Source organism: Bifidobacterium apousia (genome assembly GCF_007559275.1).
In the GTDB taxonomy this organism is placed as follows: domain Bacteria; phylum Actinomycetota; class Actinomycetes; order Actinomycetales; family Bifidobacteriaceae; genus Bombiscardovia; species Bombiscardovia apousia.
In genome coordinates this window covers 1-115343 of record NZ_VMHK01000003.1, presented here as the reverse complement: position 1 = coordinate 115343, position 115343 = coordinate 1, and the positions used below count along the sequence as shown (strand labels likewise).

General features: G+C 63.8%; 95 protein-coding genes and 1 tRNA gene (1 of these 96 running past the window's edge). 74 read left to right on the top strand and 22 right to left on the bottom strand.

Annotated features, from left to right (window positions below; translation table 11 throughout):
* Positions 1-496 carry the 5' portion of a response regulator transcription factor gene (locus FPK30_RS05500; protein ID WP_144085653.1) on the bottom strand. Its footprint begins 167 nt before the window's first position, so the window shows 496 of its 663 coding nt (coding positions 1-496); its start codon is at positions 494-496; its stop codon lies beyond the left edge, outside the window.
* Entirely contained in the window at positions 493-1710 is a 1218-nt protein-coding gene (locus tag FPK30_RS05495; protein ID WP_144085652.1) for a sensor histidine kinase, read from the bottom strand. The genes FPK30_RS05500 and FPK30_RS05495 overlap by 4 nt, the downstream gene beginning before the upstream one ends.
* A 224-nt stretch (positions 1711-1934) precedes the next feature.
* Between FPK30_RS05495 and FPK30_RS05490 the strand changes: the two genes are divergently transcribed.
* The 4 genes from FPK30_RS05490 (at position 1935) to FPK30_RS05475 (ending at position 6143) form a co-directional block, all read left to right on the top strand.
* Positions 1935-2891, top strand: coding sequence for an ABC transporter ATP-binding protein (locus tag FPK30_RS05490; RefSeq protein WP_144085651.1), 957 nt, complete (start codon positions 1935-1937; stop codon positions 2889-2891).
* Between the two features lie 41 nt (positions 2892-2932).
* Positions 2933-4126: an ABC transporter permease gene (locus FPK30_RS05485; RefSeq protein WP_144085650.1), complete on the top strand. Its 1194-nt coding sequence runs from the start codon at positions 2933-2935 to the stop codon at positions 4124-4126.
* Complete coding sequence (locus tag FPK30_RS05480; RefSeq protein ID WP_144085649.1) at positions 4113-5450, top strand: ABC transporter permease; 1338 nt, start codon at positions 4113-4115, stop codon at positions 5448-5450. The genes FPK30_RS05485 and FPK30_RS05480 overlap by 14 nt, the downstream gene beginning before the upstream one ends.
* A gap of 120 nt (positions 5451-5570) precedes the next feature.
* Positions 5571-6143 (top strand): NAD(P)H-dependent oxidoreductase, encoded by a 573-nt coding sequence (locus tag FPK30_RS05475; RefSeq protein ID WP_144085648.1) that lies wholly within the window; start codon positions 5571-5573, stop codon positions 6141-6143.
* Positions 6144-6256: 113 nt separating this feature from the next.
* On the opposite strand, the gene FPK30_RS05470 is transcribed toward FPK30_RS05475, so the two are convergent.
* Positions 6257-7516 carry an MFS transporter gene (locus FPK30_RS05470; protein ID WP_144085647.1) on the bottom strand — a complete coding sequence of 420 codons (1260 nt, stop codon included), beginning with the start codon at positions 7514-7516 and terminating at the stop codon, positions 6257-6259.
* The gene (locus FPK30_RS05465; protein WP_186279404.1) at positions 7513-8175 is read right to left on the bottom strand and encodes a TetR/AcrR family transcriptional regulator; all 663 of its coding nucleotides are present in this window, start codon (positions 8173-8175) and stop codon (positions 7513-7515) included. The genes FPK30_RS05470 and FPK30_RS05465 overlap by 4 nt, the downstream gene beginning before the upstream one ends.
* 319 nt (positions 8176-8494) lie before the next feature.
* Here FPK30_RS05465 and rpsD point away from each other — a divergent pair, with 319 nt between their 5' ends.
* The 7 genes from rpsD (at position 8495) to mltG (ending at position 15196) form a co-directional block, all read left to right on the top strand.
* Positions 8495-9121 carry a 30S ribosomal protein S4 gene (gene rpsD, locus FPK30_RS05460; protein ID WP_015021916.1) on the top strand — a complete coding sequence of 209 codons (627 nt, stop codon included), beginning with the start codon at positions 8495-8497 and terminating at the stop codon, positions 9119-9121.
* A 92-nt stretch (positions 9122-9213) separates the two neighbouring features.
* Entirely contained in the window at positions 9214-9882 is a 669-nt protein-coding gene (locus FPK30_RS05455) for a histidine phosphatase family protein (protein WP_144085645.1), read from the top strand.
* Positions 9883-9975: 93 nt separating this feature from the next.
* The gene (locus FPK30_RS05450) at positions 9976-10422 is read left to right on the top strand and encodes a DUF948 domain-containing protein (protein ID WP_144085644.1); all 447 of its coding nucleotides are present in this window, start codon (positions 9976-9978) and stop codon (positions 10420-10422) included.
* Positions 10422-10661, top strand: a complete 240-nt coding sequence (locus FPK30_RS05445; RefSeq protein ID WP_024627396.1) for a hypothetical protein — start codon at positions 10422-10424, stop codon at positions 10659-10661. Before FPK30_RS05450 ends, FPK30_RS05445 begins: the two co-directional genes overlap by 1 nt.
* Before the next feature lie 166 nt (positions 10662-10827).
* Positions 10828-13509, top strand: a complete 2682-nt coding sequence (gene alaS / locus FPK30_RS05440; RefSeq protein WP_144085643.1) for an alanine--tRNA ligase — start codon at positions 10828-10830, stop codon at positions 13507-13509.
* A 7-nt stretch (positions 13510-13516) separates the two neighbouring features.
* Complete coding sequence (gene ruvX / locus FPK30_RS05435) at positions 13517-13999, top strand: Holliday junction resolvase RuvX (protein ID WP_144085642.1); 483 nt, start codon at positions 13517-13519, stop codon at positions 13997-13999.
* The gene (gene mltG / locus FPK30_RS05430) at positions 14000-15196 is read left to right on the top strand and encodes an endolytic transglycosylase MltG (RefSeq protein ID WP_144085641.1); all 1197 of its coding nucleotides are present in this window, start codon (positions 14000-14002) and stop codon (positions 15194-15196) included. It begins immediately after the preceding gene.
* 25 nt (positions 15197-15221) lie between these two features.
* On the opposite strand, the gene FPK30_RS05425 is transcribed toward mltG, so the two are convergent.
* On the bottom strand, positions 15222-15695 hold the full coding sequence (locus FPK30_RS05425; RefSeq protein ID WP_144085640.1) for a peptidase A24: 474 nt from the start codon (positions 15693-15695) through the stop codon (positions 15222-15224).
* A gap of 62 nt (positions 15696-15757) precedes the next feature.
* Between FPK30_RS05425 and aroC the strand changes: the two genes are divergently transcribed.
* From aroC to FPK30_RS05365, 12 genes are all read left to right on the top strand, one after another.
* Positions 15758-16951: a chorismate synthase gene (gene aroC, locus FPK30_RS05420; RefSeq protein ID WP_144085639.1), complete on the top strand. Its 1194-nt coding sequence runs from the start codon at positions 15758-15760 to the stop codon at positions 16949-16951.
* Positions 16952-16964: 13 nt separating this feature from the next.
* On the top strand, positions 16965-18596 hold the full coding sequence (locus FPK30_RS05415; protein ID WP_144085638.1) for a bifunctional shikimate kinase/3-dehydroquinate synthase: 1632 nt from the start codon (positions 16965-16967) through the stop codon (positions 18594-18596).
* 3 nt (positions 18597-18599) lie between these two features.
* Positions 18600-19070, top strand: a complete 471-nt coding sequence (gene aroQ / locus FPK30_RS05410) for a type II 3-dehydroquinate dehydratase (protein WP_144085637.1) — start codon at positions 18600-18602, stop codon at positions 19068-19070.
* On the top strand, positions 19067-21610 hold the full coding sequence (locus tag FPK30_RS05405; RefSeq protein WP_144085636.1) for an excinuclease ABC subunit UvrA: 2544 nt from the start codon (positions 19067-19069) through the stop codon (positions 21608-21610). Before aroQ ends, FPK30_RS05405 begins: the two co-directional genes overlap by 4 nt.
* Positions 21611-21675: 65 nt before the next feature.
* Complete coding sequence (locus FPK30_RS05400) at positions 21676-23340, top strand: CTP synthase (RefSeq protein WP_144085635.1); 1665 nt, start codon at positions 21676-21678, stop codon at positions 23338-23340.
* A 260-nt stretch (positions 23341-23600) separates the two neighbouring features.
* A complete protein-coding gene (gene sufB / locus FPK30_RS05395; RefSeq protein ID WP_180335444.1) occupies positions 23601-25055 on the top strand; it encodes a Fe-S cluster assembly protein SufB in 1455 nt (484 codons plus the stop codon).
* The gene (sufD, locus tag FPK30_RS05390) at positions 25055-26281 is read left to right on the top strand and encodes a Fe-S cluster assembly protein SufD (RefSeq protein WP_144085634.1); all 1227 of its coding nucleotides are present in this window, start codon (positions 25055-25057) and stop codon (positions 26279-26281) included. Before sufB ends, sufD begins: the two co-directional genes overlap by 1 nt.
* Position 26282: 1 nt before the next feature.
* Positions 26283-27062, top strand: a complete 780-nt coding sequence (gene sufC, locus FPK30_RS05385) for a Fe-S cluster assembly ATPase SufC (RefSeq protein ID WP_144085633.1) — start codon at positions 26283-26285, stop codon at positions 27060-27062.
* A gap of 21 nt (positions 27063-27083) precedes the next feature.
* Positions 27084-28358 carry a SufS family cysteine desulfurase gene (locus FPK30_RS05380; protein WP_144085632.1) on the top strand — a complete coding sequence of 425 codons (1275 nt, stop codon included), beginning with the start codon at positions 27084-27086 and terminating at the stop codon, positions 28356-28358.
* Positions 28359-28418: 60 nt separating this feature from the next.
* A complete protein-coding gene (sufU, locus tag FPK30_RS05375; protein WP_144085631.1) occupies positions 28419-29006 on the top strand; it encodes a Fe-S cluster assembly sulfur transfer protein SufU in 588 nt (195 codons plus the stop codon).
* A complete protein-coding gene (locus FPK30_RS05370; RefSeq protein WP_144085630.1) occupies positions 29003-29659 on the top strand; it encodes a metal-sulfur cluster assembly factor in 657 nt (218 codons plus the stop codon). The genes sufU and FPK30_RS05370 overlap by 4 nt, the downstream gene beginning before the upstream one ends.
* 101 nt (positions 29660-29760) lie before the next feature.
* Positions 29761-31077, top strand: a complete 1317-nt coding sequence (locus FPK30_RS05365) for a uracil-xanthine permease family protein (RefSeq protein WP_101432432.1) — start codon at positions 29761-29763, stop codon at positions 31075-31077.
* A gap of 113 nt (positions 31078-31190) precedes the next feature.
* Here FPK30_RS05365 and FPK30_RS05360 read toward each other — a convergent pair whose 3' ends face one another.
* From FPK30_RS05360 to FPK30_RS05350, 3 genes are all read right to left on the bottom strand, one after another.
* The gene (locus tag FPK30_RS05360) at positions 31191-32057 is read right to left on the bottom strand and encodes a TrmH family RNA methyltransferase (protein WP_144085629.1); all 867 of its coding nucleotides are present in this window, start codon (positions 32055-32057) and stop codon (positions 31191-31193) included.
* 104 nt (positions 32058-32161) lie between these two features.
* Positions 32162-33418 carry an MFS transporter gene (locus FPK30_RS05355; RefSeq protein ID WP_144085628.1) on the bottom strand — a complete coding sequence of 419 codons (1257 nt, stop codon included), beginning with the start codon at positions 33416-33418 and terminating at the stop codon, positions 32162-32164.
* A 36-nt stretch (positions 33419-33454) separates the two neighbouring features.
* Entirely contained in the window at positions 33455-34978 is a 1524-nt protein-coding gene (locus FPK30_RS05350; protein ID WP_144085627.1) for a carboxylesterase/lipase family protein, read from the bottom strand.
* 267 nt (positions 34979-35245) lie between these two features.
* On the opposite strand from FPK30_RS05350, the gene FPK30_RS05345 reads away from it, so the two are divergent.
* Positions 35246-36118: a MerR family transcriptional regulator gene (locus FPK30_RS05345; RefSeq protein WP_144085626.1), complete on the top strand. Its 873-nt coding sequence runs from the start codon at positions 35246-35248 to the stop codon at positions 36116-36118.
* Here the strand turns inward: FPK30_RS05345 and FPK30_RS05340 are convergent.
* Positions 36100-36188: transfer RNA gene (locus tag FPK30_RS05340), tRNA-Leu, on the bottom strand. The genes FPK30_RS05345 and FPK30_RS05340 overlap by 19 nt on opposite strands.
* A 118-nt stretch (positions 36189-36306) precedes the next feature.
* On the opposite strand from FPK30_RS05340, the gene FPK30_RS05335 reads away from it, so the two are divergent.
* The 6 genes from FPK30_RS05335 (at position 36307) to era (ending at position 41690) form a co-directional block, all read left to right on the top strand.
* Positions 36307-37107: a 16S rRNA (uracil(1498)-N(3))-methyltransferase gene (locus FPK30_RS05335; protein ID WP_144085625.1), complete on the top strand. Its 801-nt coding sequence runs from the start codon at positions 36307-36309 to the stop codon at positions 37105-37107.
* An 89-nt stretch (positions 37108-37196) separates the two neighbouring features.
* Entirely contained in the window at positions 37197-37544 is a 348-nt protein-coding gene (locus FPK30_RS05330) for a histidine triad nucleotide-binding protein (protein ID WP_144085624.1), read from the top strand.
* A gap of 40 nt (positions 37545-37584) precedes the next feature.
* Complete coding sequence (locus tag FPK30_RS05325; protein ID WP_144085623.1) at positions 37585-38784, top strand: PhoH family protein; 1200 nt, start codon at positions 37585-37587, stop codon at positions 38782-38784.
* Complete coding sequence (gene ybeY / locus FPK30_RS05320) at positions 38781-39335, top strand: rRNA maturation RNase YbeY (protein WP_144085622.1); 555 nt, start codon at positions 38781-38783, stop codon at positions 39333-39335. The genes FPK30_RS05325 and ybeY overlap by 4 nt, the downstream gene beginning before the upstream one ends.
* A complete protein-coding gene (locus tag FPK30_RS05315) occupies positions 39328-40740 on the top strand; it encodes a hemolysin family protein (protein WP_144085621.1) in 1413 nt (470 codons plus the stop codon). Before ybeY ends, FPK30_RS05315 begins: the two co-directional genes overlap by 8 nt.
* Positions 40737-41690 carry a GTPase Era gene (era, locus tag FPK30_RS05310; protein WP_144085620.1) on the top strand — a complete coding sequence of 318 codons (954 nt, stop codon included), beginning with the start codon at positions 40737-40739 and terminating at the stop codon, positions 41688-41690. Before FPK30_RS05315 ends, era begins: the two co-directional genes overlap by 4 nt.
* A 6-nt stretch (positions 41691-41696) precedes the next feature.
* Here era and FPK30_RS05305 read toward each other — a convergent pair whose 3' ends face one another.
* Positions 41697-43706 carry an AMP-dependent synthetase/ligase gene (locus tag FPK30_RS05305; protein WP_144085619.1) on the bottom strand — a complete coding sequence of 670 codons (2010 nt, stop codon included), beginning with the start codon at positions 43704-43706 and terminating at the stop codon, positions 41697-41699.
* A 235-nt stretch (positions 43707-43941) separates the two neighbouring features.
* Here FPK30_RS05305 and FPK30_RS05300 point away from each other — a divergent pair, with 235 nt between their 5' ends.
* The 3 genes from FPK30_RS05300 to FPK30_RS05290 all read left to right on the top strand — a co-directional run bounded on the left by FPK30_RS05300 (position 43942) and on the right by FPK30_RS05290 (position 46858).
* A complete protein-coding gene (locus FPK30_RS05300; protein WP_144085618.1) occupies positions 43942-44565 on the top strand; it encodes a 50S ribosomal protein L25/general stress protein Ctc in 624 nt (207 codons plus the stop codon).
* 187 nt (positions 44566-44752) lie between these two features.
* Positions 44753-45880 (top strand): branched-chain amino acid aminotransferase, encoded by a 1128-nt coding sequence (locus tag FPK30_RS05295; protein WP_144085617.1) that lies wholly within the window; start codon positions 44753-44755, stop codon positions 45878-45880.
* A gap of 183 nt (positions 45881-46063) precedes the next feature.
* Positions 46064-46858 (top strand): trimeric intracellular cation channel family protein, encoded by a 795-nt coding sequence (locus FPK30_RS05290; RefSeq protein ID WP_144085726.1) that lies wholly within the window; start codon positions 46064-46066, stop codon positions 46856-46858.
* A 39-nt stretch (positions 46859-46897) separates the two neighbouring features.
* Here FPK30_RS05290 and rpsT read toward each other — a convergent pair whose 3' ends face one another.
* Entirely contained in the window at positions 46898-47158 is a 261-nt protein-coding gene (gene rpsT, locus FPK30_RS05285) for a 30S ribosomal protein S20 (RefSeq protein WP_024627969.1), read from the bottom strand.
* Positions 47159-47303: 145 nt separating this feature from the next.
* Between rpsT and lepA the strand changes: the two genes are divergently transcribed.
* The 12 genes from lepA (at position 47304) to metF (ending at position 67139) form a co-directional block, all read left to right on the top strand.
* Positions 47304-49181 carry a translation elongation factor 4 gene (gene lepA, locus FPK30_RS05280; RefSeq protein ID WP_144085616.1) on the top strand — a complete coding sequence of 626 codons (1878 nt, stop codon included), beginning with the start codon at positions 47304-47306 and terminating at the stop codon, positions 49179-49181.
* A gap of 4 nt (positions 49182-49185) precedes the next feature.
* Positions 49186-50529 carry a radical SAM family heme chaperone HemW gene (gene hemW / locus FPK30_RS05275; protein WP_144085615.1) on the top strand — a complete coding sequence of 448 codons (1344 nt, stop codon included), beginning with the start codon at positions 49186-49188 and terminating at the stop codon, positions 50527-50529.
* A gap of 123 nt (positions 50530-50652) precedes the next feature.
* Positions 50653-55227, top strand: a complete 4575-nt coding sequence (gene gltB / locus FPK30_RS05270) for a glutamate synthase large subunit (protein WP_186279403.1) — start codon at positions 50653-50655, stop codon at positions 55225-55227.
* A 1-nt stretch (position 55228) separates the two neighbouring features.
* The gene (locus tag FPK30_RS05265) at positions 55229-56776 is read left to right on the top strand and encodes a glutamate synthase subunit beta (RefSeq protein ID WP_144085613.1); all 1548 of its coding nucleotides are present in this window, start codon (positions 55229-55231) and stop codon (positions 56774-56776) included.
* Between the two features lie 45 nt (positions 56777-56821).
* Positions 56822-57274 (top strand): DUF2975 domain-containing protein, encoded by a 453-nt coding sequence (locus FPK30_RS05260; RefSeq protein ID WP_144085612.1) that lies wholly within the window; start codon positions 56822-56824, stop codon positions 57272-57274.
* A gap of 2 nt (positions 57275-57276) precedes the next feature.
* Positions 57277-58116: an ABC transporter ATP-binding protein gene (locus FPK30_RS05255; protein ID WP_144085611.1), complete on the top strand. Its 840-nt coding sequence runs from the start codon at positions 57277-57279 to the stop codon at positions 58114-58116.
* A 141-nt stretch (positions 58117-58257) separates the two neighbouring features.
* Positions 58258-60021, top strand: coding sequence for an ABC transporter ATP-binding protein (locus tag FPK30_RS05250; RefSeq protein ID WP_144085610.1), 1764 nt, complete (start codon positions 58258-58260; stop codon positions 60019-60021).
* The gene (locus tag FPK30_RS05245; protein WP_144085609.1) at positions 60022-61968 is read left to right on the top strand and encodes an ABC transporter ATP-binding protein; all 1947 of its coding nucleotides are present in this window, start codon (positions 60022-60024) and stop codon (positions 61966-61968) included. It abuts the gene before it with no gap.
* A gap of 6 nt (positions 61969-61974) precedes the next feature.
* Positions 61975-63108 carry a tRNA (adenine-N1)-methyltransferase gene (locus FPK30_RS05240; protein ID WP_144085608.1) on the top strand — a complete coding sequence of 378 codons (1134 nt, stop codon included), beginning with the start codon at positions 61975-61977 and terminating at the stop codon, positions 63106-63108.
* 81 nt (positions 63109-63189) lie between these two features.
* Positions 63190-63750, top strand: a complete 561-nt coding sequence (locus tag FPK30_RS05235; protein ID WP_144085607.1) for a SixA phosphatase family protein — start codon at positions 63190-63192, stop codon at positions 63748-63750.
* Between the two features lie 178 nt (positions 63751-63928).
* A complete protein-coding gene (metE, locus tag FPK30_RS05230) occupies positions 63929-66265 on the top strand; it encodes a 5-methyltetrahydropteroyltriglutamate--homocysteine S-methyltransferase (protein WP_144085606.1) in 2337 nt (778 codons plus the stop codon).
* Positions 66258-67139 carry a methylenetetrahydrofolate reductase [NAD(P)H] gene (gene metF, locus FPK30_RS05225; RefSeq protein ID WP_101432409.1) on the top strand — a complete coding sequence of 294 codons (882 nt, stop codon included), beginning with the start codon at positions 66258-66260 and terminating at the stop codon, positions 67137-67139. The genes metE and metF overlap by 8 nt, the downstream gene beginning before the upstream one ends.
* Positions 67140-67197: 58 nt before the next feature.
* On the opposite strand, the gene FPK30_RS05220 is transcribed toward metF, so the two are convergent.
* From FPK30_RS05220 to FPK30_RS05210, 3 genes are read right to left on the bottom strand one after another with little or no spacing between them, the layout of a single operon-like run.
* A complete protein-coding gene (locus FPK30_RS05220; protein ID WP_144085605.1) occupies positions 67198-67518 on the bottom strand; it encodes a hypothetical protein in 321 nt (106 codons plus the stop codon).
* Between the two features lie 16 nt (positions 67519-67534).
* Positions 67535-68374 (bottom strand): ATP-binding cassette domain-containing protein, encoded by an 840-nt coding sequence (locus tag FPK30_RS05215; RefSeq protein WP_232341981.1) that lies wholly within the window; start codon positions 68372-68374, stop codon positions 67535-67537.
* Between the two features lie 15 nt (positions 68375-68389).
* Positions 68390-69583: an ROK family transcriptional regulator gene (locus FPK30_RS05210; protein WP_144085603.1), complete on the bottom strand. Its 1194-nt coding sequence runs from the start codon at positions 69581-69583 to the stop codon at positions 68390-68392.
* Positions 69584-69819: 236 nt separating this feature from the next.
* On the opposite strand from FPK30_RS05210, the gene FPK30_RS05205 reads away from it, so the two are divergent.
* The 13 genes from FPK30_RS05205 to FPK30_RS05145 all read left to right on the top strand — a co-directional run bounded on the left by FPK30_RS05205 (position 69820) and on the right by FPK30_RS05145 (position 84974).
* Positions 69820-70974 carry a substrate-binding domain-containing protein gene (locus FPK30_RS05205; RefSeq protein WP_045924497.1) on the top strand — a complete coding sequence of 385 codons (1155 nt, stop codon included), beginning with the start codon at positions 69820-69822 and terminating at the stop codon, positions 70972-70974.
* A gap of 77 nt (positions 70975-71051) precedes the next feature.
* On the top strand, positions 71052-72608 hold the full coding sequence (locus tag FPK30_RS05200) for a sugar ABC transporter ATP-binding protein (RefSeq protein ID WP_024627986.1): 1557 nt from the start codon (positions 71052-71054) through the stop codon (positions 72606-72608).
* Positions 72605-73840, top strand: a complete 1236-nt coding sequence (gene mmsB / locus FPK30_RS05195; RefSeq protein ID WP_024627987.1) for a multiple monosaccharide ABC transporter permease — start codon at positions 72605-72607, stop codon at positions 73838-73840. The genes FPK30_RS05200 and mmsB overlap by 4 nt, the downstream gene beginning before the upstream one ends.
* Positions 73841-73925: 85 nt before the next feature.
* Positions 73926-74126 (top strand): hypothetical protein, encoded by a 201-nt coding sequence (locus FPK30_RS05190; protein ID WP_024627988.1) that lies wholly within the window; start codon positions 73926-73928, stop codon positions 74124-74126.
* An 83-nt stretch (positions 74127-74209) separates the two neighbouring features.
* Positions 74210-77290 carry a bifunctional [glutamine synthetase] adenylyltransferase/[glutamine synthetase]-adenylyl-L-tyrosine phosphorylase gene (locus FPK30_RS05185; protein WP_144085602.1) on the top strand — a complete coding sequence of 1027 codons (3081 nt, stop codon included), beginning with the start codon at positions 74210-74212 and terminating at the stop codon, positions 77288-77290.
* 70 nt (positions 77291-77360) lie between these two features.
* Positions 77361-78368 (top strand): aspartate carbamoyltransferase, encoded by a 1008-nt coding sequence (gene pyrB / locus FPK30_RS05180; RefSeq protein ID WP_101432406.1) that lies wholly within the window; start codon positions 77361-77363, stop codon positions 78366-78368.
* The gene (locus tag FPK30_RS05175) at positions 78365-78778 is read left to right on the top strand and encodes an aspartate carbamoyltransferase regulatory subunit (RefSeq protein WP_024627991.1); all 414 of its coding nucleotides are present in this window, start codon (positions 78365-78367) and stop codon (positions 78776-78778) included. Before pyrB ends, FPK30_RS05175 begins: the two co-directional genes overlap by 4 nt.
* 1 nt (position 78779) lies before the next feature.
* Positions 78780-80201: a dihydroorotase gene (locus tag FPK30_RS05170; RefSeq protein WP_144085601.1), complete on the top strand. Its 1422-nt coding sequence runs from the start codon at positions 78780-78782 to the stop codon at positions 80199-80201.
* A complete protein-coding gene (gene pyrF / locus FPK30_RS05165) occupies positions 80189-81250 on the top strand; it encodes an orotidine-5'-phosphate decarboxylase (protein WP_144085600.1) in 1062 nt (353 codons plus the stop codon). Before FPK30_RS05170 ends, pyrF begins: the two co-directional genes overlap by 13 nt.
* The gene (locus tag FPK30_RS05160; protein ID WP_144085599.1) at positions 81247-82092 is read left to right on the top strand and encodes a dihydroorotate dehydrogenase electron transfer subunit; all 846 of its coding nucleotides are present in this window, start codon (positions 81247-81249) and stop codon (positions 82090-82092) included. Before pyrF ends, FPK30_RS05160 begins: the two co-directional genes overlap by 4 nt.
* Positions 82089-83036 (top strand): dihydroorotate dehydrogenase, encoded by a 948-nt coding sequence (locus tag FPK30_RS05155; RefSeq protein WP_144085598.1) that lies wholly within the window; start codon positions 82089-82091, stop codon positions 83034-83036. Before FPK30_RS05160 ends, FPK30_RS05155 begins: the two co-directional genes overlap by 4 nt.
* Positions 83033-83782: an orotate phosphoribosyltransferase gene (pyrE, locus tag FPK30_RS05150; RefSeq protein ID WP_232345815.1), complete on the top strand. Its 750-nt coding sequence runs from the start codon at positions 83033-83035 to the stop codon at positions 83780-83782. The genes FPK30_RS05155 and pyrE overlap by 4 nt, the downstream gene beginning before the upstream one ends.
* A 127-nt stretch (positions 83783-83909) precedes the next feature.
* On the top strand, positions 83910-84974 hold the full coding sequence (locus tag FPK30_RS05145; protein WP_144085597.1) for a DsbA family protein: 1065 nt from the start codon (positions 83910-83912) through the stop codon (positions 84972-84974).
* A 110-nt stretch (positions 84975-85084) separates the two neighbouring features.
* Here the strand turns inward: FPK30_RS05145 and FPK30_RS05140 are convergent, their stop codons facing one another.
* From FPK30_RS05140 to FPK30_RS05130, 3 genes are read right to left on the bottom strand one after another with little or no spacing between them, the layout of a single operon-like run.
* Positions 85085-86023: a LysR family transcriptional regulator gene (locus FPK30_RS05140; protein ID WP_144085596.1), complete on the bottom strand. Its 939-nt coding sequence runs from the start codon at positions 86021-86023 to the stop codon at positions 85085-85087.
* A 24-nt stretch (positions 86024-86047) separates the two neighbouring features.
* Positions 86048-86830: a 2,3-bisphosphoglycerate-dependent phosphoglycerate mutase gene (locus FPK30_RS05135; protein ID WP_144085595.1), complete on the bottom strand. Its 783-nt coding sequence runs from the start codon at positions 86828-86830 to the stop codon at positions 86048-86050.
* A 28-nt stretch (positions 86831-86858) separates the two neighbouring features.
* Positions 86859-88766: a bifunctional ADP-dependent NAD(P)H-hydrate dehydratase/NAD(P)H-hydrate epimerase gene (locus FPK30_RS05130; RefSeq protein ID WP_144085594.1), complete on the bottom strand. Its 1908-nt coding sequence runs from the start codon at positions 88764-88766 to the stop codon at positions 86859-86861.
* Positions 88767-88936: 170 nt separating this feature from the next.
* Between FPK30_RS05130 and FPK30_RS05125 the strand changes: the two genes are divergently transcribed.
* Complete coding sequence (locus FPK30_RS05125; RefSeq protein WP_260804450.1) at positions 88937-89590, top strand: MgtC/SapB family protein; 654 nt, start codon at positions 88937-88939, stop codon at positions 89588-89590.
* A gap of 21 nt (positions 89591-89611) precedes the next feature.
* On the opposite strand, the gene FPK30_RS05120 is transcribed toward FPK30_RS05125, so the two are convergent.
* Together FPK30_RS05120 and FPK30_RS05115 are read right to left on the bottom strand one after the other, a co-directional pair.
* Positions 89612-91213 carry an ABC-F family ATP-binding cassette domain-containing protein gene (locus FPK30_RS05120; protein WP_144085592.1) on the bottom strand — a complete coding sequence of 534 codons (1602 nt, stop codon included), beginning with the start codon at positions 91211-91213 and terminating at the stop codon, positions 89612-89614.
* 117 nt (positions 91214-91330) lie between these two features.
* On the bottom strand, positions 91331-92506 hold the full coding sequence (locus FPK30_RS05115) for a tryptophan-rich sensory protein (RefSeq protein WP_144085591.1): 1176 nt from the start codon (positions 92504-92506) through the stop codon (positions 91331-91333).
* Between the two features lie 184 nt (positions 92507-92690).
* Here FPK30_RS05115 and FPK30_RS05110 point away from each other — a divergent pair, with 184 nt between their 5' ends.
* The 12 genes from FPK30_RS05110 to hemH all read left to right on the top strand — a co-directional run bounded on the left by FPK30_RS05110 (position 92691) and on the right by hemH (position 107439).
* Complete coding sequence (locus FPK30_RS05110; RefSeq protein WP_144085590.1) at positions 92691-93293, top strand: DNA-3-methyladenine glycosylase I; 603 nt, start codon at positions 92691-92693, stop codon at positions 93291-93293.
* Between the two features lie 162 nt (positions 93294-93455).
* Entirely contained in the window at positions 93456-96377 is a 2922-nt protein-coding gene (gene uvrA / locus FPK30_RS05105) for an excinuclease ABC subunit UvrA (RefSeq protein WP_144085724.1), read from the top strand.
* A complete protein-coding gene (gene uvrC, locus FPK30_RS05100; protein ID WP_144085589.1) occupies positions 96374-98674 on the top strand; it encodes an excinuclease ABC subunit UvrC in 2301 nt (766 codons plus the stop codon). Before uvrA ends, uvrC begins: the two co-directional genes overlap by 4 nt.
* 49 nt (positions 98675-98723) lie before the next feature.
* Entirely contained in the window at positions 98724-99695 is a 972-nt protein-coding gene (locus FPK30_RS05095) for a shikimate dehydrogenase family protein (RefSeq protein WP_198199082.1), read from the top strand.
* A 2-nt stretch (positions 99696-99697) separates the two neighbouring features.
* Positions 99698-100591, top strand: a complete 894-nt coding sequence (gene rapZ, locus FPK30_RS05090) for an RNase adapter RapZ (RefSeq protein ID WP_144085588.1) — start codon at positions 99698-99700, stop codon at positions 100589-100591.
* 120 nt (positions 100592-100711) lie between these two features.
* Positions 100712-101671, top strand: a complete 960-nt coding sequence (whiA, locus tag FPK30_RS05085; RefSeq protein WP_144085587.1) for a DNA-binding protein WhiA — start codon at positions 100712-100714, stop codon at positions 101669-101671.
* A gap of 79 nt (positions 101672-101750) precedes the next feature.
* Positions 101751-102947 carry a phosphoglycerate kinase gene (locus FPK30_RS05080; RefSeq protein ID WP_024628061.1) on the top strand — a complete coding sequence of 399 codons (1197 nt, stop codon included), beginning with the start codon at positions 101751-101753 and terminating at the stop codon, positions 102945-102947.
* A 90-nt stretch (positions 102948-103037) separates the two neighbouring features.
* Positions 103038-103820: a triose-phosphate isomerase gene (gene tpiA / locus FPK30_RS05075; RefSeq protein WP_024628060.1), complete on the top strand. Its 783-nt coding sequence runs from the start codon at positions 103038-103040 to the stop codon at positions 103818-103820.
* Positions 103821-103880: 60 nt separating this feature from the next.
* Positions 103881-104129: a preprotein translocase subunit SecG gene (secG, locus tag FPK30_RS05070; protein ID WP_101432389.1), complete on the top strand. Its 249-nt coding sequence runs from the start codon at positions 103881-103883 to the stop codon at positions 104127-104129.
* Between the two features lie 233 nt (positions 104130-104362).
* Positions 104363-105121, top strand: a complete 759-nt coding sequence (gene hemQ / locus FPK30_RS05065; protein ID WP_144085586.1) for a hydrogen peroxide-dependent heme synthase — start codon at positions 104363-104365, stop codon at positions 105119-105121.
* 4 nt (positions 105122-105125) lie between these two features.
* Positions 105126-106523 (top strand): MFS transporter, encoded by a 1398-nt coding sequence (locus tag FPK30_RS05060; RefSeq protein WP_144085585.1) that lies wholly within the window; start codon positions 105126-105128, stop codon positions 106521-106523.
* Positions 106516-107439 (top strand): ferrochelatase, encoded by a 924-nt coding sequence (hemH, locus tag FPK30_RS05055; protein ID WP_144085584.1) that lies wholly within the window; start codon positions 106516-106518, stop codon positions 107437-107439. The genes FPK30_RS05060 and hemH overlap by 8 nt, the downstream gene beginning before the upstream one ends.
* A gap of 107 nt (positions 107440-107546) precedes the next feature.
* On the opposite strand, the gene tal is transcribed toward hemH, so the two are convergent.
* Together tal and tkt are read right to left on the bottom strand one after the other, a co-directional pair.
* The gene (gene tal, locus FPK30_RS05050; protein WP_144085583.1) at positions 107547-108656 is read right to left on the bottom strand and encodes a transaldolase; all 1110 of its coding nucleotides are present in this window, start codon (positions 108654-108656) and stop codon (positions 107547-107549) included.
* Between the two features lie 155 nt (positions 108657-108811).
* A complete protein-coding gene (tkt, locus tag FPK30_RS05045) occupies positions 108812-110914 on the bottom strand; it encodes a transketolase (protein WP_144085582.1) in 2103 nt (700 codons plus the stop codon).
* Positions 110915-111098: 184 nt separating this feature from the next.
* Between tkt and hrcA the strand changes: the two genes are divergently transcribed.
* Both hrcA and dnaJ read left to right on the top strand, forming a co-directional pair.
* Positions 111099-112172: a heat-inducible transcriptional repressor HrcA gene (hrcA, locus tag FPK30_RS05040; RefSeq protein ID WP_144085722.1), complete on the top strand. Its 1074-nt coding sequence runs from the start codon at positions 111099-111101 to the stop codon at positions 112170-112172.
* Between the two features lie 84 nt (positions 112173-112256).
* Entirely contained in the window at positions 112257-113393 is a 1137-nt protein-coding gene (dnaJ, locus tag FPK30_RS05035; RefSeq protein WP_144085581.1) for a molecular chaperone DnaJ, read from the top strand.
* Here the strand turns inward: dnaJ and FPK30_RS05030 are convergent.
* Positions 113386-114198 carry a fructosamine kinase family protein gene (locus FPK30_RS05030; RefSeq protein WP_144085580.1) on the bottom strand — a complete coding sequence of 271 codons (813 nt, stop codon included), beginning with the start codon at positions 114196-114198 and terminating at the stop codon, positions 113386-113388. The two genes, dnaJ and FPK30_RS05030, sit on opposite strands and share 8 nt — an antisense overlap.
* A 145-nt stretch (positions 114199-114343) precedes the next feature.
* Here FPK30_RS05030 and FPK30_RS05025 point away from each other — a divergent pair, with 145 nt between their 5' ends.
* Complete coding sequence (locus FPK30_RS05025; protein ID WP_029678827.1) at positions 114344-115219, top strand: undecaprenyl-diphosphate phosphatase; 876 nt, start codon at positions 114344-114346, stop codon at positions 115217-115219.
* The last annotated feature ends 124 nt before the right edge of the window (positions 115220-115343 follow it).

Sequence of the window (115343 nt, the reverse complement as noted above, 5' to 3'; positions counted from 1 at the left end):
CACGTTCGCGGTCAGTCAGGGTTTGGAAGCGCCGGGGAACAGACTCAGCTGTATCCTTTGTATCCTTTTGCGCCTGCTCCTCCTGTTCGCCAAGCGACAGGTTGGCAACAGCTTCAGCTCCAAGAACCGTCTGACCGGCCATGACGGCTTGGAGGGCCGGCACCACTGAGGCCACGTCCTGCTTGATCACATAACCCTTGGCACCCAAGGCCAGTGCGCGGGAAATATACTCCTTGTCTGCAAAGGTGGTCAGAAAGAGCACCCGGGCAGTCGAATCCATGGCGAGGATGTGCTCCGCCGCCTCCAGGCCGTCCATGCCAGGCATCTGCACATCGAGCAGGAGCACGTCAGGCCTTCCGCCAGCTGTCTGAAAACTCTCGAGGGCTGATTGTCCGTCATTGGCGGTCCAGAGCACATCTGCAGTACCGGTTGCCGTCAAAATCGTTGATAAGGACGAGCAGACGATCGGATCGTCATCAGCGATAGCGACTTTCATGCCATGACCTTCTTATCTTCTACATGCTCAGCTGCGCCGTGGTCGGACCAGGGTTCCTTAGGCAAGGATACGAAAACCTTCCATCCTTGTCGGTTGGGACCGCTGTTGGCCGTGCCGCCCAAGGCTCTGGCCCTGGCTTCCATATCGGCTAGCCCCATGCCCCGCTGGAGCTCTGGCTCCTTTGGGTGTGAGCTGTCAGGCTGCGATTGCTGAATGCCGCCGTCGTCCTGCACCACCATCTGCCAGAAGGCTGGAAGGTCGCGCAGAATGACCTGCGCTGAACTCGCCGAAGAATGGCGGACCGTGTTGGTAAGGGCCTCGCGGACGATGGTGGCCAGGCAGCGGCACACTGGCGCAGGAGCTGTCTCGATGCCGTTGTTCAGATCGACCTGCAACCGCCCCATAGAAGCCTCGGAGCTGGCATCCTCCATCTGGGATGCGAAGTCGGTGCCTTCATCCTCCAAGTCATGCACCGAACGGCGGATTGTGGTCATGGCCTCGTCCAGGGTCTTGCCGACATCATCCAGTATCCGCTCGGTACTCTGATTGCCCTTGCTTTGCGCAACCACACGGCCAGCCTGGATCTGCATGATGGCTCGGGTGAGCAGGTGGCCCACATTGTCATGAATATCCCGAGCGATCCGGGTCCGCTCGGATAAGTGCGCCATCCGGGTCGCCTGGGCCCGCTCTTCGTCCAAGTCGTTGATGCGGCCGTGCAGTTGGCGAATCCGGTAGCGCTCGGTGTCTTCAATCTGCCAGACACGACCCTTAGCCACGGCCAAGTGTGCACATGCCAGTCCGCCGGCTTGTGCCAGTGTTGAGATCAGCAAAGCCAGCAGAGCATAGCGTTGGGCGAGGTCTGTAAACAGTATTAGGTCGACCATGGCGGGTATCAGCCAAAAGAAAGCCGGCAGCAAGGCCAGGATCAACCTGGGCCGGCCCAGCCCAGCGTTCTTGGCCTGGGAGTTGTTCATGCCGGCTGATCCGGTAGCCGGGACGGTGCTTCCGAGTCCGACCCCTGCTTCGAAGGCCAGGGCCGGCAAGAAGAAAATCCAGTCTGGAATGAACGTTGCCAAAAGCGACACCAGAGCACCGCCCCAGATGGAGCCTGGCGATGGCAGCAGCCATTCACACAGGGCTCCTGCGGCTACCGAGGCCAGGAGGCCGGCGATCAGGGTTCCTGAAAACCCTGAACCATACCATGATCCGCACAAGGTCCCCAGACCAAGCAGGACAGCCAGCCAGCTATCCTGCCCATGAATGTCTCCTCGCCCTGTTTGCCTATTGCCTCAAATAGTAATTGTCGGGCTACCCGTTCCTGAGCCTAGGCGCAGGCAGGACCACCCATGACAAATGTCATAAGTTTTGGTTTGAGCATCCACAACATTGATGACGGCTGTCACGGTGTCGGGCCAGCCCTGGCTGGGATGATGGAATCATGAACAGTTCAGGTGAGCAAGAGCCGGCCTTGCAGGTCAGCGCATTGGTGAAGCGCTACGGTGACATGGTGGCCTTGGACCACTTCGATATGGAAGTCAGCCGAGGTGAAGTATTCGGACTGCTTGGCCCCAATGGTTCAGGCAAGTCAACCGCCATCAACTGCATCCTGGCCCTGCTCAGCTTTGAGTCGGGGACGGTTCGCATATTCGGGCAGGAGATGACCCCGACCTCCTACGACCTCAAAAGTCATATCGGCGTGGTTCCACAGAATGTGGCCGTCTTCAACGAACTGAGCGTGCAGGAGAACATCGACTATTTCTGCTCCCTCTACGTGCCCAGGAAGGCCGACCGCAGGGATCTGGTCGAGCAGGCCATTGATTTTGTGGGGCTGGGCGAATTCCGCAAGTTCCGACCCGGCAAACTGTCTGGCGGTCTGCTGCGCAGGCTCAACATCGCCTGCGGCATCGCCCATCAGCCCGACCTCATCTTCTTCGACGAGCCAACCGTCGCTGTTGACCCCCAGAGCCGCAACGCCATCCTGGAGGGCATCGAACGGCTGAATACCCAGGGGGCCACCGTGGTGTACACCAGCCATTACATGGAGGAGGTGGAGCAGATCTGTACACGGATCATGATCATGGACCACGGCCGACAGATCGCCCTGGGCACTGCCGAGGAGCTCAAGGGCATGGTCCAGGCCGGCGAGCAGGTCACCGTCGAGACCCTGGATCTTCAGGACTCCACTCTGGCCCAGATTCGTGCCCTGCCCCTGGCCCAGTCCGTCGACTATGACGGCAAGGAGCTGGTCATCCACTGCCGGCAGGGCGAGCACAACCTGCAGGATGTGCTGACGGTCCTGGAATCCACCCAGACCAGCTACGGCCACCTGACCAGCCGTCCGCCATCCCTGAACGACGTGTTCCTGGAACTGACCGGCAAGGAACTGCGCGACTGAGCGCGGTCCCCAGGCTCAATTGCCGTAAGGAGCACCTATCCATGTGGAACTCATTTCTGATCAACGTCAAAACCTCGATACGCAACACCTCCTCCCTCTTCTGGGTTCTGGCCTTCCCGGTCATTCTGGCCGCTCTGATGCTGGGCATCATGAGCAACCTGCAAGACGGTTACACTGCCGAGGCACAGCATTTCGCCATAGTTTCGGACGCCAACTGGAAAGCCAGCCCAGGTACTGATGAGTTGGTTTCATCACTATCAAAGAAGCCCAAGGCCGGGTCCGATGACACTCAGCTGCTTATCCCGACGACAGTAGCTACCAAAGCCGAAGCGAACACGCGTCTGGATAGCCGAAAGGATATTGGTTACCTGTACGCGAGCTCTGACGGACTGGTCAACATGGTCCTGTCCGACCGCGAAGCCGCCAGCATCCAATCCGATGCAACCGCCTCAGAAGGCATAGCGGTCTCCATTCTGTCCGCCTCGTTGGGCAGTTTCAACCAAGCCAACTTCGCAAGGGCAGCCATTGCCTCACCAAGCAATCAAGTTCTGCTGCAATCCGGCGGACAGACCTACACCAAGCAAATCCGCCTGACGCACATCCACCCTTCTATGACCGCGCCCTACTTCTTCGCCGTGCTCGCCATGGCCTGCCTCATCGGTGCCAGCACCGCTGCCGAGATGATAGCCAAGACTCAGCCCAACCTTTCAGCCTTGGGAGCCCGACGAGCCAGTTCTCCCAGCCCCAAGTGGCGGCAGGCAGCGGGCGCCTTCCTGGCCTCCTGGCTCTTCTCCGCAGTCAGCCTACTGGTTGCCTACATCTTCGTCCGCACAGTCTGCGGCGTGCAAACCGGTGGTCGTGACCCGATAGCCCTCATAGCTATCGCCGTAGGCACCTTTATGGCCACTGCTTTCGGCTCTATGGTGGGCGCGATTCCCAAACTCCCCACCGAGACGAAGGTTGGCCTGGTCATAGGCATCGACTGCACCCTGAGTGCCTTTATCGGCCTCTACGGCAGCCTGGCCATGGACCTGAACAACGCCATCCAGGAGCATGCTCCGATCCTTCACCTGATCAACCCGGTCAAGCAAGTCTCCAACCTTTTTTACGACATCGTCTACTACGACAGCCTGGCACCCTTCGCCCGTACCTGCGGCATTCTGGTCACTATGGCTGCCATCTTCCTGGCCATCTGTGGTCTGCTCCTAAGGAAACAACGGTATGAATACTTGTAAAACAGCACTGCGCGTCATCTGGGCGCATAAGTTCTACCTCCTCCTGTATTTGGTGGGCATGAGCCTGATCATGATTGTCATCGGTTCCACGAACATGCAGGCCGCGGTACGTGCCAATACCTCAAGCTCGGTTGGTCGCTTCGAACCTGCGCAGGCGAAAATAGTCGTCATCAACCGGGACTGCGATAACCAGGCTGGTTGCGCGATGGGCCAGGGTCTGAAGCAGTATCTGGGCAAGTCGGCCCAATTGGTGACAGTCAAAGATGAGCCTCAAGCCCTGCAGGACGCCAATGTATCCGGTAAAAGCGATTTGACCGTTATCATCCCAGCCGGATATGGCAACCGGTTCCTTGATGCGCTTGACGACACTGCTGCCCAAGCTCACAGCGGCGGTAAGACACCGAGTTTTCCTAAAGTTGAAACGGCTGCCTCCTATAATTCCAGCCGCGGCAGTCTGGCACAATTGCAGGTGGACAGTTATTTTGATGCTCTTCGTACTGCCTTGCTTACGGGTCTAGGCCAAAAAGGTTCGATGGAGCTGCATTCATCTGCGGCGGTCAAGGATGCGGCTGCCTATGCAGTGGCACATTATGCCGGCAACCAGCCGCATGTGGGCATCCATGCCAGCCCCAAGACTGATAACCATGGAGCTTTGTTGAAAGGCTTCGCTACGACAGTCGGCCTGGCCGCTTTTCCCTTGATGACAGCGCTGACGGTCTGCGTTGCCACGCTCTTCGGAGCCTTCAGTTCTCCCGACCGACATCGACGCCTGCTTGCCTCTCCAGAGCGGTCAAGCAGCCTGAATGGACAGGAGCTCATGGCAGCCCTCATTCTGGCAGGCATCTCCTGGACATACTATGTGGCACTCGTTGCCTTCAGCATGGCGGCATCGGGGGTGTCCTTGGCTTCGCTTGGCTGGGGGAGGGTGCTGCTGAGCTTTTTCGCCATGCTGGTATTCGCTGTATCGGCGGCATCCTTTGGATTCATGCTTGCTCAGTTCAATCCTTCTTCTTCGCTCATAAACTCCGTCGGGGTCACCTTCGGCCTGGTGGTTATGTTCACCTCAGGGTCAAGTTCCGGCGGCCCCCTGCCTCCGGTCATGCAGACGATCGGCAAACTGACGCCGGGCTGGTGGTACAACACTGCAGTCCAATCAATCATGGATTCGAGCGCAGCAGGCTTGGCCTCCTGGGGCCTTCCGCTGACCGTGGTTGCCTTGTTCGCGCTGGCTTATGCCTGTGTCGGCCTTATGGTCTCACGCCTGACACGCACCCGGGCCACCCTGGTCGCTCCTGTCAGCTCCGACCCCAGTATGATCGGGTAGTTTTTCCGCATTCATATCATCTTTCTGTCAACGGTTTTGCTTTCGGTAATCTACCGAATATAAAATAATTTTGGATAATAGAGCCAAACCAAATGCAGCACAACTGAAGAAGTAAATGATATGAACATACTCGTTATTCAAGGATCACCCTATGGAGGTAGTTTTAGCCATACCAACGCCCAGGCTTATGCACAAGCTGCCCGGCGTAAGGGCCACACGGTCGAAATGATCGACCTTAGCCAGGAAGACTTTGACCCAGTGCTTCGCTACGGCTATGCCAAGCACATGGAGGACGAATCAGCGCCTAAGCGTTATCAAAACATGGTTGCACGAACCGATCATCTGGTCTTCGTCTTCCCCATTTGGTGGGCGGGCGAACCGGCCATCCTCAAGGGCTGGCTGGATAGGGTACTCACGCCCCAATTCGCCTACCGATATGAGAGCAGCCTTAAATCGGAGGGGCTGCTTAAAGGCAAGACCGCGCAAATTATCAGCAGCAGCCATGGGCCGGCCTTCGTCTCCAAGATGTATGGCTCCACCGTGACCCGATGGAAGTACTCCATCCTGAAATTCTGCGGTATCAAATTCACAGGGGCCAGCATTCTGGGCCGCATCGACTCGAAGGTTGATACACCTGAACGCCGCAAGGCCTTCACTCAGAAGATATGCAATAAAGTGCCCTCAGCAAATTAAGGCCATCAGCCTTATTGAGATACTTTTGTGTCTACGTCGCTAAGTGACGGATCCTTGGTCATCAATGACGAAAAAGCGCCGGCGCGGCATTCAAAAGGCCTTCGCCTCGCTGACTATTCGTCCGGTTTCATGGCCAGCCTGGCGATTAGACATGTCAGCAGTGTCACCATGACCACCCCAGTGATGATCAGGGTCATAGGGCTGTGGTCGATCAGCGGGCCGAAGGCGGCCTGTCTCAGCGGGATCGCGCACATGCACAAGCTGTTGGTCAGTCCTATTACCTTGCCTATCAGCCTTGCGGGGGTGTGAATCTGTTCATAGGACAGGGAAGTGATGTTGACCGTCTGCACCATTCCCGCAGCCAGAGCCATGCACCCGGTTACCAGTGCGAAGAGGACATGTGTAGGCAAATGCATGAGCAGTTCTGCTGCAATGGGAAGGAGAACCAGGGCGCTGCCCGAGAGCAACATGGGTATCCGTCGCAGATGGAACCAGGCTGGACGGATGGTTACCAGAATGGCTCCAAGCAGGCTTCCGCAGGCAAGTATTCCTTCGGCCAGCCCCTGCATGGCATTGCTCAGGCCCAGCGTGCGAGTGACCATATAGGGCAGGGCCACGTTGACGTAGGAGGCAAATATCAAGTTGGCCGCCAGACTGAGTCCTATGACTACTTTGAGGTTGCCATGCCTGACCAGAAATTGTGCAGCCTCTTTCGTGTCAGCGACCAGACGGCTCACCCGTGCTTTTGGGCCTTGGAAGTGGCTTTGTGCTGGTTCGGGAATTCTGACGGCGATCCTGATCCAGGCAGCCGACAGAAGGCAGGCCAGGGCGGAAACCCCGACTACCTGCATGATTCCGAAGAATCCCATGACCATGCCAGCCAATACCGGTCCGATCATTCCCACCAGGGAGATCGCCTGGGAAACCAGGGCCGATGCGCGGGTCAGGTCTTTGCTGTCTACCAGGCAGTGGAGGGCTGCTTGCACCGTTGGGCTGTAACAGGCCCTGTAGGCATTCACCAGCATCATGCAGGTCACATTCAAAAAAACCGGGTCGATCTTGTGACTGATCAGGATATATAAGAAGGCAGTCAACGCTGACAGAATGTCCAGCACTGCCATGGTGGACTGCTTGTGCAGCCGGTCGGCCAGAGCTCCGCCCAGAGGCGTCAGGAGTATGGATGGAAGGACGGCCATAGCGGAGGCCATGCCATAGAGGGATGCTGATCCTGAAATGTTCAGCAAATGAAGCGGAAGGGCGAAGACCAAGCATGTCTGCCCTAGGCTTGAGAGAATCTCAGTCGTCAGAAGAGCAATGAATGGCGGTGTCAGCAGTCCTTTGCTTGAGGTTTGGGCCTGATCGGGCGAGCTCATATCCCGGCTTCGCCTTGGGCGTCGGTGCCGAAGGATGCGAGCAGGTCGGAGAATCCCTGGTCCTCCAGGGGGATGCCCAAGCCTTGCATGATTGAGAAAAAGCAAGCTGCTCTGGTGCGCAGCCCAGCCTGTGTTCCCCGGCGAAAGAAGGGCAGCAGCCACATGTTGGCCAGCAACCGGAAAATCTCCGCGGTTTGTTCTATATGCTCTACATGCATTGAGCCGTCCTGATTGCCCTCTTTGATCAGGTTGACAAAGTCGTTCCGCTCATCCACCAAGGCGGTAAATTCCATGCCGATCATCTTGGGATTGGCCTTTGGGTTGAATTTACGGAACATCAGGTCCGCGGCCTTCAGTCTCTTGCGCGCTCGCTCAGGAAAGAAGAGCGACTGCAGCTGTTCCAATGCCGTGCCTTGCTTCGACCCGGCATTGGTCTTGCTGGTCTCCTCGCTCATGGTGTTCATCAACCTGTCGGCCACAGCGTCGAAGAGGTCTTCCTTGGATCGGAAATGGTGGTAGACGGCCCCCTTGCTCAAGCCGCCGGTTGCATTGATAATGTCCTGCATGCTGGTTTTGTCGTAGCCCTGGCTGGTGAAGAGTTCGGTGGCGGCTTCGACGATTCTCTCCTGTGTCAGCTCTGGATGTGCGTTGCGGGCCATGGTTGTCTTCCTTTCAGATCGCTGAGATGGGTCGTTGTTGATCGGTTGGGGGGAGTCTGCATGCCTTGGATCAATATCATACCGACCGTTGGTATGAATATACCATAACATACATGTGCTCCCAGGTCTGGCTCATGTGGTTTAATAAACACTTGGTTTGCGTATTTGTGCGCGGATCTATCTGGAGTCTCAGCCCATCAATGGGTCGGCGGCCGCAAGGTCGTTCGTGCTTGGCACGGTGAAGCATTGGAGAGGCCTGACTCGACGGTTCCGGCCGTCTTCGTTCAGATAACGACAGAAGCAAGTAAGGATTGCATCAATGACTAACATTCAGCGTGCGCGTCGCCAGGTCCGCCTGTCCCGCGCTCTGGGCATCGCCCTGACCCCCAAGGCCCAGCGCCTGTTCGAGAAGCGCCCCTATGGCCCCGGCGAGCACGGCCGCAGCCGTCGTCGCACCGAGTCCGACTACGCCGTCCGTCTGCGCGAGAAGCAGAGGCTGCGCGCCCAGTACGGCGTTTCCGAGAAGCAGCTGCGTGCCGCCTACGAGCGGGGCACCCATGAGTCCGGCCAGACCGGTGCCGCCATGCTTCGCGAACTGGAGTGCCGCCTGGACAACCTGGTCCTGCGCGCCGGCATCGCCCGCACCACCGCCCAGGCCCGCCAGTACGTGGTTCACCGCCACATCCTGGTCGACGGCAACATCGTGGACCGCCCCTCCTACAGGGTCAAGCCCGGCCAGACCATCCAGGTCAAGCCCAAGAGCCAGACCATGGTACCCTTCCAGATCGCCGCCGAAGGCGTTCACCGGGATGTGCTGCCCGCAGTCCCCGGCTACCTGGACGTGGACCTGGCCTCCCTGAAGGCCAGCCTGGTCCGCAAGCCCGAGCCGGAGGAGATCCCGGTTCAGATCAACATCCAGTACGTGGTCGAGTTCTACGCTCGCTGACCGCCTGCGACTTTGGGGCCCCGGTTCGTCCGGGGCCCTTTGCATGCCAGGATCTGCCACCCCTGCCGGATTGTGGGTGGGATAATGGGAGCATGTTGCTCCATCTGTATGCCGTCCGCCATGGGCAGACTTATTTCAACCGCTACAACCGTCTTCAAGGCTGGTCCAACTCGCCGCTGACTGCATCGGGGCTGGAGGACGCCGACCGTGCGGGCCAAAAATTGAGCAAGGTGAGCTTTGCGGCCGCCTACTGCTCGGACACCACCCGCGCCCAGGAGACAGTCCGCAGGATCCTGGCCCAGAACCAGTCGGAGAAGAAGCCTGAGCCGGTCAGCGACAGCCACTTCCGCGAGCAGTTCTACGGCTACTTCGAGGGGCAGGACATGGCTATGGCCTGGTGGGCTGCAGGCGCGCCTTATGGGGCGGGCACCTACCAGCAGATTGTGGATCAGTTCGGCCTTGCGGCTACCAGGGATTTCCTCAAGGAGGCCGATCCCTTCGGTGATGCGGAGTCCGACAGCGAGTACTGGACGCGCATTGCCGGCGGATTCGCACTGATTGCCGCCGACCCGCATCTGCAAGATGGCGACCGTGTCCTGCTGATCTCGCACGGCAACACCCTGCTCAGTCTGGTCAACCGATTCGGCGGCGGGCGTTATGACACCAGCAGCCGCCCGAGCAACGGCAGCGTCACCATATTCGATTTCGATACGGAGGCCCCCTTTGAGCGTGCCCTGCAGGTTCAGTCCTTCAACCGCTGAACCGGCTTCAACCGGCCGGTCATGGCCTTGGGCTGATAGATGGCGCGTGCTAGCCTTGTCCCCAGTATCGTACCTATGGAAGAGAGGTAGCAGATGGACGTAGGACAGATTGCCGGCCTGATAGCGGCCATTGCCTTCGCTATCCTGGCGGGGTTTCTGATCTATCCCCTGATTCGTCTGGGGAAGCTCTTCGACCAGCTGGCGCAGACCATCAAGCAGGCGGGCGACCATGTCGTGCCCACCCTGGATGAGTCCACCAGCACGGTCACCCAGCTCAACCAGACCCTGACCGACGTCAATCGCATCTCCGCAGCGGCCTCGACCACGGCAGGCAACGTCGGCGCCCTGACCGACCTGTACGGATCCATGCTGGGCAAGCCGGTCATCAAAGTGGCAGCCTTCCTCTATGCCCTGCGCAAGACGATCTCGTCATTCCTTTCTGGCGGCCGCAACAGCGCCGAATCCAAGCCCTCCACCGCACCAAATACCACCGCACAAAAGGCCAATGACGGCCAAGGGAACGAGGGGAGGACCCGCTGATGTTCAAACGGATCTTCTGGATGGGGCTGGGCGTCACGGCAGGCGTGGTCCTGGTGACCAAGGCCGAGGCCTATGTCAGGGCCAATACCCCTAAGCGTGCAAGGGAATTCGTGCTGGGCGAGGACCAGGACCAGGTGGCCTCACGGACCCTGTCCGGCCTGGTGCGTCAGTTCACCCAGACCATGCACCAGCGGCAGGACGAGCTGGACCGCCGCTATCTGGACCGTTTCCAGGGCTGAGCCTGGGGCGGACAGGCCAGGACAGATGCGCCTGGCCGGTGTAAAATCACCATATTCAGCTAAGAGTCCGGAGTGCGGGCGACCTGTTCGCACCCCGGACAACCGAGTCATTTGGACGACCCGTTATCCCCTCGGCGTTCATCGGGTCTGAAGGAGCAGAAGCAGCATGCGCACATCGGAAATCGCCAAGCGTTTCCTCGATTATTTCCAGGACAAGGATCATCTGGTGGTTCCCTCCGCCTCCCTGATCTCGCCCAATCCCACCACGCTCTTCACAATCGCCGGCATGGTTCCCTTCATCCCCTATCTGCTGGGGGAGCAGACCCCGCCCAAGAGCCGGATGGCCAGCAACCAGAAGTGCGTGCGCACCCTGGACATCGATGAGGTGGGCAAGACCACCCGTCACGGCACCTTCTTCCAGATGCTGGGCAACTTCTCCTTCGGGGACTACTTCAAGGAGGAGGCCATCCACTACGCCTGGGACCTGCTGACCAAGCCCCAGGACCAGGGCGGCTACGGCTTCGATCCCGAAACGATCTGGGTGACCACCTACACCGACGATGAGGAGGCCCGCTCCCTGTGGAAGAACGAGGGCTTCGACCCCGAGCACATGGAGATCCTGGGCATGGAGGACAACTTCTGGACCACTGGCGGCCCCGGCCCCGGCGGCCCCTGCTCCGAAATTTACGTGGACCGCGGCCCTGCCTATGGCAAGGAGGGCGGCCCCTCGGCAGACGAGAACCGATACATCGAGATCTGGGATCTGGTCTTCGAAAACTACGAGGTGGACAATGTCCGCTCCAAGACCGACCTGCACATCGTGGGGGAGCTGGAGCACAAGAACATCGACACCGGCGCCGGCCTGGAGCGCCTGGCCTACCTGCTTCAAGGCAAGCAGAACATCTACGAGACTGACGAGGTCTACCCCGTCATCCAGGCTGCCGAGAGCCTGTCTGGTCGGCACTACGGCGACGATGCCCAGGATGACGTGCGCTTCCGTGTGGTGGCCGACCATGTCCGCTCGGCCCTGATGATCATGAGCGACGGCGTCCGCCCCAGCAACGTCGGCCGTGGCTACGTGCTGCGCCGTCTGCTGCGCCGGACCATCCGCTCCATGAAGATGCTGGGCGTGGACCAGGAGGTCCTGCCCCAGCTCTTCCCGGTCTCCAAGGAGGCCATGGCCCCCAGCTACCCAGAGCTCAACGACACCTTCTCCGAAGTGGCCGAATCGGCCTACGGCGAGGAGCTGGCCTTCCGCCGGACTCTGGACAAGGGAACCACCATCCTGGACACAGCCGTCAACAAGGCCAAGAAAGACAAGGGTGATCCAGAAGTCTCCGGCAAGGATGCCTTTACCCTGCATGACACGTATGGGTTCCCCATCGAGCTGACCCTGGAGATGGCTGCCGAGCAGGGCGTCAAGGTGGATCAGGACGAATTCCGAAAGCTCATGAACGAGCAGAAGTCCAGGGCCCGCGCCGATGCCATGAAGAAGCGGCACAACGTGGATCTGAGCGTCTACGACGATATGCGCAAGACACTGGACGAGCCTCAGGTCTTCCTGGGCTACACCGACTTTTCCAGCCGCTCGACCGTCCTGGGCATCATTCAGGAGGGCAAGGGCGCGGTTCCGGCCGTCAAGGCACCTGCTCAGGTTGAGGTGATTTTGGACCGCTCGCCCTTCTACGCCGAGGCCGGTGGCCAGCTGGCCGACCAGGGTGAGATCCTGACCGACGACGGGGCCGTCCTGGAGGTGGACGATGTGCAGAACCCCGTCAAGGGGCTGACCGTCCACCGCTGCCGGCTGACCGAGGGAACGTTGACCCTGCAGGCCAAGGTTACGGCCACCATTGACCGGAACCGGCGTGGGGCCATTGCGCGTTCGCACACCGCTACGCACATGGTCCACAAGGCCCTGCGCGAGGAGCTGGGCCCCCAGGCCACACAGCGCGGCTCCGAGGATGCGCCCAATAGGCTGCGTTTTGACTTCCAGTGGTCGCAGGCCCCAAGCCGCCAGGCCATGGATGCGGTGGAATCCCGTGTCAACGATCGCCTGCGTGACAACCTGGCTGTGACCGCTCAGGAGATGAAGTACGACGACGCTATCGCCCTGGGTGCCATGCACCTGTTCGGGGAGAAGTACGGCGATGTGGTCCGTGTGGTCTCCATAGGCGAGGACGGCTGGAGCCGGGAGCTCTGCGGGGGAACCCATGTGGATCACGTGGGCAAGATCGGCGCGGTCTCCATCATGTCCGAGGCCTCGGTGGGCACCGGCGTTCGTCGCGTTGATGCTGTAGTGGGCCAGGGGGCTTACGAATACAACGCCCGCGAGCACGCCTTGGTCTCACAGCTCTCAGACAAGCTCAACGCCCGCCCCGATGAGCTGGAATCCAGAATCTCGGCCCTGCTGGCCAAGCTCAAGGAGTCTGACCGCCGACTGGCGGCCACCTATGAGCAGCAGATGGCCCAGGCTGTGCCCGAACTGGCCAACCAGGCCCTGCATGCCCCGGAAGATGTCAAGATCGCATCCCGGAATATGGGCCGTTTCGGTTCTGTGGATGCCCTGCGCAAGACGGTGACCGACCTGCGGGCCCGCATGGGCGAGGAATACCCGGTTGTGGTCGCCCTGGCCGGTGTCAGCGAGGATGAGAAGCCGGTCATCTTCGTAGCCACCAATCAGGCGGCCCGTGATCGCGGCCTCAGGGCAGGCGACCTGGTCAGGACAGCCTCCAAGGTCCTGGGAGGCGGCGGAGGAGGCAAGCCTGATTTCGCCCAGGGCGGCGGTCAGGATGCCTCGGCCATTGATCGGGCCTTGCAAGCCCTGAGTGATCAGGTCCGAGAGGGCTGAGCTTCCCGTGCGATCACATACAGCCGTATGGCTGGGGGTGGATCTTGGGGAAGCCAGGGTGGGCCTGGCCCTGTCGGACCCGGAGCTGACCCTGGCCTTTCCCGCTGGCAACATCAGGGTTCAGGGCGACTACTTCCAGGCCCTGGACCAGGTGGAAGACCTGATCCTGGACAAAAGCGTGTCCAGGGTCGTAGTCGGATACCCTCTGCTTCTGAGCGGTCAGGCTGGTCGCAGCGCCAAAAAGGCAGCCCGTTGGGTGCGTGCCCTGACCGGTCGCCTGCAGGAGGCTGCACAAGATTCTGGCGTTGCCCCTGAGCAACTGCCCAGTGTAGTATTGCGAGACGAACGACTGACGACCGTCAGCGCCCATCGTCAGCTATACGATGCCCGCGTGGACGGGCGAAGACATCGTCCTGTGGTCGATCAGCAGTCCGCTGTTGTGCTGCTGCAGTCGGCCCTGGACAACCAACGTGCCGACAAGGAGTGGTAATTGGCCGACGACATGCAGGAATTCTTCCAGGATAAGGTCCAGTGGGTGGCCGATGGGCAAGCCCCGGTCTCCGCTTTGCCGCCGCGCCCTCCTCGTTCGCGTCGTGAGATGCGTCGTCGGCGTGAACGCCGCAAGCGCCGTCAGCGGATTATGGTTCTCCTCATTGCTTTGGCCGTGGTGGTTGCTGCCTCCTGCGCGGTGATTCTGGTGGGCGGGCTGCGCCACGGAGCTCCTAGGATCGTAGCCACCAAGGAGGTCGCTCCGGATTATCCCGGCCCTGGCGGAGCGCCGGTGGAGTTCACGATCGAGAGCGGACAGGGGGCTGATCAGGTCGGTGCTCACTTGGTCAAGGCTGGAGTGGTCAAGTCCACTGAGGCCTTTTTGCACGCCATCACCAGCGCCCAATCCGAGTCCAGGCTGGTGCCCGGCACCTTCGATCTGCGTCTGCGGATGAAGGCCTCCGATGTCGTGGCCATTCTGACCGACCGGAACAAGGCCGGAGGCTTCCTGCAGGTGCGGGCCGGCGAGCGGGTGCGTGATGTGATCGCCAGGGCCGCTCAGCTTTCTGGGGTGCCGCAGGGCGAATTCGATGCTTTGGTTCAAGCCAAGGGGGAGGGGATTCTGCCCCCGGAGGCCCAGGGAGACTTTGAGGGCTGGCTGCAGCCCGGGGAGTACGATGTGCGCAAGGCCGGGTCGGCCAAGGCCATCCTGTCCAACCTGGTCTCCAAGCGCATTGAGCATCTCGACCAGCTGGGCGTACCCGGCGGTCAGGACCGGCAGACCATCCTGAATACCGCCTCCATTACCGAAGCCGAGGTCAACAAATCGGAATACTACGGCAAGGTGGCAAGGGTCATCGACAACCGCTTGGCCAAGGGGATGCCCTTGGGCATGGACAGCACTGTGGCCTACTCCAACAATGTCTCGGCCTTGAAGCTGACCGACGCCATGCTGCAGAACGCCAGCGACCCCTACAACACCAGGGTTCACCAGGGCCTGCCTCCAGGCCCCATCGGCAGCCCGGGTGACGAGGCCATCCAGGCGGCCATGCACCCGGAGTCGGGCAACTGGCTCTATTTCGTGACTGTCAACTTGGACACGGGAGAGACCAGGTTCAGCGACAACCAGGATCAGTTCAACCGCGACGTGAAGGAATACAAGGCCTGGGAATCTCGGCACAACGAGCAGAACGACTAGCGCCTTGCGCTTGGATTGCAATTGCCTAGACGGTGTCAATGATCAGGGCCGCTACTGCCGCAGCAAGGATGACTGGGACGTAGGCCAGCGAGAGGGGATTGTGCGTTCTGACCGGTCCGCGGCGACGAGCCAACCAGGCCAGGGCCAAGGCAATCAGCCCCAGCAGCCCCATCATCGCCCACCAGACCAGGATCGTCGCCCATCCCAGAACCGACAGGCTCAGGGCCACCAGACCAGTGGCCGTCACATCGCCCAGTCCCAGGGCGCCGGGTCGGATCAGGGCCAGCAGGAGCTGAAGGCCTGCAGAGGCCAGCGTCAGCAGCAGGCACTGCACCAGCAGCATCGGCTGAGCTCGGATCAGCGAAAAGACCAGCAGGGTCACCGTCTGCAGCACCAGTCCCAAGAGCACGAGAAGACGTGGGACTCGCCGGGAGCGGATGTCGATCAGGGCCAGGAGGAGGGCAGTCAGCAGTCCCGGCGCTGGGATGAGGTAGACCATCTTCTAAGATAATCATACGTAGCCCTAACCTGGCAAACGAGGAACGAACGAGGAGCTTGAATATGTTGCGCTGGCAGACGGCAGGGGAATCCCACGGAGAGGCCCTGGTGGCCATGATGGAAGGTCTGCCCGCCGGGGTTGCCGTGTCCACCAAGGACATCGAATCAGCCCTGGCCCGTCGTCGGCTGGGCTATGGCCGTGGGGCCAGGATGGGCTTTGAGCAGGACAAGGTTCGGCTGCTGACCGGGGTCAGGCATGGACGGACGCTCGGCTCTCCGGTGGCCATCGAAATCGGCAATACGGAGTGGCCCAAGTGGGAGCGGATCATGAGCGTGGACGAGCTGCCTGCCGACCAGGAACCCCCGGCGACCGGCCGCAACGCCCCGCTGACCAGGCCCAGGCCCGGCCACGCCGATCTGACCGGCATGCGCAAGTACGGGTTCACGGATGCGCGCCCAGTCCTTGAGCGCTCCTCGGCCAGGGAGACCGCCTCCCGGGTGGCCCTGGGATCGGTGGCTGCCGACTTCCTGCAGCAGGCTCTGGGCATACGGACCGTCTCCCATGTCATCTCCATAGCCGGGGTCGGCCTGGAGGGGCATGAGGCCACGCCCGGCCCTGAGGACGGACCTGCTCTGGATGCCTCGCCGGTCAGGACCTTGGATAAGGACGCCGAGAAGCGGATGATGGCCAGGATCGACCAGATCAAGAAGGACGGCGACACCGCTGGAGGGGTCTTCGAGGTCATTGCCTATGGTGTGCCGGCAGGTCTGGGCACCTATGTGGAGGATGATCGCCGCCTGGACGCTGCCCTGGCCAGCGCCTTCATGGGCATTCAGGCCATCAAGGGCGTGGAGATCGGCGATGGCTTCAGCGAGGCTGACCGCCCCGGATCACAGGCCCATGACGAAATGGAGCCCGGTCTTGACGGCACCATCCGCAGGCTCAGCAACCACGCTGGAGGCCTGGAGGGCGGCACCTCCAACGGCCAGCCCATCAGGGTCAGGGCCGCCATGAAGCCCATCTCTTCGGTGCCTCGGGCCCTGCGCACGGTGGATGTGGCCACCGGCCAGCCTGCCCAGGCCATCCATCAACGTTCCGACGTGACCGCCGTGCCCGCCGCCGCAGTGATCGGCGAAGCCATGATGAACCTGACCCTGGCACGGTTCGCCTTGGAGAAGTTCGGCGGCGACTCGCTCGACGAGGTTCGGCGCAACGCCCAGGCCTACCTCCAGTCCTGGCCCGAGCATCTGCGGTGAGGGGCGGACTTGCATGATTGAAAGCAGCAGCATGCCCAAGGCCGTCGTCATCGGCATGCCCGGTGCGGGCAAGACCCGTCTGGGCAGGGAGACGGCTGCCCTGATCAAGGCGCCCTTCCGGGATACGGACCAGTGCATCGAGGAGGAAGCAGGCCGATCGGTCAGCGAGATCTTCGATACTCAGGGCGAGCAGGCTTTCCGCGGCATGGAGACCAGGGCGGTCCTGGACCTCTTGAAGGACTTTTCCGGCGGCATCCTGTCCCTGGGTGGAGGCGCACCCATGAGCACCGAGGTCTTCCAGGCCTTGCAGGACTATCGGCGGGCAGGCGGCGCTGTGGTCTACCTGCAGGTAGACCCCGAGGAGGGGGTCAGCCGAGCAGCTCGGTCGGATCATCGTCCCTTACTCCGCGGCGGCGCATCGGAGCGCTGGATGGCTCTCTACCGTGAGCGTCGCAGCGTCTACCAGGAGCTGGCCACCATCACTCTCAAATCCAGGAACACCACCCCTCGAGCCCTGGCCAGACGGCTGGCGGATGCCTTGACTGAGCGGGTGGTCCACGTCAGCGGTCCCGACCCCTACGATGTGAGGATCGGTGCAGGCGTGACCGGGCGGCTGCATGAGCTGCTTGGCGACCAGACCATGCGTGTGGCCCTGATCCACACCCAGCCTGTCCAGCGTCATTCCGACCATGCCCGGGCCCTGCTTCGACAAGCCGGTTACCAGGTAGTGGATCTGACCATTCCCGACGCGGAGGCCGGCAAGACCATCCAGGTCAGCCAGGGCATCTGGGAGCGCTTGGCCACCGAGGGCTTCACCCGTTCTGACGCGGTGGTGGGACTGGGCGGTGGAGCGGCCACAGACCAGGCCGGGTTCATTGCCGCCACCTGGATGCGGGGCATCCGCTATGTGAACTGCCCCACCTCCCTGCTGGCCATGGTCGATGCCTCCACCGGCGGCAAAACCGGCATCAACCTGGAGCAGGGCAAGAATCTGGTCGGCAGCTTCTACACCCCTGCCGGCGTCCTGGCTGATCTGCGGACCCTGCGGACCCTGCCCAATGAGATCTTTGTAGAGGGGCTGGGCGAGGTGGCCAAGTCCGGGTTCATCATGGACGGCGGCATCCTGCGTGAGCTGGAGGAGCGGGCCGAATCCCTGCGTGCCTTCGACGGTCAGGAGTCCGACCAGTGGCTGGGCACGGTGGTCCAGGATCTGATCGAACGTACCGTAGAGGTCAAGGCCCGGCACGTCTCAGTGGACCTCAAGGAGTCCGGCCTGCGGGAGTTCCTCAACTATGGGCACACCCTGGGCCACGCCATCGAGAAGATCGAACACTTCACCTGGCGGCATGGCCAGGCAGTGTCCGTGGGCATGGTCTTTGCAGCCGAGCTGGCCAGGATCACCGGCCACTTGGATCAGGAAGCGGTCGATTACCACAGGAAGCTGCTGTCCTCCCTGGGTCTGAGGACTTGGTGGAATGGGGGGGACTTCGGCCAGGTGCTGGCCCTCATGCATCGGGACAAAAAGGCCCGTGGCAACAAGTTGCGGTTTATCATTCTTGATGGTTTGGGCAAACCCACCCACCTGGACGACCCGCCGGTCTCGGCGCTCAAGGAGGCCTTCCAGGCCATACGCAAGGAGGAATGACAGATGGCGGATGCCGACAAGGGCAGGCAGACGGTTCTGGTGGTCAACGGACCCAACCTGGGTCGGCTGGGTGTGCGCGACCCTGATGTCTACGGTCGTCAGGATCTAGCGACGCTGACCCGTGACTGCGAAGACTGGGGTAAGCAGCTGGGCCTGGATGTTCAGGTGCTGCAATCGGACGACGAGGGCCAGGTCATCCGCTGGATGCATCAGGCCGTGGATCAGGGCAGCGCGGTGGTGCTCAACCCAGCAGCCTTCACCCACTACAGCTATGGGCTTGCCGATGCCGCCGTCCAGGTCACCCAGGCAGGGCTGCCGCTGATGGAGGTCCATATTTCCAATCCCTCATCCCGGGAGGCCTTCCGCCGACGCAGCGTCATATCGCCGGTGGCCACCGGCACCATTACCGGCATGGGCTTCTACGGCTACCGGCTGGCCCTGGAAGCTGTGGCCCACCTGCTGGAGAACGCATGAGCGACAGCGGGGAGACCGGCAAGAAACTCTCCGCACCGCCCAAGGCCGTCCTTGTCCGCGGCGCCCGGGTCCACAACCTGCGCAACCTGGATGTCGACATCCCTCTGAATCACCTGGTAGGCATCGCCGGGGTCTCGGGCTCCGGCAAGTCGTCCCTGGCTCTGGGGGTCCTCTACGCCGAGGGGTCCCGGCGCTACCTGGAATCCCTGTCCACCTACACCAGGAGGCGGATGACCCAGGCCCAGCGTCCCCAGGTTGATTCGGTGCGCTTCCTGCCTCCGGCTTTAGCTCTGCGTCAGCGGCCGGGCGTGGGCGGCATGCGCTCCACCTTCGGCACCGCCACGGAACTGCTCAACGTGCTCAGGCTGATGTTCTCCCGGCTGGCCAGCCATGTCTGCCCCAATGGCCATCGCCAGGAGCCCACCCTGGCTGTGGCGGCCGAGATGCCTATCATCTGCCCGATCTGCGGCGCTAAGGTGGAGCCTCCCAGCGCCGAGGAACTAGCCTTCAATTCCTTGGGTGCTTGCCCTACCTGCCAGGGGACCGGAACCGTGCGCGAGGTGGACGACGCCACCCTGGTTCCCGACGACAGCCTGACCATCGATCAGGGGGCCGTGGTGCCCTGGCGGACCTTCGGCTTCAACGTCCAGCCCGACATTGTGCGCGAGTTCGGAGTACGCACCGACGTGCCCTGGCGGGATCTGACCGATCGGGAGCGGAAGATCGTCTTCGAGGGGCCGGCCGAGAAGAAGCACATCACCATTACGTCGATCAAGGGTGTCCACGAGCTGGACTTCACCTTCCGCAACGCACGGCTGACCGTGACCGAGGAACTCAAGAGGGCCAACGACGACAAGCGTCTGGCCAAGGTGGCCAAGTTCCTGACCGAACGGACCTGCCCGGACTGCCAGGGCACCCGACTCAACCAACGGGCGCGTCTGCCTCAGATCAACGGGGACAATCTGGCCGAGGTCACCTCCTGGCCCCTGGATCGGGTGCTGGACTGGGGTCGGCAGCTGCCGCCCACGCTGCCTGAGCCCATGCGGCCCATGGCCTCGGCCCTCTGCAAGACATTGGATGAGATGGGCAGGCGGTTGATCCAGCTGGGACTGAGCTACCTGACCCTGGACCGCTCCAGCGCCTCGCTGTCTACCGGGGAGCGGCAGCGGGCCCAGTTGGCCAGGGCTGTCCGCAATGAGACCACCGGTGTGCTCTATGTGCTGGACGAGCCCTCGACCGGTCTGCATCCTGCCAACCTGGAGGGGCTGATAGGGGTCATGCGCGACCTGCTGGCCGACGGCAATTCGGTGGTTTTCGTCGACCATGATGTCAAGGTGTTGCAATCAGCCGACTATCTGATCGAAATGGGTCCCGGAGCAGGGGAGCGCGGCGGCAGGATCCTGGCCCAGGGGGCTCCTGAGCGAATCGCCGCTGATCAGGACTCGCGCATCGCCGGTTTTTTGGATGGCAGCGAGCCCGTTTTGGTTCGGGATCGGCATCCCATGCCTGCAGAGCGTGACTGGATCCGCATGCAGTCAGGACCCATTCACACGGTCCATCCTCTGGACCTGGCCATTCCGCGTGGATGCATGACGGCGGTGACCGGTGTATCCGGCTCCGGCAAGACCACCATGATCCTGGAGTCTCTGGTCCCGGCCCTGCAGGCCCGCATCCAGGGCGACCCCATGCCCAAGCATGTACACAGTCTGGATCCGGCCGGCATCGACAGGGTCCGCTTGGTGGACTCCTCGCCCATCGGCATCAATGTGCGCTCCACGGTGGCCACCTACTCGGGGCTGATGGACCGGCTGCGCCGCCTCTTCGCGGCCACTGACCAGGCGAAAAAGGACAAGCTGGGGATCTCGGCATTCTCCTACAACACCGGATCCCTGCGCTGCCCCCAGTGCGACGGCACCGGGCAGATCAGCCTGGACGTGCAGTTCCTGCCCGACATCCCCATCACCTGCCCCAGCTGCCAGGGTCGTCGGTACCGTCCGGAGGCCGAGCACTACCGCCTGTCGACGCCGGCACACCCGGAGCCGCTGAGCCTGCCTGATCTGCTGGCCATGGAGGTGGGCCGGGCTCTGGAGGTCTTCGCACAGGGCCGCGAGTACACGGCCATCCGCCGAGGCTTGCAGACCTTAAAGGACCTGGGTCTGGATTACCTGACCCTGGGGGAGGACACCCCCTCCCTGTCCGGCGGGGAGGCCCAGCGGCTGAAGCTGTCCAACGAACTGGGCCGCAAGCAGAATGGTTCCATGTTCGTTTTGGACGAGCCGACCACCGGCCTGCATCCCTTGGATGTGCGCGTCCTGATCGGCGTGCTGGAGCGCCTGGTCAGCAAGGGGGCCACCGTGGTCTTCATCGAGCATGATCTGGACATGATCGCCAACGCCGACCATGTGGTCGATATGGGCCCGGGGGGCGGCGATCGAGGCGGGAGCATCGTGGCACAGGGCGACCCCGAATCCGTGGCCCGCAACCCGGATTCGGTGACCGGCCGCTACCTGGCCGACCACCTGCATCCGAGCCGCCCCTGAATCCGTCCCTCCTCCTCGAGTGTTGGCCGGTTTCTGGTCGCTCCTGCCTGATAGGCTGAAGTTCCATGGTCAGAGAACATGGAAATTCGCAAGGGCATATCACCAAACACATTTTCGTCACCGGCGGCGTGGTCTCTTCACTGGGCAAGGGGCTGACCGCATCATCTCTGGGCCGACTGCTGAGAAGCCGCGGAATCCGCGTTCTTCAACAGAAGCTGGATCCCTACATCAACGTCGATCCGGGGACCATGAACCCCTTCCAACACGGCGAGGTCTACGTGACCGAGGACGGGGCCGAAACCGACTTGGACATCGGCCACTATGAGCGCTTCACCGATGTCTTCCTCTCCCAGAAAGCCAACGTGACCACCGGCCAGATCTACCAGTCCGTCCTGCGCAAGGAACGGGCGGGGGAGTACCTGGGCCAGTGCGTCCAGGTCATTCCCCACGTGACCAACGAGATCAAGAGCCGCATGCGGGCCCAGGCCAGCGACGACGTGGACGTGATCATCACCGAGATCGGCGGGACCGTGGGCGACATCGAGTCCCAGCCATTCATGGAGGCCGCCCGCGAGGTGCGTCGGGATATCGGCCCGGACAACTGCATGTTCGTCCATGTCTCCCTGGTGCCCTATGTGGCCGCCGCCCACGAGCTCAAGACCAAGCCCACCCAGCACTCGGTCATGGCCCTGCGCCAGCTGGGCATCGCCCCCGACGCCCTGGTGTTGCGCTCGGACCGGCCGCTCAACCAGGCCATCAAGGACAAGATCTCCCTGATGTGCGACGTGGATGCCGAGGGCGTGGTCAACTGCGTGGATGCGCCCAGCATCTACGACGTGCCCAAGATCCTCTATAAGGAGGGTCTGGATACCTACGTGGTGCGCAAGCTGGGGCTGCCCTTCCACGATGTCGATTGGAACGAGTGGGAGGACCTGCTGGACCGGGTCCACAACCCCCGCACCAAGGTGGCCATCGCCATCGTGGGCAAGTACATCGACCTGCCCGACGCCTACCTGTCGGTCATCGAGGCGCTGAAGGCCGGCGGTTTCGCCAACCGGTCCCAGGTCCAGGTCAAGCTGGTGGCGGCCGACACCTGCGAGACCATGGATGGCGCCCGCAAGGCCCTGGAGGGCGTGGACGGCATCGTGGTCCCCGGAGGTTTCGGCATCCGCGGCATCGAAGGCAAGATCGGCGCCCTGCGCTATGCCCGTGAGACCGGCCTGCCTGCCTTGGGCCTCTGCCTGGGCCTGCAGTCCATGGTCATCGAGTTCGCCCGCCATGTCCTGGGTCTGGAGGACGCCAACTCCTCGGAGTTCGAGCCTGACTGCGAGAACCCGGTCATCGCCACCATGGAGGAGCAGAAGGACATCGTGGCCGGCCATGGCGATATGGGCCACACCATGCGGCTTGGCGCCTACCCGGCAGTGCTCAAGCCCGACTCCCTGGTGGCCCGGCTCTACGGCTCCACCGAGATCTCCGAGCGTCACCGCCACCGCTACGAGGTCAACGTGGCCTACAAGGAGCGGCTGGACAAGGCGGGCCTGCACATCTCGGGCACCAGCCCGGACGGGCAGCTGACCGAGTTCGTGGAGCTCTCCCAGGACCAGCACCCCTTCTATGTGGGCACCCAAGCTCATCCCGAGTTCAAGTCCCGGCCCACCAAGCCGCACCCCCTCTTCGCCGGCCTGGTCAAGGCCAGCCTGGAGCACGGAGGCCAGGAGGCGGCCTGAGGCCGATCCTTTTCGAACATTTTCGGTATGATCGCTCGTTTCCCCCTCGCAGGGAAGCGGGCGATCGTCCGTATCGACGGCTTTGTCAAGAGGGTCGGCTGGATTCCTTAGAGAGCGTAAGCCCAGGTCTGGCGGTTTACTACTGTCCTGGTTATTCTGTAATGGTGTGAGCGGCCGCATATGGCGGCCGTGCGTGTGTTAGGAGGTCTCAGCTCGTGGACAGCACCTCGCAGCGGACAGACACATCGCGGGATGTGGAAATGAGCCAGTACGTGGCCGACCGCTCCCGCGTCAATGAAGAGAAAATCAAACAAGACGACCAGATCATCTCCGAGTTCGGCGACTATACCTATGGCTGGCACGACTCCGACGATGCCGGGCGCAACGCCCACAAGGGCATCGACGAGGACGTGGTCCGGGCCATCTCGGCCGATAAGGGCGAGCCTGACTGGATGCTGCAGATGCGTCTCAAGGGCTATCGGGCCTTCATGGAGAAGCCTATGCCCAAGTGGGGCGTGGATCTCAGCGGGTTCGATGCCGACGACTTCAAGTACTATGTCAAGCCGCTGAAGGAGCAGGCCAAGGACTGGAAGGACCTGCCCGACGACATCCGCACCACCTATGACCGGCTGGGCATCCCCGAGGCTGAGAAGAAGCGGCTGGTCTCCGGCGTGGCCGCCCAGTACGAGTCCGAGGTCATCTACAACTCCATCCGCGACGATCTGCGCAAACAGGGGGTCATCTTCCTGGATACGGACACGGCCCTGAAAGAGTACCCGGACCTCTTCCGCAAGTACTTCGCCACGGTCATTCCCCCGGACGACAACAAGTTCGCCGCCCTGAACACGGCGGCCTGGTCGGGCGGCTCCTTCGTATACGTGCCCAAGGGCGTCCATGTGGACATCCCCCTGCAGGCCTACTTCCGCATCAACACGCCCAACATGGGCCAGTTCGAGCGCACGCTGATCATCGCCGACGAGGGCTCATACGTCCATTACGTGGAGGGCTGCACGGCCCCCATCTACTCCACCGACTCCCTGCATGCGGCCAACGTGGAGATCGTGGTCGAGCCCCACGCTCGCGTGCGCTACACCACGGTCCAGAACTGGTCCAACAACGTCTACAACCTGGTCACCCAGCGCGCCTACGTGCGCGAGGGCGGCACCATGGAGTGGGTGGACGGCAACATCGGGTCCAAGGCGACCATGAAGTACCCGGCCTGCATCCTGGCTGAGCCTTACGCCAAGGCCGAGACCCTCTCCCTGGGCTTCGCCGGCAAGGGACAGTACCAGGACACGGGCGCCAAAATGATCCACCTGGCACCCCATACCTCCTCCACCATCGTCTCCAAGTCGATCTCCCGCAACGGGGGAAGGGCCGCATACCGGGGCCTGGTCAAGATCATCAAGGGAGCCGAGAAGTCCTCCTCCTCGGTGGTCTGCGACGCCCTGCTGGTGGACGACTACTCCCGCTCGGACACCTACCCGCACGTGGACGTCCGCGAGGATGACGTCTCCATGGCCCACGAGGCCACCGTCTCCAAGGTTTCCGAGGACCAGCTCTTCTACCTGATGAGCCGTGGCCTGGAGGAGAAGGAGGCCATGGGCATGATCGTGCGCGGGTTCGTAGAACCCATCTCCCGGCAGCTGCCCATGGAGTACGCGTTGGAGCTCAACCGCTTGGTCGAATTGCAGATGGAGGGTTCGGTAGGCTGATGTCACAAAACAGCGAAATAACCATTCCGCATGCGGATCCCAAGGATCCCTATGCTTTCCCGGCCACCATGCCGTCCAGCGCCGACAAGGAGCCCCGCTCCTTCAACCCTGACGACTTCCCCATGCCCACCCGCAAGCAGGATGACTGGCGGTTCACCCCCATCGACCGGATGGAGGAGTTCTTCACCGTCTTCCAGCCCAGCGGCCTGACCAAGGTCTCAGTCACCATGATCGACGGGTCTGAACCGCCTGCAGATCAGGTCAGCTTCAGCCAGGTTCCCATGGATCAGGCCCCCTGCGGCACCGTCCTCAAGCCCAGCGACCGAGCGGCCGCTGTGGAGTGGGCCAGCGGCAAGCAGGCGACGGTGGTGAACCTCAAGGGCACCCTGGATCAGCCTGTGCTGGTCCGTGTCAACGGCGGCGGCCCCGAACTGGATGCCTTCCACCTGGTCATCAAGGCCGAAGCGGGCACCAAGGCCGATCTGGTGGTCGAGCACCAGGGGCAGGCACGTCTGGCCGAGGGGGTTGAAATCGACATCGGTGACAATTCGCAGATGTCGACCACCTTCATTCAGGAGTGGGACAAGGGCAGCAAGCACATAGGCAACCACCGCATCCACCTGGGAGCCGAGGCCTCCCTGCGCCACTCGGTGGTCAGCCTTGGCGGCGATGTCGTACGGCTGCGCATGGACCAGGACTTCGGTGGCGAGCAGGGCGACCTGAACATGCTAGGCATCTACTTCGTCGATCCCGGCCAGCACATGGAACACCGGACCATGGTGGTGCACAACCATCCCAACTGCAAGTCCCGTGTGGTCTACAAGGGGGCCCTGGACGGCATCGGCGCGCACACCACCTGGGTGGGCAACGCGCTCATTCAGCCGACTGCGCCCGGAACCGACTCCTACGAGCTCAACCGCAACCTGGTGCTCACCCCCGGGGCCATCGCTGATTCCGAGCCCAACCTGGAAATCGAGAACGGCGACATCATCGGGGCGGGCCATGCCAGTTCGGTCGGACGCTTCGACGACGAGGAGCTCTTCTACCTGCAGTCCCGCGGCATCCCCGAGCAGGAGGCCCGCAAGCTGGTGGTCCGAGGCTTCTTCGGCGAACTGGTGGAGGAGATCGACGTCCCCAGCGTCTCCGGGCACCTGATGGGGGTCATCGACCGCAGGCTGGCGGCCGGCGAGGATCAAGAGATGCAGCACGTTTTGGAGGAGAACTGACATGTCCACATTGGAAATCAAGGATCTGCACGTCTCAGTGGAGACCAAGGAGGGTCGCAAGCAGATCCTCAAGGGGGCCACGCTGACCGTCAACTCCGGCGAGACTCACGCCATCATGGGGCCCAACGGGTCGGGCAAGTCCACCCTGGCCTATACTTTGGCCGGCCATCCCAAGTACGAGGTGGATTCGGGCCAGGCCCTGCTGGATGGGCAGGATCTGCTCAAGATGACCCCGGACGAGCGGGCCAAGGCCGGGCTCTTCCTGGCCATGCAGTACCCGGTCGAGGTACCTGGCGTGTCCATGACCAACTTCCTGCGTACGGCCAAGACCGAAGTCGACGGCAAGGCCCCGGCCATCCGCCAGTGGACCAAGGACCTGAATGATGCCATGAAGCGGCTGCGCATGGATCCCAAGTTCGCCCGGCGCTCCGTCAACGAGGGCTTCTCGGGCGGCGAGAAGAAGCGGGCCGAGGTTCTGCAGCTGGAGCTGCTCAAGCCCAAGTTCGCCGTCCTGGACGAAACCGACTCCGGGCTGGACGTGGACGCCCTGCGCATCGTCTCCGAGGGGGTCAACAGGGCCAAGGAGAACACCGGCATGGGCGTGCTCATGGTCACCCACTACACCAGGATCCTCAAGTACATCAAGCCCGACATCGTCCACGTTTTCGCCGACGGCCGCTTTGTGAAGACCGGCGGCCCCGAGCTGGCCGACACCCTGGAGGAGACCGGGTACGACCAGTACCTGCCCGAGGGCGCCGACTCGGAATCAGCCCTGGCCTGAGGATAAGAGAAGAGGTCCGCAATGGTCATTGATGACAGCATTCGGCAGCAGTTTCCGATTCTGGACCAGCAGGTGCATGGCCACCCCCTGGTCTATCTGGATTCGGCTGCCACTGCCCAGAAGCCCCTGGCGGTCATCGATGCCGTTCGGGACTTCTACCTGAAGGACAACGCCGGGGTGCATCGGGGCGCGCACGAATTGGCCGCCCGCAGCACTGTGGCCTTTGAGCATGCGCGCTCACGCGTGGCCGCCCTGGTCGGCGCAGAGGGCCAGGAAGGCGGCGAGGAGATCGTCGTCACCGCCGGGGCCACGGCTGCTCTGAACCTGTTGGCCACCGCTTTCGGCAACGCCAGCCTGGGTCGTGGAGGCAAGGCGGCACGTCGATTCGCCCTGAAGCCGGGGGATGAAGTCGTGGTCAGCAAGGCCGAGCACCACTCGGTCCTCCTGCCCTTCCAGGAGCTCTGCTACCGGACCGGAGCCGTCCTTAAGTATTTCGATCTGGACCCGGAAGGCCGTGTTCTGGCCGATACCGCTGACCAGGTCATCACCGAGCGGACCAAGGTGGTCGCCGTCACCCACGTCAGCAATGTGACCGGCGCCATCACTGACATCAAGCCCATCGTCCGCCGTGCCCATCAGGTGGGCGCCCTGGTGGTGCTGGACGTTTGCCAGTCGGTGCCTCACCTGCCTGTGGACCTGCATGCCATGGATGTGGACTTCGCTGCCTGGAGTGCTCACAAGATGTATGGCCCCACCGGCGTGGGCTTCCTCTATGGTCGCCGTGAACTGCTTGAGGCTCTGCCCCCGGCATCGTTCGGCGGATCCATGGTGGAGCTGGCCTATCTGGACCGTCCAGCCAGCTACATGGATCCTCCGGCCCGGTTCGAGGCCGGCACCCAGCCGGTGGCACAGATGATCGGTGCTGGCGCAGCTGCCGATTGGCTGATGGATCTGGGCATGGAGAACATCGCCGAACACGAGAAAGCCATCACCACTGGTCTGTTGAGGCTGGGGGAGCTGGACGGGGTACGCATCCTCGGGCCGACCACTCCAGAGGACCGGATCGGCACAATCGCCTTCGATGTGCATGGGGTCCATCCCCATGACGTGGGCCAGTATGTGGATTCGCGCGGCATTGCCATCCGCGTAGGCCACCACTGCGCTCAGCCGGTCCATCGGCACTTCGGCCTGATGGCCTCCAACCGGGCCTCGACCGGCGTCTACAATACCGTGGCCGACACGGATGCCCTGCTGGAAGCCGTCGCCGGGGTCCGCAAGTTCTTCCGGGTAGCCTGAGGGTCTTCACCGGCAGCGCATAGACGGATTTGGCAAAGACATACTGGTAGGTTTGAGGACATGGCGGATTTCGGGATGGATGACGAAGAACTGGAGCAGATGTACCAGGAGGTGATCCTGGACGCAGCCCGGGATCCTCACGGGCGTGTAGGGGATCAGGCTGATGGGGGAGAAGACTCTGACGGCGACGGTGTGACCATCAGAGTGGAGCACGAGGCCTGCCTGGCTGCCGAGTCCCACCAGTTCAATCCCACCTGCGGGGATCAGGCCACCATTCATGTGGAAGTGGCGCCTGGCGAGCAGGGAGGTCCCGACCTCATCCAGCGAATCGTCTGGCAGGGTTCAGGCTGCTCCATCAGCCAGGCCAGCCTGTCCATCATGGTGGATCTGGTCCAGGGGCAGACCGTTGACCATGCCATGGATCTGGCTGCAGACTTCCGCAAGCTTATGGAATCGCGTGGCGCTGGAATCGAGGACGAGCAGGCGCAGGACGCTCTCGGTGATGCCATGGTCTTCCAGGGCGTGTCCAAGTATCCTATGCGAATCAAGTGCGCCCTGCTGGGCTGGGAGGGCATGAAGGCCTCGGTGGCCCAGGCCCTGTCAGCTGGGCGAGAGGGCGACAAAGGTGAGAAGGAGGAGCAGGCATGAGCGGCAATACGAATCTGGTACCCGAGCCCCAGGACTCCATCCTGGCCTCGGTGGGCAGGGCCATCAGCGATCCCGGCACGGCACAGGCCCTGGCCAGCAATCCCCTGGGCGCGGAAACGGTGCTGAAGTCGGCCGAAGGCGGTTCCATGCGTCAGGTCGACGGCCAGGCGGACAAGAAGTCCGATGCAGATCAGAGCTCGAGTGACGAATCCTCGGCCAGCGAGCCGGCCGCCAATAGCGAGAAAGCTGCGGATCAAAATGCCGCTGATACCGAGGCCGCCGCTGAAGAGGCCATCCCTCTCAAGGCTGTCGACGACATCGGCCGGGCCACCGCGGAGGATGTCAGGGAGGCCCTGCACCAGGTCATCGATCCCGAGCTGGGCATTGACGTGGTCGACCTGGGGCTGGTCTATGGCATAGAAATCGACGAACTGGGACGGGCCATCATCACCATGACCCTGACCACGCCGGCCTGCCCGCTGACTGACCTGATCGAGGACCAGTGCGCCAGCGTCCTGGCGGGCCTGGTCGAGGAGTTCCGCATCGACTGGACCTGGTCGCCGCGCTGGACCCTGGACATGATCACCCCTGAGGGTCGCGAGCAGCTGGCCGCCATCGGCTTCAACTTCGAGAACATGCCTACCTATCAGTGAGGCATTCCTTCCTCTAGCCCATTTCGGGTCCTCCCGTGCGAATATACTGATGATTCCGGTCCGCCGTGACCGGCACGGCGCACGAGAGAAAGCACAGTGAAATGGCATTGTCCATGGGCTGGAAACTGCACGGCGACGGGAAAACATTGGCTCCGGGCGAGGTTGTGGAACCCGATGAGCGACTCACATGGCCACGTACGGCTGGCATCGGCGCCCAGCACGTTATCGCCATGTTCGGCTCCACCTTCCTGGTTCCCATTCTGACCGGATTCGACCCCTCTACCACCCTCTTCTTCACGGCCATGTCCACGGCCCTCTTCCTGCTGATCAACCGCAACCGTCTGCCCTCCTATCTGGGCAGCTCCTTCGGCTTCATCGCCCCGGTCCTGGCAGTGACCACTGCCCACAAGGGCCTGGCTGTGGCCTCCTTCGGGATCATGGTCACCGGTGCTTTGCTCTTCCTGATCGGCCTGATCGTCCACTTCGCCGGTTCGCGATGGATTGATCTGATCATGCCCCCGGTGGTCAACGGTGCCATCGTGGCCATCATCGGCTTCAACTTGGCCCCCTCGGCCTGGAAGAACTTCAAGTCGGCCCCGCTGACCGCCCTGGTCACCCTGGTGGCCGTCATGCTGATAGCCGTGCTTTTCAAGGGTCTGATCGGCCGACTCAACATCCTTTTGGGCGTTATCGTCGGCTACATTTTCGCAGTCACCCAGGGCCAGGTCGACTTTGCAGCTGTGGAAAAGGCCGCCTGGTTCGGTCTGCCACACTTCCACACCCCTCAGGCCGACCCGTCTGTCCTGGCCATGTTCATCCCTGTGGTGCTGGTCCTGGTGGCCGAGAACATCGGTCACGTCAAGTCTGTAGCCCTGATGACCGGCCGCGATTATGACGACCAGATCGGCACCGCCCTGATGGCCGACGGCCTGGGCACTACGCTGGCCGGACTGGGCGGAGGCTCGGGCACCACCACCTACGCGGAGAACATCGGCGTCATGGCCGCCACCAAGGTCTACTCCACGGCCGCCTACTGGTGCGCCGCCATCTTCGCCTTCCTGCTCTCCCTCTGCCCCAAGTTCGGGGCCATCATCAACACCATCCCCACCGGCGTTCTGGGCGGGGTCACCACCATGCTCTACGGCATGATCGGCATGCTGGGCATCCGCATCTGGGTGGAGAACAAGGTGGACTTCGGCAAGTCCGTCAACATGACCGTGGGCGCCGTCGTCATGATCGTGGGCATCGCGGACTTCACCTTCGCGGTGGCCGGGGTCAGCTTCAACGGCATCGCTATTGGCTCTGTGGCCACGCTGGTCATGTACCACGGTCTCAAGGCCATCGGCCGCTGGCGGGGGACCATTGACCCCGACGACTACATTCATGAGGATTCGCAGGCTGTCTCCCGAGAGAGCTGATTGCGTCAGGTTCACCCGGCATTGAGCCAGGCAGTGAAAAGACTCAGGGCGGCAGGGATTTGCTACGCAGCAGAGGGCTCAGTCGGTTGGCTAACTCAGTCAGCTGGCTGGGATCAGCTAGCGTGTTCGGGTCTGGTTGCGTAGAAGGCCACGGCGCTTGAGGCAGCTACATTCAGACTGTCCACGTCGTGGCTCATGGGGATGCGCACGGTCAAATCCGCACGGGCGATGGTCCTGTGGCTCAGCCCGTCGCCTTCGGTACCGAATATCAGGGCCAGGCGATCGATCTGGTCGGGCCCGGGTTCTAGACGCTTTGTCAGCTCATCCAGGCTGATGGCATTCCGGTTCAGGGCCATGGCCGCCGTAGTGAAGCCCAGATCATGCAGCTGTTTCATGCCCTGGTCGGGCCAGGCGTGGACGTCGTCGCCGCCAATCCTGGTCCATGGAACCTGAAAGACCGTGCCCATGGAGACCCGTGCGGCCCTGCGGTAAAGAGGGTCGGAGCAGGATGGGGTGACCAGGACGGCATCCACCTGGAGGGCTGCTGCCGAACGCATCAGGGCGCCGATGTTGGTGTGATCAACAATATTCTCCATGACGGCCACCCGCCTTGCTGAGCGGCAGATCTGCTCCACGGTTGGCAGGGGCCAGCGTCTCATGGCGGCCAGTGCGCCCCGATGCAACCGGTAGCCGGTGATGGTCTTCAGCTGTGCGGGGCTGGCTACGTAGACGGGAACGTTGGGTCCGAAGGCTGCGTCCACCTGGTCGAACATGGAGCGCATCCCCTCTAGCCAGGGCTCTTCCACCAGGAAGGAGATGGGCTCCACCCCGGCATCCAGGGCGCGGGCGATGACCTTGGGGGACTCGGCGATGAACAAGCCCTTGGCGGGCTCCAGACGATTGCGCAGCTGAGGCTCGGTCAGCCTGGTGTAGGCCTCGATTCTGTCATCCTCTATGGAGTCGATTTTCACCCTGAGCACGCCTGCCGCTCCTCCTTCTCGTTCTGACAACAGCATAGGCGGCGCAACCGAAAACAACCGGTCGCGCCGCCTCAGGCAGTCGGAGTTTCAACTCTGCTGAGCTATCACTTCTTCTCTTCTGCAGCCTGACGGTCGGAGGCAGCGATGCGCTTGGCGATCTCGCCTTGAGGGCCGAGCTCGGGCAGGAGCAGAACGAAGACATCGGAGAGCAGGAAGATCATGCTTTCCAGTCCCAGGTTGAGCACGTAGTTGCCCTTGCTGACCGAGGAGATGATGATGGGCAGCAGGAAGGCGCAGAGCAGGCCAACAGTGCTGACCAGACCGCCGGCGCTGCCCGCGTACTTGCCGCGAATCTCAGGCAGGGCGAAGGGCATAGCCTGGACGATGGGGCCGTTTATGGCACCGAAGGCGCCCGAAACAAACATGATGCAGCAGAGCAGACCCACGACCGGGGCCTTCTTCAGCATAAGCACCACTGCCCAGAAGTAGACCATGAGTGCAGTACCCACCAGAATGGTGGCGAAAAGGTAGCCCTTCCACTTGCCCAGACGAGAGCTGATCATGGGTCCGATGATGGATCCTGCGATGGATCCCAAGGCAGCTGCAGAGGCAACCAGACCGGCTGAGGTCTTGTTGAAGCCGTTGTTGTTGATCAGCGTCTGGGGAATGAATCCAGCGAAGGCAGTGGACGCGGCCATGGAGCAGCCGTAGCAGAGGGCGATCAGCCAGACATTGCGGCTCCTTGCCGCGACATTGAAGTACTTGAGCGGAGAATCGGTGGCTGGCGGCAGCTGCACTCCTTCAGGTGCGTCACGAATCAGGAAGACCCAGAGCAGGCTTGCCACGGTCAGGATGATGGCTGCGCTCAGATAGGAGTTGCGCACCGAGAACCGGGGAGCAACCATCTGGGCCAGGATGACCCCGATGCCGGCCGAGCCGTAGAAGAATCCCATGGCGATCTGCGTCTGATCGCCGAACCAGACGCTGAAGATCTTGACCAGGTTGGCGTTCAGGGCAGCGATGCCAGCCCCCAACAGGAACATCGAGAGCATCTGCAAGGGGAAGTTGAGGCCGAAGGTCCTGATGTAGGCGCCGACCACGGCGATGGCCAGACCGGTCAGCACTACCTTCTTGGGGCCGACACGGTCACCGATGGTGCCCATGGGGATGCTGAGGAATACTGCGGTCAGCATGGGCATGAGCAGCAGGGTCGAGAATCCGGCCTGGTCGATGTGCAGCATGGGCATCAGGTAGACCGCAAGGGCGGATATCTGGTACTGCATGTAGTTGGACAGAATGCCGATCAGGCAGACCACGGCCGCGATGACCCAGCGGTAATTGGATGATTTTCGAGTATTCATGTTCTCTCCCTCCACGATTTACGTGGAACAGGCGGCCTAGTGACGGTCTCCGTCCAGCAGGCACTCCTCGAATGCCGGCCGAAGCAGGTCGATGTTCTCCTTGTTGACGTCGCGGCGCAGGTTCCAGCCGTTCTCGTCGATGACCATGGTGTCTGGATGGTCGACGCTGTAGGACTCCCAGGCATCCCCGGCGCCGCTGACAGGACGGCCGGTGGTGGCGAAGGAGCACCAGGCGTCGTTCATCTCATCAGACAGGTGCATGGGCGGCACCTCGCCGGTCAAGGTCTCGGGCAGGTCGGGCCGCTGGGTGTTATGCAGCACGAAGGGCAGCTCAATGGCATGGCAGGAGCCCATGCCGGGGATCTTGGAGGCGTAGGTGAACAGGTACTGGTAGACGGTGTTGTACTTGGACTGGTACTCGCACATGAGGTTGGTGCCAACCCTGAAGCCGATCTGGTTGGTGTACTCCAGGTAGCGCTCGGCGGGGTCTTCTCCGGGGTGAGCCTGCTCCCAAAGCTTCTCGTAGCGCTCGGAGTCCAGCTTGCCGTCAAAGTGGAAAATGGCCTGGTGGTGCCAGAAGTCGGGCATTTCGTTGGCGAAGTCCTTGAAGTAGAGCTTCCAGTAAGCGAACTCGTCGGCGTTGCAGCCCAGCATGATCTCCACGTCCTTGGCGGCACCGTCCTTGAATGCCTGGAGAGGCTTGGCCGGAAGGTAGTCGCCGTCGGTGGTGGGAGCGAAGATCAACGAGATCTCATGGATATGCTTGGCGAAGAAATCTCCGGTGAACTTCATCATGATGTCGCCGACGGGCAGGGCCGCCAGCTCCTGGGCAGTCTTGCAGCCCATCATCTCCATGAATTCCTGGGCATAGGGAGCCGTGGATTCCGGGGTGTTGTAGAGCTGGATGGGGCCGGATTCGCCAATGGCCCTTTGGAAGAGTCCCTTGGCGGCTGGTGCGACGGTCAGCAGCATGGTGGAGCCCGAACCGCAGGATTCGCCAAAGAGGGTGACCCGGTCAGGATCTCCGCCGAAGGCAGCGATGTTCTCCTGGACCCACTGCAGGGCAGCCACCTGGTCCATGAGCCCTAGATAGCCTGACTGCCGGTATTCGTCGCCTCCGGGCAGCCCCGCCAGGTTCATGTACCCGAAGAGGTTGACCCGGTAGTTGATGGTGACATAGACAACATCGTTGCGCTTGGTGAAGTTGCTTCCGTCATACATGGGGTCGGACGAACCGCCCTCCACATACGCGCCGCCGTGGATGAAGACCATGACGGGCAGCTTTTGGGCGCCCTCATGACCAACCCAGACGTTCAGGCTCAGGCAGTTTTCGCTCTGCTGACGGCGGGAGGCATACATGACGGGATCGTACTTCTGCAGGGCGGAGTCACCATAGTGAGTGCAGTCGTAGTCCCGGTGCTCAGGATCCAGATGTTCAGGGGCCTTCCAGCGTCGTGCGCCGACGGGAGGCTTGGCGTAGGGGATGCCGAGGTAGGCAACGGTCCCCTGTGGAGTGGTGATGCCGTGGTAGGTGCCAAATTCTGTGGTGACGGTTGGCATGATTATCCTTTCCGCGAGGTAGTGCCCGGTCGGCGGTTGTGTCCCCGTCGACCCTGGATGAATTTCACCCTATGGCCTGGTGTGAGACGAGGGTCAAATCGAGCAAATTGTCATTGCGGACGTTTGAATCTGAAGATGCAGACAGGGGGCAAAACCTTGGCAGAGCAAGGTTTCCAGGCTGATATGATGGATTACGTCCATAAAAGGTCAAGGTGAGAGGGGCATGAAAAACCTTAGGGTCGGACCAGACCCTTGCAGGAGGTACTTATGGAGGTCAAGGATGACGAAACAGCAAGCCTGGCGGAGGAGGGCTACACTATCCGTCAGACGGCGCGCTTGTATGACATCACCACTGAGACCCTGTATTACTATGAGCAGATCGGGCTAGTGGTACCACGGCGCAATCCGGCCAACGGCTATCGACTCTACGGACCAGATGACTTCGCTCGGCTCAACGTCATTCAGGCCCTTCGGAAGCTGGATTTCAGTCTGGACCGCATCGGACACTACTTGGACAATCGCACCTTCGATGCCACACTGTCCTTGATTGACGAGGAAGTGGAACACGTGGACAGCCAGATGCGATATTTGGCCTCCATCAAGCGAGGCCTCTTGAGCAGCCTGCAGAAGTATGCGCAGGCCATGACCTCCATATCCCCGGCACGGACCGTCATCGTCCACCGTCCCCTGCGTCATTGCGCTTTGGTGTCTGATCACATGATCGACTATGACCGGATCCCCTTTGCATTCGCCCACTACACGGCACTGCACCATGAGACGTTGCAGATCCTCAATACGCTGACCTGCTATCAAGTGGATGCTTCACGCCCGGTCAAGGGCTGGTTCCCGCCCAAGGCCATCCTGCTCTACTGCCCCGATCCGGGGTTCAGTGGTGATTATGATCTGCCAGCCGGCACCTATGCCTCTTGCACCTTTGTGGGCAGTTTCGCCCGCTGCAGACAGATCCATGGCAAGATGCTGGAAGATCTGAAGACCATGGGCTACCGTGTGGACGGGGATCCCTTGGAGTTCTGCCTCATCGGCGAATATGAGTCCAATGACTTCGATGAATATGTGAGCAGGATGGAGATCCCCGTAGTCCCCAACGACGTGGAATCGAGTGTCCGGAACGGGAGTTGAACCCGTACGCCTGTATATATATAGGCACTAGCACCTCAAGCTAGCGCGTCTACCATTCCGCCACCCGGACAGGTGCGTAATCGCAACGGAGATAATCATAGCATCTCAGGCGGCATTGCGCACTGGGCGATTGTGGGAGCGTGTCGTTACGGGGAGTGCTTTTCGGCGGCGGGCTGTAGCCTAACACCATGACTGCACCCCTCTTCCTGCTGGATCCCGACCACGATGATTCCCCGCTGGCCACCGATGAGCTCCACACTGGCTGGCGCCTGACCCTGCCCGAGCACATCCGTCGTCATGCCCTGGGCTCCATGAGGCTGAAGAACGGGGACCAGCTGGATCTCTCTGACGGGGGTGGCCTACGCATCAGCGCCCTGGTCAGGGATGCTTCGACCGGCCTGGTGGAGGTCACCGCAGTAGGGCGGCAGGCACCTCCCGAGAATGAATTGATTCTGGTCCAGGCCTTGGCCAAGGGCGGCAGGGACGAGCAGGCCATCGACATGGCCACCCAGATCGGAGTCGATCAGGTCATGCCCTGGCAGGCTGACCGGTCTATAGCCAAATGGAGGCCGGGCCGCAACGACCGGCACTGGCAGTCCGCCTTGGATGCCGCGACCGAGCAGAGCCGGAGGGCCTACCGTCCTCGACTGCTCAATAAGATGGACAGCCATGGCCTGGCCTCCTGGTGCCGGAAGGCGACCGACCAGGGAAGCATGGTCCTGATACTGCACCAGGATGCCGACCTCGAATGGGATGCGGTCCGCAAACGCGTAGACAAGCTGCCAGAGAACTCGTCGATCGCCGTGGTTGTGGGCCCAGAGGGCGGGATTGCCGATCAGGAGGTCCAGACCATGATGAGGGAGGGGGCCTTAGCGGTTCGGTTGGGGGGCAACATCCTCCGGGCTGCCCTGGCCGGACCAGTGGCCTTGACCCTGCTGTCGGACATGCTGGGTCGTTGGCAGTCGGAAGTCCCTGAGCCCAGCGCATGAAGTCGCGCACAATATACAACCTCGACAATAAGATGGAAAACAGCGAAAAGATCAAAAACAGCAATGTCGGCAAAGAATAAGGAGTGGTCATGAGCGATGACGATCGGCAGGAGGACTGCATTTTCTGCAGAATCGTGGCAGGGGAGGTTCCCAGCGAAAAGGTCTATGAGGATGAGACCGTCTACGCTTTCAAGGATGCCAATCCCAAGGCCGCCGTCCATGTCCTGATCGTCCCGCGCCGCCACTACGCGTCGGTGGCCGAATTGGCCAAGGCCGACCCAGACACCCTGGCCCACATCGTCCAGGTGGCGCAGCAGATCGCCGACCAGGATTTCCACGGAGCCTACCGACTGATCTTCAACACGGGGGAGGATGCCGGCCAATCGGTCTTCCATGTCCACGCCCACGTCCTGACCGGACAGGTGTTGCCTGAGTGAGGCCCGTGTTCACCATCGTCGTCGTGCAGGAAGGGAATCCGTGGCGGTAACTACGCGAACCCTGGAGATTCCGGAGGGGATCGACCCGGTTCAGGTGCTGGGGCCGGAGGATGCAGTCATCGAAAGGATCGAGCGCGCCTTCCCGGCGGTCTCCATCCTGGTTCGGGGCAACCGGATCATGCTGAGGGCCCGGGATCGGCAGGGCGACGTGCAGGCGGCCCAGATCCGTGACCTGCTGTCCGAACTCATGCAGACCGCCGATCAAGTTCCCCTGGATGCCGATCAGGTGGGACGAATACTGGACCACCGACGCTTGGGGACCGCCGACGCAACCGATTACTCCCGTCCAGAAGACCAGAAAATTATAGGCATCAATACGGCAGACCAAACCTATGTAAGCCACGAATCTCAGGATCGCAATACGACAAGCGATACTTTTGTGGATAATGCTCCTGCAGACCGCAATTATCATGAGACAGCTGTTGCAGACTCGGAGGGAGATAACGCCCTGGAAGGCATTGACCAACCCCGCCAGGCAGCTCCTGCTGCTCTTCGTCGCCGCCCCTTGACCCAGGCCTCCAAGGGCCCGATCAGGCCCAAGACCGCTGGCCAGTCCGCCTACGTGGCCGCCATTGAAACGCATACCATCACCTTCGGCATCGGACCGGCAGGCACCGGCAAGACCTATCTAGCGGTCGCCAAGGCGGTTCAGGAATTCCGGGCCGGACGCATCGGGCGCATCATTCTGACCAGGCCTGCCGTGGAGGCGGGGGAGAGCTTGGGCTTTCTGCCTGGCACCCTCAATGAGAAGGTGGACCCATACCTGCGGCCCCTTTACGATGCCCTGGCCGACATGCTGGGCACCTCGCGGCTCCACCGCCTTCTGGCCGATGAGACCATTGAGGTGGCCCCGCTGGCCTACATGCGCGGACGCACCCTGAACGATGCCTTCGTCATCCTGGATGAGGCGCAGAACACCACCCGCAGGCAGATGAAGATGTTCCTGACCCGTCTGGGCTTCAACACCAAGATGGTCATCACCGGCGACGTCACCCAGGTGGATCTGGGCGGGCCTGCGTCCGGTCTGGCCACCATCGAACAGGTGCTGCACGGCATCGACGATATTGCCTTCGTACACCTGCAGGCGGCCGATGTGGTGCGCAATCAGCTGGTCGGGCGGATTGTCCGGGCCTACGACCGCGCCGATCAAGCCCGCAGACGGAGACGGGAGCAGGCATGAGCGTAGAAGTGACCAACGAGACCCAGTGGCTGATCGACGCCAAGACCTTCTCCGACCTGGGAGTATGGGTGCTGGACCAGATGCGGGTGAGCACCCAGTCCGACATGACCATCATCTTCAACGACCCGGAGCCCATGGCGGTGCTGCACGAGCGCTGGATGAATCTGGCCGGTCCTACCGATGTCATGAGCTTCCCCATGGACGAGCTGCGCCCCGGGGACGAGAACCATCGGCAGGAGGGCATCCTGGGCGACATCGTCATCTGCCCCTGGGTGGCGGCACAGCAGGCCCTGGCAGCCGGTCATTCCACCATGGAGGAGATGCTGCTGCTGGCCATCCACGGCACCCTGCATCTGCTGGGTTACGACCACACCAGCAGGGAGCAGGAGGAGCAGATGTTCGGTCTGCAACGCCAGCTGCTGCTGACCTTCCTGGCCCTGCGACAGGGGCCCATTGCGGATGCCGGGCTGCCGGCCGGGGCCACCAACGCTCTGGAGATCTATGAACGGTACGGCCGTGATGCCCACCGGAGAGGCAGATCCCATGAGTGAGCGGACCATTGCCCTCTTGGTGGTCATGATCCTGGTCGCCATTGCCTTGGTCGTGCTCTCCCTGGCGCTGGCCGAGGCCCAGGGGGCGCTCAACCGGGTGACCCGATCCAGTCTCAACAATCTGATCCTGGGCCTGCAGACCGACCAGGAGCTCAGCCAGTTCTCCAGGATGAAGCGGATCGATCGCATTCATCGGGCCCAGAGTCTGATCTCCCAGCGGCAGGTGACGGGCAGTGCCTGTGCCTACGTCCGCATCATCTGCGACATCCTGGTCGGCGTCCTGGTGGCCTGCATGGCTGCCCTTGGCGGCCTGCCCCTCTGGGAGCAACTGCTGTGCGGTGTGGTCATGGCCATCCTGGTGGCCGCCGTCTCCGTCACCCTGGGTCCTCATGGCCGCTCCCGCCAGCCCATGGAAGCACTGCTCAAGCACGTTCGCCTGGTCGGGCTGGCTGTTCTTCTGACGCCTTTCAAGCGCCGACGGCAGGCCCAGGCCAGTGCCCGCAAAAACCATCGCGGTGACCTTTCCGACGACGAGGAGCTGGAGAAGATCCAGATCGAGCAGGGTCGAGCCATGGTCGACCAACTGGTGGAGGCCGGTGCCTTCGATCCCGAGATCTCCGAGATGCTGAAGAACGTGTTGACCCTGTCGACCACGCTGACGCGCGAGATCATGGTTCCCCGCACCGACATGATCTGCATCTCCAAGGATGCCAGCCTGGATTCGGCCCTGAAGCTCTTCTCCCGGTCGGGATTCTCACGCATTCCCGCCATTGGCGACGATGTGGATGACCTGGTCGGCATCGTCTACTTGAAGGATGTGGTCCGCGCCCTGGCCTTCAGCCGCAAGGGCGACAGATCAGTCGCCTCCATCATTCGCCGGCCGGTTCTGGTACCTGAATCCAAGCCGGTGGACGACCTCTTCCACTACATGCAGCGCTCCCGCCACCACCTGGCCGTGGTCGTGGACGAGTACGGGGGCATCGCCGGTCTGGTCACCATAGAGGATGCCATTGAGCAGATCGTGGGCGAGCTGGAGGACGAGCACGACCGGGTCCAGCACGATGAGCCCAAACAGATCGGCCCGCACACCTGGCAACTGCCGGTCCGCACGCCCATCACCGACCTGGAGGAGCTCTACGAGATCACCATCGACGAGGACGATGTGGACACGGTCTATGGCCTGCTGACCAAGCTGCTGGGCTCCGTGCCGGTCTCAGGCTCATCGGCGGTGACCCGGGGCATAAGATTGACCGCTGGCGAAGCAGTCGGCCGCCGCAAGAAGATCGCGACCATCGTGGTCGAGCCGGCCAACGGATCCAGCATCGCCCTGGAGGACGGTGCGCAGCAGGAAGACGAACAGACCGACGGGGATCAACCCGAGCAGGACAGTCAGGAGAATTCATGACCAAGGAAGAACAGAGCGATGCCAAGGCGCCGGCCCACCGATCGGGGTTCGTGGCAGTAGTGGGCCGACCCAATGTGGGCAAGTCCACCCTGATGAACGCCTTGGTGGGCAGGCCCATCGCCATCGCCTCCTCCCGGCCGGAGACCACCCGCAAGGCCATCCGGGGGATCATGACCCGTCCCGAGGCCCAGGTGGTTCTGGTGGACACCCCGGGCATCCACCGTCCGCGCACCCTGCTGGGCCAGCGACTCAACGACGTGGTGGAAGCCTCTCTATCGGATGTCGATGCCATTGCATTCCTGCTGCCTGCCGACCAGGCCATTGGCCCCGGCGATCGCCGCATTCTCAGCCGGTTGCGCTCCGATTTCGCCCACAAGGACAAGGATGGCCAGTGGACCTGGCGAAAGCCTTTGATCGCCGTGGTGACCAAGATTGACCAGCTGAGCAAGGGTCAATTGGTGGACAAGCTCCTGGAGATAGGTGCCTTTGCCGACTTCTCCCAGATTGTTCCGGTCAGCGCCTTGGAAGCTGACAACGTGGACGAGGTGGCCCAGGTGTTGATGGATGCCATGCCCGAGGGCCCTCAGCTCTACCCTGACGACCAGCTGACCGAGGAACGTCCCGAAGACATGATCGCCGAGCTGGTCCGCGGAGCCTACCTGGAGGAGCTCAACGACGAGTTGCCCCACTCCCTGGCCGTTCGCGTGGAGTCCATCGATCCGGATCCACAGGGCGGGCGTGACACCATCCATATAGGGATTTATGTAGAGCGCGACTCCCAGAAGCCCATCGTCATTGGACGGGGGGCCGAGCATCTGGTGCGGGTGAAAAAGAAGCTGCGCACCGCAGTCAACCGGACCATGGGCCGCAAGGTCCGGCTGGATCTGCATGTCAAGGTGGCCCGCAACTGGCAGACCGACCCCAAGCAGCTGGAGCGCCTGGGGTTCTGATCCTGCTCAGCGGCGGGGTGCCGGGGTGCGCTTGGCCGTGTACATCCGGGTGTTCAGCAGGTCGGCGTAGCGCTCGATAACCTTGGGCCGGATCACCTTCATGGAAGGTGTCATCAGCCCGTTGTCCTGGGTGAACTCCTCGGGCAGGATGATGAACTTGCGCACCGATTCGGCACGGGAGACGCCCTCGTTGGCCCGGTCCACATACTCCTGGACCTCGGCCCGGACCACGGCGTTCTGGGCCGCCTCCTGCAGGGACATGTTACGGTCCAGTCCCTTGGAGGCCAGCCAGGGCCGCAGAGCGGACTCGTTCAGGGTGACCAGGGCCGAGATGAAGGGCCGCTTGTCGCCCAGAACCAGGGCCTGGGAGACGATCTCGGAACGCTCGATAACCTCCTCGATGGGCCTGGGGGAGACGTTCTTGCCGCCGGCCGTGATGATCAGGTCCTTCTTGCGTCCGGTCAGGAAGAGGAACCCGTCACGGGAGAGCCGCCCCAGGTCGCCTGTGGCGTACCAGCCGTCCTCAGTGAAGGATGCTCGAGTGGCCTCCTCGTTCTTGTGGTAGCGGTGGAATACGCAGACGCCCTTGATCTGCACCTCGTCGTCTGAGGCGATGCGGATGGTGAATCCCGGGAAGGGGATGCCCACTGAGCCCCGATGGTAGGGGGTGCCCAGGGGGTTGAAGGCGCAGGGTGCGGTGGTCTCGGTCAGGCCATAGCCCTCGTAGACCGGCACATTGGCACCCCGGAAGAACCCCAGCAGCTCCGGGTCCAGGGGAGCGCCGCCGGAGACGATCCACTTGGCCCGCCCGCCCAGGACCTGGCGCAGCGAAGAATAGACCAGCGGGTCATAGAGAGCTCGCCGCAGGGCGCTGCGCCTGGTCGGCCAGCCCTTGCGGGAGATGTCCTCCATGTAGGTGCGTGCCGCCCGGGCTGCTCCATTGAAGATTCTGCCCTTGATGCCGTGTCCGGCCTTCTGGGATGCCGCGTTGTAGACCTTCTCGAAGACCCTGGGCACGCCGATGATGACCGTGGGCTTGGACTCCTGCAGGTCGGACAGCAGGGTGGCCAGTCCGGAGGAGATGTACACGTGCATGGTCCCGTAGACCACCCCGTAGCTGATGGCCCGGGCGAAGGTGTGGGCCTGGGGCAGGAAGAGCAGGATGGATCCATCCGGGTCGTGGGTCAGATTGGGGATGAAGGCGTTCAGGTTCCTGGCCAGCTGGCAGTAATGCTCATGGGTCATCTCCACGCCCTTGGGCGCCGCAGTGGAACCCGAGGTATAGACGATGGAGCAGAGGTCGGTCTTGCGGATGGAGTTGATCCGCTCGTCAAGCTCGGCGTCGCTGACCGACTCCCCATAGGCTTGCAGCTCCTGCAGGGCCCCGGATTCCAGGCAGGCGATCCGCTCCAGGGTGGGGCACTCCTTGTCGGCCCCCTCGGCCTTGGCCCGCATCTCAGCGGTCTGTACCACCAACAGCCTGGCATCGGAGTTGTTGACGATGAATCGGATCTGCTCGGCCGAATCGGTGTCGTAGATGGTGGCGATGACCCCGCCGATGGACAGGACGGCGGCATCCACGATGTCCCACTCGTAGCTGGTCCGGCACATGAAGGCCACGGCATCGCCCTTTTTCAGCCCGTAGTGCAGGAAGCCCTTGGCGGTGGTCCTGATGTCGTGCAGGATCTCTCGGCCGGTCCGGTAGGTCCAGCTGCCGTTCTCCACGAAGTGCAGGACCGGCTGGTCGGGGGTGCGGCGAGCCCGATCGGCGTAGATGTCGTAGACGGTCATATCATCTGGCACCGGACCCATGCCGGCGGTGGTGGCCGAAAGCAGTCCCGAGGCCGGATCCATGCGCGTGGTGGTGGCGTAGTCAGCTGACCAGAAATGCGTGTTGGGCAGGGCGAGGGCTTCCTGGGCGGCACCTGATGGATCCGCGGCCTCCTCGCCGGTCGGTCCCTCCCCATGACCCACCTGGTGTGCCACAAAAGATTTGACCGATGCTAGTAACGACACGTTGTCTCCTTCAATAATCGCGGGATATGTCCAGAATAGTCGCCCACTTGGAGAAGGGCGGGCTGGGTGCTAAAGTAGGCACGTTGCTTTGGCGAGGGAGGCTTCATGGCCTCCGTTATCGACTCGGCTGGATCATCGGCGGCCTTTCCTTATGGGCGGTCCGGAATCCGACGCGGCGATGCGCCAGGACCGGCCCAGGTCGGTCTTGAGGAACCAGACAAGGAAGGAAGCCAACATGGCTAACACCATTAAGCTCGAGGGCGAAGTCCGCGATCAATTCGGCAAGGGGGCGGCACGTCGCATGCGCGTGGCCCAGCAGATCCCCGCCACCATCTACGCCGGCGGCGCCCAGCCCGACTACATCAAGCTGCCCATGCGCGAGACCACTCTGGCCCTGCGCCGCGCCAACGCCCTCTTCTCCATCAGCTTCGGCGGGCAGACCAAGACCGCCGTGGTCAAGGACGTGCAGCGCAACCCGGTCAAGCGCCAGGTGGAGCACATCGACTTCTATGAGGTCCGCGCAGGCGAGAAGGTCACCGTGGAGGTGCCGGTCTTCGTCAGCGGCGAGACCAAGGGCGCTGCTGTGGCCCTGATCGACACCCAGAATCTGCAGGTCCGGGCCGACGTGTCCAACCTGCCCGAGCGTATCGACATCAGCGTGGAAGGCCTGTCCGAGGGCGACAAGATCCTGGCCAAGGATGTCAAGCTGCCCGAGGGCTCCGAGCTGATCATCGACGATATGGAGGAATCCATCGTCTCCGTCGAGATCCCCAAGGAGGAGAGCCTGGAGACCCCCACCGAGGAGACCGAACAGGTCGATGCGGAAGCTGCTCCGGAGGCCGACGCCCAGAGCGAGTGAGCTTAGAGGTTCGTTGTGCAAGGCCATGGGGTCATCAGGATCCTGTGGCCTTTTTGCGTATGACGGTCACTATGCGAAATGTCTTGAACAGGTCAAGGTCTGCCTATGCGATAGTTCGGGTACCGGGCATCGCCATAAGCATCGCACCCGAGCAACCAAATACAGTAGCAAGAAGAAGTGGTAGACAATGGCAGAGCAATCACATCACGACCCGAAGGCACTCAATGAGTTGGCGGACGCTTTCAAGGTCATTCCCAACGATCATCCCGCCTCTGACGAGGAGCGTGCCCGACTGATTGACAAGCCCGCCTTCGGCCAGCTCTTCTCAGACAATATGACCCACATGGGTTGGACTTCGGATGACGGCTGGAAGGATCGCAGGGTTGAGGCCTACGGACCGCTCAGTCTGGATCCTGGGGCCTCGGTGCTCCACTATGCCCAGGAGGCCTTTGAGGGACTCAAGGCCTACTACCACGACGACGGCTCCATCTGGCTCTTCCGGCCCGATGCCAACGCCCAGCGCTTCTACAATTCAGCCAAGCGTCTGGCCCTGCCCCCGCTTGAGCCCGATGACTTCCTGGGATCGGTCGCGGCCCTGGTCCGCCGTGACGCGGCCTGGGTGCCCAGGCGGCGTGAGTACACGCTCTATATGCGCCCCTACATGTTCGCTTCCGAGCCCTTCCTGGGCGTGCGCGCCCCGCATGCGGTGGACTATTGCGTCATCGCCTCGCCCTCGGGACCCTACTTCGCCGGCGGGGTCAAGCCGGTCAGCATCTGGGTGGAGGACAAGTGGTTCCGCACCGGCCCCGGCGGCACCGGCTTCGCCAAGTGCGGCGGCAACTATGCGGCCTCCCTGCTGGGTGAGAACCGCGGCGCCGAGCATGGCTGCGAGCAGGTCTGCTTCGTCGACGCGGCCACCAAGACCTACCTGGAGGAGCTGGGCGGCATGAACATGTTCACCGTCCACAAGGACGGCCACCTGGAGACCCCCAGCCTGACCGGAACCATTCTTCCCGGCGTCACCCGCAACTCCCTGATCGCCCTGGCCCAGGACCACGGTCGCGACGTGGTGGAGACCATGATCCGCCTGGATACCCTGTTGGACGACATCCGCTCCGGCGAGGTCACCGAGGTGTTCGCCTGCGGGACCGCTGCCATCATCACCCCGATCGGGCGCTTCAAGTCCGAGAACTTCGACGTCCAGGTGGCCGACGGTGGCTCAGGCAAGGTCACCATGGACCTGCGCAACGAACTCCTGGGCATCCAGCTGGGCGAGATCGAGGATCCGCACGACTGGATGTGGAAGGTCTGCTGAGCGCTGACCCCATTCCTGCCTGACAGGTCTTGAATGGAAGGCGACTTCAGGGCGACGTTTCGCCTTGGGTCGCCTTCCTTCATATTTGTGGCCTTGCGCACATCACCGGCCTGTTCAGCTCTGTGCTTGGCTAATCTATAGACAGACTTGAGTGCGGGACGATTCCGGGAGGAGCAGCGCGGGATGAAGACGGCCTTGGAGGGGAACCTGATCTTCATGGTCATCGAGTACCTGGGCATATTCAGCTGCGGGCTTTCGGGTGGCCTGGCTGCCGTGCGCAAGGGCTACGACATCATCTCCATTCTGCTGGTCTCCTGGATCAGCGCGCTGGGAGGCGGAGTGGTCCGCGATGTCCTGCTGGGCCAGGTGCCGCCCAGCGGCATCACCGACAAGGGCTCGGTCATCGTCACCCTGGCATCCGGCCTGGTGGTGGCTGTCGCCCATCCTGAAATCAGCAGGATGACCTGGTCCATGCTGGTCACTGATGCCATGGCCCTGGGATCCTTTGCCGTCAACGGTACGGCCAAGGCGCTGATGAGTGGAACCGGTGGCATGACGGCCATCTTCATGGGCATGGCCACGGCCCTGGTCGGCGGCCTGCTGCGAGACATCCTCCTCAACCAGGTGCCTGCGGTCATCCAGGACCAGCATTGGTATGCATTGCCCTCCCTGATCGGCTGCATGCTGACCCTAGCCTCCACGCGCGCCCAGCAGCATGGGCTCTATCCGGCCCGGGTCGACATGGCCCTGGACCTGGCCATCGTGGCCCTGGTGGTCGTCCTGCGCATCATCTCGGTGAAATTCAACATTCTGGTGCCTGGGGCGGTGGACCGGCGCTCGGCCCGGCTGCCGCTCAACGATGCCCAGCTGGCCAGGGCCATCCGTCATCTGATGCGTGGCCGGTCGAACATCAGTGTCACCATCAAGCACACCGACGAGGATTCCGACCGGAAACCGGATGCGAAGAAGGGCCGGTGATCCAAGCGCTTGGATCACCGGCCCTTCTGGGCACCCGGTTCAGAGGGCGTTGACGGCGTTGGCCAGACCGGACTTGCGGTTGGCGGCCTGGTTGCGGTGGATCACACCCTTGCCGGCGGCCTTGTCCAGACGGCGGGCGGCCACCTGGAAGGCAGCCTGAGCGGCCTCCTTGTCACCGGCATCCACGGCCTTGCGCACGGAACGCACTGAGGTCTTGATCGCGCTCTTGACCTCCTTGTTGCGCAGGTGCGCCTTTTCGTTGGTGATGACCCGCTTCTTCTGCGACTTGATGTTTGCCAATGTTGCTCCAAACGATGAATGTATCTGTACAGACAACCCACCATAGTAGCACCCGACCGGGAGAAGAATCCGCCAGAGGCGGGCGCTTCGGCCCAGGGCATCGTCTAGAATCGTTAGACCAGACGTACGTGAGGAGAGCAGACCGGTGCAGGAAGCCAAGAACCAACCAGGATTCACCGACCAATCGCTGATCCGCAACTTCTGCATCATCGCCCACATCGATCACGGCAAATCCACGGTGGCCGACCGGATCCTGCAGCTGAGCGGGATTGTGCCCAAGCGCGAGATGCACGACCGGTTCCTGGACAGGATGGACATCGAGCAGGAGCGCGGCATCACCATCAAGTCCCAGGCCGTTCGCCTGCCCTGGGTCAAGGACGGCGTCGAATACACCCTGGGCATGATCGACACCCCGGGCCATGTGGACTTCACCTACGAGGTATCCCGGGCCCTGGAGGCCTGCGAGGGCGCGGTTCTGCTGGTGGACGCCACCCAGGGCATCGAGGCGCAGACCCTGTCCAACCTCTATATGGCCCTTGAGGATGACCTGACCATCATCCCCGTCCTCAACAAGATCGACCTGCCCTCAGCCGAGCCGGACAAGCACGCCGAGGAGATCGCCAACCTGATCGGCTGCTCCACGGATGAGGTGCTCCGGGTATCAGGCAAAACCGGCCAGGGGATCCGTGAGCTGGTGGACCGCATCGTGGACCAGGTGCCGGCCCCCAAGGGGGATCCCAAGGCTCCGGCCCGGGCGCTGATCTTCGACTCGGTCTATGACTCCTACCGGGGGATCGTCACCTATATCCGGATGGTGGACGGCGAGCTCAAGGCGCGGCAGAAAATCCGCATGATGGGCCGGGCGACCGTGCACGACCCCATCGAGCTGGGGGTGATCAGCCCGGACATGACCCCCACCAAGGCCCTGGGTGCCGGGGAGGTCGGCTACGTGATCACCGGCGTCAAGGACGTCAGCCAGTCCAAGGTGGGCGACACGGTCACCACCGAGGCCAACCCGGCCAAGGAGCCCCTGCCCGGCTATCAGGACCCCCAGCCCATGGTCTATTCCGGACTTTTCCCCATCGACAACGCCCAGTTCCCCGAACTGCGCGACGCCCTGGACAAGCTCAAGCTCAACGATGCCGCCCTGGTCTATGAGCCGGAGACCTCGGTGGCCCTGGGCTTCGGCTTCCGCTGCGGCTTCCTGGGGCTGCTGCACATGGAGATCGTCACCGAGCGCCTGAGCAGGGAGTTCGGCATGGACCTGATCGCCACGGCTCCCAACGTCACCTACCAGGTGACCATGGAGGACGGCAGCGAGCACACGGTGACCAACCCCAGCGAGTTCCCCGATGGCAAGGTTCGTCAGATTCTGGAGCCGGTGGTCAGCGCCGACATCATCACACCCAAGGAGTTCATCGGACCGGTCATGGAGCTCTGCCAGGACCACCGCGGGCAGATGGGGACCATGGAGTACCTGAGCCCCGAGCGCGTCGAGATGCACTACCGGATGCCCCTGGCCGAGATCGTCTTCGACTTCTTCGACCAGCTGAAGAGCCGGACCAAGGGCTACGCCAGCCTGGACTACCAGCCCGACGGCACCCAGTCCGCCGACCTGGTCAAGGTGGACATCCTCATCCAGGGGGAGAAGATCGACGCCTTCTCAGCCATCGTCCACAAGGACAAGGCCTACGCCTACGGGGTGATGATGACCAAGAAGCTGCGCAAACTGATCCCGCGCCAGCAGTTCGAGATCCCCATCCAGGCGGCCATAGGGTCGAGGATCATCGCCCGGGAGACCATCAGCGCCCTGCGCAAGGACGTGCTGGCCAAGTGCTACGGGGGCGACATCACCCGCAAGCGCAAACTGCTGGAGAAGCAGAAGGCCGGCAAGAAGCGCATGAAGATGCTGGGACATGTCGAGGTGCCCCAGGAGGCCTTCATCGCAGCCCTGAGCACTGGACAGACCCAGGATCGGGACACCAAGGACAAGATCCGGGCCGCCGCCAAGAAGGAGGGCTGAACGGGTGGGATCCTACCAGGTCTACATCCATGTGCCCTTCTGCATGCGCCGCTGCGGCTACTGCGACTTCAACACCTACACGGCCCGGGACCTGGGCGGGGGCGCCAGCCGGGAGCACTACGCCGACCTGGCCATCCAGGAGATGCGCATGGTCCGCGACTGGCAGACCTCCCGAGGTCTGATAGAGCCGCCCGTGTCCACCATCTTCTTCGGCGGAGGCACACCCACCATTCTGCCTGCCCAGGATCTGGTGCGCATGGTCGAGGCCGTGGCCGACCTTTGGGGGCTGTCCCCTGGGGCCGAGGTCACCACCGAGGCCAACCCCGACACCGTGGATCGGGCCTACCTGGAGCAGCTGCTCAAGGGCGGCATCAACCGGGTGTCCTTCGGCATGCAGTCAGCGGTGCCCAGCGTCCTGGCCACCCTGGACCGCACCCACACTCCGGCCAATGTGACCACTGATGTGGCCGCTGCCCAGGATTTGGGGCTCAGGGCCAGTGTGGACCTGATCTACGGAACGCCGGGGGAGCGGCTCGAGGATTGGCGGACCAGCCTGCAGGCGGCCTTGGACCTGGGCGTGGACCATGTCTCCGCCTATGCCCTGACCCTGGAACCCACCACCAAGATGGGCCGAGCCGTGCGCCGGGGCCAGCTGCCCGCCCCTGACGACGATGACGAAGCGGCCAAGTACGAGATGGCCGACGACATGCTTTCCCAGGCAGGCCTCTACTGGTACGAGATCTCCAACTGGGCCCGACCCGGCCAGGAGAGCCGCCACAACCTGGGCTACTGGCACAACGTGGACTGGGCTGGCATCGGGCCAGGCGCCCACTCCCACTATCGTGCTCTGGAAGGCCAGGACACAGGCATGGTACCGGCAGAAGAGGCCCGGGAACAGAAGCCCATGTCCACCGTCTCGCCTGGGTTCAGGGCCACAGGAACAGCGGCAGCGCAGGAGGCCGATTCCGGGGCGCACTGGTGGCTTTCGCCGGAGCCTGGCCTGGGGGAGCGGCGAGCCAGGGCCATTCGCTCCTGGGACATCGCCCACCCCAGGGACTGGGCCGCCGCCATGGATGCCGGACATGTGCCCTGGCAGGATGCGGAGCTTCTGGGCTTCAGGCAGGACCTGGAGGAGACGGTCATGCTGGCCCTGCGCCTGCCGGAAGGCCTGGGGCTGGACCGGCTGACCAGGCAGGCGGGTCGTCCGGCCGATCCGAAGATCCTCGAGGATCTGGTCGATCAGGGGCTCCTGCGGCCCGTGCGTGACCGAATCCAGGTGACCCGCCGGGGCCGCCTGCTCAACGATCTGGTCATCGACCAGGTCCTGGAGGCGGTAGGAATTCGTTAGACACCGCGGAACGTTACACGGATGTCACCTGTGGATGCATTATTCTGTTGATTCACCAATGACCAGGCTCTTCAAGGGTGGAGCATGCCGGCCCCGCCCGCGTCCACGAATGAGGTGATTGCGGTGTCATTCACGGCCCCTCTCGATCTGCATGTCCACGGCCCGCAAGGGCTCTACGACCCTGATACGGAACACGATGCCTGCGGTTTCGGCATGGTGGCCACCCTGAACCGACGGGATGAAAGGCTGATCGTCGAACAGGGCATCCGCGTCCTGGTCAACCTGGACCACCGAGGGGCCGTGGGAGCCGAGCCCAACACCGGCGACGGGGCCGGAATCATGCTCTCCATGCCTGACGAGTTCATGCGCACCCGGGTCTGCCGGGATCTGCCTGAAACCGGCCACTATCTGGCGGGCATGGCCTTCCTGGACAGGGACCCGGCACAGGCTGCCAGCCAGGAGGAGGCCATCGCCTCGATCGCCGGCCAGGAGGGTCTGCGTGTCCTGGCCTGGCGGGCAGTGCCCACCGACCCGGACGGACTGGGTCTGCAGGCCCTGGCCTCCATGCCCAGATTCCTCATGCCCATCCTGTGTGACGCCGGGCCGGATAGCCGCGGAGGACTGGATCTGGAGCGGCTGGGCTACCGGGTCCGCAAGCGGGCCGAGCACGAGCTGGGCGTCTACTTCGCCTCCCTGTCCTGCCGGACCATCACCTACAAGGGCATGCTGACCACCAAGCAGCTGCAGGGCTTCTTCCCCGATCTGGGCGATCCGGCCATGAAGGCGCGCCTGGCCATCGTCCACTCCCGCTTCTCCACCAACACCTTCCCCTCCTGGCCCCTGGCCCAGCCCTTCAGGATGATCGCCCACAACGGGGAGATCAACACCATCCAGGGCAACCGCAACTGGATGTCGGCCCGCGAGGGAAAGCTGAGCTCGGAGCTGTTGGGGGACATGGCCCCGCTGCTGCCGGTCAACACCCCTGGAGCCTCGGACTCGGGCACCTTCGACGAGACCCTGGAGCTGCTCCACCTGGCCGGGCGGTCCCTGCCCCACGCCGTCTCCATGATGATGCCTCCGGCCTGGCAGCAGGATCCGGACATGGATCCCGACCTGAGGGCCTTCTATCAGTACAACGACGCCCTGATCGAGCCCTGGGACGGCCCGGCGGCCATCGTCTTCACCGACGGAACCCTGGTGGGCGCCCAGCTGGACCGCAATGGCCTGCGCCCAGGCCGCTGGCAGCTGACCGAGGACGGCCACCTGGTCCTGGCCTCCGAGGCCGGCGTCCTGGAGGATACGCCCCAGGAGTCCATCGTCGCCAAGGGCAGGCTGGAGCCGGGACGCATGTTTCTGGCCGACACCAAAGAGGGCCGGATCGTGCCCGACAGCGAGATCAAGCGCCAGCTGGCCGGTCTGCACCCCTACAGGAAGTGGGTCGCCGAACGGACCGTCCGCCTGGACGACCTGCCCGAGCGCGAGCATGTCAATTACTCGCGCATCTCGGTCCATCGCCGGCAGCAGGCCTTCGGCTACACCCGGGAGGACCTGACCATGCTGCTGGGGCCCATGGCCGAAACCGGCAGCGAGCCCATCGGGTCCATGGGCAATGACGCGCCCATCGCCGTGCTCTCGCGCCGCTCGCGCATGCTCTTCGACTACTTCACCCAGAAGTTCGCCCAGGTCACCAACCCGCCCCTGGACTGGGAGCGCGAGGAGCTGGTCACCAGCATCGCCTCGGCCATCGGCCCCGAGCCCAACCTGCTGGAGGACACCCCCGAGCACGCCTGGAAGATCCACATCGACCTGCCTGTGGTGGACTCCGTCCAGATGGCGCAGATCAAGCGACTGGACCGGGCACCGGTCCTGGAAGGCCGTTTCCGCCCCCGTCTGATCCGCGGCCTCTACCAGGTGGCCGGCGGTGGCAAGGCCCTTGAGGAACGTCTGGAGGCCATTGAAGGGGAGGTGGACCAGGCCATCGAGGAGGGCTGCAATGTGCTTGTCCTCTCTGACCGGGATTCCAACCACATCTGGGGACCCATACCCTCCCTGCTGCTGACCGGGGCCGTCCAGCACCACCTGCTTCGTCGGCACACCCGTACCCAGGTCTCCCTGGCAGTGGAGGCCGGCGATGTGCGCGAGGTCCACCATGTGGCCCTGCTGATCGCCTACGGCGCCGCCTGCGTCAACCCCTACCTGGCCCTGGAGTCGGTGGAGAACCTGGCCAACAGCGGCGACCTGCATGTGAGCGCCGAAAAGGCCTCCGCCAACCTGGTCCGGGCCCTGAGCACCGGGGTCCTGAAGATCATGAGCAAGATGGGCGTGAGCACCATCATGTCCTATCGCGGCTCACAGCTCTTCGAGGCCGTCGGGCTGAGCCAGGAGGTCATCGACCGCTGGTTCACCGGCACCACCTCCCTGGTGGGCGGCATTGGCCTGGAGGAGATCGCCGCCGAGGTGGCCCAGCGCCATCGGGTGGCCTACCCCATTGAGTGGACCGCAGGATCGGGGCATGACCTGGAGACCGGCGGCAACTACCACTGGCGGCGCACCGGCGAGGACCACCTGAACGACCCCGAATCCATCTTCCTGCTCCAGCAGTCCACCAAGCGAGGGGACTACGGGCTGTTCCGGGCCTACACCGACCATGTGAACGCGGCGGCCAAGCAGGGCATGACCCTGCGCGGCCTCATGGAGCTGCACTCCGACAGGGCACCCATACCCCTAGACCAGGTGGAGCCCGCCGAGTCCATCGTCACCCGCTTCTCCACCGGCGCTATGAGCTATGGATCCATCTCCCAGGAGGCCCATGAGACCTTGGCCCTGGCCATGAATCGGCTGGGAGCCCGGTCCAACTCCGGCGAGGGCGGCGAATCCCCGGACCGGATTGCAGACCCGGCTCGGACCAGCCGCATCAAGCAGGTGGCCTCGGCCCGGTTCGGGGTGACCAGCGACTACCTGGTCTCGGCCACCGACCTGCAGATCAAGCTGGCCCAGGGAGCCAAGCCGGGGGAGGGCGGTCACCTTCCCGGCGCCAAGGTCCCGCCATGGATCGCCCAGGTCAGACGGTCCACACCCGGGGTCGAGCTCATCTCGCCTCCGCCCCACCACGACATCTACTCCATCGAGGACTTGAAGCAGCTCATCCACGACCTGAAGATGGCCAACCCCAGGGCTCGTATCCACGTCAAGCTGGTTTCCGAGCACGGGGTGGGAACCGTGGCCGCAGGCGTGGCCAAATGTCATGCCGACGTGGTCCTCATCTCCGGCCAGGACGGCGGCACGGGGGCGGCCCCGCTCAACGCCATCAAGCACGCGGGAACCCCCTGGGAGCTGGGCCTGGCCGAGACCCAGCAGACCCTGGTCATGAACGACCTGCGCTCGCGGATCGTGGTCCAGTGCGACGGGGAGCTCAAGACCGGCCGCGATGTGGTCATAGCCGCCTTGCTGGGGGCCGAGGAGTTCGGCTTCGCCACCACGGCGCTGCAGGTGGAGGGCTGCGTCATGATGCGGGCCTGCCATAAGAACACCTGCCCCCAGGGCATAGCCACCCAGGATCCGGAGCTGCGCTCGCGCTTCACCGGTCGGCCCGAGGACCTGGTCAACTTCTTCATGTTCATGGCCCGTCAGGTGCGGGAGATCCTGGCCTCCCTGGGATTCGCCAGCCTCGAGGAGGCGGTCGGCCACGTGGAGTGCCTGCGCAGGGACCCCTCCGTGCGCACCTGGAAGAGCCAGGGCATCGACCTGGATGCCATCCTGCGCAAGCCTGGCCCCACCCCGGGCACGGTGCTGCACCACACGCAGGCCCAGGATCACGAACTGGACAAGTCCCTGGATGTGGACCTGATCAACCGGGCCGTCGATGCCTTGGACGAGGGTCGGCCGGTGGCCATCAAGACAACCGTACGCAACGTCAATCGCAGCGTAGGCACCATGCTGGGCTACAGGATCACCCGCCAATACGGCGCAGCCGGCCTGCCTGTGGACACCGTGGACATCACGCTGACCGGTTCTGCCGGTCAATCCCTTGGTGCATTCATCCCCAGGGGCGAGACCATCCGGGTGATCGGCGAGGCCAACGACTATGCAGGCAAGGGCCTGTCCGGTGGTCGTCTGGTTCTCCACGCCGCCCAGGGCGTCAGGTTCGATCCGCACCAGACCGTCATCTGCGGCAACGTAGCCGGATTCGGCGCCACCTCGGGCGACATGTTCGTGGCGGGCCGGGCCGGGGAGCGCTTTGCCGTGCGCAACGGGGGCGGTCGCTTCGTGGTCGAGGGCCTGGGCGACCACGGCTGCGAGTACATGACCGGCGGCCTGGTGGTGGTTTTGGGGCCCACAGGGCGCAACTTCGGCGCCGGCTTCTCGGGAGGGGATGCCTACCTGCTGGACATGGATGCCTCCCGGCTCAATCCTGAAGCCTGGAATGACGGCTCCTTGCTGGCCCTGGAGCCCGACCAGGACCAGGCGGCCATGCTCAAGGAACTCATAGGGGAGCATGTCCGATTGACCGGATCTCAGGCTGCGGCCGCCCTGCTGGAGGACTGGCCGAGCGCGCTGACCCGGTTCACCCATCTGGTCCCCCGCCGTTATCTGGCCATGAAGCAGGCCATGGAAGAGGCCGAACGCGAGCAGGTGGACTTCAACGCGCCCGGCGTCTGGGACGCCACCTACGCCCAGGTCATGGAAGGAGCGCACTGATATGGTCGACCCCAAAGGATTCCTCAAGGTACGCACCCGGCACGAGCTCGCCGAGCGACCGGTCGCTGAACGCCTGAAGGACTGGCGCGACGTGCATCAATCCACTGGCCCCGGGCCCTGGACCGCCGAGCAGGCCGCGCGCTGCATGGACTGCGGCACCCCCTTCTGCATGACCGGCTGCCCCCTGGGCAACCTGATCCCCGAGTTCAACGACCTGCTGTCCCGGGGCCGCTGGGAGGAGGCCTACGAACGGCTGAGCCTGACCAACAACTTCCCCGAGTTCACGGGGCGGATCTGCCCGGCTCCCTGCGAGTCCTCCTGCGTGCTCTCCATCCATCAGCCGGCCACCACCATCAAGCTGGACGAGCAGACCATCATCGACCAGGCCTGGTCCCTGGGCTTGGTCAAGCCCCGGCCGCCGCAGCGGCTGACCGACATGACCGTGGCCGTGGTCGGGTCCGGTCCCGCAGGGCTGGCCTGCGCCCAGCAGCTGACCCGGGCCGGTCATACGGTGGTGGTCTACGAGCGTGCAGATGCCATTGGTGGGCTCCTGCGCTACGGCATTCCCGCCTTCAAGCTGGAGAAGTCGCTGCTGGACCGCCGGCTGGAGCAGATGGAGGCCGAGGGGACTCGATTCCGCACCGGCGTCGAAATCGGCCGAGACCTGGGCTGGGATCAGCTGCGGGCCCGCTATGACGCTCTGGTGGTGGCCATCGGTTCCACCGAGCCGCGAGTGGTGGACCTGCCCGGACGGGAGCTCAAGGGCATCCACTACGCCATGGACTTCCTGCCCGACCCCACCCGCAAACTCATGGGCCGCGAGCCCATCAACAAGATCGATGCCGCCGGCAAGGACGTCATCATCATCGGCGGCGGCGACACTGGGTCGGACTGCCTGGGCACGGCCCTGCGAGAGGGCGCCAAGTCGGTCACCGTCCTCCAGATCCGGCCCAAAGAGCCCTCATCCAGGCCCGATAACCGGCCTTGGCCAACCTACGCCCGGCTCTACAATCCCACCTCTTCCATGGAGGAGGGCGGCCACTACGAGTACGCGGTGGACAGCCTGGAATACCTGGGCGACGATTCCGATGACCGGATCAGCCTGGACCAGACCAGCGCCCCCACCGGCTTCGACCGGGACCGTGAGGGAGGGGTGCGCGGGGTTCGCGTGGTGGACGTCAGCCGTGACGATCAGGACCGAATCATTCCCCATCCCGACACCGAGCGGGTCCTGCCTGCCGACCTGGTGCTGATCAGCATTGGCTTTGCCCATCCCGAGACGGCCACTCTGACCGGACAGACCGGCGTAGGGCTGGACGGACGCGGGAACGTGGCCCGGGATGCCGACTATGCCACCGATCATGACGGCATCTTCGTCTGCGGCGATGCCGGGCGTGGCCAGTCCCTGGTGGTCTGGGCCCTGGCCGAGGGCCGTTCCTGCGCAGCGGCCGTGGACCGGTATCTGACCGGCGCCACCGAACTGCCTGCTCCCATCCGGGCCGATGAGCGCGCCATGACCCTGCCTGCGGGCGACCAGCGCCCACGCTAATATGAAAAAGTATGGTGCCGATCGAAGGGATGGAGGCAGTGGGATATGACCAACCGCGCTGAACGTAGGGCGCAGGCCAAGCGGAGCCGCCGTGGCGGCAGCGACGACCGGAGGATGGCGGCCAAGGGCAGGGCCGGAGTGATGGACGAGCGGGCCTTGCAGGAGCGCTCCCGTCGGCTGGAGGCAGGCCAGAGCGCCGAGTGGAAGCCCACCGGGCACACCGATGACCTGGTGCAGAAGGACTCCGTGGATCCCAACGACCGCAACCCCCGTCTGCTGAGGACTCCCAGCGGCGTGCGCCAGTGGCTGCGGATTCTGGTTTGGGCCCTGATCATTTGTTCCGGCCTGGCCTTCCTGGTCTGCATGTGGCTGCCCCACGTTCCCATCTGGGCCACCATCGCCATCGCGGCGGTCTTCTGCCTGGGCGTGCTGGGGCTTTTCCTGGTCGGCGGCAACCGGGACAATCCACGCCTGGACTCCTACGGAACGGCCCTGTGACCATGACCGAAAGCGTGGCAGAACAGCAGGCCGTGCTCATGCAGCACGTGGGATTCCGCCGTCAGGGCCGGGTCATACTGAACGATGTCAACCTTGAAGTGGGCCAGGGGCAGAAGTGGGTGCTCTTCGGGCCCAACGGCGTGGGCAAATCCACCCTGGTGGCCATGATGAGCACCAGGGGCTTCCCCAGCACCGGCAGCGTGGAGATCTTGGGCAACCGGCTGGGCAAGGTGAACGTCTTCTCCTACCGGCATCGGATAGGGCTGGCCTCGGCCGGCCTGGCCAAGACCATCAGCCCCCAGGAGGATCCCTACGACGTGGTGCTGACAGCTTTCAGCGATACCACCGGTCGCTGGAGGGAGACCTTTACGGCCGAACAGGAAGAGGCCACCCTGGCCCTGATGGACCGGTTCGGCATCGCCTACCTCAAGGGCAAGCGCATGTACCGGCTCTCCGAGGGGGAGCGCGGCCGGGTGCTGATTTGCCGGGCGCTGATGGCCAATCCTGACCTGCTCATCCTGGACGAGCCGACCACCGGGCTGGATCTGGGCGGCCGGGAGCTGGTGCTCAGGGCCTTGAGCGACATCGGCAGGGGGGACAAGGACCGCACGGTCATCCTGGTCACCCACCGGCTTGAGGAGATTCCTCTGGGCTTCGATCGGATAGCCATGATGGGCCGGCGTCCTGCCGACACCGCAGACACCGGCGACCCGGATCCGGGCACCATCGTCTACCAGGGCCCCTTGGAGGGTGGACTGACCGGTCCGCGCCTGAGCGAGCTCTTCGGCCTGGATCTGACCGTGGTCCACCGTGACGGACGCTGGGGTGCCTTCGCCGTCTGAACGCCACTGCCTGCGGACACGTTCTGACACGCCCGTATCAGCTCAAGGAATAGCGATTCGTTCACCAGGGCACGGGTATAGACTGTGGTGGTTTGTCTGCCCGGGGACCGCGGCGGACTTGTATGCGTGAAGGATGTTGACGTGATCAAGATATGGACTCGCTACCTGCGGCCATACTGGCTTCAGGTGGCCGTTCTGGTGCTCTTTCAGGTGGCGCAGACGGCCTTGAACCTCTACCTGCCCAACCTGCAGGCGGACATCATCGACAAGGGCGTGGCCGTAGGCGACCAGGATGCCATCTACAGGATCGGCTGGCAGATGATGGGCATCACCGCCATCCAGATCGTGGCCAACGTGGTCGCCGTCTACTGCGCCACCCGGCTGGCCATGAGGATGGGCTACGAGCTGCGCAGGGACCTGTTCGCCTCGGTGGAGGGCTTCAGCCTCAACGAGATCGAGCGCTTCTCGGCAGGTTCCCTGATCACCCGCACTACCAATGACGTCCAGCAGATGCAGATGACCACCATGCAGACCCTGATGATCATCCTGCAGGCCCCGGTCATGCTGATCGGCGGGCTGATTCTGGCCCTGCGCCAGGACGGCCCCCTGACCTGGTCCCTGGCGGTCATCGTCCCTCTGATCCTTCTGGTGGCCCTGGTGCTCATGGGCAGGATGGGACCCCTGTTCACCCGCCTGCAGAACATGCTGGACTCCGTCAACCGTCTGGTCCGCGAGCAGATCTCCGGCGTGCGGGTCATCCGCGCCTTCGTCCGCGAGAAGACCGAGGCCGCACGCTTCGACAAGGCCAACCGCGACGTCTACGGCGTCCTGATCTCCACCGGCCGGCTGATGAGCATGATGGTGCCGCTCATGTGGTTCCTGCTGAACATGTCCAATGTGGCCATCATGTGGTTCGGCGGCCGCCGCATCGACTCCGGAGCCATGCAGATCGGCGCCCTGCAGGCCTTCATCCAGTACCTGATGATCATCCTGTCGGGTCTGATGATGGCCGCCATGATGTCGGTCATGCTGCCCAGGGCCGCTGTGGCCGCCCGAAGGATCAACGAGGTCCTGGAGGCCACCAGCGAGATCGCCGCTCCCGAACGCCCCTACCGCAACGAGCACCCCCAGGGCCTGCTGGAGTTCAAACACGTGGACTTCAGCTACCCGGGCGCCCAGGATCCGGTTCTTTCGGACATCTCATTCACCGCCCGGCCGGGGACCACGACGGCCATCATCGGAGCCACGGGATCCGGCAAGTCCACCATCATTCGGCTGGCCAACCGCATGTTCGACGTCACCGACGGCCAGGTCCTGGTGGATGGCCACGACGTGCGCGAGTACGACCCCGACCAGCTGGCTCTGATTTTCGGGCCGGTCCCGCAGAAGGCCACCCTCTTCACCGGCACCATCCGCGACAACATGCACTACGGGGACCCCGAAGCTGACGACGACCGCATCTGGCAGGCCCTGCGCATCGCCCAGGCCGAGGACTTCGTCCGTGAGATCCCCGAAGGCCTGGATGCCCGCGTGGCCGAGGGCGGCACCAACTTCTCCGGTGGACAGAAGCAGCGGCTCTGCATGGCCAGGGCCATCCTGCGCAACCCCTGCATCTACACCTTCGACGACTCCTTCTCCGCCCTGGACATGACCACCGACCGCGCCCTGCATGAGGCCCTGGTGCCGGTCACCCGCCAGGCCACCCAGATCGTTGTGGCCCAGAGGGCGGCGTCCATCCGCCAGGCCGACCAGATTCTGGTCCTTGACCGGGGCCGCATCGTCGGCCGGGGCACCCACGACCAGCTCATGGAGGACTGCCCCACCTACCAGGAGATCGTCCAGTCCCAGGGCGGGCAGGGTCCCGACGTGGAAGAGCTCAGCATTGACGAGGGGAGGGCCGAGTAGATGGCCAAGGACTTGAGCGTAGACGCAGGCTCACAGGCCGTGGGCAGCCGCCGTCATACCGTGGGCCGGCTGGTCCATTACCTGCTGGCCAGCCCCTGGAGGGTCATCGTCATGGTCCTCGCCGGCATGACCGCCGTGGCCATGATCGTCATCGGCCCCAAGGTCATGGGCGAGGCCACCAATGTCCTCTTCGAGGGGCTGCTGGGGTCCATGCTGGTCAAGATGGGCGCCAAGCCCGGCACCCCCAAGCAGGCTGTGGTCGCCTACCTGCAGTCCCGCGGCCAGGACAAGTTCGCCCGGATGATCGACTCCATGAACGTCCAGGTGGGCGTAGGCATCGACTGGGGCCGCTTCGGCACCATCCTCATGTTCGTCATCGGCATCTACCTGATCTCCATCCTGGTCAGGCTGGTGCAGAACTTCCTGATGACCCGGCTGGTCTCCGACGCGGTCTACACCATGCGCAGGCAGATCGAGGACAAGCTGGACCGGCTGCCCCTGCAGTACTTCGACCGGACCCCGCGCGGCGAGGTCATGAGCCGGACCACCAACGACATCGACAACATCTCGGGCACCCTGCAGCAGATCCTGGGCGAGCTGCTCTTCTCGGTCTTCTCCATCATCGGCGCCTTCATCATGATGCTGACCATCTCGCCCTTGCTGACCCTGATCGCCTTCATCATCATCCCGGTCATGGCCCTGTGCGCGGGCATCATCCTCAAGAAGACCCAGCCCCAGTTCACCAGGCAGTGGATCCGCACCGGCCAGGTCAACAGCCACGTGGAGGAGATGTTCTCCGGCCACATGGTGGTCCGGGCCTTCGGCCACCAGCGCAAGGCGGAGGAGGAGTTCGAGGAGCGCAACCAGGAGCTCTACCAGGCCAGCTTCAAGGCCTCCTTCTTCTCGGCTTTGGTCACGCCCATGTCGACCTTCTTCGGCAACCTGAGCTTCGTGATCGTGGTCATCGTCGGCGGCGTGCATGTGCTCAATGGCAGCATGAGCCTGGGCGGCCTGCAGGCCTTCACCCAGTACACCCGTCAGGCCTCACAACCAATCGGGCAGCTGGCTTCCATGGGCACCATGCTCCAGTCCTCCCTGGCCTCCTGCCGCAGGGTCTTCGACTTCCTGGACGAGGCCGAGGAGGTGCCGGACATCGAGCATCCCGACCATCTGGGCCAGGAGACCGGAGGCAAGGTCGAGGGCCATGTCCGCTTCGACCATGTCCGCTTCTCCTACGATCCGGCCGAGCCGCTGATCAAGGACCTGTCCATCGAGGCCAAGCCCGGGCAGACCATCGCCATCGTGGGACCCACCGGGGCGGGCAAGACCACCCTGGTCAACCTGCTCATGCGCTTCTACGAAATCCAGGGCGGACACATCACCATCGACAGCGTGGACACCTCCAGGGTGACCCGTCACGACCTGCGCAGCCACTTCGGCATGGTCCTGCAGGACACCTGGCTCTTCGACGGCACCGTCCGCGACAACCTGCTCTACGGGCTGGACGAGGGGCAGACTATCCCCGAGCAGACCATGATCGATGGCGCCAAGGCCACCCACGTGGACGAGTTCATCCGCAAGCTGCCCCAGGGCTACGACACCGTCCTCAATGAGGACAGCAGCGAGCTCAGCCAGGGCGAACGCCAGCTGATGACCATCTGCCGCGCCTTCCTGTCCGACCCCGACATCCTGATCCTGGACGAGGCCACATCCTCGGTGGACACCAGGACCGAACTGCTGGTCCAGCAGGCCATGAACACCCTGCGCAAGGGCAGAACCTCCTTCGTCATCGCGCACAGGCTGTCCACCATCCGCGATGCCGACCTGATCCTGGTGGTCAACCACGGCTCGGTGGTCGAGCAGGGCACCCACGACCAGCTGCTGGAGCGCGGCGGCGCCTATGCCTCCCTCTACAACTCCCAGTTCACCAAGGGCGAGGAGGACTGAGAAGGCATGAGCCCAAGGCGAGGACCGCTGAGCGCAGGGGAGCGGGTCCAGCTGACCGACCGGCGTGGCCGCAGGCTGACGGTCATGCTGGAACCTGGCGGCCTGACACAGACCGACCATGGGCTCCTGCCGCACGAGGCCATAATTGGCCTGCCCGAGGGATCCGTGGTGGTGACCATCTCGGCTGACAAGTGGCGGCAGATGCGCCACCAGCAGGATGTCGACACCGACACACAGGCGCCTGACAGGGCCAAGCCCTGGAAGTCTTCCCGAGGCATTGGAGGATGGGCCTTCACCATCATGCGCCCCCGGCTGGAGGACTACATACTCTCCATGCCGCGCGGTGCCCAGATCATGTACCCCAAGGATGTGGCCAGGGTCATCCTTCTGGGCGACATCCGTCCGGGCATGAGGGTCCTGGAGTCGGGAGCCGGCTCAGGGGCCATGAGTCTGGGATTGCTGGATGCCATCGGTACGGAAGGCAAACTCACCAGCATTGAGCGGCGGGAGGAGTTCGCCCGGGTGGCCATGGGCAACGCTACCGTGTTCTTTGGTCACCGCCCTGCCCAGTGGGACCTGCGTACCGGCGACTTCGACACCCTTGCGGCCGACCTGCCCGAGGACGAATTCGACCGCATCGTTCTGGACATGCTGGACCCCTGGAACCGTCTGGAGCAGGCCTACCGGGTCATGTCCCCCGGCGGCGTGCTGACTGCCTATGTGACCACTACCACCCAGCTCAGCCGACTGGCCGAGGCCCTGCGCGCCGACGGCCGATGGACCGAGCCCGGGATCATGGAGAGCCTGGAGCGCTCCTGGAAGGCCGACGGTCTGGCGGTCCGACCCGAGCATGAGATGATCGGGCACACCGGCTTCCTGCTGACCAGCAGGGCCATGGCTCCCGGCCAGCAGGCTCTGCGCAAGCATGTCCGGGCTACCAAGGATTACCAGACTGACGTCGATCAGGGCCGACCGCCTGCCAAGAGCAGCGGCTCCAACCGCGAGCGCGAAAAGGAAGACCTTGAGGACCTCGAGGATTTGGAGTTGCGCCGGGTCTCTGATCGCAAGCTGCGCAAGGTGCTGCGTGACCTGGATCATCAGGTGCGCACTCTGCAGGGCGGACAGGATCAGAAAGACTGATCGCCCATGACCGGCGTATCCTCTGGGCTCTGCCATAATGGAGAAGACGCCTGACAGGAACTTCGGGAAAGGAAGCATGGCATGGGTTTGCGAAAAGGTCTGAAGGCCGAGGATCTGCGGCGGTGCAGCCGAACCCTCATGCTCATGCGTCACGCCAAGACCGAACGCCAGGGGTCACAGGGCGATCGCAGCCGCCAGCTGACCGACCGTGGCCAGCGGCAGGCCCGGATCATGGGCCGTGGATTGGCCGCTTTGGGCCTGGTGCCCGACCGCATCATCTGCTCGGGTGCGCCCCGGGCCCGTCAGACCCTGGACGGCATGCTCAAGCCCCTGGGGGACGGGCCCCGGGTCGACTACCGGGAATCCCTCTATGAATCCGGCATGCAGGCGGTCTTCGACCAGCTGGCACAGACCGAGGACCGTGACCGCCGGGTCCTGATCCTGGGTCATGAGCCCACCATGTCTATCTGCTCACAGTGGCTGGCCGAGGACAACTCCGACCCCGACCTCTTGGACCTGCTCAATCTTGGACTGCCGCCGGCCACCATGGTCCTGCTGGGCTCCGAGCGGCCCTTGACCGACTGGGGAACCCACCAGGCCCGTTTGCTGGGCATTCTGGGCCCCCAGGATCTGGAGGACTGACCGGCGTAAACAAGCTCAAGGCCACCGCTGCAGGCAGTCTTGACGGGCTTCAGTCCCCCGCTTGCCGTCCTGCCGTTATCGATTCAGGTTATGGCGACACCTTATTTGCACCAATTACCCGCCTCCCCCCGCCGCTGATAGGCTGACCAAAGACATCAGGACGAAACTGGGAGGTTTCATGGCAGCGATTACATCCGTGTCCGGATTCCCGCGCATCGGCGCGCACCGCGAACTCAAGAGGGCCATCGAGGGCTATTGGAAGGGCGAACGGAATCTGGACGAGGTCCGGCGCACGGCCGCCGATCTGCGGGCCAGGCACTGGCAGCTTCAGCAGGAGGCCGGCGTCGACCTGATTCCCGTCAACGATTTCAGCTATTACGACCAGGTCCTGGATACCTCCATCCTCCTGGGCGTCGTGCCCGAGCGCTATCGGAAGCTGGGCCTGGGCCCCGAGGACACCCTCTTCGCCATGGGCCGCGGCTACCAGGGGGAGCAGGGTGACGTGACCGCCCTGCCTATGAAGAAGTGGTTCACCACCAACTACCACTACCTGGTTCCCGAGATCGACCAGGACACCAGAATCACCCTGGAAGGCGACAAGCCCTTCAAGGAGTTCCAGGAGGCGCGCGAGCAGGGCATCGCCGCCAAGCCGGTGCTGATCGGCCCCTACACCTTCCTCAAGCTGGCACGCGGTCCCCAGGGCGAGCTGCTGGATCCCGATCCGGCACTGGTCCAGGACCTGGCCAAGGCCTATGCGACCATCCTGGAGCGGTTCGTCGGCCTGGGCGCCGACTGGGTGCAGCTGGACGAGCCCTACCTGGTCCTGGACAAGGAACCGGGCGACCAGGACCTCTTCGAAACCCTCTACCAGCCCATCCTCAAGGCCCGTCAGAGCGACAAAGGCAAGGTCCGTATCCTGCTCAACACCTACTTCGGCCATGTGGGCGACTGCTACGACCGGCTGGTTGACCTGGGCTTCGACGGCATCGGCCTGGATCTGGTCGAGGGCAGGGATGAGAATCTGGCTGCCCTCAAGGAGCACGGCGTGCCGGAGGGAACGACCATCTTCGCCGGTCTGGTCAACGGCCGCAACATCTGGCGCAACGACTATGCCGTCAGCCTGGGCCTGCTGGATGCCCTGCACCAGGTGACCTCGAACGTGGTGGTGTCCACCGCATGTTCACTCCTGCACGTGCCCTATACCGTGGCCGACGAGGATGGGCTGGATGCCGACACCGTGCGGCCGCACTTCGCCTTCGCCCTGGAGAAGCTGGGCGAGCTGCACGACCTGGCCCAGCTGGCCGATGCCGACGAGGGTCAGCGCCGCTCCAGCAAGGCCCTTGCTGACAACCAGAAGCTCTTCGACGGCAGCCGCGTCCAGCCCGACCCCCAGGTGCAGCAGCGCCTGGCCGGCCTGAAGGACGATGACTTTGTGCGTACCCCGGCCCGGCCTGAACGCCAGAGGATCCAGGCCCAGGAGCTGGGTCTGCCCCTGCTGCCGACCACCACCATCGGCTCCTTCCCCCAGACCGCCGAGGTCCGCGCCGAGCGTGCCCGCCTGCGCAAGAAGGAGATCAGCCAGGAGGACTACGACGACTTCATCGCCCGCAAGATCGACCAGGTCATCGACCACCAGGAGCAGATCGGCCTGGATGTGCTGGTCCACGGCGAGTTCGAGCGCAACGACATGGTCGAGTACTTCGGCCAGAACCTCAAGGGCTACCTGTTCACCCGGAATGCCTGGGTCCAGTCCTACGGCACCCGCTGCGTCAAGCCTCCCATCGTCTGGGGGGACATCTCCCGCGCCCGGCCCATCACGGTGCGCTGGTCTTCCTACGCGCAATCCCGCACCAACCATGTGGTCAAGGGGATGCTGACCGGTCCGGTGACCATTCTCAACTGGTCCTGGCCCCGCGAGGACATCGATCACAAGCAGCAGACCCGCCAGCTGGCTCTGGCCATCCGTGACGAGGTCCTGGACCTGGAGGCCGCAGGCATCCGCATCATCCAGATCGACGAGGCCGCCCTGCGCGAGAAGCTGCCGCTGCGGCGCTCCGACTGGCACAGCCGATACCTGGACTGGGCCATCCCCGCCTTCCGGCTGGTGCATTCCGGGGTCAAACCCACTACCCAAATTCACACCCACATGTGCTACTCGGAGTTCAACGACATCATCAAGGACATTGATGCCATGGACGCCGATGTGATCTCCTTCGAAGCCTCCCGCTCCGACCTGACCGTCCTGGATGCCATCCAGGAGGCCAAGTTCGAGACCGAGGCAGGCCCCGGAGTCTACGACATCCACTCGCCGCGCATCCCTTCCACCGAGGAGATCGTGGACCGGATCCACGCCATCCTGAAGAAGCTGGATGCGGCCAAGGTCTGGATCAACCCCGACTGCGGATTGAAGACCCGAGGCGACAAGGAGACCTGGCCCAGCCTGGAGCACATGGTGGCCGCCGCACAGCAGGTGCGTGCGGAGCTATCGTCCAGTCAGGAGTCGGATCATGCATGAGCCTATCTTTTCCCTGGAGGTCTTTCCCCCCAAGCGCGATGCCCCGGTGGGCACCATCTATGACACCCTGGACGGTCTGGAAGGGCTGATGCCCGACTTCATCTCGGTGACCTACGGGACCGGCCGGCGCTCGGACCGCACAGCCACGGCCCGCATAGCCAAGACCATCCATACCGAGTACGGCATCCCTGCCGTGGCTCACTTGACCGCCCAGTATGCGGACCGCGAGGTGATCGACCAGGCCCTGGACATGTTCGACGACGCGGGGGTGGCAGCGGTGCTGGCCCTGCGCGGCGACAGCGTGGAGGGCCGTGAGCCTGCCGGAGTCTTCGACCATGCCAGCGACCTGGCCTCCTACATCCGGTCGCGTCGGCCCAACCTGTCGATTTACGGAGCCTGTTATCCGGAGACCCACCCGGAGGCCGCCTCGCCCGAGGAGGACATGGAGCATCTGCGTATCAAGGTGGATTCCGGCGTGGATCATCTGGTTTCGCAGCTCTTCTACGACAACGCCGATTTTCTGGACTTCCTGGACAGGGCTCGGGCAGCCGGCATCCAGGTGCCCATCGAGGCCGGCATCATGCCCATCACCAACGAGGGACAGGTACGGCACATGAGCGAGGTCTGCAAGGCGCGGATCCCGGCGGCTGTTGAGTCCATCCTGGAGCGCTGGGGCGACGACCGTGCCAGCCTGCGCGAGGCGGGCATCATCTACGCCTCACAGCAGATCGCCGACCTGGTGGCCCACGGGGTAGACGGCATCCACCTCTACTCCATGAACCACTCCGGCGTCACCAGGCGCATCTGGCACAACGTCCGTCACCTCTTCCATCAGGTGGGGGCCAAGGAGGAGCCGGTCAGCAGCCAAAAATAAGTGCATAGGAGCGGGTGAGGCCCCGCATCGATGACGGCAAAAGCGTGATCGCCAGCTTTCAGCGACGCTTTTGGCCCTGCTTGTCGGTGCGGGGCCTCAGCCATGGCCAGACCTTGAGCGCAGCTCTGTTCAAGGGCGGTATCATGCCAATCAACAGGCCAAGGACCATCCCTCCGATGGTTACCCAGGAGGCCAGGTCGCGCCCCAGCAGAATGAGGATCACCACCAGGCCGACCCCGATCAGGGATAGGACCTGTGTCCAGCGTTGCTGTGAATCAGTCAGTCGGTCGTTTTTCTTGGGCAGAAGTCCGTAGATCAGTCCCACCGCCAGCCCTATCAGGGCGCAGACGATGGTCAGGAGGGTATCGGTCAGCTGCATTCTGGGATTCCTTTGTTCATGATTGCTCGGGCAAGGTCTTTCTGGTGCCGCGCAGGGCGTGGACGCGGGCGTTGGCTCTGGCCATGGCATCCAGCTGCTCCTGGTCCTGTATGACATCTTCGGGATCAATGCCTGAAATCAAGGCTATGACAGTCTCATAAGATGTCTCGGCCGTAGGAAGGACTCCTACCAGCCGTCCCTGCCGCATGACTGCTATGCGGTCGGAAACCGCGAAAACGTCCGGCAGATCGTGGCAGACCATGAGGATGCTGCGCCCCTCGGAACGCATGCGCTTGATGTAGTTGAGCACCTCGGCGGACTGCATGACTGACAAGGAGGCCGTCGGCTCGTCCAGCAGGATCAGCTCCGGATTGTCCAGCAGGGTCCTGGCGATCGACACGGTCTGTTTTTGCCCCAGGGAAAGGGTGGCCATGGGTTGTCCCACGCGGATGGGGGAGGACAGCGACTGGAGGACCTGACGGGTGCGTCGACGCATGGCTTCGTCGTCACGCCGATGGTGACGATCGCGCAATTCCTTGCCCAGGAAGAGGTTGGAGGAGACGTCCAGGTTGTCGCAGAAGTCCTGCCCCTGGAAAACGGCTGCAATGCCCAACTGATTGGCGACTCTGATCGAGGGAATGCTGGTCGGCCGGCCCTTCCAGAGCAAGGTACCCTGGTCGGGCCGGATCAATCCTGACAAAATCCTGACCAGGGTGGACTTGCCTGCCCCGTTGTCGCCCACGATGGCGAGCACTTCGTGTTGGCGAATATCCAGGTGTATGTGTTTGAGGGCCTCAACGAACCCGAACCTGATGCAGAGGTCGTCCATCTGCATCAAGACAGCGGTTTTATGCAATCCAGGTCACCTCCTCTACGATGATCGACCTGCGGATTTGTTGGACACATCAATGTGTTCGTTGACGCTATCGACAGCCATCATAGCCGCCCCCAGAGCCGATCCGGTAATCGGATAGCGGGCAGGGAGCACCTCCATGGGGACCATGGCATCAGGGAAAAGCATGCGCTGAAGAGTCTCCCGGAGGGGTTCCAGAAACACATCTTCTGTTGTGCTCAGGATGCCTCCCAGGACCACTACCTCGGGATCCACGGCGTTGCACAGATCGGCTACTACATTGCCGATGCGGATGGCCGCGTCGCCCACGATCCGTCTGCAGCCCGGATCCCCCTTGACGGCATTGCCCACCAGATCCTCCAGGGTCATGTTCCCGTGTGTCACGCTGAGCAAGGAGACCAGACGGCTCTCGTCCACCACCGTATTCAGGCACCCGCGGTTGCCGCAGATGCAGATATCGCCCAGGGGATCCACTTGGACATGGCCTATTTCGCCTGCCAGCCCGGTGGTGCCCCGCCACACCTCGCCGTTGATGACGATTCCCGCACCCACACCGTCATTGGCGTGGATGTAAACGAAGTTTCGTCTGCCGACTGCCGCGCCCATTCTCAGCTCGGCCATGGCTGAGAAGTTGGCATCGTTGTCCACCTGGACCGGCACCTGGAAAGCCTCATGGAAGGTGCCTATCAGATCCTCCTTGTCCCAGCCTCGCAGGATGCCGGGAATGGCCAGCTGGTGAGTTCTGCAGTCCACAGGGGCCCCCATGGCCAGGCCCAGGCCGACAAGCTCATCCGATTGGGCGCCGATGGAAGTCAGCGTCTCCTTGATCAGGATCATGGCCCGTTCCAGGGTAGTGTCCGGCTTGTGCTGCCGCGGCAGAGCCATATCATGCTCTGCCAGGATGGCATGGCTGGCGTCGACAACTTCCAGCCGCATTTCGTGACGGCCGATGTAGAGCCCGACTCCGAGGCCCTTGCGGCGGGCCAGCATGACCAGGGTGGCGCGGCGGCCGTTTCTGGTGGTGGAGGATGTCTCCAGAAGTCCTTGCTCGCCCATCAGGCGTACCAGGTTGGAGACAGTGGCTGTTGAGAGCCCAGTATTTTCAGCCAATTCGATCTGGGTCATGGCGCCGAATCTTCGGATCGTATCCAGCAGGAGGGCACGGTTGGCCTCACGCAGTGAGGACTGTGAACCGAACAATCGATGTGCCATAGGTTCCAGTGTAGCCAAGATCGTGGCTTGCCCCCGCCCAGTGCACCCCTTGCGCCGATGAAAGACAACAGTTCGAACAAATTATTAAATTCATGTACGAAACAGATAAATAGATAATCAGCTTTGTTGAGTTGATAAAGTTAACGCAATTGGGTATGCTGACCACTGGGCCTGCAATGAAGGGACCCAGGCAGACGGAGATGCCTGCCGGAGAATTCAAGGATGAAGGAGTCTTCATGAAGATGATGCAACGAGCCATGGCGGCGGTCATCGGCGTCGCCATGCTGACCGGACTGGGCGCTTGCGGAGGTTCACGTGCCTCCAGCTCCTCCCAGGAGGGAGGATCGATCGGCAAAGGCGCCACCATCGGCGTGTCCATGCCCACCAAGTCCGAGGAACGTTGGAACAAGGACGGCAACAACCTCAAGAGCAAACTGGAGAAAGCAGGCTACAAGGTAGTGCTCTCCTTCGCGGATGACAAGCCCGCCCAGCAGAATGCCGACATCGAGAACATGGTCAACAAGGGCGCCAAGATCGTGGTGGTGGCTTCCAAGGACGGCACCGCTGTTGGGCCGGCTGTCGAGAAGGCCAAGGATGCCGGGGCCAAGGTCATCGCCTATGACCGGCTGATCATGAACACCAAGGCCGTTGACTACTATGCGACCTTCCAGCTTGAGCGCACCGGCGTGCTGGAGGCCAACTGGCTGATCGACCAGCTGGGGCTCAAAAACGGAGCCAAGGGTCCATTCAATATTGAGCTCTTTACGGGTTCTCCCGACGACAACAACGCCAAGTACTTCTTCAAGGGCGCCTGGGAGCTGCTGCAGCCCTACTTCAAGTCGGGCGTTCTGGTCAGCCCCTCCCAGCATGGCGGCGGTGTGACCAAGGACTTCAAGCTTTCAGACTGGCAGAAGATCTCCGTCCAGTCCTGGAAGACCGAGCAGGCCCAGAAGGACATGGAATCCATTCTTGATTCGACCTACGCCCATGGCGAGCGGTTGGATGCCGTGCTGAGCCCTTATGACGGCATCAGCCAGGGAGTCATCAACGCCATCCAGTCCAAGAGGCCCGACATCCAGCCCAATACCGACAACTGGCCCAAGATCACCGGGCAGGACGCCATGGAGATCTCCGTGGCCAACATCTCCAAGGGGCTGCAGGGTCAGACCGTCTTCAAGGACGTCAACAAGCTGGCCCAGGCCGTCTACGACATGATCATCGAAATCGCCGAAGGCAAGAAGGTCACCGGCATCAACGGCACCTTTGACAACAACAGCATCAAGGTGCCCTCGAAGCTGCTGGATCCCAAGGCCATCACCAAGGACAACCTGACCGATCTGGTCAAGGCGAACTACCTGACCCAGGCACGATTCGATCAGCTGACCAAGTGAGGTTGGCATCACAGTCGCGCCGGACCGTCCCGCTTCCGGTCAAGGGGTGGGACGGTCGGCGCACAGGAGGTGAAAGCATGTCCGACGAGGACATCTTGTTGCGAATGCAGGGAATCACCAAGACCTTCGGTCCGGTCAAGGCCCTGTCCAATGTGGACATGGATGTGCGCAAGGGCGAAATCCATGCCATCTGCGGGGAAAACGGGGCCGGCAAGTCAACCCTGATGAACGTGCTGTCCGGGGTATACCCGCATGGCAGCTATACCGGCGAAATCCTGTTCGACGGCAAGCCCTGCCGCTACCGGACCATCAATGATTCGGAGGACGACGGCATCGTCATCATCCACCAGGAGCTGGCGCTGAGCCCTTTCCTATCCATTGCCGAGAACATCTTCCTGGGCAATGAGCAGGCCCACAATGGCGTCATGGACTGGGACACGACCAGGGCCAAGGCCTCGCGTCTGTTGGAGCGTGTGGGGCTGGACGAGAAACCCGACACCAGGGTCATGGACCTTGGAGTGGGCAAGCAGCAGCTGGTGGAGATCGCCAAGGCGCTGTCCAAGCACGTCAGGCTGCTGATTCTGGATGAGCCCACAGCCGCCTTGAACGACGATGATTCCGATCATCTGCTGGATCTGGTCAGACAGCTGCGTGACCAGCAGGGAGTGACCAGCATCCTCATCACCCACAAGCTGGGCGAGGTGGGGCAGATTGCGGATGGGGTGACCATTCTACGGGATGGCTCCACGGTGGGCGGTATGCGAATCGACCAAGACCACCCGCTGGATCAGGATCTGCTCATCCAGAAGATGGTCGGCCGCGAGCTGACCAACCTCTATCCCGAGCACGTGCCGCACATCGGCAAGGAGGTGCTCAAGGTCAGCGATTGGACCGTCCACCACCCGCAGGATCCCTCCCGCACCGTGGTCGATCATGCCAATCTGGTGGTTCACCAGGGTGAGATCGTCGGATTGGCGGGACTGATGGGTGCTGGTCGCACCGAGATGGCCATGAGCATCTTCGGGCGGTCCTATGGCAGCCATATCAGCGGCAGAATCGAGATGCATGGCCGTCAGGTCGAGCTGCCGAACGTCCAGTCGGCCATCGATTCGGGCCTGGCATACGCCACTGAGGACCGCAAGGTCTTCGGACTCAACCTGCTGCAGAACATCAGGGAAAACGCCTCCTTGGCCTCGCTCAAGAAAATGAGCCGTCATGGAGTCATGAACGAGAACCTGGAGAGGGCACGGGTGGAGGAGTACCGCAAGGACTTCAACATCAAGTGCAGCAACATCGATGTGCCCGTCTCCACCCTGTCCGGCGGCAACCAGCAAAAGGTCGTGCTGGCCAAGTGGGTGATCTCGGATCCTGATGTGCTCATCCTGGACGAGCCCACCCGAGGCATTGATGTGGGAGCCAAGTACGAGATCTACGAGATCATCGACCGGCTGGTCGACCAGGGCAAGGCTGTGGTGGTCATCTCCTCTGAATTGCCCGAGCTGATCGGCATCTGTGACCGGATTTATACGGTCAGCCAGGGGGTCATCACCAACGACGTGGAGCGCCGGGACTTCTCGCAGGAGTATCTGATGAAGGGCATGACCCAGGAAAAGAAGGGAGTGGCAGCCAGATGAGCTCGCCCAACAGCAACAAGAGCACCGCCCAGGCGGTGGAACAAGAACAGGCAGGACCTGGTATTCTGGCCTCCCTGGCCAGCAACGCCCGGCAGTATGGCATCGTCGGCGCCTTGGTGGTCATCGTGGTCGTCTTCGAAATACTGACCAAGGGGGTGCTGCTCAAGCCCAACAGCTTCGTCTCGCTGATCCAGCAGAACGCCTACGTGATCATCCTGGCCATCGGCATGGTCATGGTCATCATCGCCACCCACATTGATCTGTCGGTGGGATCGCTGGTGGCCTTCATCGGAGGCGTGTGCGCCATCCTCATGGAGCATATGGGGGTCAATTGGATCGTGGCCATCGGCCTTTCCCTGATCGTGGGTCTGCTGATCGGCATCTGGCAGGGCTTCTGGGTAGCCGTCATCGGCATTCCAGGATTTATCACCACCCTGGCCGGCATGCTGATCTTCCGTGGTCTGGCCACGGTCATCGTCGGCGAGTCCGTGCCCATTACCTCCGCGCAGTTCAGGGGGATCGCCCGTGACTACCTGCCCAACATCCTGGGATGGTGGGGCCCCTTTGACGGCTTGACCGTGGTGCTGGGCCTGATCTGCATCCTGGCCTACGCCTGGTCGCAGATTGCCCGCCGCCGCAAGACCCTGGCTGTAGGTCTGGTTCCTGAGCCCAAGGCCCTGATGACCGGCAAGATCATCGTGGCCGCAGTCGTCATCCTCTTCGTGACCTACCTGCTGGCCTCCTCCGGCAATGAGAACCAGGGCGGGACGCCCATAATGCTGGTCATCGTGGCCGTGTTGGTCCTGATCTACAACTTCATCCTCACCAGGACCGTCTTCGGCCGGCATGTCTACGCAGTGGGCGGCAACCGCAAGGCTGCCGTGCTCTCGGGCATCAACGCCAAGCGGGTGGACTTCACGCTCTTCGTCCACATGGGCTTCCTGTCGGCTGTGGCAGCCATCTGCATGCTTTCACGACTGGCCTCGGCCACCGCCCAGGCTGGTATGGAGTTCGAAATGGACGCCATCGCATCCTGCTTCATCGGCGGCACGGCTGTCACCGGCGGCATCGGCACCATTCCCGGGGCGGTCGTCGGAGCCTTCGTCATGGGTGTGATCAACCAGGGACTGTCCATCATGGGCGTGGACACGGCCATCGTCAAGACCATCAAGGGGCTGGTGCTCCTGCTGGCCGTGGCTATCGACGTCATGTCCAAGCGCCGCAAGAGCTGACCAATCATCGGCGTGAGGGACGGGCACTTGCCGTCCCTCACGCCGATCAACCATCTTTGGAACATCGTTACAAAGGAGCACAATCGTGCGTATCACCGGCAAGGCTCGTTCTCGGATGTATGGCCTGACTGCTGCGGCCTGCGCCATCTGGCTGGTCCAATCCCTGGCTGAGGCTGTGCGGGACGGCAGCCTGCTGACCTGGCCCACACTGATCTTCTCCGTGTGCTTAGCCGTCGTCACCGTATACTGCGCCGTCTGCGCCTTCCGGGAGGGCCGCAAGGGCTGACGACCCGTTCCCCCTATAATGCCTGTACCGGCCCCGTGGATGTCAGTGTCGTTGCGGGCCCGAGGAAAGGCAGGGGATGACTCATGGCAGATTCGGCGCAACCGACCACTTCGACCCTGATACACCTCGGGCTGCACGACCTGGACAAGGCCCGGGTTCGGCTGGATCGGCTTGCCCGTCTGGTTGACGATCAGAAGCTGGAGCAAACCCTGGTCCAGAGCCTCGACCAGGCCTGCGATCCGGACGAAGCCCTTGCCGGGCTGATACGAATTCTGGAGCAGTATCCGCAAGGAACCCGTCCGGCCTTTCTGGCCGAATCCCCGCAGGGGAACCAAGGGGGAGCACAGTCGCTGATCAGGGTGCTGGGGGCCTCGGAGGCCATGGGTCGGCTGATGCGCTCGCGGCCGGAACTGGCAGAGGCGGCAGCCATCGACCTCGACCACCTGGCTGACTGCCCGGCGGAAACCAGGCGGAAGCGGGTCATGGACGCCTTGGACAGGGTGGAGGCCAATGCTGACTCCGTGCCCTCGCTGGCGGCCTACGCCGATGCACTGCGGTCCGAATACCGGCTGCAGCTGGCTGCCGTCATGGCCCGTGACCTGGCAGCCGAGGATCCCCTGGAGCTGGAGCCGGCAATCAGCCGGGCCCTGTCCGACATGGCCGATGCCGCACTCCAAGGGGCTCTGAGCATCGCCTGCCGGCAGGTTCCCAATGCCGATTCATGCCGTCTGACCGTCATTGGCATGGGCAAGCTGGGCGCCCAGGAACTCAACTACGTATCCGATGTGGATCTCATGTACTTGGTGGAGCCGGCATCGGGGGCGGGTTCTCACGTGACCGATCCCATCGCCGTGGGCACTGCCATGGCCGTCCTCCTCCAGCGGGTCTGCCAGGCGGTCATCCCCGGATCGACCGAGCCGCCGCTTTGGAAGGTTGATACTGCCCTGCGGCCCGAGGGGCGTGACGGCCCCTTGGTGCGCCGTCTGGCCTCTTACGCCGACTACTATGCCCAATGGGCTGAGAATTGGGAGTTCCAGGCCCTGCTCAAGGCCCGTCCGGTCGCTGGCGACAAGGCCCTGGGACAGGACTATACGGCCATGATCGAGCCGCTGGTTTGGGGGGCCTGTCAGCGTCCCAACTTCGTCTACGACTGTCAGCGGATGCGCCAGCGGGTAGAACGGCTGATACCCGAGGACCGCAAGGAGCGCGAAATCAAGCTGGGCCAGGGGGGACTGCGGGACGTGGAATTCACCGTCCAGATGCTCCAGCTGGTTCACGGCTCCAGCGACCCCGATCTGCGTTGCCCGGCGACCCTGGATGCTCTGCAGGCACTGGCCCAGGGTGGCTACATCTCTGCCAAGCATGGCGACCAGCTGGACCATGACTATCGGTTCGAGCGGGTCATGGAGCATCGTCTGCAGATGTGGCAGCTGCGGCGCACCCACCTCTTTCCGAAAATCAACCGTTCAGGCACCCTCGGCCAGCGGCCGCCCAGTCTGGAGGAGCTGGAGAGCAACCGCGATCTGCGGCGGCTGGCCCGGGCCTTCGGTCTGCATGCCGACCAGATGCTGGCCCAATACCAGGCCACCAGAATCGAAGTCCGAAACCTTCACCAGGCCATCTACTTCCGTCCCATGCTGCCCATCAACGCCCAGGTGGACGAGGACGAGGTCAGCCTGCGCCCCCAGGCGGCCCGCGCCCGGTTCGCCTCCATCGGCTTTGCCGACCCTGATGCAGCCATTCGCCACGTCACGGCCCTGACCACAGGGGTCACCCGATCAGCGCGTATCAACCGCATCCTCATGCCCGCCGTCCTCCAGTGGCTGGGGGAGGGACAGGATCCGGATATGGGACTTCTTGGCTGGCGAACCCTGGAGGAGCACTTCGGCGGCAAGAGCACCTACCTGGGCTTCCTGCGGGACTCCACCTCGGCCGCCCGCCGCCTCTGCCATGTGCTGTCCAACTCCCGATATCTGTCAGGCGCCCTGGCCCGGTCCGTCCAGTCAGTGACCTGGCTGGGCCATGACCAGGATATGATCCCTCGTGATCGAGCCACCCTGGACAAGCGCGCCGCAGCCTATCGGACCCGCCATGCGGACTCATTGGAGGAGTTTGCCACCGCAGTGCGGGCCATGCGCCGCCAGGAGATCGAGCGGATCGGGCTGGGCTGGATGAGTGGGGTGGACGATCAGCAGGCCTGCCTGGCGGGCATGTCCGATGTCTACGATGCGGCCATCAATGCCGCCCTGGACTGGGCCGTGGACCACCGTTCGGAACAGGCTGGCGCGCCAGCCGATCTGGCCGCGATCGGCATGGGTCGCTACGGAGGCAGGGAGGTCAACTTCAACTCGGATGCCGACATCATGCTGATCTACCGTCCAGCCTCGGACGCTGACCAGGACCAGGCGGCGGAATTCGCACGAGGGGTGACCGCCGACCTGCGGGCCGTCCTGGCCGGACGGGCCAGCCTGGAGCCCGGCATCGACCTGGACTTCGACCTGCGTCCCGAAGGACGCCAGGGGCCTCTGGTGCGTTCCCTGGACTCCTACCAGCGCTACTACCGCGAATGGTCGGAGACCTGGGAGCATCAGGCCCTGATCCGGGCCAGATTCGCAGCCGGGAATGCCGCTCTGGCCCAGGACTTTCTGGAGGGTACAGCCGATCCGCTCCGCTACCCTCAGCAGCCGCCCAACGAGGAGGAGCTGGGGCAGATTCGCCGGCTCAAGGCGCGGATGGAGGCCGAGCGGCTGCCGCGCGGCGTGCGCCGGGACCGACACCTGAAGCTGGGCCGGGGAGGGCTGTCTGACGTGGAATGGACAGTGCAGCTCCTCCAGCTGCGTCACGCCCACGACCTGCCTGAGCTGCAGGTCACCGGCACGCTGACAGCCCTGGATGCCCTGGAGGCGGCGGGTCTCATAGAAGCCAAGGATGCCAAGGCCCTGCGCCGCAGCTGGGTGCTCTGCACAGCAGCCCGCAACGCCAACTTCCTCTGGTCGGGAAGGGTATCCCAGGCGGACATCCTGCCTGACGACGGGCAGGTGCTGGGAGGCATCGCGGTCTGCCTGGGCTACCCGGCCCACCGGGGCCAGCACTTCGTCAACGAGCTGCTGGCGGCCATGCGCCGCTGCAGGCAGGTCATGGAACGGCTCTTCTACGGGGGCTGACCCTGGGTCCATCCGGGGTCGTATGCTTGTTCAGGTCACATAAGGTGGCCACCTTGAGGAAGGTGAGCCGTTGTCCCAACAAGTTGATCACGCATCCAACACCTCTTCCGCCGTCGTTCCCCTTCGTGGGCGAAGTGTGGTAACCCTCGACGACATTCCCATGACCCAGATCCTGGATCTGCTGGATCGTGCGGCCTACATCGACACCCATCGCCGCCAGGTGGCCCATACCTGCGACGGCCGGGTCCTGGCCACGCTCTTCTATGAACCCAGCACCCGCACCCGGCTCAGCTTCGAGACGGCCATGCTCCGTCTGGGCGGCCAGGTCATCGGATTCGCCGGCGCCCAGCTGGCCAGCGTCTCCAAGGGGGAGTCCATCAGCGACACCCTGAAGACGGTCTCCAACTACGCCGACATCGTGGCCATCCGCCATCCCAAGGAGGGAGCCGCCCTGGTGGCCTCACAGGCAGCCACGGTCCCGGTCATCAACGCCGGCGACGGCGGGCACATGCACCCCACCCAGACCCTGACCGACCTGGCCACCATCCGCGCCCGCAAGGGTCGGCTGAACCACCTGACCATCGGCCTGTGCGGGGATCTGACCTTCGGCCGCACCGTCCACTCCCTGATCACCACCCTCTGCCGCCTGGGCCACGTGGACTTCGTCCTGATCAGCCCCGACGAGCTGCGCACGCCCGAATACGTCCTGGAGAGGATCCGCTCCTCGGCCGACTGCACCTACCGGGAGACCGGCGACCTGAACGGGGTCATCGGCGACCTGGACGTGCTCTACATGACCCGTGTCCAGCAGGAGCGCTTCTTCAACGAGGACGACTACCTGCGCCTGCGCGACACCTACATTCTGAATGCCGACAAGCTTCGGGCTGCGCGACCCGACATGGCCATCCTCCACCCGCTGCCCAGGGTCAACGAAATCGCCGTGGAGGTGGACGATGATCCGCGTGCGGCCTACTTCCAGCAGGTCCGCAATGGCATGCTGGTCAGAATGGCCCTGGAGAGCGCCCTGCTGGGTGACGAGCTGCCCGGTTACCGCAAGCAGAAGGAGGTGGCCGCATGAAGGTCACCAGCATTGTTGATGGCATCATTATCGACCACGTTCGTGCGGGCACAGCCCTGAAGGTCTTGCACTATCTGCGCGTGGATCCGTCGCAGACCCGGCTGGCCCTGATCATGAACACGGACAGCCGTAAGTACGGGTCCAAGGACATCATCAAGATCGAGCAGACCGGGGATCTGGATCTGACCGCCCTGGGATTCATCGCCCCCGAGGCCACCGTCGACGTGGTCCGGCAGGGCAGGATCGTCAGCAAGCATCAGCCTGACCGCCCCAGCCATCTAGTCAACGTCATCACCTGCGTCAATCCCCGTTGTGTGACCACGGTGGAGACCGGCGTGGACCAGCGCTTCCACCTGGACGCTGCCGGGGTCTACCGCTGCGACTACTGCGACGAGAAGGCTGAAGACTGACATGCGGCTGCTGGGGTTGACTGATTGGCGCAGCGGCAAGGCGGTCGATCTGGTGCTTCCCCAGGCCGTCGACAGTGCGCTGATCGACGAGACCGGTGCCATGTCAGCAGGGGCGGATCGGATAGACGCCTCGGGGCTGGTGCTGGCTCCGGCCCTGGTCGACCCGCACGTCCACCTGCGTGACCCTGGCCAGACCGACAAGGAGGACATGGTCACCGGCACCGCTGCAGCAGCCTCTGGAGGCTATGGGCTGATACTGCTCATGCCCAACACCCAGCCTGCCATGGACGGCCGAGCGCGGATGGCCAACGGGCGCACAGTCATCGACTATCTGGAATCCTATGAGCGGGACCATGGGCTGCACCTGCCGGTGGACTACGCCCTGTGCGTGGCGGCCACCATGGACCGGGCAGGCCGTCTGGCCTCAAACCCAGACGACTGGTCGGGGCATCTGCCTGGCCACGGATGGGCCCACCCTGTAGTGGCCATCAGCGATGACGGCTCGGCCGTGACCGATCAGACCCTGGAGGCTGTGGCCGCCAATGCCCGGTCTGTCAACCTGCCCATCCTGGATCACTGTGAGCACCACGAGCACGGTCAGGTCAACCTCGGAGCCGTGAGCCGCCAACTGGGGCTGGAGGGGATTCCCGCCTCGACCGAGACCGCCGTCATCAATCGCGACATCGCCCTGGCGGAACGCACCGGCACCAGGGTGCATCTGCAGCATGTCAGCACTGCCGAAGGATTCGAGGCCGTCCGCAGCGCCAAGGCCCGTGGGCTGCCGGTCACCTGCGAGACCGCGCCCCACTATCTGGCTCTCTGCGACGAGGATCTGCTGCGTTGCGGCAGCATGGCCAAGATGAACCCTCCGCTGCGCTCCCGCGCCGACCAACAGGCGGCCCTGGAGGCCGTGGCCGACGGCACTGTGGACATGATCGCCACCGACCACGCCCCCCACACTGCCGCTGAGAAGGCGCTGGGGCTCAAGGATGCCCCCAACGGCATCATCGGCCTGGAGACTGCCTACGCGGTCTGCGACCAGGTTCTGGTCACAAGCGGGCTCATCGGCCATGACCGCCTGATAGAGCTCATGTCCCTGGCCCCGGCCGAGCTCATGGACATGCGGCGGCTCCTGCCCGAAGACCTGCCCTCGCGCAAGGCCAACACTGGTCACCTTCAGCTGGAGGTCGATCAGCGCAGCGAGGCCGGCCAGCCGCCTGCCGACCTGGTCATCTTGGACCCTGAGGCCAAGTGGGAGGTTGATCCCAGCCGCTTTTACTCCAAGGCACGGAACACCCCCTTTGCCGGCGCGGAACTGGCCGGACGGGTCATGGCCACCATCAAGGAGGGGCGCCTGGTCTTCTCCCGCCTGCCTGCAAGCCGCATCGTCACCAGGGAAAGGAACCGAGCATGGACCGACTGACCGCGCTCATTCAGGACAAGCACAATCCGACGGTGGTCGGCCTGGATCCGCAACCGGAACTGCTGCCCAGCCAGTTGATCGAACAGGCCAGGCAGCGCGCCGCCGGGAGCATGGACCAGATGGGCCTGGACCCCAAGGACCCGCAGCAGAACCAGGGCGAGCAGGCTCAGGCCGTCTGGGCGGACCACCTGGCCCGGGCCTATCTGCGCTTCAACCTGGCCATCCTGGAGGGCGTGGCCGACCTGGTGCCTGCAGTCAAACCCCAGATCGCCATGTACGAGGCCCTGGGACCCTGGGGCATCAGGGCCTACACCGGCACCTGCCGGGCCGCAGCCGACCGTGGCCTCTACGTCATCGGGGATGTCAAACGCGGGGACATCGGCTCCACGGCCGAGGCCTACGCCGCCCACCTGGACGGGCTTCCCCTGCCCTTCGCCCCGGGGCAGGCAGTGGACGGGTCGGCCCGGACAGGCGGGAGGTTCCCCTGGTACGAGGATGCCCTGACCATCAACGTCTACCTGGGCTCCGACGGGGTGGAACCCTTCCTGCAGGCGGCCGAGCACATCCAAGGCGACCTCTTCGCCTTGGTGCGCACCTCCAACCCCTCGGGCAGCCAGATCCAGGAACTGGGGCTGGATGCGGACTCAGGCGGCGGCACCATCTATCAGCGTCTGGGCGAACTGGTCGAATCCTGGGGGCAGTCCTCCATGGGCCAATCGGGCTACTCCCGGCTAGGCGCCGTGGTCGGCGCCACCCATCCCGAGGACGGCGCTCTGCTGCGCCGGGCCATGCCCCACACCTTCTTCCTGGTCCCCGGCTACGGTGCCCAGGGCGGTTCGGCGACAGACGTGGCACCCATGTTCGACCGGTCCGGCGGCGGCGCTGTGGTCAATTCCTCCCGGGGGATCATCGCAGCCTGGCGAAAGGATCCGGACTACAGTCCGCAGCTCAGCGTTCAGGCGGCCCTGGGCATGGTCACCCGCGACGCCCGCCAAGCCGCGCAGGCCATGAAGGACGATCTCAATCAGGCGATCAAGGAGGCCCGATGAAACCCAACCTCTTCATATCCACCAGCCAGGTGGAGGAGCAGGCCCAAGAGGCAGGTCGGCTGCCCGGACGGCGTACCGCCCAGGTCACCGGCATGGAGCCTCTGGACCGGCAGGTCTGGCGGATGACCATCCGCGACCCCTACCTGGCAGCCCACGCCCCGGCAGGTGCCTTCATCAACCTCTACTCGGCCGACCGCATGACTATGATGCCCAGGCCCTTCGGCATCAGCCGGGTCCTGGAGAGCGAGCAGATTGAGATCATCTTTGCCGTGGTGGGCCAGGGGACCGATGAGTTCTCCCGCCTGCAGCCAGGCATGGCTGTGGACCTGCTGGGGCCCCTGGGCCATGGCTTCGACCTGGAGAAGCCGGCTGACTATCTGCTGGTGGGCGGCGGTCTGGGCGTCCCCCCGCTGATCCGCGCAGCCCAGTGCCTGCAAGGCCGGTCCGGAGTGCGCACCACCGCCCTGCTGGGCTATAGGGACCACCGGTTTGCCGATGCCATCATGGGCTCGCTGACCGACCAGCTGGAGTCCATCGACAATGCCTCCGGGGATGTCATCACCCTTCTGGACCGGGTTCGCGGCGACATCGATCCCGGGCGGACCATCATCCTGACCTGCGGCCCCCTGCCCATGATGCGGGCCGTGGCCGCCTGGGCCAGTAAGGCCGGCCTGCCTGCCCAGTGCTGCATGGAGTCCCGGATGGGGTGTGGCTATGGCACCTGCGTGGCCTGCGTGGTCGACACCGTGGACGGCAGACTCAAGGTCTGCAAGGACGGTCCGGTTTTTGCCGCCGACCGTCTGATCTGGGATGCAGGCGGGGACAAGAAGGAGGCACGATGAGCGGGCTGACAATCATGGATCCTCTTGAGCCGCACACCTGGCGGCATGGCACGGTTGTGGCCGGCATGCCCTGGAAGAACCCGGTGGGCACGGCCTCGGGCACCTTCAACCTGGATGCATGCGGCGACTATTACGACGTCTCCCAGATGGGTGCCATCTCCACCAAGGGGGTTTCGCCGGTGCCCTGGGAAGGCAACCCGACGCCCAGGACCGCCGAGAGCCCAGCCGGCATGGTCAACTCCGTGGGCCTGCAGAACCCGGGCGTGGACCATTACCTGGTGGACGAGCTGCCCAGGCTCAAGGCCCTGGGAGCCAACGTGGTCACCAATGTGGCCGGCCACAGCGACGAGGACTATGCCACAGTCGTGGAACGGCTGGCCGACTCCCCGGCTGACATGCTGGAGATCAACGTCTCCTGCCCCAACGTCTCACATGGTGGAATGTCCGTAGGCACCGACGCCAAGGCCCTGAACCGGCTGATCACCAGGCTGCGGGGTCTGACCGACAAGCCCATGGTGGTCAAGCTGACCCCCAACGTCACCGACATTGTCGAAGTGGCCCGGGCGGCCGTCGATGGGGGAGCGGATGCCCTCAGCCTGATCAACACCTTGGTGGGCATGCGCATCGACATCAACACAGGCAGGCCCATCCTGGCCCAGGGCACCGGCGGCGTCTCCGGCCCTTGCATCCTGCCCATAGCGCTGTCTTTCGTCTGGCGGGTGCGCCAGGCACTGCCCGAGGTTCCCATCATCGGCATCGGGGGCATCGACTCGGGACGCACGGCCTTGGAATTCCTCTATGCCGGAGCCAACGCCGTGGAGGTTGGGGCTGCGGCCCTGGTGGATCCTGTGGCGCCCATGAGAGTGGCCCGGGAGCTGGACGATCTGTTGGACGAGCGGCCCGATCTGGCCGATTTGCTCAGGAAAGGGGAGTGCTGGCGATGAGCGCATCCGCAACAGAAAACAGAGCCGAGCATGACGGGGATGCCCAGGAGCAGACCCGCCGCATCCAGGAGGGTTTCACCAGCTTCCTGCTGCAGAGCGGAGCGCTCAAGTTCGGTGACTTCACCCTGAAGTCGGGGCGGCGCTCGCCCTACTTCATCAACGCGGGAGCCTTCAATGACGGACGGCTGATCGCCCTGCTGGGGGAGTTCTACGCCAGGACCATCGTGCAAGCCGTAAAGCAGGGGACCCTGCCCGCCGACATCGACACGGTATTCGGTCCGGCCTACAAGGGGATACCCCTGGCCGTCTCCACCGCCATCGCCCTGAGCGGGGCGCACGGCATGCCGGTCGGCTACACCTTTGACCGCAAGGAGGTCAAGGACCATGGCGACGGAGGCCTCATGGTCGGCACCCAGCTCAGGGATGGCATGAGGGTGCTGCTGGTGGATGACGTCATGACCGCCGGGACCGCGGTGCGCCAGGTGGTGCCCAAGATCATGTCCCAGGCCAAGGTGACCATCGTCGGCCTGGTGCTCTCCGTGGACCGGATGGAGCGCACCGGACAGGGCCAGGGCTCGGCTGTCGAATCCATCATGGACGAGTTCCACTTCCCGGTCATCAGCATCGTCAACGTCCGTCAGATCTTCGATGCGGCCGTCTCCATGAAAGGCCCGGACGGGTCGCCCATTCTGGATCAGCGCACGGCCGATGCCGCCAGAGACTACTTGGAGCGCTACGGGGCCTGAGGCAGGTGACCGGCTCATATCGGCGCACATTCTTCGGACGGTCATGCTGTCGGCCGACCCTCGTGTAGATTGGTAAAGGTCCGGCGGGCAGGCCGGCGGATCATCATCGCAAGGAAGGCCATGGATCATGACAAAACCGCTGGAGCAGAACAGTCATGAGGAACCGGACCAGACGGGGATCGACGCGGTGGATGCGGCGGAGCCTGCCGACGGGCGAATTTCGACTGAGGAGAAGCCGGCAGAGACAGGCCAGCCTCAGGTGAGCGAGCCTGAAGAAAGTGCACCTGCACAGAGCTCGCGGAGGGTTCCGTTGATACTGGTGGCGGTGGCTCTTGTGCTGGTGCTTGCCGCAGGCATATACATGCTGTGGGCTGATCGTTCAGCAGGCAGCCAGTCAGCCCAAAATCCTTCATCAGGAGCGTCGACCGCGCAAGTCAGCCATGGTCCCAGCGGGGATGCCAAGGCCTACAAGGCCCTGCAAGAGGTCACCGTCAAGCCTTCGGTGGCCGATGACCAGGGAGGGCTGACCGTTTCAGCCAAGGGTGTCGGCAGCAAGAAGAAGGTTGCCGACGCACCGACCCTTGAGATCTTCATGGACCCCATGTGCCCCTGGTGCGGCAAGGTGGGCCGGGTCATTGATCCCCAGCTGCAGCGCATGATCAGCGCTGGTCAGATCAACGTCACCTACAACTTTTTGAACTTCCTGGATTCGGCCTCCAGCGACCAGTACTCCAGCCGTGTGGACAACGCCCTGGCCATGGTGGCCCAGGAGGATCCGGACCATCTGCCGGCCTTTGCTGCCGCCGTCTTTGCATCCGACTTCCAGCCCGATGAAAGCTCCTATCAGGCGGTCTCTGACGCTCGACTGGCCGACAAGGCCGTGGGGGTAGGGGTCCCTAGGTCTCTGGCAGACCGTTTCGCCCAGGGAACCTACAGGCCATGGGTGGACAAGGTCAACGCCTACGCCATCACCCGCAAGGATGCCAAGGATGCCAAGGGGGAGTTCTCGACCCCCACCATCATGATCAACGGCAAGGTCTGGGATCTGAGCGCAGCGGCAAAGAGCCAGGGCGGACTGGAGCATCTGGACCGGGCCCTGCTCAAGGCCCTGGGACTCAAATCGCAGGATGTGGGCCACCAGGGGAAGATGCCATCTATAGGAGCACAGGGGAAAGCACTGAAAATAGAGTAAGCCACGACCACTGAGATAGCTGTCACAAGCAACTGGCAACCAGCAACGAAATTCAATAATGATCGCTGAGAATCGGCTGTTGCCGTTTTTGGCAGATGCCTGCTTTGCTGCTACTCGCCTGGCTCCTGCTCAATCAGCGAGTATCCGTGGCTGGACACCACCTGGCGCAGCTTGTCCAAGTAGAGTTCGGCGGCATGGGACAGCTTGGTCCGGCTGTTGACGATCCAGCCCACCAGCATGGATTCATCCGACTCCAGGGGGACGCTGACGATCTTCTCGTTGTTCAGGTCCTCGTTGTCGATGCCGGTGCAGACCGTGTAGGCGTTGAGCCCGACGATGAAGTTGAGCATGGTGGCCCGGTCACTCACGGTGATCTGCTTGGGGGAGTAATCGGGCCAGACCGCCTCCTCGGCGAAGTAGAAGGAACCCTCTTCGCCCTGCTCGTACTGCAGGAAGGGGTAGGGCTCCAGGTCCTTCATGGTCACCATGGCCCGATCGGCCAGGGGGTTGGTTCGTGCGATGAAGACATGCAGGTCCGCCCGGAAGAGGGGGTGGAAGTCCAGGTGCTTCTCCCGGAGCATCTTGGACAACACCCGTTTGTTGAAGTCGGACTCGTAGATGATGCCGATTTCGGACTGGAGGGTGGCCACCTGGTCGATGATGTCCCTGGTGCGCGTCTCCCGTATGGTGAATTCGTACTCGTCGGAATCGATGGAGTTGATCATCTCCACGAAGGCTTCCACTGCGAACATGTAGTGCTGGGTGGAGACCCGGCAGAGCTGCTTGCGGGGCCTGACCTGCTTATAGCGGGCCTCCAGCAGGTCGGTCTGGTCCAGAATCTGTCGGGCGTAGGTCAGGAATTCCGCCCCGTCCACGGTCAGAGCGATCCCCTGGGAGTGGCGGGTGAAGATTTCGATGCCCAGCTCGTTCTCCAGCTCCTTGACCGATGAACTCAGTGCCGGTTGGGAGATGTAGAGCTCGTGCGAGGCCTCGTTCATCGAGCCGCATTCGACGATCTTGACGATGTAGCGCAGTTGGAGCAGTGTCATACAAGCCAATCTATACCTAAGGCCCTATCGGCCCAGGGCCGCGGTTTCAGCCATACCCTGGTCGGCGGCCTCCTGATCCAGATAGCGACCCGGACCCTGGACCTGGGGGTTGCCGTCTTCGTCGTTCACGAAGCTGTAAACCATGGGCACGCCAGTGGGCACGTTGATGGATCTGATGTCCTTGTCGTCAACCTTTTCAAGGACCTTGATCAGGCTGCGGACCACGGATCCGTGGGTGACGACGAGCACAGTCCGGCCCTGGGCCAGGTTCGGGGCTATCCGGCTGCGCCAATAGGGTTGCAGGCGAAGCAGCAGGTCCTTGAGGCACTCGGCACGGATCTCGGCCGGATTCCGGCTGTCCAGCCCGTCGCGCATGGCCGGGGCATAGCGCGGATCCCGTCCCTGAAAGTATGGCGAATCGGTTGCAATGGCCGGCGGCCGAACATCGTAGGAACGCCGGTAGATGTCGAATTGCTGCTGGCCGTAGCGTTCCAGCATGGCCGGTCGCGTCTGCCCCTGGAAGGCGCCATAGTGGCGCTCGTTCAGCCTCCAGGTGCGCTCCACCGGAATCCAGGCCCGATCAACCAGATCCAGCACCGTATTGGCGGTGACGATACTGCGGGTCAGCAGGGAGGTGAAGACCAGGTCGGGCAGCAGGCCTGACTCCTTGAGCAGCCGTCCGGCATGGCGGGCCTGATCCAGTCCGCGTTCCGTCAGGGGCACGTCCACCCAACCGGCGAAACGGTTGACCGACTTCTGAGTCCAGACGCTTTCCCCATGACGCATGACGATGAGCTGCGCGGTCATCGAATAGACTCCTTTGCTGATGACGTGTTTAGAACCAAAGCGAGCTGTTCTCGAAGAACTGAGAGGCATCGTCCCCATCCTGGGCGGATTGGTCGTTCTGGTCGGCAGTTCCCTCGGCTCTTGACATGACCAGCCCTATGGCCCTGGGCAGGGCATCGGCCACCTGCCCGGCGCGAATCGGTTGTCCCATGGGCCCTGCAACAGTCCCGTGACCATCCCGCTGGCTGTCCTGGGCTACCAGATCGGCGAAATCCTGGGGCTTGCGGGGGTCGAAGATCAGCGGCTGCTCCCAGCCGGTCTGCCTGCCGGCGCTGGCCAAAGAACCGGCCAGTCCATGCAGGAAGGCCGCAGCTGCCGTCAGATCCGCCATCAGGGTGGCATCATCCTGGATCGGTCCGGCGTTCTGGGCCAGCAGCGCTCCGATGGTGCCGGAGAGCACGTCCCCTGAGCCGGCTGTGGACAGCCAGGCCGGACCGAAGCCGGTGGTCATGACCCGGGGGCGGTCGGTGCCGTCCTCGCCGACGACCAGGGTGATGGCCCCCTTGAGCAGAATGGTGGCCCCGGTCAGCTGGCAGGCGCGGACAGCCCAGTGCAGGGGTTCGGCCATGACCTGGTCGCCGTCCACGTTCTCGCCATGCGAGTTGAGCAGGGCGGCCATCTCGCCCGCATGCGGGGTCAGGACGGTGCGTGGCCCCAGCCGGTCCGGCAGCAGGTCCAGGGCTCCGGCATCGGCGACCACCGGCGGATCGGCCGCTGCCTCGTCCTCGTCCAGATCCGCGGCCTGTCGGTTGAGTATGTCGGCAATCAGATCCCGCTGGCCGTCCTGGCCTTCAGGTCCAGCAGCCTCCTGGGCCTGCCGGGTAGGCACACCCGAACCCAGCACCCAGGACTCGACCCTTCCGCGGCCCAGGACTGTTTCCGGCAGCTCCTGCAGGATCAGATCGCCCACCTGCTCGGGGCCGCAGTAGCGGATCATGCCCACGTTGCCGCTGGCCGCCGCCCTGCTGGAGAGCAGCCCGGCGCCATGGTAGAGGGCGGATCCGGTGACCAGGCCGACCACGCCGCGGCTGTACTTGGTGTCATCCACCCGGGGCGCCCGCAAAAGTCCGGCGCAGTCCTCGGCGTTCATACAGGAGACGCTGGGGACCAGGGCCGAGGTGTCGAAGCCGAAGTCCACCAGGACGACTCTTCCGCAGACGTAGGCGGCCGGAGGCAGCATCAGGCAGGGCTTCATGGCTCCCATGGTCACGGTCACATCCGCCGGTATGTAGGCCCCGGGCAGGGTGCCTTCATCAATGTCCACGCCGGAGGGAGTATCCACAGCCAGCACCAGGGGCCCATCCTGTCCGGCGGGGTCGTGCCAGGCGGGCCTGTCGGGCAGACCGCCCTCCATGCCCAGTTCCGCGGCTAGAGCGGCGGGGATGCCGCGCAGCGCCCCCTTGAGGCCGATGCCCGTCATGGCATCGATGATCAGATCCGCCTGTCGGCACAGCTCCAGGGCCTGGTCCAGCTCTTCGGAGGCCTGGTCCGGGCCGGCCGGTGCCTCGCTGCCGGGGATGGCTGCCTGGGGATCCAGGGCCGTGACCACGCCGCCGGCCCGCAACAGGGCATCCAGCCCACCCTGGTGCAGGCTGCGCCCGGTCGCCACCACCGTCACGTCGGCCCCGTGTCCGGCCAGATCGGCCGAGGCATAGAGCCCGTCGCCGCCATTGTTGCCGGCCCCTGCCAGCAGGACGACCCTGGCGCCTGCCGGCTCCAGCCCGGCCTGGGTCAGCATGACGTCGGCCACGGAGGCCAGGGATCCGGCGGCTATGCGCATCAGGGGCACCCCGTCATCCAAAAACGGCTGCTCCAAGGATCGGATCATGTCAGCGGTATAGGCGCTGGTGGCAAGGGTCCGGCGGGCTTCGCGGCGTTCATCTGGTGACGGATTCATGGCATCACACCCCTCATTCAAAAGATCCACGTGCGGCGGCACGGCCGGCCACGTGCTGGCTCCACTCTATCCGATGGCCTTGTCCTGCAAGCGTTATAAGGTCTGCCTATTTACCAGGGCAGGAAGGGAAATACATGCAGGGATTCGTAATGCCGAACCAGGGCCAGATTATGGCAGTAGTCCTGACGGTGGTGCTCTGTGGCCTGATCGGCTTCGAGCGCGAGTTCCTCAAACACGACGCTGGCATCCGCACCCATATTCTGGTGGGCCTGGGCAGCTGCCTGTTCACCATGGTCTCCCTCTACGGCATCCAGGCCGCTGTGGGCAACTACTCCTGGGATGCCTCCCGAATCGCGGCCGGCGTGGCCTCGGGCATCGGCTTCATCGGCGCCGGAGTCATCTTCTTCAACCACGACTCGGTCAAGGGCCTGACGACGGCCAGCGCCATCTGGGTGGCCGCCGCCGTGGGCATGGCCTGCGGGGTCCAGCTCTTCGCCATCGCCATCCTGGCGGTCATCTTCTACTTTCTGGCCGTCCTGGTCATCGCGCCCATCCTCAAGTGGTTCCTGCGCAACCGTCAGAACACGGTCCTGCGCATCGTATATCAGGACGGCCACGGCTGTCTGCGCGAATCCCTGCTGCTGGCCACCCGCATGGGCTTCGAATCCCGGGTGCTCACCATCCACGAGCTGCACCGGAATGCCTGGAAGGGCGCCGATGTCACCGTCAACCTGCTGGGCAAGGGGGACGTGACCGAGCTGGTCGAATCCATCGGTCAGACCCCAGGGGTCAAAGGCGTGGAGGTCCTGGGGGAGGACGACTGACCCGCTCGCTATTGCGGCTGCCTACTCTTCGGCCACCAGATCCAGGTAGTCGTCGCTCCAGAGGTCTTCATCACCGTCGGGCATGAGCAGCACCCGCTCGGGGTTGAGCGCCTTGACGGCCCCCTCGTCGTGGGTGACCAGCACGATGGCTCCCTCGTACTTGGCGATGGCCTTGAGTATCTCGTCCCGTGAAGCAGGGTCCAGATTGTTGGTGGGCTCGTCCAGCAGCAGGACGTTGGCCCGGCTGGTCACCAGGGTGGCCAGGGCCAGGCGGGTCTTCTCGCCGCCCGAAAGCACCTTGGTGGGTTTCATGGCGTCGTCCCCAGAGAAGAGGAAGGAGCCCAGGATGGTCCGCGCCTGGGTGTTGTCCAGGTCAGGGGCCACATGCTGCAGGTTCTCCAGAACGCTGACGTCGTTATCCAGGGTGTCGTGCTCCTGGGCGAAGTAGCCGATCTTGGCCCCATGCCCCAGGGTCACCTTGCCCGTGTCGGGCTGCTCGATGCCGGCCAGCAGCCGCAGGGTGGTGGTCTTGCCTGCGCCGTTGTATCCCAGGATGACCACCCGGGAGCCCTTGTCGATGGCCAGGTTGATGCCGGCGAAAACGATGTTGGAGCCGTAGACCTTGGACAGGTCCTCGGCCATGATGGGCGTGCGGCCGCAGGGGGCGGGATCCGGGAAGCGCAGGTCGGCCACCTTTTCGGCCTTCTCCGCCTCCTGGGTGTCGGCCAGCAGGCGTTGGGCACGGCGCATCATGTTCTGGGCGGCCACGGCCTTGGTGGCCTTGGCATGCAGGCGGATGCCCTGCCGCATCAGGCGGTCGGCCTTCTTCTCGGCCACCTCGCGTTCACGGCGCCGGCGTTCCTCGTCGACCACCCGCTGGCGCAGGTAGGCCTTCCATCCCATGGTGTACATGTCGATGCAGGAACGCTGGGCGTCCAGGTGCCAGATGCGGTTGACGGTCTCGTCCAGCAGCTCGGTGGAGTGGGAGATGATCAGGAAGCCGCCCTCGAACCGGCGCAGGTAGCCCTTGAGCCACTCGATGGAGTCGGCATCCAAATGGTTGGTGGGCTCGTCCAGAATCAGGGTGTCGGCGTCGGAGAAGAGGATCCTGGCCAGCTCGACCCGTCGGCGCTGACCGCCGGAGAGGGTGCCCAGTGCCTGCTGCAGGGTCTCCTGGCTCAGCCCCAGGCTCTCGCCCATGACGATGGCCTGCGATTGGGCCGCATAGCCGCCGGCGTTCTCGAAGTCCTGCTGGGCCTTGTCGTAGCGCTTCATGGCCTTTTCCATGACCTTGGGGTCGGGACTGGTCATATCGGTCTCGGCCTTGCGCATCCGTTGGATGATGGATGCGATGTCCCTGGCGCTCATGACCCGGTCCAGGGCGCTCTGCTCGGAGTCGCCCGCATGGGTGGACTGGGGCAGGTACCCCAGCTGTCCGGTCACCCGCACCTTGCCGGCCGAGGGGAGCATGTCGCCGGTGATGACCCGGGTCAGCGTGGTCTTGCCGGCGCCGTTGCGGCCCACCAGGCCGATCCGGTCGCCCTTGGTCACGTGGAAGTCGGTGGCTTGCAGCAGTAGTCGGGCACCTATCCGGATCTCAAGTCCCTGCGCCTCAATAGCCATGCCGCCTCCGACCCCGCTTTCCTTATGGATTCAAAACTTGCAAGGAATCATGGTAGCAAGAAGCAAGCCCCGCCAGTGCGTCTCGGCTGACGGGGCAATGGATGGATCATGGATGGATCAGCGGCGGACCAGCCTGAACTTGTTCCAGGGGAAGTAGACCAGGAAGGCGCCCACGGCGGTCAGGGCGATGACCAGCACGCCCATGGCGGCCGCGAAGGAGAAGATCCTGATGCCGATGCCCATGCAGGCCCAGATGACCACCAGGCCGAAGACCCAGTCCTTGCCGTGCCTGTTCATCAGGTAGGCAACCGCCAGGAGCGCGCCGACCACGATGATGGTGGCGAATCCTTGGACGGCACTGCCGACCTTGTGCCCGGCCACCACCATGTATCCGGCATTGACCAGGGTGGCTACGCTCAGCCAGCTGGCGTAGATGGACAGGGGAATCCAGTCCAAGGCCTTGGCGGCGGTGGGGGTCCCGGCCTTGGTGGCGTCCCGGCGCACCAGGGCGTAGAGCATCCAGGCCAGCACGGTCAGAATGATGATGATGACCAGGGCCCAGAAGTTGCGTTCCATGTGCCACAGGGCCAGCCAGGCGATGTTCAGGCAGCAGGTGGCCACGAAGAGCAGCCCGCTCAGCGTAAAGGGCAGGAAGCCCAGGCGTTTGCGGCTTGGCCCGGCCAGGCAGAAGCGGAAGAGCCAGATGGCCAGGGCGATGTAGATGACCCCCCAGATGGCGAAGACGTAACCGGCAGGCATGATCCACAGGTCGACCTTGCGAGCCAGCCCGCCCACGGTCGTGCCATGGAAGTGGTAGACCTCCGCATAGCCGTTGAAGCCCACCATGGCCACCCAGGCCACCCAGAGCAGGATGTCCTCGAAGAGCTTCCAGCCGCGCCCCTTGGAGGATTCCTGCTCCTTTTCAGGCTGACCCTGCTGTTGTTCCGGTTCCTTGGCTTGATTTGATTCCTTCTCTGCCTCATTTTCATCGCCGCTGCGATCAGAACGAGTCTCGCCTCCATTGGCGGTCTCGGCGGCACTGGTTTTTCCAGCCGGCGCCTTCTTCGACGAATCACCAGACTGCTTGGCTGTGGCACCAGAAGGCGATGAACCTGAGCTGGACGAGTCTGGAGTTGACCTATTCGAAGTCGACGAATTTGAAGATGCCGAACGTGCACTTGCCGAGTTCGCGGATGATTGGCCGCCCTGCATGGCAGGGGAGGTGCGCTTGGCCCTCTCGACCGGGTCCTCGTCGTCGGTCCAGAGTCTGCGCGGATTGTCCTTGTCAGTCATGGCACATGCTTCCTCTCCTTGCCGGCCGCAACCGTACTGCCGCCATGGGGATGGCCCCGGGCATGGGCCGACCGGCCTCTGCTTCAACTCTAAAACGACCTGCCAGACTCAGCGGTATTGACCACCCGGTCCGGGCGCCCGTCGGTGCTAGCCTGAAGCCGAAAACTGGAGAGGGGAGTGCCAGATGGCCGAACCTGTATATCGCTGCGACTGGGCTCAGGTGGACGATCCGCTCATGCGCAGCTACCACGACCATGAGTGGGGCCGCCCCCTGCACGGCTCCCAGAGGCTTTTCGCCATGCTCTCCCTGGAGATCTTCCAGTGCGGGCTCAGCTGGCAGCTGGTCCTGCACCGCCGCCAGGCCCTCTTCAAGGATTTCGACAACTTCGATATTCAAGCAGTCGCCGCCTTCGATGCCGACCGAATCAACTCTCTCATGGCTGACCCGGCCATCATCCGCAATCGGCGGAAAATCGAAGCCACGGTCGCCAATGCCGCCCTGATCGCCCGCCGATTTCCCGGGGAGGCATTCGACCGCTACTGCTGGTCCTTCACCGGCGGGCTGACCATCAACCACGACTACCCGGACGATCCCTCCATACCGCGCTATGACCACCTGTCGGCCATCGTCTGTAAGGACATGCGCGACCTGGGCCTGCGCTTTCTGGGGCCGGTGACCGTCCATTCCTTTCTCCAGGCGGCCGGCATGATCAACGACCATCAGCACGACTGCTTCCTCAATGGCTGCGGCCGTCCGCCCTTGGATCCGCCCGCCCCGGCCATCTAAGCCGTCATCGAACACCTGTTCGAATTATTCGGCCCCGGCGATAGTATGGTCAGGCTTTGGCCTCAGCCTTGGCCATGGGTCTTCAGGGAAGCGGATGGGAAGCACGTGAAGCAGCAGAACAAGCCTAAGTCGACAGTGGACGCGGCCATCGAGAACCCGCGCATGATCGAATCCAAGGGGTCCCTGGTGGCGGACCTGTCCATGGTGCCCAACGACCGCAAGATCGTCATCCAGGGCGCCCGGGCCCACAACCTCAAGAACGTCAACCTGTCCATACCCCGCAACCGGATGGTGGTCTTCACCGGCTTGTCGGGCTCCGGCAAGTCCTCCCTGGCTTTCGACACCCTCTTCGCCGAGGGTCAGCGCCGTTACGTGGAGTCCCTCTCCGCCTATGCCCGCCAGTTCCTGGGCCAGATGGACAAGCCCGACGTGGACTTCATCGAGGGCCTGAGCCCTGCCGTCTCCATCGATCAGAAGACCACCAATCGCAACCCCCGGTCCACCGTGGGCACCATCACCGAGGTCTACGACTACCTGCGTCTGCTCTTCGCCAGGACAGGCATTCCCCACTGCCCGGTCTGCGGGGCCGAGGTGCGCGCCCAGTCGCCGCAGCAGATCGTCGACACTCTCATGTCCAGGCCGGAGGGGACCCGTTTCCAGCTGCTGGCTCCCATCGTCAAGGGCCGTAAGGGCGAGTTCGTGGAGACCCTTGAGCTCCTGCGCTCCGACGGCTACTCCAGGGCCATCATCGACGGGGACATGCACCAGCTGTCCGACTCCATCAAGCTGACCAAGCAGAAGAAGCACACCATCGAGGTGGTCGTGGACCGGCTGGTCATCCGTGAGGGCATGCGCCAGCGCTTGACCGACTCTGTGGAGACCGCCCTGCGACTGGCCAAGGGGACGGTGGTGGCCGACTTCGTGGATCTGGATGCCAAGGATCCCGAGCGCCGCCAGCCCTTCTCCGAAAAGCGGTCCTGCCCCAACGGCCACGAGCTGGAGCTGGACGAGATCGAGCCCCGGACCTTCTCCTTCAACGCCCCCTACGGAGCCTGCCCGGCCTGCACCGGCCTGGGATTCAACCTGGAGATCGACCCCGAGCTGGTGGTGCCCGACCCGGAGAAGAGCCTCAAGGACGGGGCCGTGGAGCCCTGGAGCGGCACCAAGAGCCAGCAGCGCTTCTACGGCCACCTGCTGGACGGCCTGGCCAAGGAGATGGGCTTCTCCACCTCGACCCCCTGGAAGGATCTGCCGGAGGAAGTCCGCCATGCCGTCATGTACGGGCACGACTTCAAGGTGGACGTCTCCTACCGGAACCGCTGGGGCCGCCTGCGCGAGTACACCACCGGGTTCGAGGGCGTGGTCCGCACCCTGATGCGCCGCCACGACGAGACCGACTCGCAGCCCATGAAGCAGTACTACGAGTCCTACATGCGCGAGGTGCCCTGCCAGGTCTGCCAGGGCAAGCGCCTGAAGCCCGAGGTGCTGGCCGTGACCGTGGACGGCCTGTCCATCGCCCAGGTCTGCGACATGGCCGTGTCCGCCAGCCTGAAGTGGATCGAAGGCCTGCACATGGAGGGCGCCCAGGCCAAGATCGCCGGGGAAGTCCTCAAGGAGATCCGCGCCCGCCTGCGCTTCCTCAACGACGTGGGCCTGAACTACCTGACCCTGTCCCGGGCGGCAGCCACCCTCTCCGGCGGCGAGGCCCAGCGCATCCGCCTGGCCACCCAGATCGGCTCGGGCCTGGTGGGCGTCATGTACGTGCTGGACGAGCCCTCCATCGGCCTGCACCAGCGGGACAACGACCGGCTGATCAAGACCCTGCAGCGGCTGCGCGACCTGGGCAACACCCTGATTGTGGTCGAGCACGACGAGGACACCATCCGCCAGGCCGACTGGCTGGTCGACATCGGCCCGGGAGCCGGCGAGCACGGCGGGGAGGTCATCTTCTCCGGGCGCTCGCAGGATCTGGTCAAGGCCTCCCGTTCAATCACCGCCGACTACATCGCCGGTCGCCGTTCCATCGAGGTGCCCAAGCGCCGTCGAAAGACCAGCAAGACCCGGCAGCTGACCGTGGTGGGGGCTCGGGAGAACAACCTGAAGAACCTCAAGGTCTCCTTCCCGCTGGGGGTCATGACCCTGGTCACCGGCGTCTCCGGCTCCGGCAAGTCCACCCTGGTCAACTCCATCCTCTATCCGGTGCTGGCCGACCAGCTCAACAACGCCCGCATCGTGCCCGGCAAGCATACCAGGGTGGAGGGCGTGGACCAGGTGCGCAAGGTCATCCACGTGGACCAGAACCCCATCGGCCGCACCCCGCGATCCAACCCGGCCACCTACACCGGCGTCTGGGACAAGATCCGCCAGCTCTTCGCCAAGACCCCCGAGGCCCAGGTGCGCGGCTACGGTCCAGGCCGCTTCTCCTTCAACGTCAAGGGCGGCCGCTGCGAGACCTGCCACGGTGACGGGACCATCAAGATCGAGATGAACTTCCTGCCCGATGTCTACGTGCAGTGCGAGACCTGCCATGGCAAGCGATACAACAGGGAGACCCTGGAGGTCACCTACAACGGCAAGACCGTCTCGGATGTGCTGGACATGCCCATCGAGGAGGCCGCCCGCTTCTTCAAGGCCTATCCCTCCATCGCTCGCTACCTGGACACCCTGGTGGACGTGGGCCTGGGCTACATCCGCCTGGGCCAGCCGGCGCCCACCCTGTCCGGAGGCGAATCCCAGCGGGTCAAGCTGGCCACCGAGCTGCAGCGGCGCTCCGACGGCAAGACCGTCTACATCCTGGACGAGCCCACCACGGGCCTGCACTTCGAGGACGTGCGCAAGCTGCTCAAGGTCCTGCATGGCCTGGTCGACAAGGGCAACACGGTCATCGTCATCGAGCACAACCTGGATGTGATCAAGACCGCCGACTGGATCATCGACCTGGGTCCCGAGGGCGGCGACGGCGGCGGCACCGTGGTGGCCCAGGGCACCCCGGAGCAGGTGGCCGCCAACCCGGACAGCTGGACCGGCAAGTACCTCAAGCCCATGCTGGATCCCGCCAAGGTAGCCAAGGCCACACGATCATGACCCGCAGCTGCTTCGAGCGGCACACGCCGCAGGTATGGCGACGCACCGCCCAAGCCCTGGAGGAGGAGTCCGCCACCGGCGCTACGACCGGCGTCAACAAGAACGGCGCGCCCCTGCTGGGCGACAGCCGTGACCTCTTCCGCCCCAAGACCTCCGACATCCCCGCCCAGCCGGGGGTCTACAAGTGGCGGGACGGCGACGGCCGGGTCATCTACGTGGGCAAGGCCAAGAACCTGCGCAACCGTCTGACCAACTACTTCCAGCCCTTGGAGAACCTGCACCCGCGCACCCAGACCATGGTGCTGACGGCCCGGAGCCTGGAGTGGACCGTGGTGGGCACCGACCTGGAGTCCCTGACCCTTGAATACACCTGGATCAAGGAGTTCGACCCGCGCTTCAACGTCAAGCTGCGCGACGACAAGACCTACCCCTACCTGGCCGTCTCCGTGGGCGAGGAGTTCCCCCGGGTATGGATGACCCGCGTGCGCAAGCGGCACGACACCCGCTACTTCGGCCCCTACGCCAAGGTCTGGGACATGAAGCACACCCTGGACGCCCTGCTCAAGACCTACCCGGTGCGCACCTGCACTCCCGGCGTCTTCCGCAAGGCCAAGCTCAGCGGCCGCCCCTGCCTGCTGGCCTCCATCGGCAAGTGCTCGGCCCCCTGTGTGGGCCGGATCAGCGCCAGCGACCACCGTCGTCTCTGCACTGAGCTGACCGGGGTCATCACCGGCAGGCTGGGCAAGAGCTACCGGGCCGGGCTGACCAGGAACATGCAGAAGGCCAGCAAGGATCTGGACTTCGAGAAGGCCGCCCGCCTGCGCGACCAGATCGCCATGCTGGACACGGTCATCGAGCAGAACGCCGTGGCCTTCGCCTCCAACGTGGATGTGGACGTCTTCGGCGTGGCCTCGGACGAACTGGAGGCCTCGGTCCACGCCTTCTTCGTGCGCTCGGGAGCCATCCGCGGCGAACGCAACTGGAGCGTGGAGCGGGTCGAGGACGTCTCCGACAGCGAACTGATCAGCGACCTGTTGGTGCAGGTCTACTCGGATCTGATGAATGAGAACGACAGCGAGCTGCACAAGCTGCCCGGGGATTCCGACATTCCTGTCTCCATCAGCCAGGACAGGGACGCCATGGGTTCCACCCAGAAGGTCACGGCCCTGGATGCCGAAGCGCGGGCCAAGGCCACCAGGAGCCGGCATCGCCATCAGGATCAGACCGGACGCGCCGACCTGCTGGCCCCCATCTCCCCGGTGCCTCCCGAGGTCATTGTCCCCATCCAGCCCGACCGGACCGGCGACCTGCAGGAGTGGCTGCGGGGGCTGCGCGGGTCCTCAGTGACCATCCGGGTGGCCAGCCGGGGTGAGAAGAAGTCCCTGATGGACCGGGCCAACGCCAACGCCCGCCAGGCCCTGCAGCGCAGCAAGCTCAGCCGCATGAGCGACATGGGCACCCGCACCCAGGCCATGAACGACGTGGCCAAGGCACTGGGCCTGGACCGAGCTCCGCTGCGCATCGAGTGCTACGACATTTCCAACACCGTGGGCGGCCAGTTCCAGGTGGCCTCCATGGTGGTCTTCGAGGACGCAGTCCCCAAGAAGTCCGAATACCGCCGTTTCGCCATCCGCGGCGAGGACGGCAAGGGCGCTGTGGACGATATGAGCGCCATCTACGAGACCCTGACCAGGCGCTTCCGACACGGCAACATTGCGGGTGACAGCGGCGACAGCCTGGAGGCCGAGCGCAAGGCCAGCGACAAGGCGCCCGAACTGGTGGAGCAGGAGGAGGGGGCCATCGTCCAGCAGAACACCGCGGCCCGCCACTTCGCCTACAAGCCCAACCTGGTCGTGGTCGACGGCGGCAAGCCCCAGGTGACCGCCGCCGCCCGGGCCCTGCACGACTGCGGGGTGGACGACGTGGCCCTGTGCGGGCTGGCCAAGCGCCTGGAGGAGGTCTGGGTGCCTGACGACGACTATCCCATCATCCTCAAACGCCAGTCCGAGGGCATGTACCTGCTGCAGCGTGTGCGCGACGAGTCCCACCGGTTCGCCATCACCTACCACCGGCAGACCCGGCGCAAGGGTGCCCTCCGGTCGGCCCTGGACGAGATTCCGGGCATCGGCCCCGCCTACCAGAAGAAGCTGCTCAATCACTTCGGGTCGGTCAAGCGCATGCGCCAGGCATCCCAGGAGGAGCTGGAGGCCGTCAAGGGCATCGGCTCGGCCAAGGCCGAGGCCATCTACCAGGCCCTGCACAGCGACCAGGATCAGGCCGGGGACAGCCAGCGATAAAATGGCTCAGAAGGCTGGCAGAAGGCCATGCCCTGATCGTGATTGGTGCGTGATTGCAGATATGAATGGGCCTGATCGTCGTTGTGCCGTCCTGGGCGACCCCATCAGCCATTCCCTTTCGCCCCTCCTGCATCGCTCAGCCTATGCCGCGCTTGGCCTGGACGGCTGGCGTTACGACCGTGTGCGCATGGACGCTGACGGCCTGGCGGACTTTATCCATGGCCTTGACCCGTCCTGGGCCGGTCTCAGCCTGACCATGCCCTTGAAGAGTGCCGTCGGCCCCTTGGGCGATTTTCGTGACTGCTGGTCCAGGATCCTGGGCGTAGCCAACACCGCAGTCTTTGAGCAGGGTGGCCCCGCCAATGGGCTGTCCCTGTACAACACCGACGTGGAGGGGATTGTGGCTGCCCTGCTGGAGGCTGCCGGCCGCTGCCGGCCCGGCGAAGACCCTGACGATCTGGCCGCCCTGCTGAAGGCAGCAGGTCAGGGTCGGCAGGGCCAGCTTCCCGACCAGCCGTATAGGGGAGCGCGGGCCCTGGTCATCGGCAACGGGAACACCGCCGAGTCCGCCTTCTGCGCCTTGAAGGTGCTGGGGGTCGTGCGTGTGGATCTGCTGGCCCGCAATCCGAAGCACTGCGACCATATGCTGGACCTCGCTTCCCGATTGGACCTGCCTGAGCCAACCGTCACCGCCATGGACCAGGCTGAGGCAGCCGAAAAAGCCTTGGCCGGGGCCGATATTGTCGTCTCTACCCTGCCTTCGGGTGCTGCCGACCCCCTGGCCGATTTGTTCAATACGGCTGACGACCCTGGCCGCATGAGCCCGGTCCTGCTGGATGTGGCCTATGACCCCCGGCCCACCCCGCTCATGAAGGCCTTCTGCCGTCGGCCGGGCGCACGGGCCATCAGCGGTGAACGCATGCTGCTTTATCAAGCCGTGCGTCAGGTGGCGCTGATGACCGACCGACCCTTGGCCGCTGTTCCGGTGGCCGCCATGGACCAAGCCTTGAGGGAGGCATGACGATGACGACGGAAAAACCGCCCTTCGCAGGCTTCGAGGTACTGCTGATCACGGGCATGTCCGGCGCAGGCCGCTCCCACGCTGCCGACTCCATGGAGGATATGGGATGGTATGTGGTCGACAACATGCCCCCGCGCCTGCTGGTGCCCCTGGTCGACATGATGACCTCGGCCGGAAGCTCCCTGCACCGCCTGGCTGCCGTCATCGACGTCCGGTCCCGCTCCTACTTCGACGACCTGTCGGCCGTGCTCAGCCACCTGGACGATCTAGGCGTGCGCTGCCGCATCCTCTTTCTGGATGCCTCCGACCAGGTGCTGGTCAAACGCTATGAGTCCGTCCGCCGACCCCACCCCCTGCAGGGCTCGGGCCGCCTGATCGACGGCATCCATGAGGAGCGCCGCCTGTTGGGCGGGCTCAAGGAGCGTGCCGACATGGTCATCGACACCTCCAACCTGAGCATCCATCAGCTCTCCACCCGCCTGTACGAAATGGTCCTGGGCTCCGGCCCGACCACCGTGGGCGTGCACATCATGAGCTTCGGATTCAAGTACGGCCTGCCCATCGATGCCGACTTCGTAGCCGACGTGCGCTTCCTGCCCAACCCCTACTGGGTCCCCGAGCTGCGGGACCTGAACGGCCATGACGGCCCGGTCCGCGACTATGTGATGGCCAGCAAGGGCGCCAAGGAGTTCCTGGATGCCTACACGACGGCCATTCTGACCGCGCTCAGCGGCTATGCGCGCGAGGACAAGCACTATGTGACCATCGCCTTTGGCTGCACTGGCGGACAGCACCGCTCAGTGGCCATGGCGGACGCTCTGGCCGCCCGTCTGCGGTCCCGGGGAATGGAGGTGACGGTCTCGGCCCGCGAGCTGCCGCACCGTTCCCGCGGATAGCCAAAGGCGCAATTTGTCCAAGATATTCGGTATCACAGTAATCCGGTGGTCGGCGCGGCAGGTGTGTCGCGCGGCCAAGAAGTATTCATTTTTCAGTATTTTTTCGTAGGAGGACGGCTCTTGGCCCTACTTGATGATGTCAAAAGCGAGCTGGCCGCGATTGACAACGAACCCCCCTCTGCCAAGAAAGCACAATCGGCGGCCATGATCCGCTTTGGCGGCGGACTGCACATCATTCAGCGTCACATCGTGGTGGAAGCGCAATTCGACTCCCTGCCGGCAGCGCAGTGGTTGCAGAACACCATCAGGGACGTCTACGGCCATGATTCCGATCTGATCCAGGTCAAGCGGCAGGCCCCCACCGGCAACCTGACCCGCTATTCGGTCCGCGTGCTGCGGGCGGGCGGCGCCCTGGCCCTGCAGACCGGCCTGCTGGACCGTCGCAAGCATCCGGTTCGCGGTCTCCCCGCCGACATCGTCTCCGGGAACATCGCCCAGGTCAAGGCCGCCTGGCGAGGGGCCTTCCTGGCCCATGGCGAGCTGTCCGACCCGGGCAAGGCCTCCTACCTGGAGATCGTCTGCCCTGGATCCGAAGCCGCCCTGGCCCTGGTGGGCGCCGCCCGCCGTCTGGGCATCAACGCCAAGGCCCGCCAGGTGCGCAGCTCCGAGCGTGTCACTCTGCGCGACCCGGACGTGATCGAACGCATGCTCAACCTGATGGGCGCCCCCAAGTCCTCCCGTGAGTGGACCGGCAAGCGCAGCGACGGTGAATCCCGCGGCAAGGCCAACCGCCTGGCCAACTTCGACGATGCCAATATGCGCCGCTCCGCCAAGGCCGCCGTCGAGGCCAGCGCCAAGGTCACCAAGGCCTTCCAGATTCTGGGCGATGACATCCCCGAGAACCTGCGTGCGGCCGGCCAGCTTCGTCTGGACCACCGCGAGGCCTCCCTGGAAGAGCTGGGCCGCCTGGCCGACCCGCCGGTCACCAAGGATGCCATCGCCGGACGCATCCGCCGTCTGCTGCAGCTGGCCACCAAGGTCGAAAAGAAGAGGGCCGAGGAAGAGGCCACACAAGAGTGAGATAGCTCACACAGGTCGGTCTGCCTGAGTACCATGGCAGGGGAGCGGGCGCATGGACCCGCAGTCAGAAAGGATACGCATGAAAACACTGAAGAGCCTCGGTGATCTCAAGGGCAAGCGCGTGCTCGTCCGCGCGGACTTCAACGTGCCGCTGGACGGCACCACCATTACGGACGACGGCCGCATCCGCGCCGCCTTGCCAACCATCGAGCAGCTTCGTGGCCAGGGCGCCAAGGTCATCCTCATGGCCCACCTGGGTCGCCCCAAGGGCAAGGTCGTTCCCGAGCTGAGCCTGGCCCCCGTGGCCGCCCGCCTGGGCGAGCTGCTGGGCGTGCAGGTCCCCCTGGCCGAGGACACCTATGGTCCCGATGCCCATGCCAAGGTGGCCGCCATGAACGACGGCGACGTGGTTCTGCTGCAGAACGTGCGCTACAACCCCGAGGAGACCAGCAAGGACGAGGCCGAGCGTGACGCCTACGCCCGCAAGATCGCCGACCTGGGCGATGTCTTCGTCTCCGACGGCTTCGGCGTGGTCCACCGCGCCCAGGGCTCCAACTACTCCGTGGCCAAGTTCCTGCCCTCCGCAGCAGGCCTGCTGGTCGAGAAGGAAGTCAAGGCCCTGTCCAAGGCGACCGAGAACCCCGAGCGGCCCTTCACGGTGGTCCTGGGCGGCTCCAAGGTCTCCGACAAGCTGGGCGTCATCGAGAACCTGCTCAGCAAGGCCGACCGTCTGGTCATCGGCGGCGGCATGGTCTTCACCTTCCTCAAGGCCGAGGGCTATGAGGTCGGCTCCTCCCTGCTGGAGGAGGATCAGGTCGACACCGTCAAGGGCTACATGGCCACCGCCCGCGAGAAGGGCGTGGAGCTGGTCCTGCCCACCGACATCGTGGTGGCTGACGAGTTCAAGGCGGATTCGCCCCACCAGGTGGTTCCTGCCGACGGCATCCCTGCAGACAAGATGGGTCTGGACATCGGTCCCGACTCCCAGAAGCTCTTCCACGACAAGATCGTGGACTCCAAGACCGTGGTCTGGAACGGTCCCATGGGCGTCTTCGAGTTCCCGGCATTCGCCGATGGCACCCGGGCTGTGGCCCAGGGCCTGGTCGACGCCACCAAGGCCGGAGCCTTCACCATCGTCGGAGGCGGCGACTCCGCCTCGGCCGTGCGCAACCTGGGCTTCCCCGAGGATGGCTTCTCGCACATCTCCACCGGCGGCGGCGCCTCCCTGGAGTTCCTTGAGGGCAAGGAGCTTCCGGGCCTGAAGGTGCTGGAGTAAAATCGGCAGACAGACGGGCAATGCCGGGTCACCGGGTTTCGCATCCGGCGGCCCGGCATTGTTGTTGTTGCGCGGATGGAAAGGTCTGGTATGGCACGCATTCCCTTGGTGGCCGGCAATTGGAAGATGAACTTCGACCACCTGGAAGCCACCTATTTCGTGCAGAAGCTGGCCTGGCTCCTGCGCGACGCCCACTTCGACCGCAGGCGCTGCCAGGTGGCTCTGATGCCCGCCTTCACCGCCCTGCGTTCCGTCCAGGTGCTGGTGGAGGCCGACAACCTGCCCATCGAATACGGGGCTCAGGCCGTCTCAGTCACCGCCCAGGGCGCCTTCACCGGGGATGTGTCCGCGGACATGCTGGCTCAGCTGGGCTGCAGCTACGTCATCGTGGGCCACTCCGAGCGGCGCAAGTACCATCCTGAGGACGATGCCAACATCGTCGACCAGGTCCGGGCCGTCCTGGCTGCAGGCATGAAGCCCATCCTCTGCGTGGGGGAGAGCTACGAGGAGCGCCGCCAGGGCATCCAGCTGGACTTCGCCGTTGGCCAGGTCAACGACGTCACCCGCGACCTGGCCAAGGAGGACATGGAAAACCTGATCGTGGCCTACGAACCGGTCTGGGCCATCGGCACGGGCATGGTGGCCACCCCGGACACCGCTCAACAGGCCGCCCGGGCCATCCGCGACCACATCTCAGGCAAGTTCGGAGAGCCTGCCGGCCAGGCCGTCCGCATTCTTTACGGCGGCTCGGTCACCTCCAAGAACGCCTCCCAGATGATCACCCAGCCGGACGTGGACGGCTTTCTGGTGGGCGGCGCCTCCCTTGATGTGGAGGAGTTCGCGCGGATCGTGCGACTGGCTGCCAAGGGCTGATGCGTTTTTCCCCGGGTGTCTGTATACTTGTTCCCAGTTCCTTACATGGAGGTATGTGCCGTGACCATTGTCAAGATTGTGCTCGAAGTCGTTGTGATCCTCGCCAGCATACTGCTGACCATGCTGATTCTGCTGCACAAGGGCAAGGGCGGCGGCCTGTCCGACATGTTCGGCGGCGGAATCGGTTCCAACGCTGGCACCTCAGGCGCAGCCGAGAAGAATCTGAACCGGCTGACCATTATCGTGGCCCTGATCTGGGTGGCCATCATCATCGCCTTGGATCTCATTACCAAGTACAAGCTGGCCTGATTCCAGCAACCAATACCTGCAATACCTGACCCCGGCATCGACCGGGGTTTTTCCATATCTGGGCGACTTTAATGCAAGGTCCATAGTCCTTGACTATTACCACAATATGTCATTCACAATGCACCGATAATCCAACGATCCAGCCGGCTGACGGATAGAGTGAGTAACTGTGTGCCGAATTAGCGGCATATCACACGTTGTCGTGCAAGCTAAGCAAGCGAAAGGATGTGCTCATGGCTGAGCAAGCTGCACCGAGCCTGGAGGGCTGGTTCTGCCTCCATCTCTTCTGGAAGATCGATTGGGCCAAGTGGCGCCGAGTGCCCCAGGACGAGCGCCGGGAATGCCTGGATGGGTTCAAGGCCCTGGCCGCACAGCTGGACGAGGTCCAGTCCCAGGGCAAGGGTAGCCACTACTGGTGCCAGGTCAACGGGCAAAAGGCCGACCTGGGCCTGATGGTTCTTAGGGAGACCCTGGATCAGCTGCAGGAGGTCGAGACCTCCCTGGAGAAGCTGCGCATCTCCGATTATCTGGAGCCGACCATCTCCTATGTGTCGGTCACCGAGGTGGGCCTCTACTCGGGCGAACCGACCACGGACCGTGGCTGGTCCTACGTCAACGCCAGTCTGCATCCCAAGACCCCTGACAAGCCCTACATCTGCTTCTATCCCATGTCGAAGACCCGGGTCCCCGGCGCCAACTGGTACACGCTGCCCTACGACCAGCGCAAGGCCTACATGCACGACCATGGCAAGATCGGCCGTTCCTACGCCGGCAAGGTCTCCATCATCCTGACGGGCTCCATCGGCCTGGACGACTATGAGTGGGGCGTCACCCTCTTCGCCGACGACGCTGTCCAATTCAAGAAGATCGTCACCGAGATGCGCTACATCGAAGCCAGCTCCATCTACGGCGAATTCCCCTACTTCCTGGTAGGCACCCGGACCGATCCTGAGCGCATCGACAGGCTGCTCACGGACCAGTTGGGACAGTAGCACCATGTCCACAAGAGAGCGAAGATCGATCCTTTCCACGCCCATATGGTTCTTCATGGTCATCGTCTTCATCACCCAGCTGGATGGGGGAGCGGTGCCGACCATGCTGCCGTCCATCACACGGACCTTCGGCCTGACCACCATGGGCTCCTCCTGGGTGGTCGGACTCTACACCCTGGGACTGGTGGTGGGCACCCCCATCACCTCCAACCTCTCCGACGCCCACGGGACCAGGAAGGTCTTCCTCTGGGAGCTGGCCTTCTGGTTCCTTGGATGTCTGATGACGGCGGTCTCGCCCAACTATGCGGTCATGCTGCTGGGCCGGTTCATCCAGTCCCTGGGAGACAGCGGCATCATGGTCCTGTCCATGAACGTCCTGCTGCAGCGCGCCCGCAGGAACAACCAGGGCAGGAAGGTCTCCACGGTGGGCATCATCGCCGGCCTTTCCGCCATGGTCAGCCCGGTCCTTTCGGGCATGCTCCTGGGCATCACCCACGGATGGCGGGCCTACTACTTCATGATGCTGCCCTTCCTGGCCATTTTGTTTGTTCTGGCCTGGTTCATGATGGGCGACTCGAAGACCGACCGCGCCTGGAAGACCGACTACCTGGGCCTGGGCTCCTTCAGCATCGCTCTGGCCCTGCTGATGGTGGCGATCACCTTCCTGCAGTACGGCACGACCTATCTGGCTTTGATCATCGGATGCCTCCTGGTCACCGTGGTGGCCGGCGCGGTCTTCCTGGTGCATGAGCGCAATCTGGGCGGTTCAAGCGAGACCATGCCCTTCCTGCCCATCCGCCTGCTCAAGCTGCCCTCCTACGGGCTCACCCTGCTGCTGGGGACCCTGGGAGGCATGTTCTTCTCCCTCTTCGTCTACATTCCAACCTATGTCCACTCCGTCTTCGGGCTCCCGGTCCGCTCGGCCGGCATGGTCATGGTCGGCGTCGGGCTCGGCTCTGTGGTCGGGTCCTGGCTGGGCGGTCTCCTGGTCGACAAGTTCGGCTACCGGACCACGCTCGTCTTTTCATCGTCGCTGATAGGCCTGATGGCCCTGGTGATCACCCTGACCCTGCACAACCTGCAGCTCTTCATGGTCCTGTCCTTCCTGATGGGGGTGGGCATGGGCTCCATGATGTCCTCGCCGCTCCAGGTCATCGCCGGAAGGCTGGCCGGGCCCGAGAACCGCATGCAGGCCATCGGCGGGCTGTCGGCCTGCAAGAAGATCGGCACCACCATCGCCCCCCTGCTCTTCGCCTCAGCCATTGAGCTGGGCAAGTCGGGCGGACAGGCCGGGCTGGCCTCCTACAGGAACATGTTCCTGGTGGTCATCGTCATAGCCCTGGTCAATATCGGCCTGACATACTGCATTCCATTTTCACAGAAAGAAGTTGCTGATGACTGAACCTACAGCAGTCCTCCTCATGGCGTACGGCACCCCCTACCAGGAGTCCGACATCAAGGGGTACTACACCAACATCCGCCATGGGCAGGAGCCGCCCAAGCCGCTCATGGACCAGCTGGTCGGCCGTTACAAGGCCATCGGCCTGCCTTCGCCCCTGGCAAGGATCACCACGGCCCAGCGCGACGGCCTCCAGGCTGCGCTGGACAAGGCCCACCCCGGCGCCTACAAGGTCTACGAGGGGCTGAAGTACATCGCCCCCTTCATCAAGGATGCGGTCGACCAGATCGCCGCCGACGGCATCACCAGGGTCATCGGCCTGCCGCTGGCCCCGCAGTACTCCTCCTATTCGAGCGAGGACTACCACAACCGTGCCCGCAAGGCCGTCGAGGCCCATCCGGGCATGGAATACCTGCCCGTGAGCTCCTGGTGGAACCACCAGGAGCTGATCCACTTCTGGAGCGACCAGCTGGTGGCCAAGAAGGATCTGACCGACCGGCCGGACACCAAGGTGATCTTCAGCGCCCACTCCCTGCCCCTGCGCATCATCCAGGGAGGGGACCCCTACAAGGATGAGGTCATCGGCCTGTCCAATGCCGTGGCTCAGGCCGCCGGTCTCAATGAGGACCAGTACGTGCTGGCCTGGCAGTCGGCTGGCCGCACCCAGGAGCCCTGGATCGGCCCTGATTTCGTCAAGGTGGCCAAGGATCTGATCACCGAGAGCGGCATGAAGACCATCGTCTCCGCCTCGATCGGCTTCATCGCCGACAACCTGGAGATCTGCTATGACGTGGACATGGAGCTGGCCAAGGCCATCGAGTCCGCCGGCGGCACCCTGACCAGGCTGAACATGCCCAACGACAGCCCAGCCCTGATCGCCACCCTGCAGCAGGTGGTCGAGGAGACCAAGGCCGAGTAACCGATATCAACGAGTAACTGATATCAATTGTGCCCCGTCCGGTTCAAATCGGACGGGGCACAATTTTTAATAGCTGCGACTGTCAGTCAGCGACTGTCATCAGGCGCTCAGCCGTTGACGCGGTCGATGCCCTTCTGCACGTCCGAGAGGACCGAATCCCAGGAGTCGATGAAGGCGGCGACGCCATCGGCCTCCAGCTTGTCGGTCACGTCCTTGATGCTGATGCCCAGGTCAGCCAGCTTCTGCATCACCTGGTGGCTCTCCTCGTAGGTGCCCTTGACCGAGGGAGCGCCGTTGCCGTGGTCGGCCAGAGCGTTCAGGGTCTTCTCAGGCATGGTGTTGACCACGTCAGGGGCCACCAGCTCGTCCACGTACTTGCAGTCGGAGTAGGCGGCGTTCTTGGTGCCGGTGGAGGCCCAGAGCGGACGCTGACGCTTGGCGCCCTTGGCTTCCAGGTCGGCCCAGCGGGGATCGCTGTCGAAGGCCTTCTCGAAGAGCTCGTAGGCCAGGCGGGCGTTGGCCACAGCGGCCTTGCCCTCCAGGGACTTGGCCTCGTCAGAGCCGTTGGCCTCCAGCAGCTTGTCGACCGCGGTGTCCACGCGGGAGACGAAGAAGGAGGCGACCGAGCCCATGTGCTTCAGGTCATGGCCGTTCTTGTCGGCCTGGACCATGCCCTCGATGAAGGCGTCGATGACCTGCTTGTAGCGCTCCAGGGAGAAGATCAGGGTCACGTTGACCGAGATGCCCTTGGCCAGGGTGGCGGTGATGGCAGGCAGGCCCTCCAGGGTGGCGGGGATCTTGATCATGGCGTTGGAACGGTCAACCTTGTTCCAAAGCTCTTCGGCCTGCTTCTCGGTCTCTTCGGTGTTGTGGGCCAGACGAGGATCAACCTCGATGGAGACGCGTCCATCCACGTAGTCGGTCTTCTCGGCGACCTCGCGGAAGATGTCGGTGGCGTTGCGCACGTCGGTGGTGGTCAGCTCGCGGACGGCCTCCTCGACGGGGATGCGGCCCAGCTGCTTGAGCTGTTCGTCATAGGGACCCACCTGGCTCAGGGCCTTCTGGAAAATCGAGGGGTTGGTGGTCACGCCCACCACATTGCGCTCAGCGATGAGCTGCTGCAGATTGCCCGACTCGATGCGGGTGCGGCTCAGATCGTCCAACCAGATCGAGACACCTGAATCACTGGTGCGCTGGGTGTTTGCATTTTCTGCCATCTTGTCACTCCTTATTTGGGTTCCCGATGGAATCACATTCACTATGCACTACCGGGAAGTCTGTTGCTGTATTCCCGCAGACCCGCGTTTCGGGCGTGCCTGCAGGGGAGGGGGCCGGCGTCGCGGACGGCCCCCGATTGATCACGATGCCGGGTTCAGCGGGCCCGACGGACTTCCTCCAGGGAGGCCTGTGCTGCTTCGACCACATGATCGGCGGTGATGCCCAGGTCGCGCATGTTCTCGTCGCCGCTGCCCTGCAGGCCGAACTGCTCGATGGAGACGGGCTTGCCATAGCTGCCCAGGTACTTGTACCAGGGCGTGGCCAGTCCGGCCTCGACGGAGACGCGGGCCTTGACGGAGGCGGGCAGAACGGCTTCCTTGTACTCGTCGTCCTGCTCCTCGAACCACTCCAGCGAGGGCACGGAGATGACGCGGGCCTTGACGCCCTGCTCAGCCAGGGTCTTGGAGGCGACCACAGCGTGCTGCACCTCGGAGCCGGTGGCCATGATGAGCACATCAGGCTGGCCCTCGGTGTCGACCAGCACGTAGGCGCCCTTGCGCACGCCTTCGCGGGCCTTGGCCTTGGTCTCCTCCAGGGTGGGCACGCCCTGCCTGGTCAGGATCATGGCCGTGGGGTGGGTGTTGTCCTTCTCGAAGAAGGCGCGGTAGGCCTCAGCGGTCTCGTACTGATCGGCCGGGCGCACAACCTCCATCTGGGGGATGGCGCGCATGGCGGTCAGGTGCTCGATGGGCTGGTGGGTGGGGCCATCCTCGCCCAGGGCCACGGAGTCGTGGGTCCAGACATACAGGTTGGGGATGTCCATCAGGGCGGCCAGGCGCACCGAGGGGCGCTCATAGTCGCTGAACTGGAAGAAGGTCCCGTTGTAGGGCCTGGTGTCCGAACCCAGCAGGATGCCGTTGGTGATGGCGCCCATGCCGAACTCACGCACGCCGAAGTGCAGCTGGCGGCCGTACTTGCTGGCCTTGGGCCACTGGACGGTCTTGTCGGCCTCGGGGGCGAAGGAGACGGCACCGTTGATGTTGGTGTTGTTGGAGCCGCCCAGATCGGCGGATCCACCCCAGAGCTCGGGCATGATGGGGGCCAGGGCGTTGATGACTGCGCCGGAGGCCTTGCGGGTGGCCACCTTGGAGCCGGGCTCGAAGCCAGCCTCCAGGTCGTCCAGGGCCTTGTCGAAGCCCTCGGGCAGCTTGCCGGCATGGATGCGGTCGTAGAGGTCGGCCTTGTCGGGGTTGGCCTTGCGCCAGGCCTGGTACTTCTCGTCCCAGTCCTTGTGGGCGGCCAGGCCGCGCTGGGCGACCTCGCGGGCGTGGGCCAGGGCCTCCTCGTCGATCTGGAAGCTCTGCTCAGGGTCGTAGCCCAGGGTCTTCTTCAGGCCGGCGACGGCCTCGGCGCCCAGGGCTGAGCCGTGGGCTGAAGGATCGTTGGTCTTGCCGGGGGTGGGCCAGGCCATCAGGGTGTCCACCTTGATGAACTTGGGCCGGTCGGTGACCTGCTCGGCCTTCTCCAGGACGGCAGCCAGGCCCTCGACGTCCTCCTTGTAGGAGCCGTCGGGCTGGATGAAGCTGAACTCGTCGGTGTACCAGCCGTAGGCCTGGTAGCGCTTGAGGATGTCCTCGCCCAGGGCGATGCGGGTGTCGCCCTCGATCTGGATGTGGTTGGCATCGAAGATGACGGTCAGGTTGCCCAGGCGCTGGTCGCCGGCCAGGGAGCTGGCCTCGGAGGAGACGCCCTCCTCGACGTCGCCCTCGCCGCAGATGACCCAGATCTTATGGTCGAAGGGGGACTGCCCCTCGGGTGCATCCGGATCCAGCAGACCGCGCTCGTAGCGCTGACCATAGGCGAAGCCCACGGCCGAGGCCAGACCCTGGCCCAGCGGGCCGGTGGTCATCTCGATGCCGGGGGTCAGGCCGTACTCGGGGTGGCCGGGGGTCCTGGTGCCGGCGGTGCGGAAACGCTTCAGATCATCCAGGGTCAGTCCGTACCCGGAGAAGTAGAGCTGCACGTACTGGGTCAGCGAGGCGTGGCCGCCGGAAAGAATGAACCGATCACGCCCAACCCAGTCGGGGTCGTTGGGGTCGTGACGGATGAAGTGCTGGTAGAGCGCGTAAGCGATGGGCGCCAGCGAAATAGGGGAGCCGGGGTGGCCGCTTCCGGCCTTCTCGACCGCGTCGGCCGAGAGGACCTTGGCCATCTTGACAGCCCGCTCATCGAGTTCGGACCATGTGAAATCTGCCATATGGTGCTGCTTTCCTTCCAATCTAGAGGTCTCCATGTTCGACTTGTGTCGAAAATGTTCGATTACCTTCACATTGCGCTTCCATCGTATCGGTTTGAGACGACACAATTCGGCTCTTCGCGCGACATTTTGGCACTCTCATGGCCCGAGTGCTAATAATGAAACCATGACGGAAGGAGCGACATTGCCTAATACCAGACGCATGCTGGTGCTGCGCGCGGTCGTCGAGGACTATATTCGTTCTCGCGAGCCGGTAGGGTCAGGTTCGCTCACCAGAAATCATCAGCTTGGAGTCAGCTCCGCCACCGTGCGCAACGACATGGCGGCCCTGGAGAGCGAGGGCTACCTGGTCCAGCCCCACACCTCGGCCGGCCGCATCCCCACTCAGAAGGGCTACCGCTACTTCGTCGACAGGCTGGCCACCATCGTGCCCCTGTCCGCCGCGCAGCGCCGGGGGATCAATGCCTTCCTGTCCGGGTCGGTCAACCTGGAGGACACCCTGCAGCACGCCGCCCGGCTTCTGGCCCAGATCACCGGGCAGATCGCCGTGGTGGCCTCGCCCTCCCTGGCCAGCTCGAACCTGCGCCGGGCCGAGCTTATAGGACTGAGCCGGGGGACCGTGCTTATGGTGGTCATCACCGACACCGGCCGGGTGGTCCAGCGCACCCTGCACGGGCCCCTGCAGGAGGACCCGAACGCCCTGGCGGATCTGTCCGACAAGATCAACCGACAGTGCCAGGACCTGCCCCTGGACCGCGCCGCCGACCGCTGCCGCATGCTGGCCGACTCCCTCACCGAGGGCCGAGACAAGTCCATGCTGCGCCTGGTGGCCACGGTCTTCGACGAGATGGCCACCCGGGAACAGACCAGCGGCCTCTACATGGCCGGCACCTCCCAGCTGACCCACAGCCAGGCCGTCTCCCTGGGGGACCTGGGCTCGCTGCTGGACGCCCTGGAGGAACAGGTGGTGCTCATGCGGCTCATGCGGGCCCAGAGTGAGCTCTCACGTGAAAGCAACGGGGTTAGCGTGGCCATCGGCACCGAGACCCGGACCCCGGAGCTGGCCCACGCCTCGGTGGTGACCAGCGGATACGGGCATGCCCGGTCCAGGCAGACCGACGGCTCCGAAGCCGACGAGCCCGTGGCCTTCGTAGGCTCCATCGGCCCGACCCACATGGACTATCCGGCTACCATGAGCGCGGTTCGTGCCGTCGCCTCGTATTTGACCGGTTTCCTGGCCGGCGACGGGGAGCCGTGACCGTCAAGGCAAACGCATAAGTCATAGGTATCGTGGGCCCATGCAACTATGGGTCGAGAGGGCATCAAACGAAAAGGATGATCGGTGGCAGATTACTACGAGGTTTTGGGAGTCGAGCGCGGCGCGAGCGATCAGGACATCAAGCGTGCCTATCGCAAGATGAGCCGCAAGTACCACCCGGACATCGCCGGGCCTGAATACGAGGACAAGTTCAAGGAGGTCAACAGCGCCTACGAGGTGCTCTCCGACCCCGAGAAGCGGCGCATGTACGACGCGGGCGTAGACCCCAACGACCCGCAGGCCTCCCAGGGAGGCAGCCCCTTCGATATGGGCGACGTCTTCAACCAGTTCTTCGGCGGCGGCTTCGGGGGCGCCGCCCAGGGGCCCATTCCGCGCACCCAGCCCGGCCGGGACGCCCTGGCCCAGGTCTCCGTGGACATGAAGACCGCCATCTTCGGCGGCGTGGTACGCGCCCCCATCAGCACCTACGGCCTCTGCCAGGAGTGCGGCGGCTCGGGGGCCCAGAAGGGGACCTCCCCGGTGACCTGCCCGGTCTGCAACGGCAAGGGCTACGCCCAGAAGGTGGTGCGGACCCTGCTGGGGCAGATGATGAGCCAGGCACCCTGCGAGCGGTGCGAGGGCCACGGCACCATCATCGAGCACCCCTGCCCGGTCTGCAACGGCCACGGCCGTGTGCGCACCCGGCGCGAGGTGGGCGTCAACGTGCCCGCAGGCGTGGCTGACGGCTCCCGGCTGCGGCTGGCCTCCCAGGGCGAGGTGGGCGAGGGCGGCGGTGCCGCCGGCGACCTGTACATAGACATCACCATCAAGCCCGACAAGCACTACACCCGCAGCGGCCAGGACCTGCACTGCTGGATCGCCGTGCCCATGACCTGGGCCGTGCTGGGCCACCAGGTTGACCTGGAGACCTTCGACGGCCAGCGCCAGGTGGATATCCCCGCCGGCTGCCAGCCCGACCAGGAGATCACCATCAAGGGCCTTGGAGTAACCAGGCTCGGCAACCGGGAGGAGCGCGGCGACATCATCGTCCACGTGCTGGTCCAGATCCCTACCAAGCTGGACGACGATCAGCGCCGCCTGATTGAAGACTTCGCCAACAGCCACGACTCCGAAGCCAGGCAGGTCCCGCAGAGCGCCAAGCCTGCCGGAGTCGGGGGCCGCAAGGGGATCTTCGGCAAGCTCAAGGACATCTTCAGCTGAGTCGGCTGAGTCCGCCCAGCAGCGACCGGCACATGGACCGGTACTCGCTCACATAGCCACCGCCGAAGAAGGCGCAGTGCCCGGCGATGGCGTAGAGCTGCCAGAGCGTGGTCCGGTTCTGGTAGCCGGCCGCCAGGGGATGCACGCTCTGGTAGCCGTCCAGAATCTGCCCCAGGTAGGGGATGCCGAACAGCTGCAGCATGGCCAGGTCCTCCTCGCGGTGGCCGCCATGGGCCGCAGGGTCGATCAGGACGGCCTGGGTGTTCCCGTCGTTCCTGGTCCACATGACGTTCCCGCTCCACAGGTCCCCGTGGACCCGGGCGGGCTTGTCATTGGCAGCCGCGCCCAGCAGCTCCGGCAGGGCCTGGATCACCTCTTCGGTCATCTTCATGTCCTCGCGGTTCAGGGCGCGCCGATCCATGGCCATGCCCACCATGGGCTCCAGCCGCCCCTTGGCCCAGTAGGTGGCCGGGTCGTCCCAGGCACCCACATCCATGGGCAGCGGATCCTGCAGGGGTCCGAAGTAGCAGGTGCCCGTGTAGCCCTCGGGCGCGGAACCGAAGTGGTCGGCCCCGGCATCATGCATGTGGGCAAGCTGGGCGCCGAAACGGTAGGCCGCACCAGGCGTGGGGGAGGCGGAGGCCACCTCCTCGATGTCCAGGTAGTCCGGGCCCCAGTCGTAGACGTCCACCACCCGGGGACCGCCCTGCGCCTGGGCCTGGCCCAGCCATTGCAGCCCGCGCCCCTCGCACTCGAAGAATCCCGCCGGGGCCCCGCCCCTGGATTTTCTGTAGGTCTTGGCCATGATGATCCACACCCCTAATCGTCGAGTCGTCGATTCCGACAAGACCCATTGTGGGCATTCTGCGAGACATGCCCGGCCCTTGGCTCTGCCTGCCCCGCGCGGTGGCTATGCTTGCCATTGTTGTCCGACATAGCAAGAGGGGTCCATGAATTTCTTCGAAGCCATTCTGTTCGGCCTGGTGCAGGCCCTGACGGAGTATTTCCCCGTCTCATCCAGCGCCCATATCCGCATCGTGGGCGGTCTGCTGGGCCAGGACCCGGGCGCGGCCTTCACAGCCATCATCCAATTCGGCACCGAGCTGGCGGTCCTGCTCTACTTCCGGCATGACATTGCCCGCATACTGACCCACTGGTTCCGCTGCCTGGCCGGCAAGGACGGCTCCTCCTGGCGTGAGCGGATGGGCTCCAAGGACCATGACGCGGCCCTGGGCTGGTACATCATTCTGGGAACCCTGCCCATCGTGGTGGCGGGACTGCTCTTCCAGAAGATCATCGAGACCAAGCTGCGCAACCTCTGGATCACCGTGGTGGTGCTGATCGTCTTCGGCCTGCTGCTGGACTACTTCGACCGCCACGGCCGCCAGAACAAGGAGATCCGGCAGATGAGCGCCCGCGACGCCCTGCTCTTCGGCATCGGGCAGATGCTGGCCCTGATCCCCGGCGTCTCCCGCTCGGGCGGCACCATGACCTTCGGTCGCGCCCTGGGCTACACCCGCGAGTCCGCCACCCGGGTCAGCTTCCTCATGGCTATCCCCGCCGTCTTCGGCGCCGGCATCCTCGAGACGGTAAAATCCTTGAAAAACATCAACGCGGACGCCGCCTTCCCCGGCTGGGGGGCCACCATCTGCGCCACCGTGGTCAGCTTCCTGCTGGGATACATCGTCATCATCGCCTTTTTGAAGATCGTCTCGCGCTTCTCCTACCGGGGATTCGTCATCTACCGGATCGGCCTGGCCATCTTCGTGGCCATCATGCTCATGGTCGGCGCCCTGCCCGCAGTGGGCGGCGTGGCGGCCAGCTGAGCCTGGGTGAATTGCCGGGGGATTCGACGCTCACATCGGTGCGTGATACGATTTGCTCATGCGCTGCCCATGGTTGCGGGGGACTGGGTCAGCCAAGCGTTTGAATCCTTTGGGGAGGTTTGTT

What these genes read in the sequence shown, in the direction of transcription:
- FPK30_RS05490 (WP_144085651.1), top strand. Translation starts at nt 1,935, where the DNA reads ATGAACAGTTCAGGTGAGCAAGAGCCGGCCTTGCAGGTCAGCGCATTG.
- FPK30_RS05485 (WP_144085650.1), top strand. Translation starts at nt 2,933, where the DNA reads ATGTGGAACTCATTTCTGATCAACGTCAAAACCTCGATACGCAACACC.
- FPK30_RS05480 (WP_144085649.1), top strand. Translation starts at nt 4,113, where the DNA reads ATGAATACTTGTAAAACAGCACTGCGCGTCATCTGGGCGCATAAGTTC.
- FPK30_RS05475 (WP_144085648.1), top strand. Translation starts at nt 5,571, where the DNA reads ATGAACATACTCGTTATTCAAGGATCACCCTATGGAGGTAGTTTTAGC.
- FPK30_RS05470 (WP_144085647.1), bottom strand. Translation starts at nt 7,516, where the DNA reads ATGAGCTCGCCCGATCAGGCCCAAACCTCAAGCAAAGGACTGCTGACA.
- FPK30_RS05465 (WP_186279404.1), bottom strand. Translation starts at nt 8,175, where the DNA reads ATGGCCCGCAACGCACATCCAGAGCTGACACAGGAGAGAATCGTCGAA.
- rpsD (WP_015021916.1), top strand. Translation starts at nt 8,495, where the DNA reads ATGACTAACATTCAGCGTGCGCGTCGCCAGGTCCGCCTGTCCCGCGCT.
- FPK30_RS05455 (WP_144085645.1), top strand. Translation starts at nt 9,214, where the DNA reads ATGTTGCTCCATCTGTATGCCGTCCGCCATGGGCAGACTTATTTCAAC.
- FPK30_RS05450 (WP_144085644.1), top strand. Translation starts at nt 9,976, where the DNA reads ATGGACGTAGGACAGATTGCCGGCCTGATAGCGGCCATTGCCTTCGCT.
- FPK30_RS05445 (WP_024627396.1), top strand. Translation starts at nt 10,422, where the DNA reads ATGTTCAAACGGATCTTCTGGATGGGGCTGGGCGTCACGGCAGGCGTG.
- alaS (WP_144085643.1), top strand. Translation starts at nt 10,828, where the DNA reads ATGCGCACATCGGAAATCGCCAAGCGTTTCCTCGATTATTTCCAGGAC.
- FPK30_RS05425 (WP_144085640.1), bottom strand. Translation starts at nt 15,695, where the DNA reads ATGGTCTACCTCATCCCAGCGCCGGGACTGCTGACTGCCCTCCTCCTG.
- aroC (WP_144085639.1), top strand. Translation starts at nt 15,758, where the DNA reads ATGTTGCGCTGGCAGACGGCAGGGGAATCCCACGGAGAGGCCCTGGTG.
- FPK30_RS05415 (WP_144085638.1), top strand. Translation starts at nt 16,965, where the DNA reads ATGATTGAAAGCAGCAGCATGCCCAAGGCCGTCGTCATCGGCATGCCC.
- aroQ (WP_144085637.1), top strand. Translation starts at nt 18,600, where the DNA reads ATGGCGGATGCCGACAAGGGCAGGCAGACGGTTCTGGTGGTCAACGGA.
- FPK30_RS05405 (WP_144085636.1), top strand. Translation starts at nt 19,067, where the DNA reads ATGAGCGACAGCGGGGAGACCGGCAAGAAACTCTCCGCACCGCCCAAG.
- FPK30_RS05400 (WP_144085635.1), top strand. Translation starts at nt 21,676, where the DNA reads ATGGTCAGAGAACATGGAAATTCGCAAGGGCATATCACCAAACACATT.
- sufB (WP_180335444.1), top strand. Translation starts at nt 23,601, where the DNA reads ATGAGCCAGTACGTGGCCGACCGCTCCCGCGTCAATGAAGAGAAAATC.
- sufD (WP_144085634.1), top strand. Translation starts at nt 25,055, where the DNA reads ATGTCACAAAACAGCGAAATAACCATTCCGCATGCGGATCCCAAGGAT.
- sufC (WP_144085633.1), top strand. Translation starts at nt 26,283, where the DNA reads ATGTCCACATTGGAAATCAAGGATCTGCACGTCTCAGTGGAGACCAAG.
- FPK30_RS05380 (WP_144085632.1), top strand. Translation starts at nt 27,084, where the DNA reads ATGGTCATTGATGACAGCATTCGGCAGCAGTTTCCGATTCTGGACCAG.
- sufU (WP_144085631.1), top strand. Translation starts at nt 28,419, where the DNA reads ATGGCGGATTTCGGGATGGATGACGAAGAACTGGAGCAGATGTACCAG.
- FPK30_RS05370 (WP_144085630.1), top strand. Translation starts at nt 29,003, where the DNA reads ATGAGCGGCAATACGAATCTGGTACCCGAGCCCCAGGACTCCATCCTG.
- FPK30_RS05365 (WP_101432432.1), top strand. Translation starts at nt 29,761, where the DNA reads ATGGCATTGTCCATGGGCTGGAAACTGCACGGCGACGGGAAAACATTG.
- FPK30_RS05355 (WP_144085628.1), bottom strand. Translation starts at nt 33,418, where the DNA reads ATGAATACTCGAAAATCATCCAATTACCGCTGGGTCATCGCGGCCGTG.
- FPK30_RS05350 (WP_144085627.1), bottom strand. Translation starts at nt 34,978, where the DNA reads ATGCCAACCGTCACCACAGAATTTGGCACCTACCACGGCATCACCACT.
- FPK30_RS05345 (WP_144085626.1), top strand. Translation starts at nt 35,246, where the DNA reads ATGGAGGTCAAGGATGACGAAACAGCAAGCCTGGCGGAGGAGGGCTAC.
- FPK30_RS05335 (WP_144085625.1), top strand. Translation starts at nt 36,307, where the DNA reads ATGACTGCACCCCTCTTCCTGCTGGATCCCGACCACGATGATTCCCCG.
- FPK30_RS05330 (WP_144085624.1), top strand. Translation starts at nt 37,197, where the DNA reads ATGAGCGATGACGATCGGCAGGAGGACTGCATTTTCTGCAGAATCGTG.
- ybeY (WP_144085622.1), top strand. Translation starts at nt 38,781, where the DNA reads ATGAGCGTAGAAGTGACCAACGAGACCCAGTGGCTGATCGACGCCAAG.
- FPK30_RS05315 (WP_144085621.1), top strand. Translation starts at nt 39,328, where the DNA reads ATGAGTGAGCGGACCATTGCCCTCTTGGTGGTCATGATCCTGGTCGCC.
- era (WP_144085620.1), top strand. Translation starts at nt 40,737, where the DNA reads ATGACCAAGGAAGAACAGAGCGATGCCAAGGCGCCGGCCCACCGATCG.
- FPK30_RS05300 (WP_144085618.1), top strand. Translation starts at nt 43,942, where the DNA reads ATGGCTAACACCATTAAGCTCGAGGGCGAAGTCCGCGATCAATTCGGC.
- FPK30_RS05295 (WP_144085617.1), top strand. Translation starts at nt 44,753, where the DNA reads ATGGCAGAGCAATCACATCACGACCCGAAGGCACTCAATGAGTTGGCG.
- FPK30_RS05290 (WP_144085726.1), top strand. Translation starts at nt 46,064, where the DNA reads ATGAAGACGGCCTTGGAGGGGAACCTGATCTTCATGGTCATCGAGTAC.
- FPK30_RS05265 (WP_144085613.1), top strand. Translation starts at nt 55,229, where the DNA reads ATGGTCGACCCCAAAGGATTCCTCAAGGTACGCACCCGGCACGAGCTC.
- FPK30_RS05260 (WP_144085612.1), top strand. Translation starts at nt 56,822, where the DNA reads ATGACCAACCGCGCTGAACGTAGGGCGCAGGCCAAGCGGAGCCGCCGT.
- FPK30_RS05255 (WP_144085611.1), top strand. Translation starts at nt 57,277, where the DNA reads ATGACCGAAAGCGTGGCAGAACAGCAGGCCGTGCTCATGCAGCACGTG.
- FPK30_RS05245 (WP_144085609.1), top strand. Translation starts at nt 60,022, where the DNA reads ATGGCCAAGGACTTGAGCGTAGACGCAGGCTCACAGGCCGTGGGCAGC.
- FPK30_RS05240 (WP_144085608.1), top strand. Translation starts at nt 61,975, where the DNA reads ATGAGCCCAAGGCGAGGACCGCTGAGCGCAGGGGAGCGGGTCCAGCTG.
- FPK30_RS05235 (WP_144085607.1), top strand. Translation starts at nt 63,190, where the DNA reads ATGGGTTTGCGAAAAGGTCTGAAGGCCGAGGATCTGCGGCGGTGCAGC.
- metE (WP_144085606.1), top strand. Translation starts at nt 63,929, where the DNA reads ATGGCAGCGATTACATCCGTGTCCGGATTCCCGCGCATCGGCGCGCAC.
- metF (WP_101432409.1), top strand. Translation starts at nt 66,258, where the DNA reads ATGCATGAGCCTATCTTTTCCCTGGAGGTCTTTCCCCCCAAGCGCGAT.
- FPK30_RS05220 (WP_144085605.1), bottom strand. Translation starts at nt 67,518, where the DNA reads ATGCAGCTGACCGATACCCTCCTGACCATCGTCTGCGCCCTGATAGGG.
- FPK30_RS05210 (WP_144085603.1), bottom strand. Translation starts at nt 69,583, where the DNA reads ATGGCACATCGATTGTTCGGTTCACAGTCCTCACTGCGTGAGGCCAAC.
- FPK30_RS05205 (WP_045924497.1), top strand. Translation starts at nt 69,820, where the DNA reads ATGAAGATGATGCAACGAGCCATGGCGGCGGTCATCGGCGTCGCCATG.
- FPK30_RS05200 (WP_024627986.1), top strand. Translation starts at nt 71,052, where the DNA reads ATGTCCGACGAGGACATCTTGTTGCGAATGCAGGGAATCACCAAGACC.
- mmsB (WP_024627987.1), top strand. Translation starts at nt 72,605, where the DNA reads ATGAGCTCGCCCAACAGCAACAAGAGCACCGCCCAGGCGGTGGAACAA.
- FPK30_RS05185 (WP_144085602.1), top strand. Translation starts at nt 74,210, where the DNA reads ATGGCAGATTCGGCGCAACCGACCACTTCGACCCTGATACACCTCGGG.
- FPK30_RS05175 (WP_024627991.1), top strand. Translation starts at nt 78,365, where the DNA reads ATGAAGGTCACCAGCATTGTTGATGGCATCATTATCGACCACGTTCGT.
- FPK30_RS05170 (WP_144085601.1), top strand. Translation starts at nt 78,780, where the DNA reads ATGCGGCTGCTGGGGTTGACTGATTGGCGCAGCGGCAAGGCGGTCGAT.
- pyrF (WP_144085600.1), top strand. Translation starts at nt 80,189, where the DNA reads ATGGACCGACTGACCGCGCTCATTCAGGACAAGCACAATCCGACGGTG.
- FPK30_RS05160 (WP_144085599.1), top strand. Translation starts at nt 81,247, where the DNA reads ATGAAACCCAACCTCTTCATATCCACCAGCCAGGTGGAGGAGCAGGCC.
- FPK30_RS05155 (WP_144085598.1), top strand. Translation starts at nt 82,089, where the DNA reads ATGAGCGGGCTGACAATCATGGATCCTCTTGAGCCGCACACCTGGCGG.
- pyrE (WP_232345815.1), top strand. Translation starts at nt 83,033, where the DNA reads ATGAGCGCATCCGCAACAGAAAACAGAGCCGAGCATGACGGGGATGCC.
- FPK30_RS05145 (WP_144085597.1), top strand. Translation starts at nt 83,910, where the DNA reads ATGACAAAACCGCTGGAGCAGAACAGTCATGAGGAACCGGACCAGACG.
- FPK30_RS05140 (WP_144085596.1), bottom strand. Translation starts at nt 86,023, where the DNA reads ATGACACTGCTCCAACTGCGCTACATCGTCAAGATCGTCGAATGCGGC.
- FPK30_RS05135 (WP_144085595.1), bottom strand. Translation starts at nt 86,830, where the DNA reads ATGACCGCGCAGCTCATCGTCATGCGTCATGGGGAAAGCGTCTGGACT.
- FPK30_RS05130 (WP_144085594.1), bottom strand. Translation starts at nt 88,766, where the DNA reads ATGAATCCGTCACCAGATGAACGCCGCGAAGCCCGCCGGACCCTTGCC.
- FPK30_RS05125 (WP_260804450.1), top strand. Translation starts at nt 88,937, where the DNA reads ATGGCAGTAGTCCTGACGGTGGTGCTCTGTGGCCTGATCGGCTTCGAG.
- FPK30_RS05120 (WP_144085592.1), bottom strand. Translation starts at nt 91,213, where the DNA reads ATGGCTATTGAGGCGCAGGGACTTGAGATCCGGATAGGTGCCCGACTA.
- FPK30_RS05115 (WP_144085591.1), bottom strand. Translation starts at nt 92,506, where the DNA reads ATGACTGACAAGGACAATCCGCGCAGACTCTGGACCGACGACGAGGAC.
- FPK30_RS05110 (WP_144085590.1), top strand. Translation starts at nt 92,691, where the DNA reads ATGGCCGAACCTGTATATCGCTGCGACTGGGCTCAGGTGGACGATCCG.
- uvrA (WP_144085724.1), top strand. Translation starts at nt 93,456, where the DNA reads ATGATCGAATCCAAGGGGTCCCTGGTGGCGGACCTGTCCATGGTGCCC.
- uvrC (WP_144085589.1), top strand. Translation starts at nt 96,374, where the DNA reads ATGACCCGCAGCTGCTTCGAGCGGCACACGCCGCAGGTATGGCGACGC.
- rapZ (WP_144085588.1), top strand. Translation starts at nt 99,698, where the DNA reads ATGACGACGGAAAAACCGCCCTTCGCAGGCTTCGAGGTACTGCTGATC.
- FPK30_RS05080 (WP_024628061.1), top strand. Translation starts at nt 101,751, where the DNA reads ATGAAAACACTGAAGAGCCTCGGTGATCTCAAGGGCAAGCGCGTGCTC.
- tpiA (WP_024628060.1), top strand. Translation starts at nt 103,038, where the DNA reads ATGGCACGCATTCCCTTGGTGGCCGGCAATTGGAAGATGAACTTCGAC.
- hemQ (WP_144085586.1), top strand. Translation starts at nt 104,363, where the DNA reads ATGGCTGAGCAAGCTGCACCGAGCCTGGAGGGCTGGTTCTGCCTCCAT.
- FPK30_RS05060 (WP_144085585.1), top strand. Translation starts at nt 105,126, where the DNA reads ATGTCCACAAGAGAGCGAAGATCGATCCTTTCCACGCCCATATGGTTC.
- hemH (WP_144085584.1), top strand. Translation starts at nt 106,516, where the DNA reads ATGACTGAACCTACAGCAGTCCTCCTCATGGCGTACGGCACCCCCTAC.
- tal (WP_144085583.1), bottom strand. Translation starts at nt 108,656, where the DNA reads ATGGCAGAAAATGCAAACACCCAGCGCACCAGTGATTCAGGTGTCTCG.
- tkt (WP_144085582.1), bottom strand. Translation starts at nt 110,914, where the DNA reads ATGGCAGATTTCACATGGTCCGAACTCGATGAGCGGGCTGTCAAGATG.
- FPK30_RS05030 (WP_144085580.1), bottom strand. Translation starts at nt 114,198, where the DNA reads ATGGCCAAGACCTACAGAAAATCCAGGGGCGGGGCCCCGGCGGGATTC.
- FPK30_RS05025 (WP_029678827.1), top strand. Translation starts at nt 114,344, where the DNA reads ATGAATTTCTTCGAAGCCATTCTGTTCGGCCTGGTGCAGGCCCTGACG.